Below are 114,395 nucleotides of genomic sequence, written 5' to 3'. Positions count from 1 at the left end.
CTGGCTGCTCGCTGACCACCACGTAATCCACCAGGATGCCGGGCACATGAATCGCCTGCAGGTTCTGGTGATAGTCGACCAGCGACTCCACCTGTGCAATCACGATGCCACCCGAGTTGTGCGCGGCCTGGGCCATGGCCAGCAATTCATGATGGAACGCTTCGCGATGCGTGCTCAGGTTGCCGCGCGTATCGGATGCCGTGCAACGAATCAGCGCGCAATCGAGGCGGAAGCTCGGATAGAACAGATACTCATCGCCACGAAAATCGACGGCTTCCACCCAGTTGGCGGTGCCGGCGGCAATGGCATCGCGCGCACGCTGGTTGACGGCGCCGCCGTGATAGCGCGCGTCCTGTGCGGTGCGCGGATCCACAAACGTATGCAGGCCGATCTTCGTCAGCACGCCGGGCTTGCCACCCGCAATCGCCCGATACAGATGCGTCAGCACGCCCTGCGGCAGATTGAAGCCTTCGCATTCCTCTTGCATCGCCAGCGTGGCCAGGCGCGTGGCGGAACGCCAGTGCCCGCCGACCACGGCACGCGTCATGCCGGCATTGCCAAAGTGATTCACCCCACGCGCACCGCGATCGCCCTGCCCGGCCGAATAGACCAGCGTCAGGTCGCGCGGCAATCCGCTCTGCAGGAAGCGTTGTTCCAAGGCCTCGGTCACGCCCTCTGCATGACCCGCACCGACAAAGCCCGCGCTGCCCACGGTCCAGCCGCTCTGGACGAGTTCCGCCGCCTGCGCGGTGGTGATCACCTTCATTGCCGTCTCCTGAGTCTTTTCTGTCGTGGTTTCTACCGAGCCACGTTTTGCGAACAAATGTTCGCGAAACACCTATCATACGGATCGGGCAGCCAGATGCAAGTCCGGTCTGACCCGCAGATTCCCACTATTCCAATCCGACATGCCGCGCAGCGACACCCTGCAACCTGACGACGCCCCAGAAATCCCAAAGAAGGAAGAACTGCTCGATTCGCTGACCAAGGGCCTTGCCCTGCTGCGCCTGTACGCCAGCGGCGCCGAACAGCTGACCATGCAGGAGGTAGCGGAGCAACTCGACGTGACCCGGGCCGCGGCACGCCGCCTGCTGCTGACGCTGGCGCACAACGGCTATCTGGCGCAGCGCGGCCGCAATTTCGTGCTGACCCCCAAGGTGATGGATCTCGGCTATGCGTACTTTGCGTCGATGAATCTGCCGCAGCTGGCGCGCCCCTATCTGCAGGCCCTGTGCGCCGAAGTTGGTGAAAGCTGCTCGATCGGCATGCTCGATCGCGATGCGGTAGTGCTGGTGGCGCGCGAGGAGCCCAGTCAGTTGCTGCGCGTGGACATGGCGATTGGCCGCCGTATGCCCGCCTATGCGCATTCGCTCGGGCGCGTGCTGCTGGCCGGTCTCGACGATGACGCACTGGCCGCATACTTGGCCAATGCCGAACTGCGCAAGCTCACCCCGTTCACCATCAGTTCCCGGTCGGCACTGTCACGCAAGCTCGCACAGGTGCGTGCCGATGGCTACTGCACGCTGGTCAGCGAACTGGCCGACGGGTTCGCCGGTATCTCGGTGCCGCTGCATGACCAGACCGGCAAGGTGGTGGCAGGGCTGGGCCTGAGCATGGTGCTGGGCAGCCGCGACCAGGCACATCTGGAAAAACACCTGCTGCCGCCGCTGCGGTTGGCGGCGCAGCGTATCGAACTGATCCTGAAGGCGCGCTGAATTTCGTCGGCAGCCAACGCATGAAAAAGCCCCGCTGGCCGGGGAGGTCGCGGGGCTGAAGTGGTAGCGGGGCAAGGATCCTGTTACCCCGCTGGCAATCTTGAGGGAAGCGGCGTACCCCCACATCACCCGATTGTGGGGGTCTTGGTGGGGTATCGCACAAGGTTGATGACTCAAATTTCGCCAGCAGTGCTGTCGAGCCGACTATTCGTGTGGCAACGCGGCGAACGACGGAAACTGTTCGACTGCCTGCGTGAACGCGGCCAGTGCCGGATGCCTGGCGGGATCAACCTGCCCGGGCAGCAGTGCCTGAGTAAATGTCCACACCACAGCCGCGGTCAGGCCCGCCTGATCTAGCGCCTGCTCGTTGGCGGGTAACGGCATCGTCGTCACCTCCCGCTCCAGCAACTCAAACGCGCTGGCCCGCTGCCCATTGACGCGCTCCACCCACGGCTGGTGCACCTTCTCGGTCGGCCGCAGGTTGTGCTCATACACGTTCTGCACAGCCTTCTCGCACGCGGCCAATGCCAGTCCGATGATGCGCAGCGACCGCTGGCGCGCTGCCAGATCGGTCGGCATCAGGCTGCGCCCGGCCAGCGCTTCGGCGTAGTCGATGATCAAGGTCGAATCCATCAGCACCACGTCGTTGTCGCAAACCAGCGTGGGCGCCTTGACCACCGGGTTGATCGCACGAAACTGCTCGAAGGTGCGGAACACCGATACCGCTTCATGCGAGAACGACAGGCCAAGCAGCCGCATCGAAATTGCCGCGCGGCGCACGTAGGGGGAATCGAGCATGCCGATCAGTCTCATGTCTTGCGCTCCGGTCAGTGTTATGAGGTTTTGGACAGCAGGAGCCATACGATAGCGCAGGTTGGCGGCGTGCCCGGATGACACTTGCGCTGCTGTAAGATCGGGGATCGTTGTCGCCCCCATTTTTTCCTCGCCCTGCCATGAAAGCCGCCGACCGCCGCCGCGCCATCCTTGAACTCGTTCTGGCGGGCGAGGATGCCAATGTCGAACGCTTGACCTCCAGTCTTGGCGTTTCCGAAGCCACAGTACGCCGCGACCTGACCGCACTGGCGCGCGAAGGCCGCATCGTACGTACCTATGGCGGTGCCGCCGCGCTGATGCAGGTAGGCGGCCATGAGCCCGAGGCCTCGCTCGAAGAACGCAAGGCACTGCAGCGCGACCAGAAGGAAGCCATTGCCCGGATGGCGGCAAGCTTCGTGCAGGATGGCGACGCGGTGCTGCTCGACAGCGGCACCACGGCTACCGCGCTGGCCCGGCTACTGGCGGCGCGCGAAGACCTGCATGTCTACACCACCAACCTGCTGGCCGTGACGGCACTGGCGGCCCTGCCCAAGATCCGTGTCACGCTGATTGGCGGCGACGTGCGCCCGTCCAGCATGGGTACCTTCGGACCGCTGGCGCAGGTGGCACTATCGCGCATCAGTGTCGACAAGGCCTTCCTCGGCGCCGATGGCGTGGTGGCCGGCTTGGGCCTGTGCGAGGCCAGCGCGGAACAGGCCTACCTGAAGGAATGCATCATCCGCCAGGCTGCCGATATCTTCGTGCTGGTCGACTCCACCAAGCTCGGCCGCGCGCGCCAGCAACACTGGACCCCGCTCGAACGCGCCTGGACGCTGATCACCGATGGCGAGGCCAGCACGGCGCAACTGGAACCTTTTCACGCGTTGAAGCAGGTGCGCGTGGCAGTGGCCAGTTGATCGGCTACTGGTTTGCTCCCCTCGCCCATGCAATGGGAGAGGGGGCGGGGGAGAGGGCATGGCGGTTCTGCTTGCCATCTGTCGCAATCTGAACCGCTGCCCCTCTCCCCCAGCCCCTCTCCCGCGCGCGGGAGAGGGGAGACGACCTACGGTAGTTCAAATGCCGTTATCCGCGTACGCGTCCGTTGTGCTTGTCGCGGTAGATCTTGCCGCTGGCGTGGTTCTCGGCGCGGTTCACGGCTTGCTGCTCGCCGGCGCTGACATGGCCATTGCGGCCGGCACGCGCTTCGGTGCGATCGACGTGCGCCTCATTGCGTTGCAGTTGCGCGGTCTCGCGGTTGGTCAGCGATCCGTTCTGCACGCCATTGTTGATACGCGTCTCCTGGTTGATATTGCGCTGCACATCGGCCTGCATCCGTTGCGACGACACACTGCCCGGGTTGCCCACCGCACCATTGTGCTTGTCGCGCGAGATATCCTGGCTCACGCGATTTTGCGCATTCTGGATCCGCGCCTGCTCCTGCGGTGAAACCCGGCCGTTACGTTCGGCATTGGCCTGCATGCGATCCACCTTGGCTTCCTGCTTTTCCAGGCTCGACGCTTCATGCGTGGTTAGCGCACCGGATTGCAAACCGTTCTCGATGCGCTGCTGCTGATTGACATCGCGTTGCGTGTCATGCGCGACCGCGCCGGTTTGCGCGCTGGCAATGCCAGAGAATGCAGCGGCGATCAGGCCGGCCAGAAGAATGGAAGTGCGCTTCATGTTGGTGTCCTCCGAGTGGGTATCGTTTGCTGGTCCACGTTGTCAGGGTCATTGCCCTTGCCTCCAGTAATGCGGCAGGACCCGTGCAGGAAGACACTCAGTCTGTAAGCCGTGTAACCGGGCATTTCCGGAGCGGGGGAGATTGGCTGCATGTCAGGTCGGCCAGACAGGCAAGTCTAGACAACTGTCAACGCCGAACGCTGCGCATTCCCTAGCTTGGATGCTGCTGGCCTGCTCCCTAGAATCGACAGATCGTCCATTGCAGGACGGCCATAACGAAACCTACGCGGGAGACAGCCAGCCATGTCGCATCCAGATTGGAAAACAGGGAGCAACGCAACAGTCAGTACGCGACGACGCCAGGCGCTCGCCGGCGTTCTCGGGCTCGCGGCGGGACTGCCTGCCATCAGCAAAGGTGCGAGCAGCGGTGCGGCACCCGCCGCGCGCGCCATATCCGGCCCGATAACGTCGCAAGGCCGCATCGATGTCCACGCGCACTATATTCCCGAGCAGTACCGCGCGGCGCTCGAGGCCGCCGGACATGGCAAGCCATCCGGCATGCCAGCCATTCCGATGTGGAGCGCCGCGCGGCATGTGGCGATGATGGACCACCTCGACATCGCCACCGCGATGCTGTCGATCTCCGCTCCGGGCCTGCATTTTGGCGACGATGCCGCCGCGCGCCGGCTCGCGCGCTACTGCAACGAGGAAGGGGCCAGCGCCGTGCGCGCACACCCAGGCCGCTTTGGCCTGTTCGCCGCGCTGCCGTTACCCGACGTGGCCGGCTCGCTCGGCGAACTGCACCATGCGTTCGACACCTTGCATGCGGACGGCGTCGTGATGGAGTCGAACTACCACGGCATCTATCTCGGCGACGCGCGCTTCGATCCAGTGTTCGCCGAGTTGAACCGTCGCAAGGCAACCGTATTCATCCATCCCACCGACCCGTACTGTGCATGCTGTCAGGGTCAGGATGCCGCCGCGTTGCCGCCGCTCGGCTATCCCTACCCGATGATCGAGTTCATCTTCGATACCACCCGGGCGGTCTTCAACCTGATCCTGAGCGGCACGCTGGAGAAATTTCCAGACATACGCGTCATCGTTCCTCACGCGGGCGCGGCAATCCCGGTGCTGGGCGCACGCGTTGCGGCCATTGGCAGCCTGTTGAAACTGGGCCATCACAAGATGCGCGTCGACGACGCGATCCGGTCACTCTACTTCGATCTGGCCGGTGTGCCAGAGCCCGTTGCACTGGGCGCGCTGCTCCAGGTTGCCGACCCCGCGCGCATTCTCTACGGCAGCGACTATCCTTTCACGCCCGACCCGGTCGCCGCCGAGCTGGCCGCCGTGCTCGACCGGTCCCCGCAGATCCCGCCGGCACTACAGCGCGCATTCATGCGCGACAATGCACTGGCACTCTTCCCGCATCTCAATCGCAGCTAGCCCACAACTAGCCGCAGAAATGCAAACGGACGCCACCAGGGGCGTCCGTTCCGATAACCGTCGCCACTCAGAACGCGACGTTGTCTTTCCCCTTCAATCCCAGCATCGCGCGCGCTTCGTCCGGCGTGGCTACCGCGTAGCCGAGTTGCTCGATGATCTGACGGATGCCGGCCACCTGCTCAGCATTACTCGTCGCCAGCTTGCCCTTCGCCATCCAGAGGTTGTCTTCCAGTCCAACGCGCACATTGCCGCCCATCAGCAGCGATTGCGTCACGACACGGGCCTGCTGAGACCCGGCGCCCAGCACCGACCAGACGTAGTCGTCCTTGCCAAACAGGCGGTCGGCCGTGCGCTTCATATGTGCGATGTCTTCCGGATGCGCGCCGATGCCACCGCGAATGCCAAACACCGACTGGATGAACAGTGGCGCCTTCAACAGTCCGCGATCCAGGAAGTGTGCCGCCGTGTACAGGTGGCCAATGTCATAGCACTCGATCTCGAAGCGCGTCTCGTTGGCATTGCAGGCGTCGAGTATGTGCGCAATATCGCGGAAGGTATTGCGGAAGATACGGTCTTCGCTGGCCTCCAGGTATGGGCGCTCCCAATCGTGACTGAATTCCTTGTAGCGACCGAGCATTTCGTACAGGCCGAAGTTCATCGAGCCCATGTTCAGCGAAGCCACTTCAGGCTTGAAGCGCGCGACCGGCGCCAGCCGCTCCTCGATCGACATGGTTGGCGCGCCGCCGGTCGTGAGGTTCACCACCACGTCGGATGCAGCGCGGATCGCGCCAAGGAATTCGCCGAACAAGGCTGCGTCCTGGCTAGGTATTCCGGTCTTCGGATCGCGTGCATGCAGGTGGACGATGGCGGCCCCGGCTTCGGCCGCCCCGATTGCCGAAGTGGCAATCTGCTCCGGCGTAACCGGCAGGTAAGGCGACATCGACGGCGTATGGATCGAGCCGGTAATGGCGCAGGTGATGATGACTTTATTGGACGTCGACATGAAGATGCCTTTGATAAGAATCTGACGGGAGTAAAGCGACCTGCATCGCGTTCAAGCCTCGGAGTTCTGCACAAACCACGGCGGCAGAGCCGGCCCCCACTGGTGCATCGAGTCCTCGGGGGCGTGATCGCCCGCAGGCCACTTCACGCCGGCCGAGATATAGTCCATGTCGGCCGAGTACTCGCAGAACGATCCCCACGGATCACGCACGTAGTGGAAGAAGTTCGAGCCAAGCACGTGGCGCCCGGTGCCCCAGCCTTCGGTGAAGCCTGCCGCAGCCATCTGCGCGGCACCCTGCCCGACCTGATCGATGCTCGCCACATCCCAGGATGCGTGGTGCCACCCCTTCGCCGGGCTTGCCGCAAATGCCACCAGATGGTGGTCGCAGCCGTGCGGGGCATGCGTGAACGCCACCATGTCGCCCGAGCGGTCCGACAGGCGGAGTCCGAGCGCGCGTTCGTAGAAGTCCAGCGCACGCGATACGTCGGGCGTGAACAGCGCAACATGCGAAAGCCGTCGTGGACGCACGGTAGTCACCTGGTTACGAAACAGCGCACCGCGCGCGTCGGCGCCTGCGTGCACATTGTCGAGCGCCGGCTTGGCCGACGGACTGGTCTTCGGCCCGACCCTGACCTGTACGAGGTTGCCATCGACATCGTAAAACCACAGCCCATGGCCCGATGCATAGGGCGCGTTGTCGGCGAACTGCACGCCGGCCGCTTCCACCTGGCTGCGGATCGTCTCGAAATCTTCCTCGTAGCAATGGAAGCTCAGGTAGGCCAGTTGGCGACGCTCGCCAGGGAAGAAGCGCGCCCAGACCTGCTCATCGGATGTCATCGCGTCCAGCCGGTCGCCGTGGTCCACCACGGTGAGCCCGAATGTCGCATGGAAATGACGTGCTTCCTCCAGATCGGGCACGACCAGCGCATAGTGGCCAATGGAATGCACCGCGGCGCATTGGGTATCGTTGTTCATGACGGCTCCTGAGGTTCAGACGATCTCGTCGACAATCGGATTGCGCAGCGTCGCAAAGCCCGTCAGGCTGACTTCGCAAACGTCTCCGGCACGCATCACGAGTTTCGGCTCACGCGCCCAGCCCACACCGCTCGGCGTGCCGGTCACGATCACGTCACCAGCCTCGAGCGTCAGCGCTTCGCTGAGCGTGGAAATCAGCGTGGCCACATCGAAGATCAACGTATCGGTACTGGCCGATTGCACGACCTGGCCGTTCAGGCGCGTCTCCAGGGTCAGTCCTCGCGCACCGGGCGGCACCTCGCTGGCCGTCACCAGTTCCGGGCCAAATGCACCGGTGTCATCGAAGTTCTTGCCCATGGTCCATTGCGGCGCAAGAAACTGGTATTCGCGTACCGAACCATCGTTGAACAATGCATAGCCCGCGACATGGCGCAAGGCGTCATCCTTATGGATATGCCGGCCGCCAGACTTCAGGATCACGGCAAACTCGCCTTCGAAGTCCAGTGAGTCGGATACACGCGGGCGTACGATCGGCTGGCCATGACCGGTCAGGCTGGTGTCGTAGCGCGGAAACATGGTTGGATACTTCGGTTGCTCGAGCTTGCTCTCGCGCGTGTGGTCAGCGTAGTTGAGGCCGACGCACAGCAGCTTCGGCGGATGTTCAAGCACAGGCAGGAAGGTCACGTCGGCATCGGTCACCAGCGCGCCACCGGCAACGCTGTCGGCCCAGGTCTCAAGATCAACGCCGCTGGCGAGCAGCGCTTCGACAGGCATATCGCCAAGCACGCGGATCTTGTCACCGTCGCGGACGCCGGTCTGTTTCTTGCCATCGAGAATGAATCGGAGGTATCGCATGAGATGTCTTTGTCTTGTGTACTGTGTGGAAGGGGGAGGATCAGTCGGTACCGGCCAGCCAGGCTTGTTCGCCATCGATCAGCGGCTGTACGGTGTCGGGACGATCGGCGCCGGGCAAGTCGAGGCGCGGCTGCTGACCGATATCGGCCAACAGATAGGACAGGAATCGATAAGCCGGACGGTATGTGGCAAGCTTCGCTGCATCGAGCTCGATGCGCGCCGACGGATTCATCACCGCCAGTCCGTCGCGCAGATAGACAATGCCCATGCGCGCGATGCGCCAGGCTCCCGCGCGTCGCTCGACACATTCGTGCAGCCGCGCATGCGTGGTGACTTCTACCTCGGCACCTTCAAGCTGGGCGCGCACCACTACCGCGCAAGGCGTCTGCGCCAGCGCACGGTCACCGTTGAGCGTGACCAGCGTCGGCCCCATCTGGTGCGCCGAATGCCGCCCCGCCTCGTACATGCGGCGTGACGCCGCGACAAAGTCGGGACCACTGCCGTGGAACCACGACACGTCCACCACCGAATCGAGGTGATAGGTGTCGAACATGCGCGACCACTGCGCCTGATCGCGCGCGGCGCGCTCGGTCTGCACGATTTCGGTAATCTCCGCCTTGTCGAGCATCTGGAGCATTGCTTGCAGTCTTTCTTGCATGACGATCTCCTTATCCGGCCTTGCGCGGTGCTGGCATGGCTTCCGGCTGCGGCTCGACCACGCCGAGATACACGCGCATCTGGCGCACCTTGAATGCCAGCACTGCTGTCACAAGCGCGGTTGCAGCCACCAGATACATCGCCGCTGCGCCGCCATACGCCCGCACCAGCCATGCAAGCACCAATGGCGTGAAGCCCGCGAACAATGCCGCGCCCACGTTATAGGGCACCGCATAGCCGCTCTGCCGCACATGGGTCGGAAACAGCGCCGACAGCAGTCCCGGCACCAGCGCAACCACCGATCCCAACGCCACGCCTGGCAACGCAAACAGCAATGGCAGCGAACCCTGCCCCGCCAGCACCGCGGGCAGCCACTGGAAGAAGCCAATCGATGCCACCAGCATGGCAACCGCGCCGATACCAAGCGAACGGGACCAGCCAAGCGCATCGCTTGCGCGTCCCCAGAACGGCATGGACACGCATAGCGCGAACGACCCCCACATATTGGCCTGCAGCGCTTCCTGGCGCGGTACGCCGTACTGCGTGGCCAGCAGCGTTGGCATGTACTGGAAGAAGACCGTGGTGCCGATGGCCATCGTGAAGCCGAGGCCAAGACCAAACAGGCAGGCATCGGCATGCTGGGTCAATACGATCCGCACCGGCGTGGTCTTCGCAAGCTGGCGTGACTGCTGGATCCCGGCATAAAGCGGCGACTCCTCAAGCTGTCGGCGCAACCACGCAGCGGTCAGGCCGAATGCGCCACCCACCAGGAACGGCAAGCGCCACGCCAGCGAAGGCATGCCGGTATGACTGGCGATATACGCCGACAACGCCGCCGCTCCGGTTCCCAGCAACAGGCCGGCCAGCACGATGCCGTGCATGGTTCCACTTGCGGTACCGAGTCGCGACGGCGATGCATGTTCCGACACGAACACAGCCGCGCCGGGAAACTCACCGCCTACTGCGCAGCCCTGCAATGCACGCAGCACCAGCAGCGCAATCGGCGCCAGCACGCCAACCTGTTCATAGGTCGGCAGCACGCCAATCAGGAAGGTCGGCACGGCCATCAGGATCAGCAGGAAGATGAACATCTTCTTGCGGCCAAGCATGTCAGCGAAATGTGCCAGCACGATGCCCGCGACGGGCCGCACCAGATAGCCGATCGCGAAGATGCCGAGCGTCTGCATCTGGCTGACCCACGGTGAAACATTGGGTGGGAAGAACGCTTCGCTGATCGCCGCGGACACGAACAGGAAGATCACGAAATCGTAGTACTCGAGCATCGCACCAAGCGCGGCCAGGCCGAGCGTGCGTGCCTCCTTGCGATGAAGCATGGTTTGTCTCCTCGTTTCACCACCGTCTGGGCGCGGTGGTTTCCAATCGGGATTGGCCCGGCCCATGCCGGGCTGCGTATCCGCTTACACGTGACAGGGCGGTGGACCAGCCAGACGTCCATACCGACCGCCATAAAAAAGCAAGGGGTTGACCGCTTCGTTCTCGTTAAGCGCCAGCACCTCGGCGACATAGAGCTGGTGGTCGCCGGCAGGATGTACGTCGACTACCTTGACAATCACATGCGCCAGGCCCTCCGGCAGATATGGCGTACCGCAATCGTGCGTTGCCATGGCACCAAGTCCCTCGCATGCCTTGCCACCGAAGTGCGCGCTCAGGTCCTCCTGGTGTTCGCCAAGGAAGTTGATGCCGAAGCGGTCACCTACCCCTACCGATGCACAGAACCGCGAAGCATTGCGCGCCGATACCAGTACCAGTTGCGGTTCCAGCGACACGGACATGAACGCGTTGGCGGTCATGCCCGCAGGCTCGCCATCACGCAGCCAGGTCACCACGGTCACGCCCGTGGCGAACTTCCCCATGACCCGCCGAAAGCTCGACGGATCGCTGATTGCAGTTGTCATGACAATGCACTCCCGTTCTCAGACCAGTGGTGTGTTCGGCGTCTGGCCGCACAACATGCGGCCATACAGTTCGAGATTGGTCGCCGTGCAGACGATGCCGTGCAGGTTGGCCACGCGCGCGTCGCGCCACACACGGTTGAACGGATTACGCGCACCGGCCAGCGAGCCACCCGAGGCACTGGCCAGAATGTCCACCGCATCCCAGATCGTCTTGCTGGCGTAGCCGGTATCGCGACGAATACGCGCGCGCGTCAGCGCGTCGGGCATGGTGCCGGCCCTGGCGTGCGCATCGATCTCGTCCACGCAACGCTCCACCACCAGCCGCGCCGCGTCGATCATCGATGACGCTTCGCCCACCTGCAGATGCGTGACGGCCGCCTCCGACTGCTTTTCGTACCACGTGTACTGGATGCCGCGCCCCGGCAGTTTTTCGAGGAACATCTCCTGTGCCGCGCGCGCGATGCCCAGCGCGGGAAACACAAGAATGATGGCTGCCACGGGAATGAAGGCCATGCGGTACAGCGCCTCGTCGTCACCGAACTGCGAGAGGTATTCGCCGGCCAGGATCGATGACAGTCGCGCCACGCGTGAATCCGGCACGAACTTGTTCTTGACGATCACCGAGGTACTGCCGCTGCCTCGCAATGCGATGGTGTCCCAGTCATTGCCGAAATCGAGCTCGGTCGTGGGAATCAGCGCCATGCCCTGGTCCACGACGTTGCCAGCTTCGTCGACCAGCGGAATGCCAAGCAAGTCCCACTGAGCGTGGTAGACACCGCTGTTGAAGCCCCACATGCCCTCTTCGATCAGATAGCCACCTTGCACGCGCTTGACCACGGCCTTGCGCGGAGACAGCACGCCAGCCGTGCGCACCTTGCCGCCCGAGCCAAACACTTCGTCACGCGCCGACTGCGACAGGCAGCTCGCCGCCATCCAGTTGCAGACGTTGATCAACGCGCAAGCCCATGCCGCAGAACCATCGCCACGCCCCACTTCGCTGACCACTTCCATGTAGGTGCGCAGCGAGGCCTGCAACCCTCCTGCAGACTGCGGCACCATCATGTCGAAGACGCCGGCAGCGTCGAGTTCGGCGATGATCGAGTCGGGAAGACGTGCCAACGTATCGACCTCGGCAGTGCGTGCGCGCAGCGTCGGCACCATGGCCTTGACGCGGCGCAGCAGGTCTGCGCGTAGTGCTTCGTCGGATACGCCAACGGTCTCGGTGGAACGGAGTTGTGCTACGGATGCCAGCGTCATGAAGTGTCTCCTCTTGTGTTCGATGCGCCAGGATGGCTGCAAGAATGACGTTTTCGTTATTGTATAAACGGAGTCGATTCGGGCAAGATAGGGTTTTCGGCCGCTTCGGCATGAACATCCGTCACTGCAACGAACCACGAACAACCCACAACCAACAACACTCAACGAAGAGAGGATTTCAACGTGCCCCCGCTCACCTTCGTCCCTACCGAACGAGAAGACCATCGCACCGTTGCCGCACGCAAGAAGCGGGAAATCATGCGCACGCGCATCCTGCGGGCGATCATGGTCCTGTATTCCGATCGTTCGAAGATCTCCACTTCCATCGAGGACGTGGCGCGCGAAGCCGATATTTCGCGGGGCACGTTCTACAAGCACTTCACGTCGCTGGACGAGGCGCTGATCGCAGTGGCCCGCGAAGTGACCGACCAGATGACGATGGACATGCTGCCGATCTACGATGCGGTAGCCGATCCCGTGAACCGCGTGAGCACGGGCCTGCGCCTGTTTCTCACGCGCGCGCTGACCGACCATCGCTGGGCCGCGTTCGTACTGCGTGCGGAGTTGGTAGCGCAGGAGTCGGTCCTGCTCAAGTACATGATGAAAGACCTGCGCGCAGGCGCACTCGATGGCGTGATGGAGTTCGACAACCTGCAGGCCGCCGCCGACTCCGTGATGGGCGCGACGATCGAGGGCATCCGCACGATCCTGCTCAAGCGCACCAAGGACCCCGCACAGTACATCGACAGCACGATCCGCATCACGCTGCGCGGCCTGGCCGTCGACAAGCGACGTGCACAGAAGGCCGCCGACACATCGCGCGAACTGGTCGACGCACTGCCCGAAAGTGTGCGACAGACCTGGCGCGCGCAAGCCTGAGCACAAGCATCTAGTGTAGAAACCAGGACGCCACAAACAAGGCAGGGAATGTTCGCGTGCTGGCGTGCACAGTTGTCACAATGACGATTGTGTACGCCCAAGGCTGCGCATTCCCTATCTTGTCGCCGGGCTCCCGTCTTACAAGAATTGACACATTGTTGATTCCTGCCACGCGTCGGCAGGTATCGCAGAAGAGGGCTGCCACAGAAGCGCCCCGCCAACAGTCAACCAGAGACGAGGAGACCATCATGAGAAAGACCGTCGCCGTGGCCGCGCTTACGCTGGCCGGGGCCAACACCGCATTCGCACAATCCAATGTGATCCTGTACGGCGTGGCCGACATGGGCATCGAGTACGTGAACCACCTGGGCAATGTGCCGACGGCTGCCAACGGCTTCAATCCCGGCCCCGCGCACGATGTCGTGCGGCTCTCATCGGGATACCGTGCCGGATCGCGCTGGGGCATGCGCGGCACCGAAGACCTTGGCTCCGGCTGGAAGACGGTGTTCACGCTCGAGAGTGGCTTCAGCCTCGACAACGGCACCCAGCAGCAGAACCGCCTGTTCGGACGCCAGGCCTATGTCGGCCTGAACAGTGCAACGTATGGGCAGATCACATTCGGTCGGCAGTACACCTCGATGTTCGAAGGACTGGCCAACTTCTCGCCGACCGCATACGGTGGCTACGAGCCTGCCGTACTACAGTCGGGCGCGGCCTTCCGCGAAGACAATATGGTGAAGTACACCGGGCGCTTCGGCGCTGTGACCGCGCTGGCGCACTACTCGTTTGGGACTGGCCTTGCGTTGCCACAGGTGGTGGGCGCCGGCGTGGCGGTCGGCGGCAACGGCGAGGTACCGGGCAGCGCGCGGCGCGACAGTGCATACGGCGCGGCACTCGCCTACAACGGCAATCGCTTCGGCCTGGTGGCAACCTATGATCAGGTGAACCCGACCATCGGCAGCAGCAGTGGTACTTTCCGCAAGGCAGCGGTAGGCGGCAGCTATACGCAAGGGCCGTTCATGCTGATGGGCGGTTATCGCTGGGGACAGAGCAAGGGGCCGGCGGGCAACACCATCCAGCGTGACGACTACTACTGGCTGGGCGTGAACTACCAGTTCCAGCCCGCGCTGTCAGTGACGCTCGAATATACCTATGACAACCTTCGCAATGTGTTCGGCAATACCAGCCAGCCAAACCCTTGGCAGATCATGCTGCTGGCCAGCTATGCGCTGTCGAAACGCACCGAGCTTTACCTGTCGACGGCGTACTCGAAGAACGCCGGACTGATGATGGACTCTGGCGTTACCACGTATGCCAATACGCTGGCGCTGGGCAACAGCATGGTGCTTGGCAACGGCAAAGACTCGATGGTGGGTGCGGTGCTTGGCATTCGACATATCTTCTGAATGTGCACGGGCGAAGGGAGCCTCCCTCCCCTCGCCTTGCACATTGCCGAGCGTCTGGATCAGTTGGCCGCGCTCCCCAGTGGCGGCATCACGTGAGCCGGGATCGGGCACACGTATGGTTTGCCGCCGAGGCGTTCGTCGAGCTCCTGCCGCGCGGCAACCAGCAGGTCCGGATTGCGGAACAGCTCCATGGCCGAACCCGCCATGGCCTTGGCGGCCAGCAGCATGCCTTTATGGGCCACCGAGCTCTTGCCCTGGGCCACCCATTGCCACGAGTGCGGCGACGTACCGAACGCGAAGCAGGCGGTCATGCACTGCGCCGTGGGCGTAACCCAGCTGACATCGCCAACATCGGTGGACCCATGCATGCGTATCGGCCGCTTGCTATCGAGCGCTTCCACGCCGTCGAACAATGGCTTCGGATTCTTCCACGCGCTTTGCAGCATCTTTCCGGCCATCTCTATTTCCTCGGGGCGCGTGGTACCGTGCATCGAGGCCGCAAAGCCGAGTTCGTCGTTGCTATAGGACGGCACGCCGAAATGCGTGAGCTGACCATGCATGACGCGGTTCAGCACATCGTTGAGAACCAGGTTCGAACACGCGGAATGCAGTTCGATCTGCATCTCGCAACCGGTCATCAACGCCGCACCACGCGCGATATTGCATACGCGTTCATACAGTTCGGAGGCATCCTCGTTACGCGGCGCGCGAATCATGTACAAGGCTTCGGCCTTGGGTTGCACGACATTGGGCGCGACGCCGCCAGCATCGGTGATCGCATAGTGCACGCGTGCATCGGGAATCATGTGCTCGCGCAGGAAGTTGGTGCCGACGTTCATCAGTTCGAGCGCATCGAGTGCGCTGCGCCCAAGATGTGGAGAAGCCCCCGCGTGCGCCGATACGCCGGTGAACCGGAAATAGGCCTGGACGACCGCCAGCGATTCAAGATTCATGATGCCGTTGAAGACCCCGGGGTGCCAGGTCAGCGCCGCGCCCAGATCATCGAACAGGCCGGCCCGTGCCATATACGTCTTGCCCCAGCCACCCTCCTCCGCCGGGCAACCATAGAAGCGGACCCTGCCGGGCACGCCGGCATCTTCGAGCATCTGCTTGACGGTGACCGCTGCCAGGTGGGCGCTGGTGCCAAGCAGATGGTGTCCGCAGCCGTGGCCGTTTCCGTTCGTGATCTCCGACGATGGCTGACAGCTTGTTGCCAGGCTCTGCTGGCTCAGGCCGGACAACGCATCGAACTCCCCGAGAATGCCGATCACGGGTCCATCCGTGCCGGCTTCCGCGACGAACGCGGTCGGAATTCCCGCCACGCCTTCACGCACCGCGAAGCCCGCTTCCCTAAGGTATTCGACATGCAATCGCGCCGAATCGCGCTCCTGATAACCAAGCTCCGCGTAACGCCAGATTTCGTCGGACAGGCTCGCGTAGCGCTGCCCATGATCGTCGACGAACCGGTTGATGCGTTCCTCATTCATGTGTGACTCCTCTTGTTGTTACGGGGGAAATAGGCAACGGGCGAGAGGTGACCAGATGACCGGCGTGGCGTGTGCACCGGTCACTACCGCCATGAAGCAATGCCTCAGAAGTGATGCGTGATGCCAAGCGTTACGCTGGTTACGGTGCGGCCCAGCGCGCCGACGAACGTGCCGTTGTCGTAGTTGTAGGTAAGACTGGCCTGAGGTCCGTTGCGCATCAACCCGGCCCGGCCATATAGCGCTGTGCGTTTGGACAGGAAGTGGTCGATGCCCAGCGTGCTGCCGTAGCTGTAGTTGCCGTCGTGCGTCGTGCGTCGATATCCAAGCGACAGCCGTAGCAGGTTGTTGCGCCAGATTTTCTGCAGGCCCAGCAGGTACAGGTTCGAGATATCGGTACCGTCATGATTCGGCACGATGCGGATATACGCGGCCTGCCCGATAAGCGGTCCGAAGTCATACATCGCGCTGGCCAGATAAGTATCGGTACGCTCCGCCGCGGCTTGCGTGGCGTTACCCGTGCAGCTGCCCTTGACGCTGGGATCGCACCAGTTCTGGCCGAACGCCGCGGACATCGCAAACCGGCCATCGTTGTACGAGGCCATTGCCGTGCGGGCCAGTACCGCGGGCCCGACCGACTGGTCTGACTTGAACGAATAGCTCAAGTCCCCGGCAAATGGCCCGAACCGCGGCGTTGCATAGCGAATGGTCTTGTTCAGGCGAGCCAGGCCGTCGCTGCTGGCACCCATGCCCAGGTCGGACACGCCCAGCATGTACGTATAGACCGATTCATGTGCGGTACCGAGAAACGGGTCCGCATAGAGCGCAGCCACACCCAACGACGTGTACTGGCGCCCCATCATGAGCTGACCGAACTCCGGATGATGCAGGCCGATATATGACGCACGGTTGAAGAATGAACTGCTGTCCTGCACCGATCCGGTGTCCGACAGATAGCCGTTCTCCAGGCGAAAGAATGCGGTCCATCCGGCGCCAAGCGCTTCCTGTCCGTAGATGCCGAACTTCGACGTATAGGAACCTCCGCTCTGCACGCGGGCTACGCCGTCGCTCCCCGAGCGCGTGTAGTTCACGCCGACATCCACCGTGCCGTACAGTGACAGCAGCGACTGCTGCGGTGCCACGCCAATGGCCCGTGCGCCAAGGCCGGTACCCAGATACGAAATCAGTTGCTCGTACTGCGTTGGGGCGGCACTGGCCGATCCCGCCAGGCCGATTGCCAACACTGCCAGACCTGCGATGTGTTTCTTGAACATTGAGGCTCTCTAATGGATTCGTCGAATGCAAAGATGCGAAGGGATGTGGGGTCGGTAAATGGCAAAGCTGAAGCAAAAAGACAAAAGGGGGCCCGTGACACCGCAACGGGTGCCATCAATCAGGCCAGGAAAAGGGGCCGTCAGGCCGCGTGGCGTTGCTGTGCGGCGAAGCGCTGCAGCACTGCGTTGTGCAGTCGCTCGGCAGGCCCGGTCAGAACGTGATGGTTATGCCTAACCAGGCAGATGGGCTGATCAGGCAATGGCTCCGCGATATCGAGGAACACCATGCGGCGACTCAACAGCTCGCTGCGCAGCGACTCGCTCGACAGTACGAGCAATACGTCTGCTCGCCAGCAAAGCTCCAGTGCGAGATGAATCGATGCGCATTCGGTCACGCGCAGCGGCAAGTCAAGCCCACTATCCGAGAACAGCCGGCTGAATGACGACAGCCGGTCGGGCAGTGGGTCAAGCGAAATCCAGTCGGCCTGCTGAAGCACGTGCAACGAGCGGGCATGGCGCAGCGGATGCTCCGGCCGGGCGGCAATCACACTCGACAGCCGGCTGATCTCGACCGAATGAAAGAACCGGTCGGGCGAGCGCCATTGCGAGGTCACGGCCATGTCGATGGCGCCCTGCCTTAACTGCTCGACAAGCTGGTTCGGGCGCATCTCCTGCACGCGCAGCCGCACATCGGGGTAGGCGCTACGGAACTCGTTGAGCGTATCGATCATGGGATGCATCATCGCCGTCAACGGTGTGGTGCCGAGCGTTACCTCGCCACCTACATCACCTTTCATGTCGTCGAGATCGATGCGCGCATGCTGCACGCTTTCCATGATCAGCCGTGCATGAGCCAGCAGCCGGTGTCCGTATGGCGTGAGCCGCGTGCCCGTACTCGACCGCTCGAGCAGCGTGGCCCCAACGCTCGATTCCAGCTCCTGCACGGTCTTGCTCAATGCGGGCTGGGTCACGTGAAGGTGGCGGGCCGCTTCGTGAATGCTCGTACTTTCGGCAATGGCGATCAACGCGCGCAACTGGTTCAGCTTCATGTCAGTGCCCCGCCACCGCGGCCTTGCCCCGGCCGGTTTCCCGGATGCTGCATAGGGCAAAGAACGTCACTACCCCGCACGCCATCATGTAGAGCGCCGGTGTCATGGGGTTGCCGGTCTTTCCGATCAACCACGTCACTACGGCCTGCGAGGAACCACCAAATAGCGTGACGCCGATGCTGTAGATCACAGACAGGCCGCTGGCACGTACGCCGGCAGGCAGCATCTCCATCAGCAGCAACAGCATGGGTGCCGATCCGATATTGGCGAGCGCGGTCAGCACGGCGGTAATCACCAGCACCAGCGGCACACTCGGGTAGGTATTGATCAGCCAGAAGGCCGGATAGATCAGGATGGTGGTGGCTACCAGTGCCGCCAGTGCAATGGGCTTGCGTCGTACCAGCCGGTCCGCGATGCGCCCTGCCAGCAACGAGAACACGATCATCGTGGCACCTGCCACACATCCCGATAGCAGCGATAGCGACGACGGCATATGGAGCACGCGAATCATGTACGTCGGCATGTAGAACACCACCAGGTACATGGCCACGGTGCCCGCCGTAATCGACAGCACACCCTTTGCCACACTGCGACCATGCTCCCGGAACAGCGTTTTCAGCGGACTCGCCTCATGTGCCTCTTCAGGCAGCGTTTCATCGAGATTGGCGCGGATGTATAGACCCACCGGCGCAATCAGCAAGCCAATCAGGAACGGCAGGCGCCAGCCCCACGATTCCAGCGAATCCGGCGGCAGGAGTGCGTAGAGCGCCGTACCGGTAGCCGCGCCAAGCAGCGCTGCCGCACCCTGGCTAGCCGCCTGCCAGCTGATGCGATAGCCGCGCCGCTGTACGCCGCCGGCTTCCATCAGCATGGACGTCGACGCACCGATTTCCCCGCCCAGCGAGAATCCCTGAATCAGCCGCCCTCCAACGATCATGACCGGACCCAGGATGCCCGCCGTGGCGTAGGTCGGCGCGCAGGCAATGCACAGGGTGCCCACGACCATCAGGCCGATCGTCAAGGTCATGGCCGCCTTGCGGCCGTTACGATCGGCAAAGCTGCCGATCACGAATCCGCCCAGCGGGCGCATGACAAAGCCGATACCAAACGTGGCGACGGCAAGCAGCAGCGAGCCGTAAGCACTGTCGGTCGGGAAGAACAGTTTGCCGATCAGCACTGCAAAGAAGCTGTAGACCGTAAAGTCGTACATCTCCAGCGCATTGCCCACGGAACACGCGGCAATCACACGCAACTGGTTATTGGGGACGGAAGGTGCGGGCGCGAGCGTACCCGCGACGCCTAGTGTTGCGTCGTTCATGAGGGATTACCGGTAGCAGGTCTACGTATCTACGGAACGCTGAAACGTTGGAACGTTGGAACGTATCCGCCGTTTCAGCGCACTGGCCACTTCATCAAGCAAGGCGCATACCGCTGCGTCTGGGAGCCAGTATTCGCGGAAATCACGCGACTTGAAAATCGATAATTCTCATTGCGAAAACTTTTTCTTATCACGGCGCTAGGCGCGGCAGATCGGGAGTTCAGTCGCACCGTTCCGGTGCCACAAGCACCGATGCCATGCCGGCAGGAGGGGCCGACGTCCCCATGTGCGGGGTTCGCCGGCCATGTTGGGGCATTTGAAAAACAACAAAAAAAGGGGTTACGGCTTAACCGTAACCCCTTCTTCTTCACTACATAAGTTGGTGGGCCTCCCGTGAGTCGAACACGGCACCAACGGATTATGAGTCCGCTGCTCTAACCAGGCATGAGCTAGAGGCCCTTGAAAGGCGTAATGCTTAGTTGCCTTCCAGGAAGCTCTTCAGCTTGTCTGAGCGGCTCGGATGGCGCAGCTTGCGCAGTGCCTTGGCCTCGATCTGACGGATACGCTCACGCGTGACGTCGAACTGCTTGCCCACTTCTTCCAGCGTGTGGTCCGTGCTCATCTCGATGCCGAAACGCATGCGCAGTACCTTGGCTTCGCGCGGCGTCAGGCTGTCCAGCACGTCCTTCACCACATCGCGCATCGAGCCATGCAGTGCCGCTTCGGCCGGGGCCAGCGTGTTCGTATCTTCGATGAAGTCACCCAGATGCGAGTCGTCGTCGTCACCGATCGGCGTTTCCATGGAGATCGGTTCCTTCGCGATCTTCATGATCTTGCGGATCTTGTCCTCGGGCATCTCCATCTTCTCGGCCAGCGTTGCCGGATCCGGCTCGTTGCCGGTTTCCTGCAGGATCTGGCGCGAGATCCGGTTCATCTTGTTGATCGTTTCGATCATGTGAACCGGAATACGGATCGTGCGAGCCTGGTCGGCGATCGAGCGCGTAATGGCCTGGCGAATCCACCACGTGGCGTACGTGGAGAACTTGTAGCCGCGACGGTATTCGAACTTGTCCACCGCCTTCATCAGGCCGATATTGCCTTCCTGGATCAGGTCGAGGAACTGCAGGCCACGGTTCGTGTACTTCTTCGCGATCGAGATCACCAGACGCAGGTTGGCCTCGGTCATTTCACGCTTGGCTTCGCGGGCGCGCTTTTCACCTTCGGACATCTTGCGATTGACGTCCTTGAGTTCCTTCAGCGGCAGCACCACGCGCGACTGCAGGTCGATCAGCTTCTGCTGCAGTTCGTGCACGGCCGGCACGTTACGCTCGACGATGATGCTGTACGGCTTGTTGTCGGCCACGATGGTCTGGATCCAGTCCAGGTTCGTCTCGTTGCCCGGGAAGCGCGCAACGAAGTCCGAACGCGACATGCCGCACTTGTCGACCACGATATTCAGGATCGCACGTTCGAGCTTGCGCACTTCGTCCACCTGCCCACGCAGCGTGTCGCACAGGCGCTCAACGTTACGCGCGGTGAAGCGGATGCCCATCAGCTCGGCCTGGATGGCTTCCTGGGCCTTCACGTACGGCTTCGACTTGTAGCCTTCCTTTTCGAAGGAACGGCGCATCTTGTCGAACTGCTCGGCGATGATGCGGAACTTCTCCAGCGCGGCTACCTTGAGCTCTTCGAGCTGGCGAGCCGACGCGCCGGCACCGGCGGCTTCATCGTCTTCTTCATCCTCATCGCCATCCTCGTCGTCTTCCTCGGCATCTTCGTCCTCTTCATCGGACGCAGCGGCCTGGGCCGGCGAGGTGTCCTGCACCTCCTCGGCGTTCGGGTCGATCAGGCCGTCGACGAATTCGTCGATCTTGATTTCTTCGTTGGCCACGCGCTCGGCGTGGGCGAGGATCTCGGAGATCGTGACCGGGCAGGCCGAAATGGCCATGACCATGTCTTTCAGACCTGCTTCGATACGCTTGGCGATCTCGATTTCGCCTTCGCGCGTCAGCAGTTCCACGGTACCCATTTCGCGCATGTACATGCGGACCGGGTCGGTGGTACGGCCAAATTCGGAATCGACGGTGGACAGCGCGGCTTCGGCTTCTTCCTCGGCCTCTTCCTCGCTGGTGGCCGAGGGTGCGTTGTCGTTGAGCAGCAGCGTCTCGGCGTCCGGCGCCTGTTCGTAGACGGCGATGCCGATGTCGTTCAGCGTGGCGACCAGCGTGTCGATCGTTTCCGAATCGACCATGTCGTCCGGCAGGTGATCGTTGATTTCCGCATAGGTCAGGTAGCCACGCGACTTGCCCAGCTTGATCAGTGCCTTGAGCTTCTGGCGGCGAACCTCGAGTTCTTCCTCGCTACCGGCCTGGTTGGACGAGGCAAACTCCTTGAGGAGTGCCTTTTCCTTGGCCTTGCGGTCCTTGGCCTTCTGCTTTTCGGTCTTGGGCGCCGCGGCGGCGGGTGCCGCGGGCGCGTCGTTGTCGTAAAGCTCTTCAGTCACGTCTTCGATGGTGCTGTCGTCTTGCTGCGCCCCGGCCTTGGGCTTGCGGCCACGCTTCTTCGGTTCCGGCTTGACTGCCGGAACAGCGGACCGCTCAGGTGCAGCGGATGCGGGACTCGCGGCACGGGCTTTCGGCTCGGCCACAGCGGCGCCTGCCTTGGCGTCACTGCTCCGGGTGCCGGCCGTCGTTGCCGCACGCTTGCTCTCGACTTCGGTATTCTGCTGTTTCGCCACGGTGATACTCTTGCCTTTCACTGTTGCAGCGGCATCATCGATGTCGCTTGTATTGGCGCTCTTGCCGCTCTCGCGTGCCGAAGTCGAGGGCTTGGTATTTTCGGATATGCGATTCCTGGCGGAAGCGGTCCCCGCGGGCGCAGAAGCGCCACGCTCGGACTTTGCTGGCGCAGACCGGGCTGTTGTCGTCCTGACTGACGCGGTCGATGTCTTCGCCGCCGTTGTTTTCACGGACGCCTTGCCGCTCCCTGATTGGGGAGCTTTGGAGGGAGCCTTCTCGACTACCCTTTCGGTTGCTTTGGCCTTTGCCATTGGCACGCTCACTTTCGCCAGTACTGGAGAGAAAGATTTCGCAATCCAAACCGGGCATTGTAGCACGTCACCAACACCCGGCTTCCTGTCAGGTGAGGTTTTCACCTGAAAAATCAAGGCTTAAGCGGTTAGACCCCGGATATTTCCATCAGTTGGGGTTACGTGCACAACGGCTCAAGCCGAAAATTCCGATACTGCACCTGCCTGCGCGTTTTGTCGCCCGCGCTCCACTAGCCTTCCTCCGTGGCGGGCCGCCAGCCCATCTGGCGCCGACGTTGCACTTCAGCCACCAGCCAGCGCAAACGTGCCTTGGCGTCCTCATCGGCGTTTCCCGCGATGATGGCCGCCTGCAGGGTTTCGAGTTCTCTCTGCAGCGGATCGGCCAGCAACTTGTGAATGGCGCCGTCGAACTCATGCATCGCCGGCTCCTCTTCCATATCTTCCTTGAGCACGGCCGTTCGCGCACTGGCATACACGTCCGCGTAGGGAGTCTGGGCCAGTTGTTCGCTGAAAGCAGCGAAATTCGCCTGCCCCTCGATACCGTCGCAAGCCGCCACGAGGTGAGCCAACACTTCCGCCTCAGGTCGCTGTGGATCTAGCAACAGTGCGCGCGTATCGCCGTCGAGCCGGGTTGCCAGCGTGGGGTAGCTCATCAGCAACTGGATCACGCGTTGCTCCAGCCCGGTCGGTGCCTGGCGCCGGACTCGCGGGCGTGGCTGGGCAAAGCGCCCGACGCGCGACGAATCGCTGCCCAGGCCGCACACCGCCTCGATCTCGGCCGGCGTCGTACCGGTAGCATCGGCAAGTTCACGCACAATCTGTAGCCGCAGGCCACCGGCCGGCATCGACTGCAACAGCGGCTTGGCCTCGAACTGCGCTCGGGCACGTCCTTCCGGCTGACGCAGGTCCTGGTCCTCGGTCACGATCTGGAGCAGGAAGCGGGACAGCGGCATCGCGGTCTGCACCTGGCTCGCGAACGCGTCGGTGCCCTCTTGCCGCACATAGCTGTCAGGATCGTGTTCGGAAGGCAGGAACAGGAAACGGATGGTCTTGTTGTCCGCCACATGAGGCAGGCAGGCCTCCAGCGCACGGCGCGCTGCGCGCCGGCCAGCGGCATCACCATCGAACGAAAACACCACTGCGTCCGTCTGGCGCAGCAACTTCTGAACGTGCACGGCCGTGCACGCGGTGCCCAGCGTGGCCACCGCATTGGCAAACCCGAGCTGCGCCAGCGCCACGACGTCCATATAGCCTTCCACCACCAGAACGTAGCCGTTTTCGCGGATGGCGTGGCGCGCCTCGAACAGGCCGTAAAGCTCGGTTCCCTTACTGAACAGCGGTGTTTCGGGGGAGTTAAGGTATTTTGGCTCACCTTGCCCCATGACCCGCCCACCAAAACCAATCACATTACCTTTGGTATTGCGGATCGGGAACATGATGCGATCGCGAAAGCGGTCGTAACGGCGCGGCTTGCCATCAGCGTCGCGTTTGTCCTGCGACTCGATCAGCAGTCCGTTCTCGACCAGCGGCGCGGCAATGGCGTCATCGCGATAGCTGCCGAATACCGGTTCCAGCCCCTGCCAGTCGTCCGGCGCATAGCCAAGTCCGAAATGGGCTGCAATCTCGCCGGTCAGGCCGCGCCCCTTCAGGTACTGGATTGCCTGAGGTGCTCCGCGCAACTGTTTCTTGTAGAAGTCGGTAGCCCGTGTCATCGCATCGCTCAAGGCCACGGATTTGGCCTGCTGCTCAGCGCGCTGGGCAGGTGGCAGGCTGTTGCGCTCCTCGGGGACCGACAACCCCACCGATTGCGCCAGTTCACGCACCGCATCCGGGTAGGACTGCCCGGAATACTCCATCAGGAAGCCAATCGCCGAGCCATGGGCCCCGCAACCGAAGCAGTGATAGAACTGCTTGGTCGGCGATACCGTGAAAGACGGCGACTTCTCGTTGTGAAACGGGCACAGCCCCATGAAATTGGCGCCACCCTTCTTCAACTGCACGTACTTACCCACCACGTCGACAATATCTACGCGGTTGAGAAGATCCTGAATGAAGGATTGCGGAATCACCCGACTGACCGTCCTGATGCCAAGGCCTGCCGGACCAGCCGGCGGCCACTTTTCTGGATTGCGTGACCGGAACGACGCCCGGCGACTATCGATTCATTGTAGTGCAGCCGCAACGCGACGCCGGCTTTGCCGACATTGGCCGCCAAGTCCCCGTCAACCCGGCAGCAACCGCTCGCATTACGATTGATAATCGTGCTTATATCTGACGTTACTGTCAATCACTTTGGCGCCAGGGCAGCCTTGACCAGGCCCGACACGGCCGTCATGTCGGCCCGGCCCGCCAGGCGCGCCTTGACCAGACCCATGACCTTGCCCATGTCTTGCGGGCCGGTGGCGCCCGCTTCGGTCACCGCCTTCTGCACTTCGGCCGCCACTTCGGCGTCGGACAGCTGGGCGGGCATATAACCGACCAGCACATCCACTTCGGCCTTTTCCTAGGCGACGAGATCGTCACGGCCGGCCTGCTCGAACTGGCTGATCGAGTCCTTGCGCTGCTTGATCATCTTGTCCACCACGGCGGTCACGGCGGCTTCATCGAGTTCCACGCGGTCATCCACCTCGCGCTGCTTGATGGCGGCCAGCAGCAGGCGGATGGTGCCAAGACGTTCGGCTTCACGGGCGCGCATGGCGGCCTTCATATCGTCAGTGATGCGGGCTTTGAGGGACATGGCAATCTTCCAAAATAGGGGTCAACTCGGACCATAACGCAAAAACCCGCCGGAGCCATGCTCACAGCGGGTTTCGTGCCGGCGCGAAGCTGCGATCAGTACAACTTCTTCGGCAGCAACTGGCTGCGCAGGCGCTTGAAGGTGCGCTTGACGGCAGCGTCACGCTTTCGCTTGCGTTCGGCAGTCGGTTTCTCGTAAAACTCGCGCGCCCGCAACTCAGGAATCAGTCCATTCTTCTCGATGGTGCGCTTGAAGCGGCGCATGGCGACTTCGAACGGTTCATTTTCTTTCAGGCGAATCGTGGTCATTTGGCCGAAAAGGAAAGAGAGAGCGAGAGAGGGGTCACGTGCCAGCGCTGCGCCAGCCGTTACGAGAGCGCCGATTGTAGCCCAAGGCCTGTCACGCTGCACATGACCGACACACACTGACACAACGCGTGCCGCCTACGCAACAGCGCCTGCCCCACGTGCGGCTTCCGCTACTGCCTCTCCTGCCGCCACGGCCGATGCCCAGGCCCACTGGAAGTTGTATCCGCCGAGCCAGCCGGTCACGTCGACCACTTCGCCAATGAAATACAGGCCGTCCACCTCGCGCGCCATCATGGTGCTCGAAGACAAGCCGCGGGTATCGACGCCACCGAGCGTCACCTCGGCCTTCTTGTAGCCTTCGGTGCCGGACGGCACCAGACGCCAGCGGTTCAGCGTCTCGCCAAGCTGGCGCAGTGCCTTGTCCGGCATATCGGCAACCGACTGCGTGCCGGTCAGCCCGACAGCCGCGCACCAGGCATCGGCCAACCGCGCCGGCAGCCGTTCACCGAGCAGGTTGTTCAGATGCTTGCGGCTGCCCTTCTTGTGGCCAATCAGCCAGTCTGCCGCGTCAACGCCGTCGAACAGGTCGATCTCGATTGGCGTGCCCGGACGCCAAAAGCTGGAAATCTGCAGCACGGCCGGACCCGACAGGCCCCGATGCGTCCAGAGCAGGTCTTCCTTGAAACCGCCGGCCGTCTTGCCACTGCCCGTGGCGATATCGACTTCCATCGACACCCCCGCCAGCGGCACGAACGGCTGCCAGCCCTGGCCATCGAAGGTCAGCGGCACCAGAGCCGGGCGTGTTTCCACGGTCTTGAGGCCGAACTGGCGCGCGATGCGATAGCCAAAATCGGTGGCGCCGATCTTCGGGATCGACAGCCCTCCCGTAGCCACCACCACCGCGCCGGCTCGCACCGTGCCCTGCTTGGTCAGCAACAGGAAATCATCGCCTTCCTTGCGGATTTCGTCGATGGTGCAACCGGCCTGCCAGTGCACGCCACCGGCGTCGCATTCAGCGCGCAGCAGGTTGATGACGTCCTCGGCGCTGTCGTTGCAAAACAACTGGCCACGATGCTTTTCGTGCCAGCCAATGTCGTAGCGGCGCAGCAGGCCCAGGAAGTCCTGCGGCGTATAGCGGGCCAGCGCCGACCGGCAGAAATGCGGATTCGACGACAGGTAGTTGGCCGGGCCGGCCTGCAGGTTCGTGAAATTGCAGCGCCCGCCGCCCGAGATACGGATTTTCTCGGCCAGCCGCGTGGCATGGTCGATCAGGACCACGCGCGCGCCGCGCTGCCCGGCCACGGCGGCGCACATCATGCCGGCTGCCCCCGCACCCAGCACCGCCACATCGAAGCGATCCTTCCTGCCTTGTGTCATGTTGCCCCTGTTCAAGAAGCCGCGATTGTAGCGAATGACGGCGATCCAAGCGCGTCACCTGCGGGTGTGCTACCCTGCTGGCCTTCCGTTTTTGCCGGCACGATCGCTGCAGTTGCAGTCCGAAACACGCCGGCGGCATCATAGTCTCCATGCTTGTCCTCGGTATCGAATCCTCCTGCGACGAAACCGGGCTGGCCCTCTACGACACCGGGGCCGGCCTGCTTGCTCACGCGCTGCATTCGCAGATTGCCATGCACCGCGAATACGGCGGCGTAGTCCCCGAACTGGCGTCGCGCGACCATATCCGGCGCGTGCTGCCGCTGCTGCAGCAGGTTCTGGACGACGCAGGCCGTACGCGCGCGGACATCGACGCCATTGCCTATACACAAGGTCCCGGCCTGGCTGGCGCGCTGCTGGTAGGCGCCTCGGTGGCCAACGCACTGGGTTTTGCGCTGGGTACGCCGATGGTCGGCGTACATCATCTGGAAGGCCATCTGCTGTCGCCGCTGCTGACCGATGCCCCGCCACCGTTCCCGTTCGTAGCGCTACTGGTATCGGGCGGCCATACGCAATTGATGGAAGTGAAAGGCATCGGCGACTACACGCTGCTGGGCGAAACGCTCGACGATGCCGCGGGCGAGGCCTTCGACAAGACGGCCAAACTGCTTGGCCTTGGTTACCCGGGCGGGCCCGAAGTCTCGCGGCTGGCCGAATTCGGCAACCCGGGCGCTTTCGAACTGCCGCGCCCGATGCTCCATTCCGGCAATCTCGACTTTTCGTTCGCGGGTCTCAAGACCGCCGTGCTGACGCAGACGCGCAAGCTCGGCAACGCCTGCGAACAGGATCGCGCCAATCTGGCACGGTCGTTTGTTGATGCCATCGTCGATGTGCTGGCTGCCAAGTCATTCAATGCGCTGAAGCAGACCGGACATAAGAGACTGGTCGTGGCCGGCGGCGTCGGTGCCAACCGGCAACTGCGCGAGCGACTCAACGAGATGGGCAAGCGCCGCAAGGTGGACGTCTACTATCCCGACCTGGCCTTCTGCACCGACAACGGCGCGATGATCGCGTTTGCCGGCGCCATGCGCCTGCAGGCCGCGCCGCAACTGGCGCGCCATGACTATGACTATGGCGTGACGCCACGCTGGGATTTGGCGGATATCCGCCTGCCCGGCTGATTCTCCCCTCGGTGTTCTCCCCTCTCCCGCTATGCGGGAGAGGGGAGCAGAAACCCGCAGGCTTCAAGCCAGTCGCTTGTCGTGCTCGATCACTGCGTAGGCGCTGTGATTGTGGATCGATTCAAAGTTCTCGGCTTCCAGCGTGTACGCCACGATGTGGTCGTCGGCGTTGAGGCGCATCGCGATGTCGCGCACGAGGTCTTCGACAAACTTCGGATTTTCGTACGCACGCTCGGTCACGAACTTCTCGTCGGGCCGCTTGAGCAGGCCCCACAGTTCGCATGACGCCTCTTCCTCTGCCATGCGCACGAGCGTTTCCACGCTCAGGTCGCCGGCCAGTTCCACCTTCATCGTGATATGCGAGCGCTGGTTATGCGCGCCGTACTGCGAAATCTTCTTCGAGCACGGGCACAGGCTGGTCACGGGCACCAGTGCCGTCATGAACAGGCGCGTGCGGCCATCGCGTTTCTCGCCAGCCAGCGTTACCTCGTAGTCCAGCAACGATTGCACATTCGACACCGGTGCCGTCTTGGAGATGAAGTACGGGAACGTGACTTCGATGCGGCCGGCATCGGCTTCCAGACGCACGAGCATGTCGTCGAGCAGCGCGCGGAATGCGGCCAGGTCCAACGGTGCGCGGTTGTCTTCGAGCAGCGCCACGAAGCGCGACATATGCGTGCCCTTCTGGTCGGCAGGCAAGCGTACATCGAGATCGAACGTGCCAACGGTGGCCACGTCGCCGGTCGGCGTCTTCAGCGTCAACGGATATCGCACGCCTTTTACGCCTACGCGCTGGATCACGATCTGGCGGGTATCGACGCTCGATTGCACGTCGGGCATCACGAAGCCGGGGTTGATGTCATTCATCTACGGTTTCCTCCAGGACGCCGCCACAGCGATGACGGCCGTCCTTACGGTCGCGGCGTTTTCGCAGGATTTCTCCACGCCGCGCAACGAGTGTGAAACGACGGGTCCAGGCGGAAGTAAAACCAAGGGGGCGCCGGCCCGCAGCTGCGAACACAAAATGGGAAAGGGCGATTCTACGCAATATTGCAAAGAGCTGCTGCAGGCATGCACGAATCCGCGTATTTCTTGCGGATGATGGCCAGCCAATGCAGCTTCCTGCCATTTGCCGACGCCAAAAAGAAAACCGGCGCGGGAAATCCGCGCCGGTTTTCGATACCGCTTGAACAAGCTGCCGAGCGTCAGGCCACTCGCGTTGCCACCTGCACCGGTTGCCCGGCCAACTGGAAGCGCTCGCGCACCGAGCGTTCGATACCAGCTGCATCGAGGCCGCACAGCGACAGCAGGTAAGCCGGATCGCCGTGATCGATGAACTTGTCCGGCAGGCCCAGCACCAGCGTCTGGATCTCGATGCCGGCTTCGGCCAGTGCTTCGAGCACGGCGCTACCGGCACCACCCATCGTTGCGCCCTCTTCCACCGTCACCAGGTAGTCGTGGTTCGCAGCCAGCTGCTTGACCAGCTCCACATCGAGCGGCTTGACGAAGCGCATGTTCGCTACCGTGGCATCGAGCTGCTCCGCTGCGCTCAGCGCCGGATGCAACATCGAACCGAACGCCAGGATCGCCACGCGCTGGCCAGCACGGGCATGGCCTTCGCGGCGGATTTCGCCCTTGCCCACCGGCAGCGCAGTCAGCTCGGCCTGTGTGGCCACGCCAACGCCGGCACCGCGCGGATACCGCACGGCGGTCGGGCAATCCTGCTGGTATGCGGTGGTCAGCAGTTGACGGCATTCCTGCTCGTCGGACGGCGTCATCACCATCATGTTCGGAATGCAGCGCAGGAACGGAATGTCGTAGGCGCCGGCATGGGTCGCGCCATCGGCGCCAACCAGGCCTGCGCGATCCAGCGCGAAGACCACTGGCAGGTTCTGCAACGCCACGTCGTGAATCAACTGGTCGTAGCCGCGCTGCAGGAAGGTCGAGTAGATGGCCACCACGGGCTTCAGGCCCTCGCAGGCCAGGCCGCCCGCAAACGTCACCGCGTGCTGCTCGGCAATGCCCACGTCGTAATAGCGGTCCGGGAAACGCTTCTCGAACTCCACCATGCCCGAGCCTTCACGCATGGCCGGCGTTACGCCGATCAGACGCTTGTCGGCGGCCGCCATGTCGCACAGCCATTCGCCAAACACCTGCGTGTAGGTCTTGCGCGACGGCTTGGCCGACGGACGGATGCCTTCGGCCGGATTGAACTTGCCCGGACCGTGATACAGGATCGGGTCGGCCTCGGCCAGCTTGTAGCCCTGGCCCTTCTTGGTCACCACGTGCAGGAACTGCGGGCCGTGGCCTTCCAGCGCGCGCTGGCGGATGTTCTGCAGGGTCGGCACCAGCGATTCGAGGTCATGACCATCGATCGGGCCGATATAGTCAAAGCCGAATTCCTCGAACAGCGTGGCCGGCACCACCATGCCCTTGGCATGTTCCTCGAGGCGCTTGGCAAATTCGAGCACCGGCGGGGCCACCGACAGCACCTTCTCGATACCCTTCTTGGTGGCCGCATAGAACTGGCCCGACATCAGGCGCGCCAGATGCTTGTTCAGCATGCCCACCGGCGGAGAGATCGACATGTCGTTGTCGTTCAGCACCACCAGCAGCGGCAGGTCCTTGTAGACGCCGGCGTTGTTCATGGCCTCGAAGGCCATGCCGGCAGTCATCGCGCCATCGCCGATCACGGCGATGCCAACGCGCTTGTGACCTTGCGTGCGGGCGCCCAGCGCCATGCCCAGTGCAGCCGAGATCGAGGTCGACGAGTGGGCGGTGCCGAAGGTGTCGTATTCGCTTTCGGCGCGACGCGGGAAGCCGGAGATACCACCGAACTGGCGCAGCGTCGACATGCGGTCGCGGCGGCCGGTCAGGATCTTGTGGGGGTAGCTCTGGTGACCCACGTCCCAGACCACGCGGTCACTGGGCGTGTCGAAGACATAGTGCAGCGCGATGGTCAGTTCCACCGTGCCAAGATTGGACGACAGGTGGCCGCCAGTCTGCGAGACCGATTCGAGCACGTAGGCGCGGAGTTCCTCGGCCAGCTTGTCGAGTTGGCGCCGGTCCAGCTTGCGCAGGTCCGCGGGGTCGTCGATATTGTTGAGCAGCGTGTAGGTCATGGGTGGTCCGTTCGGCCGCCGGATTCTGTGTGTCCGGCTTGTCAGTTCAGTTTGAGCGCAGCACGATCAGGTCGGCCAGTTCGGCCAGCCGGCCGGCGCGTGCGCCAAATCCCGCCAACGCCTCGTGGGCATCGGTGCGTAGCTGGGAGGCCAGCTCGCGTGCGGCATCCAGACCAAGCAGCGACACATAGGTCGGCTTGTCGTTGGCGGCGTCCTTGCCGGCAGTCTTGCCCAGGGTCGCCGTATCCGCGGTGACGTCGAGAATATCGTCAACCACCTGGAACGCCAATCCCACGGCCGCCGCATATTGATCAAGCGCCGCCAGACCGGCCGGATCGATGTTTCCGCACAACGCTCCCATGCGCACGCTGGCGCGCAACAGGGCACCGGTCTTCATGCGATGCATGCCTTCCAGCGCGTCGCGCGTCATGGCCAGGCCCACATTCTGCAGGTCGATTGCCTGTCCGCCGCACATGCCGACCGAGCCCGATGCCAGCGCCAGCTCGGCTACCAGCTTCAGGCGCGCTTCGGGCGCCAGCGCCGGCGTCTGAGCCAGCACGATGAACGCCTGGGTCTGCAGCGCATCGCCCACCAGCAGCGCCGTGGCTTCGTCGTAGGCCTTGTGGACCGTGGGACGGCCGCGCCGCAGGTCGTCGTCGTCCATGCAAGGCATGTCGTCGTGGACCAGCGAGTAGGCGTGAATCATCTCGACCGCACAGGCCGCGGCATCACAGGCCTCGGGTGTCGCACCCGCTACCTCGCCCGCGGCGTGGACCAGCAACGGGCGCACCCGCTTGCCACCGCCGAGGACAGCATAGCGCATGGCTTCATGCAAGGTGTGTGGAATTGTGTCCGTGGACGGTAGTGCCGCGTCCAGGGCGGCCTCGGTCCGGGCGCCCTGCGCCCGCATCCAGGTAGCGAAATCGCTCATTCGAAATCTGCGCTGTTGCTGTTGTTATCGGTCCGTGACTCGCCTGCCAGGGGCTTGAGCGCGTCACCTTCCAGTACCTTGACCTGCTGCGCCACCCGCTCCAGGCTCTGCTGGCAATAGCGCACCAGCTCGGCGCCACGACGGTAGGCGGTCAATGACGCCTCGAGCGGCAATTCACCGCTTTCCATGCTCGCCACCAGCGTCTCCAGCTCGGCCATTGCGGCCTCATAGGAAACCGGCGGCACGCTGGCGGCCGGCGTATCTTCTGGCTGGACCGAGGCGGTCGACGTCTTTGGCATGGCAGGCCTTGTTCAGGGGAATTCGCGATTTTACGCCAAACCGGGACTTGGCCGCTGAACAGTCTTATCAATGCAGTGAACACCACGGGTGCGCACGCGCCCCCTGGCATGGAGTTTTTACACAGAAGTGACGTGTGCGCCCGGGTCGTCTTTCTGAATGCGCTTCAAAGGGCACCTCCATGACGACCCGGGTCGACTTTTTCGCTAAAAAGGCAAAATAATCAGTCCCTTAACTTTTTGGCTCGGGTACAATCCCCGGCTCGTCAGCGAGTTCTGACCCGTTGCGTTTTCCACGCACTTCCCCTGGTCCTGGCACCCGGGGAACCGGGCCCGAATCTGCTCGTCTGACACGGTTTCCCAAATCGATTCATATTTCGATGGTTGGGTTGTTCACTGCTTTCGCCTGTCATAGGGAGTGGGGATAATGTCCAATCTCAGCACCGCGCTCAAGCTGGCGCCGGCTGATTCGCAGTTGCCCGTGGATGTCTATTTTGACGAGGCACTGCATCAACAAGAACTGGAACTGCTGTTCAGGAAGGGCCCCGGCTACGTCGGCCATACGCTGATGGTGCCGGAAAACGGTGACTTCCAGACCCTGGCCGCCGAGGACGAAGGCCGCATGCTGGTGCGCAACTCCGGCGGCATCGAACTGCTGTCGAACGTTTGCCGCCACCGTCAGGCCATCATGATGAATGGCCGCGGCAATGCGAAGAACATCGTTTGCCCGCTGCACCGCTGGACTTACGACCTCAAGGGTGAACTGCTTGGCGCCCCGCATTTCGCGGAGCAGCCATGCGTGCACCTGAACCGTTCGCCGCTGCAGAACTGGAACGGCATGCTGTTCGAAGGCGAGCGCGATGTGCGCGCCGACCTCGCGCGCATGGGCGTGGCCGAGGACCTGAACTTCGACGGCTACATGCTCGACCATGTGGAAGTCCACGAGTGCGACTACAACTGGAAGACCTTTATCGAGGTCTACCTCGAGGACTACCACGTCGTGCCGTTCCACCCGGGACTCGGCAGTTTCGTGTCGTGCGACGACCTCAAGTGGGAGTTCGGCGAGTGGCACAGCGTGCAGACCGTGGGCCTGCATGCCGGTCTCAAGCGACCCGGCAGCACCACGTACCAGAAGTGGCATGACGCGGTGTTGCAGTTCAACAACGGCAAGCTGCCGAAGCACGGCGCGATCTGGCTGACGTACTACCCCAACATCATGGTGGAGTGGTACCCGAACGTGCTGTGCATCTCGACGCTGCACCCGGTGGGTCCGCGCAAGACGCGTAACGTCGTCGAGTTCTACTACCCCGAGGAAATCGTGCTGTTCGAGCGCGAATTCGTCGAGGCCGAGCGCGCCGCCTATATGGAGACGTGCGTCGAGGACGACGAGATTGCCGAGCGCATGGATGCGGGCCGCCTGGCGCTGATGAAGCGCGGTATCAGCGAAACCGGTCCCTACCAGTCGCCGATGGAAGACGGCATGCAGCACTTCCATGAGTGGTACCGGCGCGCGATGGGCTACAACAAGCGCTGAACGTTCGCAACGGCGCGCGCTGATCGTGCGCTGATTTGTGGACAACTTGAAACGGACCGTGAAAACGGTCCGTTTTGTATTGTCTTGCGTTGTTTTGCATTGGAGGGGCCCTCCCGGCACTGCTAGAATCGCTGTCTTAATCGTTGTCGATACAACGATTTATTCGCCCCGCCCTTTCGCGCCGTCTTTTTCGCTTTCTCGCCCTCGCCTCGCCATGCAATCGCTCTGGATGTTGTTTGCCGCCTTCGCCTTTTCGTTGATGGGAGTGGGGGTCAAGCTGGCGTCGACGTACTACACCACGGGCGAAATCGTGTTCTACCGCAGCCTGATCGGCGTAACGATCATGTGGATCATGCTTGCGTCACAGGGCATCCCGGTGCGCACGCCGCACATGGCCACGCATATCAAGCGCAGCATCTTTGGCGTGACCGCGCTGCTGCTCTGGTTCACGTCGATCACGATGCTGCCGCTGGCTACGGCGATGACGCTCAACTACATGTCACCGGTCTGGATCGCACTGATCCTCGGCGCCGGTGCGGCGCTGGCCGGCACGGCGGGCGGCGCGGACAAGAAGCTGATCGGTGCAATCCTGTTGTCGTTCGCAGGCGTGATCTGCCTGCTGCAACCTTCAGTGGGCCAGGACCAGCTGACCGGCGGCATGATCGGCCTGATTTCAGGCGTGTTCACGGCCCTGGCCTACGTCGAGGTGCGCCAGTTGGGGCAACTGGGCGAGCCCGAGGGCCGCATCGTGTTCTATTTCTCGGCGGTCGGCCTGGTCTGCGGGCTGGTCTGGATGCTTTATTCGGGCACAAGCCAACATACCTGGCACGGCGCCGGCCTGCTGCTGGCCATCGGCATCCTGGCCACGCTGGGCCAGACCTCGATGACGCGCGCCTACAAGCGCGGCAACACGCTGCTGACGGCCAACCTGCAATACGCCGGCATCGTGTTCTCCAGCGTGTGGGGCATGCTGGTCTGGGACGACAAGCTCAACTGGATTTCGTGGCTCGGCATGGCACTGATCGTGGCCAGCGGCATTGCCACCACGCTGACCCGCGCGCGCGATACGGACAAGCACCCCACCGCCGCCACGCCGGTGAAATCCGCCGAGGCGGAAGTGCATCCCGAGGTCTGATTTTCCGGCTTGCCTGCACTGGCGGTGTAGCATTGACGGCAGATTCCCACTCCCCGAGAGACAGGTCCTTCATGCCATCACCGCTGATCACCGCTTCCGAACTGAATCCGCTACGCGCCGCCGGCCAGCAGCACATTGTCGTGGTCGACTGCTCGTTCGACCTCACCAACCCTGCCGCTGGCCGCGAGAGCTATCAGCAGGGGCACATTCCGGGCGCTTTCTACCTGCATCTGGACAACGAATTGTCGGGTCCGAAGACTGGCGTCAACGGCCGCCATCCGCTGCCCGACGCCGACCTGTTCGTGGCACGCCTGCGCGCACTGGGCGTCAATGACGACACGCTACTGGTGGCCTACGACGCGCAGGGCAGCATGTACGCCGCGCGGCTCTGGTGGCTGGCACGCTGGATTGGCCATGGCGCGGTGGCCGTGCTCGATGGCGGCAAGAATGCCTGGATAGCGGCCGGCCTGCCCGTGGAACAGGGCGCAACCCCCGACCCCGAAACCGGCGGCAACCTGACGCGCAAGGCATCACTGGTACGTACCGTGGACGCCGATGCGCTGGTGGACAACCTCGACCAGCCTGCGCTGCTGGTGGTCGATGCCCGCGCGGCGGATCGTTTCCGCGGCGAGAACGAGACGCTTGATCCGGTCGGCGGCCATATCCCCGGCGCCGCGAATCGCTTCTTCAAGGACAACCTGACGCCCGACGGCTATTTCAAGCCGGCCGCCCAGTTGCGCGCGGAGTTCGGCCAGGTATTTGGCGGCAAGGCTCCGGCGCAGACGGTCATGCAATGCGGCTCGGGCGTAACGGCTTGCCACAACCTGCTGGCAATGGAAGTGGCCGGACTGGCCGATGCCGCGCTGTATCCGGGATCGTGGAGCGAGTGGTGCGCCAACCCGCAACGGCCGGTAGCTACCGGCGGCTGAACGACAAAAAAAAAGCGGCGTCAGTTTGACGCCGCTTCCGCATTTACCTTCGAGTGGCGATGTGCATGCTGTTCGTGCACGCCATTGGTAATGAACACGATCGCTGCAATGCCGGCCGCTACCAGCACCACCTGCACCGCCGACTCCTTGAGTCGCGGCTTGCGTTGCATTTGCGGCATCAGGTCGCTGACGGCGATGTAGACGAAGCTGCTCGATGCGATCACCAGCACGTACGGGATCCAGCCCGTCAGCTGGTCCAGCAGGAAATAGCCGACAATGCCGCCCAAAATCGCGGCCAGGCTCGACAGCAGGTTGAACGCAAACGCGCGCGCCTTCGAGAACCCCGCGTTCAGCAGCACGATGAAGTCACCCACTTCCTGTGGAATCTCGTGTGCTGCAATGGCCAGCGCGGTCACCAGGCCGATATGCGGATCGGCCAGGAATGCAGCGGCAATCACAATGCCATCGGCAAAATTGTGGAACGTATCGCCGACCAGGATCGTCAGGCCGCTGCGGCCGGCCTCTTCCCGGTCATGCCCATGATGATGGTGATGTCCGTCGCCTTCGTGATGATGCGAGTGGCGCAGCAGCGAGATCTTTTCCAGCAGGAAAAAGCCGAGCAAACCGGCCAGCAGCGTGCCAAACAGCGCGCGCGGATCGGCACCGGACTCGAATGCCTCGGGCAGTGAATGCAGCAGCGCGGTAGCCAGCAGCACACCGACCGAGAAACTCACCATGCGCTCCACCACGCGCGAGGCCACGGTCAGCGACAGCAGCGCCGCACCGAGGATGCTGCCGACGCCCGAAATCGTCGCCGCCAGCAGGATGTACAAAAGCGTGGAATGGATGATCAACTCCCGGACCGGCCCCCGCCCGACCACCGGGCAGTCGTCGCCGACTGGCTACACCCGCATTAACGCAACATGGTTGCAAAAACGCGAAAGTCCGCATTGTACGTACGTCCGCGTCCCTTTTGCAATCACCCGCGCATATGTAGGGGCATGGTTCCAGGCTGCCCACCTGGTTCCAGAGTGCTCTACACGACCTCGTGTGCCTTGAACCACGCCAGGCAGCGCTGCCAGCCGTCCTTGGCTGCCGACTCCACATAACTGGGGCGATAGTCGGCATTGAATGCATGCCCGGCTTCGGGATAGACCACGAATGCAGACGCCTTGGCGTCTGGATCGGATGAAGCCGCCAGCGCCGCCTTCATCCTTGCCACATGTTCCTGCGTGATGCCGGTGTCCTTGCCACCGTAGAGGCCCAGCACCGGCGCATGCAGTTCGCCGACGATATCGACCGGATTGCGCGGCTTCAGGGCATTGGGCTCGCCCACGAGCTGTCCGTACCAGGCCACACCGGCCTTCACGCGCTTGCTGTGCGCGGTATATAGCCAGGTGATGCGACCACCCCAGCAGAATCCGGTGATCGCCAGCCGGTCCACGTCGCCGCCATGACTGGCTGCCCAGGCCACGCAGGCATCGAGATCGCCCATGACCTGTGCGTCAGGTACCTTCTGGATAACGTTGGCCTGCAGTTCCTGGATCGTGCCGTAGCTGCTCGGGTCGCCCTGGCGCGCAAACAGTTCGGGCGCGATCGCCAGATAGCCCAGCTTGGCAAAGCGGCGGCAGACATCGGCAATATGTTCGTGCACGCCGAAGATCTCGCTGATCACCAGCACCACGGGCAGCTTGCCCTTGCCTTCCGGCTGGGCGCGGTAGACCGGCATGTTGAAGCCGTTCGACGGCACCGTGACTTCTCCGGCGGTCAGGCCATTGAAATCGGTCTTGATGGTTTGTGCCGTCACCGGCAGAACTGCCGCGGCAAAGGCCGAGCCCAGCGCGGTCTTGACGAAACTGCGGCGGTCGAACGACTGGCCGGGGACAAGGCTTTCCACTTCTGGCTTCAGCATGCACGGTCTCCTTGGGATCGGGGCGCCGCATGATGTGACGCAAGCGCGGCGCCGTCGATTCTAAGCAAACATGGCCGGCAACGCACGCGCCGCCGGCCACCGTGTTGCTTACGCCCAATTACATCAGTGCAGCTTCACGCGCGGGCTGGTCTTGCTGCGCAGCCAGTGGGTCACCGTATCGAGGCCCATGCCGATGGCGCCATGCAGCGCCAGCACGTGCATCCGATACAGCGATGTGTACATCAGCCGCGCCATCAGGCCTTCGATAAACATCGAGCCGCCGATCAGTCCACCCATCAGGCTGCCCACCGCACTGAAGTGTCCCAGCGAAACCAGCGAGCCAAGATCCTTGAAGCCGAACTGCGGCAGAGGCTTGCCTGCCAGCCGCGCGCGCAGCGCGTCGTACAGGAACGTGGCCTGCTGGTGCGCGGCCTGTGCGCGCGGCGGCACCGTAGTCTGCTTTTCGGCCCAGGGTGCGGCTGCGCAATCACCAAATGCGAAGATGTCGGGGTCGGTCTCGCTCTGCAACGTGGGACCCACTACGATCTGCCCCATCTTGCTGACCGGCAGTCCCAGCGTACGCAGCACGCCGGGCGCGGTGATGCCGGCAGCCCATACGGTCAGGTCCGCGTCGATATGCTTGCCACTGGCGGTCAGCACGGCATCGCCAGTGACCTCGGTCACGCGCTCGGACGTAAACACATCGACCTCCAGCTTGCGCAGCAGCTTGGTGGTTTCCGTCGATACGCGTTCGGACAGCGCCGGCAGGATGCGCGGCCCCGCCTCGATCACGTGGATACGCACGTCACGGCGCGGATCGAGTTGATGGAGGCCATAGGCGTTGAGCACATGTGCAGTGTTGCGCAGTTCCGCGGACAACTCCACACCGGTGGCACCGGCGCCAATGATTGCCACATCCACACGCGGACGGCCATCGTCGCCTACCCGGCCGCGGCCATTCTGCGCACGCACGCAGGCTGCAATCAGCTTGCGTCGGAAGCGCTCGGCCTGATCGACGGTGTCGAGTGCGATCGCGTGTTCCGAGGCACCGGGCACATTGAAGAAATGCGTGACGCAACCGATGGCAAGCACCAGCGTGTCATAGGGCAACTCGCGTGCGGGCAACAGCTCGGTGCCGTCCTGGTCCAGGCACGCGGCCACGTTGATCACCTTGCGTGCGCGATCGATGCCGGTCAGCTCGCCTTGCTGGAATTCGAAGTGATGCCACCGCGCCTGCGCCACATACTCAAGCTGGTGGGTGTTCGGATCCATGCTGCCGGCCGCCACTTCATGCAGCAGTGGCTTCCAGATGTGCGTTGGCATGCGGTCGACCAGTGTCACCTGCGCCTGGCGCGACTTGCCGAGCTTGTCGCCAAGACGCGTGACGAGTTCGAGCCCGCCAGCCCCGCCACCGACCACGATGATCCGATGGAGTTGATTCAATGAACGCGGTGCCACGCTGACCTGTGTACCACTGACGATGGTTTCCGTAGGAGTAGGGGCGCTTTCCTCTCTGCCTTGTGCGTTGCTCATGGTCTACCCGATGTTTTCAATTTGAAAACCGGTGCAGGCCCCTGCGGTGACTTTCTGTTGTGGTCTCGCACCGCGAGGCCGATGTTCTGCGTCTGGAGATACTGACAAAAACGGCTTGATTGCTGCCAGTGTGCTGCAGAGCAGCACGGCTGGCAAGCGTTACGCAGTCGATTCAATCCGTACTCTTATGCATACATCGGCATCGCGCGGGAGACATTGCAAGACCCTTGCTTCAGTGCGCCTCTTCCCAGTTCGCACCACTGCCCACTTCGGCCACCAGCGGCACGTTCAGTTGCGCTACCGCGCACATCAGCTCGGGCAACTTCACCTTCACAAGCTCGAACTCGGCCTGCGGCACTTCCAGCACAAGTTCGTCGTGCACCTGCATGATCTGGCGCGAGCCAAGCTTGTCATTTTCGATCCAGTCCTGCACCGCGATCATCGACAGCTTGATCAGGTCCGCGGCAGTGCCCTGCATCGGCGCGTTGATGGCCGCGCGCTCCGCCGCCTGCCGGCGCGGACCGTTGCCGCCGTTGATATCGGGCAGCCATAGCCGGCGGCCGAACACGGTTTCCACATAGCCCTGCTCACGAGCCTTCTGGCGCGTTTCTTCCATGTAGTTGGCCACACCCGGGTAGCGCATGAAATAGCGGTCGATGTAGTGCTTGGCGGCCTCGCGCTCGATGCCGAGGTTGCTGGCCAGGCCAAACGCGCTCATGCCATAGATCAGGCCAAAGTTGATTACCTTGGCATAGCGGCGCTGCTCGCTCGAAACCGCTTCACGTTCCACACCGAAGATCTCGCTGGCCGTGGCACGGTGAACGTCCTCGCCATTGGCAAACGCGCGCAACAGGTTTTCGTCGCCCGAGATATGCGCCATGATGCGCAGTTCGATCTGCGAATAGTCGGCCGACACGATCACATTGCCTGGCGCGGCGATAAACGCCTCGCGGATACGGCGGCCTTCCTCGGTACGTACCGGAATGTTCTGCAGGTTCGGATCGGTCGACGCCAGCCGGCCCGTCACCGCCGTGGCCTGGCCATAGCTGGTATGCACGCGGCCGGTCTTGGGGTTGACCATCTTCGGCAGCTTGTCCGTGTACGTGGACTTGAGCTTGGACAAGCCGCGGTAATCGAGCAGCAGCTTCGGCAACGGATAATCTTCCGCCAGCTTCTGCAGCACCTCTTCGTCGGTGGACGGCGCCCCGCTGGCGGTTTTCTTGACCACCGGCAGCTTCATCTGGTTGAACAGGATTTCACCGATCTGCTTTGGCGAACCCAGGTTGAACGGCTGACCCGCAGCCTCGTGCGCCGCGCTTTCGGCCTCCATCATGCGCTGGCCCAGGTTGGCGCTCTGCGCGGCCAGGCGTTCCGCATCGATCAGCACGCCATTGCGCTCGATCTTCTGCAGCACTACCGAGACCGGTACCTCGATCTGCTCGTAGACGTACTTCAGCCCTTCCGCAGCTTCCAGTTGCGGCAGCATCTTGCGATGCAGGCGCAGCGTCACGTCGGCGTCCTCGGCCGCGTATTCGGTGGCGCGTTGCAGGTCGATCTGGTCGAAGCCGATCTGGCTGGCACCCTTGCCGCAGACCTCTTCGTACGTGATCGTCTTCAGGCTCAGTAGCCGTTCGGCCAGGCTGTCCATGCCGTGATTGCGATGCGACGCCAGCACATAGCTTTCGAGCATGGTGTCATGGGCGATACCGCGCAACGTGACGCCATGGTTCATGAACACGTGCGAGTCGTACTTCAGGTGCTGGCCCAGCTTGGGACGCGACGGGTCCTCAAGCCACGCGCGCAGGCGTTCGAGCACGTATTCGCGCGTCAGTTGCCCGTGGTTGTCCATGCCGGCCACATCGGGGCCGCGATGCGCCACCGGTATATAAGCGGCCGCGCCCGGCTCCACCGACACCGAGATGCCGACCAGTTCGGCCAGCATCGGATCGAGCGAGGTGGTCTCGGTGTCGACTGCGACGATCGGCGCATCGAGGAGCTTCTGGATCCACGCATCGAGCGCCGCTTCGGTCGTCACGGTCTCATAGCGGATCTCGGCCGGCGCCAGTTCTTCGGCGGGCTGGTCTCCAGCCGCTGCGGCGGAGTCGGCGGAAGCGTCCGGGGCGTCGAACAACCCGCCCTGGGCTGGCTTCGGTGCAGGACGTGCCGCGGCGGCACGCGCGTTGGGCAGCGCCTCGCCAGTGGCCTCGCGCAGCCACGTCTTGAAACCATAGCGCTGGAAGAACGCGATCAGCTTTTCCTTGTCCTCGCCATGGCCGTGCAACGCGTGGAAATCGGCTACGGCATCCGACAGGTCGCAATCGACCTTGACCGTCACAAGTTCGCGCGCGCGCGGCAGCCAGTCCAGCGTGTTGCGCAGGTTCTCGCCCACCACGCCCTTGATGCCGCTCGCGCCGGCCATGATGTTGTCGAGCGTGCCGTATTCGGTCAGCCATTTGACCGCGGTCTTCGGACCAACCTTCGGCACGCCGGGCACGTTGTCCACCGCATCGCCGATCAGCGACAGATAGTCGACGATGCGCTCGGGCGGCACGCCGAACTTGTTCTGCACGCCGGGCGGGTCAAGGATTTCGCCGCTCATTGTATTGACCAGCGTGACATGGTCGTTGACCAGTTGCGCCAGGTCCTTGTCGCCCGTGGATACAACCGTACGCACGCCCTGCTGCGTAGCCTGGCACGCCAGCGTGCCGATCACGTCGTCGGCTTCCACGCCTTCCACCACCACGATCGGCCAGCCCAGCGCGCGCACCGCTTCATGGATCGGCTCGATCTGGCGCGCCAGATCCTCGGGCATCGAAGGCCGGTGTTCCTTGTATGCGGGATACATGTCATCGCGGAACGTCTTGCCCTTGGCGTCGAACACGCAGGCGATATACTGTGCCGGGAAATCGTTGCGTAGCTTGCGCAACATGTTGATCATGCCGTAGATTGCCCCTGTGGGCAGACCTTCGCCATTCCTCAGGTCCGGCAGCGCGTGATACGCGCGATACAGATAGCTCGATCCATCGACGAGCAAGAGTGTTTTTGGACTATCCGACATTCCCATGGACTCTAAATTGACTGGTGCCCCTGCAGGCGGTGCTGACACCGCCCCCCTCGCCGACACGGACGTTTCCGACATTTCCGGTAACACGGTGAATCCGCCGCCCGGGAAAGCTTCTGCGCATGCCGCGGCCATCGCCGCGAAAGCCGATGCTGCGGCCGCCGGCAAGAACCCCGAAGAACAGGAAGCTGCCGCACGCGCGGCGGCGGCGCGCGCAAATCCGCGCAAGATGATTCCAAGCCTGCGTGCGCTGGCCGACGAAGACCGTGCCACGGCCAAGAAGGCGCGTGCCTCGTGGCAAATGTTCACGATTATGGCAGAGTTCATCGAGGCGACCGAGTACCTCTCGGAGATCCGCCCTGCCGTATCGATCTACGGCAGCGCGCGGCTGCGCGAAGACTCGCCCTACTACCAGAAGACCATCGAGATTGCCCGGCTGTTTTCGGACGCCGGCTTCGCGGTGATCTCGGGCGGTGGACCCGGCATCATGGAAGCGGCCAACAAGGGCGCGCACGCGGGCAAGTCCGCCAGCGTCGGCCTGAACATCGAACTGCCGCACGAGCAGCAGGGCAATCCGTATCAGGACATTGCCATGCGCTTCCGCCACTTCTTCACGCGCAAGGTCACGTTCGTGAAGAACTCCGACGCGTTCATCGTGATGCCGGGCGGTTTCGGCACGCTCGACGAACTGGCCGAGGTGCTCACGCTGGTGCAGACCGGCAAGTCGCGCGCGGTGCCGGTGGTGATGTATGGCAGCCGGTTCTGGAAGGGTCTGCTCGACTGGTTCCGTTTCACGCTGCTGCCCATGGGCCTGATCGCCGAACACGACCTCGACCTGATGAAGATCGTCGACGAACCGCAGGAAGTGCTCGAAGCCGTGTACGAGTACTACGAGAAGCGCGGCGGCGACAATCCGATTCCGCCCAAGGAAGAAATGTTCTATCTGTAAGGCATTGGGTGCTGCATCCGCCTGCCGGGCACAACGCCCGCGGGTGGACGCAAGGCCACGAGAGCGGCCCGGAAACTGCAGGAATTGCTAGAATGGAAGCCTGTTCGCCTGCCAGCATCCGGCGCCGCCGGGTGCACAGGCCAAATCCGCGTTGCCGGGCCGACTACCCGCGCGCACAGGAGCCTCAGATGACTTCCCCTTCGCAACCGGGTGCCAGGCTGGCCGATCTGCATGCCGCCATCGGCCGCCACGGCTATCTGCTCGCGCTCGCCGCAACCGTGCTGGCGCTGTCGGTAACGACGCGCGCGCTGGCCCAGGGTTCGGAATCCAGCAATGCGCTGACGCAGCAGGAACTGAACCAGATCAACAACCAGCCGATCGCACCCGCCGCCAAAAGCCAGCTGAACCAGCCTCGCGAGCCGAGCTTCCAGCTGCGCGAACGCGATGGTACGCAGGTGACCGAGTACCGCGACAAGGGGCGCGCCACCGAAATCCAGGTACAGTCGGGTTTCGGAACCAAGTATGAGATGAGCAAGCCTGAAGACAGCTCGCCCAAGATTCGTGACCATGATGTGAACCGCGTGCCGTCGGTGAACCTCAAGTTCTGAGCGCCACGGACGATTGTCCTGATAGTCTTCAGTGTTTTAGTCCCTGGACTCCTTACCCACGACCGGTGCCGGGTATTTGCCTGGCATCGATCGCGCCGGCCCTCCGGCAGCAATGCCGCGGCGGTGGAACGCGTTGACCTGATGGCTCCGGCCTGACGGTTCCGGTCCGCCGCTCCCTGATTCGCACCAATTAAACAGTATGGCCGTATTCACCACGGTCTCGCAGGACGAGATCGCCCGCTGGCTGCTTGACTACGACCTTGGCGAAGTGCGCGCGCTGCGCGGCATTGCGTCGGGCATAGAGAACAGCAACTTCTTTCTGACCATGGAGCAGGACGGCGTCACGCGCGAATTCGTGCTGACGATCTTCGAGCGGCTGCGCTTCGACCAGTTGCCCTACTACCTGCACCTGATGGATCATCTGGCGCGTCACGGCATCAGTGTGCCGGCCCCGATGCCGGCGCGCGATGGCGAGATCCTGCGCGACCTCAAGGGCAAGCCCGCGACCATCGTCACGCGCCTGCCCGGCGCCTCGCAACTGGCCCCGCAGGCCGCCCACTGCGCCGAAGTCGGCACGATGCTGGCGCGCATGCATCTGGCTGGCCAGGACTATCCGCGCCAGCAGCCAAACCTGCGCAGCCTGGCGTGGTGGCAACAGACCACGCCCGAGATCACGCCATTCCTGGACACCGCGCAACGCAAGCTGCTGGCCGACGAGATCGCGCACCAGACCGCGTTCTTCGGCGGCGCCGACTATGCCGCGCTGCAGGGCGGACCGTGCCATTGCGACCTGTTCCGGGACAACGTGCTGTTCGATACCGCCGATGGCCAGCACAGGCTCGGCGGCTTCTTCGATTTTTACTTCGCCGGCAACGACAAGTGGCTGTTCGACCTGGCCGTCACCGTCAACGACTGGTGCATCGACCTGGCGACCGGCGTGCTGGACCGCACGCGCGCGCAGTCCATGCTGCAGGCCTATCATGCGGTCAGGCCGCTGACTGACGTGGAAGCCGCGCACTGGCAGGACATGCTGCGCGCCGGCGCCCTGCGTTTCTGGGTGTCGCGCCTGTGGGACTTTTACCTGCCGCGTGAGGCCGACATGCTCCAGCCACACGATCCGACCCACTTCGAACGCATCCTGCGTCGCCGCATCGAAGACGCGGCAACGCTCCCCTGGATCTGATTCGCCATGCAACTACTGGAAGTTTCCGCCAAGGAAGGCTACGTCTGGCTGCGCCAGGGCGTCTGGCTGTTTCGCAAGAACCCGCTTGCGTTCCTGATGCTGCTGTTCATCTACCTGATCGCCGCACAGCTGGCGATCTTCGTGCCGCTGTTCGGCATCATCGCGCTGCTGGTGTTCACGCCGGGCCTGTCGGTGGGCGTGATGACCGCGTGCCGCGATGTCATCCTGAACAAACGCGTATTACCAACCATCCTGCTGGCCGGCTTCCGCGCCAACGGCAAGCAGGCCACCCGCAATCTGCTGGTGCTGGGCGCAATCTATGCGGTGCTGGTATTCACGCTGAGCCTGATTGCCACGTCGGTGGTCGATATCGGTGCCGTGGCGCCGATGGTGCTCAAGGGCGAGGAACCGTCGGCTGAAGCAGTGCGACAGCTCTACTTCGCACTGATGATCGGCGCCGTGATGTACACGCCGATTGCGATGATGTTCTGGTTCGCACCACTGCTGTCGGCCTGGCACCAGGTACCGCCGGTCAAGGCGCTGTTCTTCAGCTGGACGGCCTGCTGGCGCAATCGCGGGGCATTCTTCACCTATGCGTTGCTGTTCGCGGTGTTGCTGGTGGCCGTGCCACTGGTCCTGGAGACGGTCTTCGCAGCGTTCGGCGGCCAACAGGTGTTGTCGTTCCTGGTGACGCCGTATTCGCTGCTGATGCTGGCGGTCCTGTACTGCTCGTTCTATGCGACCTACCGCGGCTGCTTCAACGTGGTGCCGCCGGGCGAAGCCGGGAATGGCGCGACGCAAACGCAGCCCTGATTGTTCGCTCCCTGTCCCGCTCGCGGGACAGGGAGCCCCCCTTCAATCGATCGGGTCGAGCTTCGCTACCGCCAGCGCCAGCCACTTCGCGCCATGGCGCTTGAAGTCGATATTGGCCCGCGCATCGGCACCCTCGCCTTCCAGCGCCTTGATCCGGCCTTCGCCGAACTTGGTGTGGAACACGTTCTGGCCCACGCGGAAACCGGTCGCTGCCGCACGCTTTTCCTCGGCGTAGTTCTTGCCGGTGTCCATGCCGCCAGTCGGCTTGCCGGTGTACGGCACGTCTTCCGAGCGCTTGAACCAGTCACGGCCCCAGGCGTTGTCGCGCTCCTGGCGGCTCACACCCTGGTTGCCATAGGACTGGCCTTGCGGCGTAATCCACTTCAGCGAGACCTCGGGCAGTTCCTCGAAAAAGCGTGAGCGCACGTGATAGCGCATCTGTCCATGCAGCATGCGGCTTTGTGAGAAGGACAGGTAGAGGCGTTCGCGCGCGCGCGTGATCGCCACGTACATCAGGCGGCGTTCTTCCTCGAGCCCATCGGCCTCCATCGCACTGTTCTCATGCGGGAACAGGCCCTCCTCGAGTCCGGTGATAAACACCGCATTGAACTCCAGGCCCTTGGCTGCGTGCACGGTCATCATCTGCACCGCGTCCTGGCCCGCCTGGGCCTGGTTGTCGCCAGCCTCCAGCGAGGCATGGGTCAGGAAAGCCACCAGCGGCGTCATCACCACGGGCAGTTGCTCGGGATCCAGCACCTGCTGGTCCTGGTCGCCCTGGGCCAGTGCTGGCAGCGCGTCGCGATTCGCCGGCAGCATGCGCCCTGGCGCATCGAGTCCATAGCCCTCTTCCATCACGAAAGCCTGCGCCGCGTTCACCAGTTCCTGCAAGTTCTCGATGCGATCCTGGCCTTCCTTCTCGGTCTGGTAGTGCGTGATCAGGCCGCTCGTGTTGATCACGTACTCAACGGTTTCCGCCAGTGTCATGCGACTGGTCTCGGTACGCATCTGCTCGATCAGGCGCAGGAAGGCGCCCAGCGAACTGCCGGCCTTGCCCGGCACGTAGGCCACCGCCTCGGCCAGCGACACGTTGTACTGGCGCGCCGCGTCCTGCAGCGTTTCCAGCGACCTGGCACCGATGCCGCGCGTCGGGAAGTTGACCACGCGGCCGAATGCGGCGTCGTTGCGCGGATTCTCGATCAGTTGCAGGTAGGCCAGCGCGTGCTTGACTTCGGCACGCTCGAAGAAGCGCAGGCCACCGTACACCCGGTACGGAATGCCCGACGAGAACAGCGCGTGCTCGATCACGCGCGACTGCGCGTTGCTGCGATACAGGATCGCCACCTCGGCGCGCGCCATGCCCTGCGCGATCTGGTCGCGGATCTCCTCCACGATCCACGCCGCTTCCTGGCCATCCGTACCGGCCTGGAACACGCGTACGGGCTCGCCATGACCTGCGTCGGTGCGCAGGTTCTTGCCCAGCCGACGCGCATTGTGCGAGATCAGGTGGTTGGCGGAGTCGAGGATATGCCCATGCGAGCGATAGTTCTGCTCGAGCTTGATCATGTGGCGCACGCGGAATTCCTGCTCGAAATCGCGCATGTTGCCCACGTTGGCGCCGCGGAACGCGTAGATGCTCTGGTCGTCGTCGCCCACCGCGAACACGGCCGCCGCATTGCCGGTGCCATAGCCCGCCAGCAGCTTGAGCCACCGGTACTGCAGCACGTTGGTGTCCTGGAACTCGTCGACCAGCACATGGCGGAAGCGGTGCTGGTAGTGCTGGCGAATCGCGTCGTTGTAGCGCAGCAGCTCAAAGCAACGCAGCAGCAGTTCGGCAAAATCGACCACGCCCTCGCGCTGGCACTGTTCGTCGTAGGCCGCGTAAAAATCGACAAAGCGGCGGTTGAAATCGTCGTTGGCCTCGACATCGGCCGGCCGCAGTCCCTGTTCCTTGGCGCTGTTGATGAAATACTGGACATTCTTGGCCGGGAACTTCTCGTCGTCGACGTTCAGCTGCTTGAGCAGCCGCTTGATGGCCGACAACTGGTCCTGGCTGTCCAGGATCGCAAAGGTCTGCGGCAGCCCGGCATCGCGGAAGTGCGCACGCAGCATGCGGTTGCACAGGCCGTGGAACGTGCCGATCCACATGCCGCGCGTGTTGATCGGCAGCATCGACGACAAGCGCGTCTGCATTTCCTTGGACGCCTTGTTCGTGAACGTCACGGCCAGGATGCCGGCCGGCGACACGCGCCCGTTCTGGATCAGCCAGGCAATCCGCGTGGTCAGCACGCGGGTCTTGCCGCTACCCGCGCCGGCCAGGATCAGGGCCGGTTCGTCCGGCAAAGTGACGGCGGCGAGTTGTTCGGCGTTGAGATTGGCAAGCAGGCTGGACATCGGGTCAGGGCCGGTAAAGTAGGCGGCAATTATACCGGCGGCCACCACCCCGGTTTGTCGGGAACCTGAACCCGCGTGCGCCCGAAGACGCGCTCCGCGGCCAGAAATGCGCACCGGCACGCCGCCTCCCCTATAATTTGACGTTTTCCCGGCCGAATGCCGTGGCACGCCGATCCGCCTGCCGGCCTGGGCCCTGACCCGCATACCACGCATCCCACGACATCCCAGCATGACCGCAGAAGACCAGTCCCTTGCCAAGAGCTTCGAACCCGCCGCCATCGAGGCAAAGTGGGGCCCAGAATGGGAGCGCCGCGGCATTGCCCAGCCCACCTTCGACCCCAAGCGCCCCGATTTCGCGATCCAGCTGCCGCCACCCAATGTGACCGGCACGCTGCACATGGGCCACGCGTTCAACCAGACGATCATGGATGGGCTGGCTCGCCATGCGCGCATGCGCGGCGCCAATACGCTCTGGGTACCGGGCACCGACCACGCCGGTATTGCCACGCAGATCGTGGTGGAGCGCCAGCTGGAGGCGCAGGGCGTATCGCGCCATGACCTGGGCCGCGAGAAGTTCACCGAGAAGGTCTGGGCCTGGAAGGAAGAGTCGGGTTCGACCATCACGCGCCAGGTGCGCCGCATGGGCGCCTCGATCGACTGGACGCGCGAGTACTTCACGATGTCGCCCGAGATGTCGAAGGCCGTGACCGAGGTCTTCGTGCGCCTGTACGAACAAGGGCTGATCTACCGCGGCAAGCGCCTGGTCAACTGGGATCCGGTACTGGGCACCGCCGTGTCCGACCTCGAAGTGGACAGCGTCGAGGAAGACGGCTCGCTCTGGCATATCCACTATCCGCTGGCCGAGCCCGATAGCGTGCGCGGCCTGACCCACCTGACCGTGGCCACCACCCGCCCTGAAACCATGCTCGGCGATACGGCCGTGATGGTGCATCCCGAGGATGAACGCTACGCCCACCTGATCGGCAAGTTCGTGCACCTGCCGCTGACCGACCGCCAGATTCCGGTGATTGCCGACGAATACGTCGACCGCGAATTCGGCACCGGCGTGGTCAAGGTAACCCCGGGGCACGATTTCAACGACTATGCCGTGGGCCAGCGCCACAACCTGCCGCAACTGTCGATCCTGACGCTCGACGCGAAGATCGTGGCCGACGCACCGGCCGCCTACGCCGGCATGGACCGTTTCGACGCGCGCAAGAAGATGGTCGACGACCTCGAGACGCAGGGCCTGCTGGGCGAAGTGAAGAAGCACAAGCTGATGGTGCCGCGCAGCGAGCGGACCAGCAGCGTGATCGAGCCGATGCTGACCGATCAGTGGTTCGTCGCCATGAGCAAGCCGGCGCCGGAAGGCACGTTCAATCCGGGTCGCTCGATCGCCGACGTAGCGCTCGACGCGGTGCAGAGCGGCGAGATCAAGCTCGTGCCCGAGAACTGGAACAGCACCTACAACCAGTGGCTGGCCAATATCCAGGACTGGTGTATCAGCCGCCAGCTCTGGTGGGGTCACCAGATCCCGGCCTGGTACGACGAAGCCGGCAAGGTGTTCGTGGCCCGTACCGAAGAAGAGGCGCTGGCCCGCGCGCAGGCGGCAGGCAGCAACGGCCCGCTGCGCCGCGAGGAAGACGTGCTCGACACGTGGTTCTCGTCCGCGCTGGTCCCGTTCTCGTCGCTGGGCTGGCCCGAGGAAACCCCGGAAATCCAGCACTTCCTGCCGTCATCGGTACTGGTTACCGGCTACGACATCATCTTCTTCTGGGTGGCGCGCATGGTCATGATGACCAAGCACTTCACCGGCAAGGTGCCGTTCCACACCGTGTACGTGCACGGACTGGTGCGCGACTCCGAAGGCAAGAAGATGAGCAAGTCCGAGGGCAACACGCTTGACCCGGTGGACCTGATCGACGGCATCGACCTCGATCCCCTGCTCAAGAAGCGCACCACGGGCCTGCGCCGCCCGAAGGACGCGCCCAAGGTCGAGGCGCGGACCAGGAAGGAATTCCCCGACGGCATCCCGGCCTTTGGCGCCGACGCGCTGCGCTTCACGTTTGCGTCGCTGGCCACGCTGGGCCGCAATATCAATTTCGACACGGGCCGCTGCGAGGGCTATCGCAACTTCTGCAACAAGCTCTGGAACGCCACCCGTTTCGTGCTGATGAACACCGAAGGCCAGGACTGCGGCATGGGTCCGTGCAGCAACGATTGCGGCCCGGATGGCTACCTGCACTTCTCGCAGGCCGATCGCTGGATCGTGTCGCTGCTGCAGCGCGTGGAAGCCGAGGTCGAGAAGGGTTTCGACGAATACCGCTTCGACAACATCGCCAGCGCCATCTACAAGTTTGTCTGGGACGAATACTGCGACTGGTACCTGGAACTGGCCAAGGTGCAGATCCAGACCGGCACACCGGCACAACAGCGCGCCACGCGCCGCACGCTGCTGCGCGTGCTGGAGACCGTACTGCGGCTGGCGCACCCGATCATCCCGTTCATCACCGAAGAACTGTGGCAGAAGGTGGCACCTCTGGCCGACCGCGCCCGCGGTGACGGTTCGGAAACCATTGCCACGCAGCCGTACCCGCTGCAGGCCGCCGCCAAGATCGACGAGGCCGCCGAAGCGTGGGTTACCGAACTGAAGGCCGTGGTGGACGCCTGCCGCAACCTGCGCGGCGAGATGAACATTTCCCCGGCTCAGCGGATCCCGCTCTATGCGCACGGCGACAGCGCCTTCCTGAAGGAAGCGGCGGCGCAGGTGCAGGCACTGGCGAAACTTTCCGAAGTCAAGGTGTTCGAAGACGAAACCGAGCTGCAGCGTGAGGGAGCGGGCGCACCGGTGGCGATCGTTGGCGGCAACCACCTGCTGCTGAAGATCGAGATCGACGTGGCGGCCGAGCGCGTGCGCCTGTCGAAGGAAATTGACCGGATCGCGGGCGAGATCGGCAAATGTCGTGGCAAGCTGTCGAACGAGAGCTTCGTGGCCAAGGCACCACCTGCGGTGGTGGCCCAGGAAAACCAGCGTATGTCGGATTTCGAACAGATGCTTTCGAAGCTACAAGATCAACTACAGCGTCTGCCGTCTTGAAGTGACGGTCAGGGCCGTCCGGCCCCCAAGTCGGACGGAACCTGACAGACGGCCCCCTCATCGTACGGCACGGTATTACACCGGATTGAAAAGGAAGCTGAAATGGAAAACCGCGTCACCAAGGCCGTCTTCCCCGTTGCCGGGCTAGGCACCCGATTCTTGCCCGCCACAAAAGCAAGCCCCAAGGAGATGCTGCCAGTGGTGGACAAGCCGCTGATCCAGTACGCCGTGGAGGAAGCCATTGCCGCAGGCATCAACGAGATGATCTTCGTCACGGGCCGTTCCAAGCGCGCCATCGAGGACCATTTCGACAAGGCCTACGAACTGGAGATGGAACTCGAGGCCAAGAACAAGCAGGCGCTGCTCGATGTGGTGCGTTCCATCAAGCCCAAGAATGTCGAATGCTTTTACGTGCGCCAGCCCGAGGCACTGGGCCTGGGCCACGCAGTGTTGTGCGCGGCACGACTGGTCGGCGATGCACCGTTCGCGGTGATGCTGGCGGACGACCTGCTGGACGGCGGCGCCGAAGAACCCGTGATGAAGCAGATGGTGGATGTGTACAACCACTACAACTGCTCGGTGCTCGGCGTCGAGGAAATCGCGCCCGAGCAAAGCCGCTCCTACGGCGTGGTCGATGGCCGCGAGTGGGACGAACGCGTGATCAAGATGTCGGGCATCGTCGAAAAGCCGGCCCCCGAAGATGCACCGTCGAACCTTGGCGTGGTGGGACGCTACATCCTGACGCCGCGCATCTTCGACCATATCCGCGACCTGAAGCCAGGCGCCGGCGGCGAATTCCAGTTGACCGACGCGATCCAGTCGATGCTGGGCCAGGAGCAGGTGCTGGCCTACCGCTACAAGGGCGTGCGCTATGACTGCGGCAGCAAGCTCGGCTACCTCAAGGCCACCGTGGAATTCGCACTCAAGCACCCTGAAGTGCGTGACGAATTCAGTGCGTATCTGGCACAGCGTGGTTGATATCGGTTGATTCCGATTCGAACGCTACAATAAAAAACCGCCTCTCCGGAGGCGGTTTTTTATTTGGCTTTGTCTTTTCTCCCCTCTCCCGCGCGCGGGAGAGGGGTTGGGGGAGAGGGCCAGCGCATCAATCGAGACAAGTCGAAATTTGAACCGCTTGCCCTCTCCCCCGCCCCTCTCCCGCAATGCGGGAGAGGGGAGAAAACCGTACGACAATTACCGCTCAACGACGCTTCATATAAAACACGAACACCTTGTCCACTTCGGCGTGCGACAGCAGTTCATTGCCGGTCTGCTTGGCGAACGCCTGGAAATCGCGCGTCGCGCCCGGGTCGGTGGCCAGAACCTTGAGCACTTCGCCGCTGGCCATGTCCGCCAGCGCCTTCTTGGTTCGCAGGATCGGCAGCGGACAATTCAGGCCGCGCGCGTCGACTTCTTTCTGGAATTCCATTCCTCTCACCTTCTAGTTCTGGTTGATGCCGTATTGTAGCGAAGCGCTGACCAGGCTGAAGTCGGTCGGGCGGCGTGGATCGGGAATGTCCTCGCCGGTGGCCCGGTCGTAGAAGCGCACCGGCAGTCCGCGGCGCTCGAGGAAATCGGCCACGGCAAACCCGGTGCCGGCATTCCAGATGCGCATGCTTTCGGGCGCTACGAGCTTGTACTCGACCAGTTCCTCGGACAGGCGGATCTCGCCTTCTGCGCGGACGTGGTACGCGATGATCAGTTCGTTCTTGCGCATGAACTCATAGACGCCAATCAGCGACGCCGAAACGGTGTCGAGATTGGTCTCCTCCTTGAGTTCGCGTGCCACACCCAGTTCGGGCGTTTCATCGCGCTCCATGAATCCGGTCACCAGCGCGAACATTTTCTCGGGCCACGCGGCATTGCGCGCCAGCAGCAGTTTCCCTTCGTACTCGACCACGGCCGCCAATACCGGCAACGGGTTGTCCCAGTGCACAAAGCCACAACCATCCTGCACGCAGGCATGGCGATAACGGCCGGACATCGGCATGTGTTCAAGTCCCGCACCGCATCGGGGGCAGAAACGATAGGGTTCCATCGTGGGGCTCCTGGGTCAGTCTCGTTATTCTCAGTATCAACGCGCGCAAGCCGCGCGAATGTCGGCCGCAAACGCCTCGACCGTTTCCGGTTGCAAATCCCAAGCACACATCAGGCGGCAACCACCCGCGCCAATAAACGTGTAGAACAGCCAGCCTTTTGCGCGCAGCGCCTCGATTGCCGGCAGCGGCAACTCGGCGAACACGGCATTGGCTTGCGTCGGGAACATGATGCGCACGCCCGGAATATCGGCAATCCGTTGCTGCAGCAGCGTGGCCATTGCATTGGCATGGCGGCCGTTCTTGAGCCAGACATCGTTTTCGAGCATGCCCAGCCATGGCGCCGAGATAAATCGCATCTTCGACGCCAGATGCCCGGCCTGCTTCACGCGATAGGCAAAATCCTCGGCCAGGCGCCGGTCGAAGAACACTACCGCCTCGCCCACCGGCAAGCCATTCTTGGTGCCACCAAAACACAGTACGTCCACACCGGCACGCCATGTGATTTCGGACGGATGCACACCCAGCGATGCCACTGCATTGGCGAAACGCGCACCGTCCATATGCACACGCAACTGGCGGCGCTTGGCAATGGCCGCAATCGCGCGCACTTCGTCGACCGTATAGACCGTGCCCACTTCGGTGGCCTGCGTCAGCGATACCACGCGCGGCTTCGGATAGTGGATGTCGGTGCGGCGCGTCACCAGCGCCTCAACCTCGTCGGGCGTCAGCTTGCCGTTCTCGCCCGGGGCAGTCAGCAGCTTCGAGCCATTCGAGAAAAACTGCGGCGCGCCGCACTCGTCGGTTTCGATATGCGCCAGCTCATGGCAGATCACGGAATGATATGACTGGCACAACGACGACAGCGCCAGCGAATTGGCGGCCGTGCCGTTGAAGACAAAGAAGACCTCGCAATCGGTCTGGAACAGGTCGCGAATGCGATCGCACACCTTCTGCGTCCAGCTGTCGTCGCCATAGGCTTTCTCGTGGCCGGTGGCGTTGGCTTCGAGAAAATACTTCAGCGATTCCGGGCAGAAGCCGGCGTAGTTGTCGGAAGCGAACTGCTGCATGGTGGAAACTGCGGAGGTCATCTGGTCAAACCCTGCTGCGCTTACTTCTTGTCGAGCCAGAGCTCGCCGCCGGTGGCCCAGTTCTCGCGCTTGACGTCGGTGATGATGATGTCCACGGCACCGGCCGAGCAGCCAAGCGTCTCGCACGTGACGCGCGTGACTTCCTCGACAAACTTGCGCTTCTGTTCAACGGTGCGGCCTTCGAACATCTCTACATGAAACGTGGGCATTGCATGACTCCTTGGCGTCTTGTCAGTCTTTGTATGAAGGATCGATTCTATCGAGTTTGCGCAGCAGCGCGGGCCATTCCATGACACCCTCGATGGCGCCGTTGTCGAACAGCTGCAACGACGTACGGTCGGCCACGGCCGCCGGTGGCTGCACCGTGGCGCTGCCCAGTTGCGCGCCGAGCTGGATCTCGCAGGCCTTGATCAACGTGGCCATCAGCACATACGCCTCGGCCACGGTGCGCCCGGTGGTCAACGTGCCGTGGTTGCGCAGCAGCATGGCCGGGTGTGCGCCCAGCGACGCGGTCAGACGCGCGCCTTCGGCCGGTGTGAAGGCCAGTCCCTCGTAGTCGTGATAGGCGATGCGGCCATGAAAACGCATGGCATGCTGCGACAGTGGCAGCAAACCCTCGGCCTGGGCCGATACCGCGATGCCGGCCGTGTTATGCAGGTGCATCACGCAATGCGCATCGGCACGTGCGGCATGCACAGCGGCGTGCAGCGCGAAGCCGGTCACATTGACCGGGTGCACGGTCTCGCCGACCACTTCGCCACGGCCGTTGATCTTGACCAGGTCAGAAGCACGGATCTCGTCGAACGCGAAACCGAACGGGTTGATCAGGAAGTGATCGGGCTCACCAGGCACGGTGGCCGAGATATGGGTATAGATCAGGTCGTCCCAGCGTTCGAGTGCGGCCAGCCGATAGGCGGCGGCCAGGTCCACGCGCACGCGGGCTTCCTCTGGGCTGACTGGCGAGGCCGGGCCTGCGGCACGCCCGGGCTGCAAGGCAAAAGACATGGGGCTTTGCTTTCTGCGCCGCCCTGCAGCGCCGGCGCGGGTGCGGCCAGGTCGAGTGAGCGGCGAAGCCGATACTGTAGCGCAGTCGCTAGTTTGCCGTGCGGCCAGCCACCGGCATGGTGCGCCACATCCACAGGTAGATCAGCGCGCCGCACAGCAGTGCCAGCGCCGCCACCCCAAGCGATGCGCCGAAGCCGCCGGTGCGTGCCACCAGCGCGGTTGCCAGCGGCGGCCCGGCGATCTGACCAATCGCGTAGGCGGCGGTCATCAGGCCAATCAGCTTCGACGCGCTGGCGCCCCAGAGCCGGCGCGCCTCGCGCATCGCAAACGAGACCAGCGCCGTGAACGGCAGCCCGACCAGCAGGCTGCTCAGCGCAAATCCGGTCACGGTGGGCCATATGGCAGCCACAGCCACGCCCGCGGCCTGCAAGGCGTACAGGAACATCATCATGCGGCGGTTGTCGTGATGCATGCCCACGCGCGTCACCAGCCATGCACCCACCGCCACGCCAACGCCGAGGATCGGCCAGAACAGGTCGGCCCAAACGCTGCCGGGCATCGCCTGGCGGGCGATCACGGGCAGGAACGTAGCCGTGATGATGTAGCCGAAGCCAGCCAGCCCGTAGGCCAGCGTCAGCGCCCAGGTTTCCAGGTCGAGCCGTGGCGTGCCAACCGGCGCCGAGGACGCCGCCTGCCCGCTGCCAGCATGCACGGCCGGCAGCGCCGATCCAAAGACACGCCACACCGGCGCCAGCATCAGCGCGCCAAGTATCGTAAAGGCTATCCAGCCCCAGTCCGCCTGCCACCGCGCCGCTACCATGCCAAAGGTGGACACGCCGGTGACCACGATGCCGATACCGGGTCCGCAGAACATCAGTCCGCCCAGCGCCGGATGGCCGAGTTCCGCCAGCCGCTGCATGCACCACGCCGTCGCGTAGACCATGACCACCGCGCTGGCTATGCCGGCCAGCGTGCGCCATGCCAGCCACGCCACCATGCCGCCCGGCAGGGCCATCGCCAGCGTCAGCACCACGGTCAGTGCCAGTGACGCGCGCACGATGCGCACCGGATCGGGCCGGAAAAACAGGCACAGCAGCGCGCCCAGCAGATAGCCGATGTAGTTCAGCGTCGCCAGCGCCCCGCCTTGCGCCAGCGTGACGGTGCCGTCATGCAGCATCATCGGCAGCAGCGGGGTAAACGCAAAGCGGCCAATGCCCATGGCCAGCGCCAGCGAGACCAGCCCGGCCATGGCCACGGCCCATGGACCGGCGGTTTGTCGGGCAGTCCGCCCGGCGGTGACATTGATATCGGCTGAAGGCATTGGCGCGGCCGGATTCGCGATCCCGGCATTTGAAATTGGGCTTGTAGTTGACTATGCTATGCGCGATCATCCATCACGACAAATGAATGATTGAGATGCAAATCATCTCGATTTGAAAAGGGTTACGGATATGGACCTTGCGGCACTGGAAATTTTCCGCACCGTGGTCGAGGCTGGCGGCGTCACGCGGGCCGCCGAGCGGCTGCATCGCGTGCAATCGAACGTCACCACGCGGATCCGGCAACTGGAACAATCGTTGGGGGTGGAACTGTTCGTGCGCGACGGCCGGCGCATGGTGCTCACTCCGGCCGGGCAAACGCTGTTCGACTATGCCTGCCGCATCCTGCAGCTCTCCGATGAGGCGCGCCACGCGGTGCAGCCCGCCCATCCACATGGACGCCTGCGGATTGCTTCGATGGAAAGCACGGCGGCGAGCCGCCTGCCCAATCTGCTGGCCGCCTATCACCAGGCGTGGCCCGATGTCGAACTCGAACTCGTGACCCTGCCAACACGCCAGGCGCTGGAAGCGCTGCGCCGCTTCGAAGTCGACTGCGCCTTCGTGGCCGAACCGGTGGGCGACCCCGAACTGGTCAGTCGGGCGGGATTCGCAGAGGAACTGGTGATCATTGCCAGCGCCACGCATGCGCCGATCCGCACCCCCGCCGATATCGAACGCGCCACCTTGCTGGCCTTCGAGGCTGGTTGCAACTACCGGTCGCGGTTCGAGCAGTGGTATGGACAGTGTGGCCATGCCGCCAGCCGCGTGATCCAGCTCGGCTCGTATCACGCCATCGTGACCTGTGCGGCGGCTGGCATTGGCGTGGCAATCATGCCGCGTTCGGTACTGACCCTCTATCGCGACCTGCCAAAGATCAGCATCCACCCCCTTGGCGATGCTGGCCAGGTGACCACTGTATTGGCCTGGCATCCGTCGATGGGCAGCGCGGCGCTGCTGGCATTGGCCGACATGCTGCCGCAGTTGCCAGGTACGCTCGACGATACAAAGGCTGCCGCCTGAAGCAAGCGTAAACCTGGCCGGAGCCACGCCCACGCCATGCAAGATGTGGCCGGTCGCCTACACTGAAAGTGGCGCGACCACGGCACCCACGGCGGGTCGCGCCCCGCCATGACACACGCATTCGCGTTGCGCCGGTCAGCGCTGCCAGCCTGCCACCGGCCGCAGTTCCTGAACTGGCTGGTGCTGGCCTGCCTGGGCCTGGTCCTGCTGGCAATTTCCGGGGCAAATGCCCAGACGGCATCGTCGAGCACGCCCGCAACCTCGGTTTCCGCGGCGCCGCCGGTTTATGTCATCCCGGTACGAGGCGCGATCGGGCCGGCCAGCGCCAGCTTCGCCGTGCGCGGCATGGAACAGGCGCGCAAGCAAGGCGCCCAGCTGATCGTGCTCGAAATGGACACGCCGGGCGGGCTCGACCGCTCGATGCGCGACATCATCCAGGCCATCCTGGCGTCGCCGGTGCCGGTGGCCACCTACGTCTATCCCGGTGGTGCGCGTGCCGCCAGCGCGGGCACCTACATCCTCTACGCCAGCCATATCGCCGCCATGGCGCCCGGCACCAATCTTGGCGCGGCCAGCCCGGTTGCCATCGGCATCGGCGGGACGAAGCCCGAGGCAGGCCCCGCACCGGCATCGGCACCAGCAAGTGCGCCTGCGGCCGAGGACACCATGACCCGCAAGCAGATGCACGACGCCTCGGCCTATATCCGCGGACTCGCGCAGTTGCGGCATCGCAATGCCGAATGGGGCGAACGCGCGGTGCGCGAAGCGGTCAGCTTGTCCGCCGACGAAGCCGTGGCACAGAAGGTGGCCGACCTGGTAGCACCGGACCTGCCTGCCCTGCTCAGGCAGATCGACGGCAAGCGCTTCGAGGCAGCCGGTGCCACGCGCGTGCTGCACACGGCAGGCGCGCCGATCGTCACGCTGGAACCCGACTGGCGCAGCCGCCTGCTGGCTGTGATCACCGATCCCAGCGTGGCGCTGATCCTGATGATGATCGGCATCTATGGGCTGATCTTCGAGTTCTCCACGCCCGGCATGGTGGTACCCGGCATCGCCGGAGCCATTTGCCTGCTGCTGGGCCTGTTCGCGCTGCAGATGCTGCCAATCAACTACGCGGGACTCGCGCTGATCGCGTTCGGTGTGGGATGCATGGTCGCGGAAGTATTCTTGCCAACCTTCGGCGCGGTAGGCGTCGGCGGCATCATCGCCTTCGCGTTTGGTGCAGTGATGCTGATCGATACCGATGTGCCCGGCTTCGGCGTGCCACTGTCATTGATTGCCGGCCTGTGCGCGATCTCGGCAGCGTTCCTGTTCGGCATGTCTACGCTGCTGCTGCGCGCGCGCCAGCGTCCCGTGGTGAGCGGCGCCGACACGCTGGTGGGCAGCATTGGCGTGGTGGTCGACGCGACCCCGGCCGATGGCTGGGCCATGGTGCGCGGCGAGCAATGGCGCATCCACAGCAACAGCGCGCTGGCATGTGGCCAGTCCGTGCGCGTCACGGGACGCCATGGGCTGGTGCTCGATGTCACTTCGCTTCACGATGCCTGACACAACAAGGAGCCCGACATGGCATTCGGATTCAGCTTCGGCGGCCTGATCTTCCTGCTGGTTCTGCTGGTGATATCCGCGTTCCGCGTGCTGCGCGAATACGAACGCGGCGTGGTGTTCATGCTGGGCCGTTTCTGGCGCGTCAAGGGCCCCGGCCTGGTGCTGGTCATTCCGGTCGTGCAGCAGATGGTGCGCGTGGACCTGCGCACCGTGGTGCTCGATGTGCCGCCACAGGACGTGATCTCGCATGACAATGTATCGGTCAAGGTCAATGCCGTGGTGTATTTCCGCGTGGTCGACCCGGAACGCGCGATCATCCAGGTCGCCAACTTCCTGGAGGCCACCAGCCAGCTGGCGCAGACCACCTTGCGCTCGGTACTCGGCAAGCATGAACTCGATGAAATGCTGGCCGAACGCGAGAAGCTCAATCTCGATATCCAGAAGGTGCTCGATGCGCAGACCGACGCCTGGGGCATCAAGGTATCGAACGTCGAGATCAAGCACGTGGACCTCAACGAGTCGATGGTGCGTGCGATTGCCCGGCAAGCCGAGGCGGAACGCGAGCGGCGTGCGAAGGTGATTCATGCCGAGGGCGAACTGCAGGCCTCTGTGAAGCTGCTTGAGGCCGCCCAGATGCTGGCGAAGCAACCCCAGGCGATGCAACTGCGCTATCTGCAGACGCTTACGCAGATTGCCGGCGACAAGAGCTCGACGATCGTGTTTCCGCTGCCGATCGATATCGTGTCGACGCTGACGGGTGGCGGGACGAAGTAGCTTTCCGGGCTGTGCAACCGGCGCGGCGACACAGACCCGGCACAATTGATCGGACACAAGCATCGGCTCATATCTGCTCTACGGACACACAAGTTCACACCTGTCTTATTGGCGTTAGGACCTGTAAAGCCTAGGATGTGGCGTGGTCGATCGGCACAGGAAATCAGTGTGCCGATCGTCCTTCCATCGCACACATCGAGGCGCGCCATGACCGTATCCGGGCAGTTCAGCTGGTTCCTGTTCAACATCGCGATTCCATTGCTCGCGCCGTTGGCACTGCTGCCGCTTATCAAGCTTCCGTACTTCTTTCGCAAATACAGCCGGGGCATTGTCATGCGCGCAATCGAGCATGGGCAAATGCTGTGGGCGGTCATTCCGATGAGTGCAAGCGCCTGCAACTTGCTAGCACAACACATGGGCGGGAATTCCGCGAACCAGGACCTCATGTGGATGGTCATGTGCGGCCACATCGTCATTATCGTACTTGCGGCGGGAATGGTACTGCTTGGCGCAATGGAGTCCTGCCTAACGACTCAACCGGGAACGAGTGGCCGCCCAAACCTGATTCTCAGGGCATCGCTACTCTTGACATGCATAAGCGCGGGTGGTCACTTCGCGGGCTACTCCTATCTGATCCAGCCGACCATGTCTTGAGAAAATACTCTTCGCTCTGCTGGCACTCTCACCACTGAACAACATGATGAATGGAGGTTGTAATGGAACGATTTCTTATCCGGCTTGCGACAGACAAAGAGTTTCAAGGAAAGGTCCTCATGCCGGCGGTCTACATCGTCAGTGCGTACTCCTTGTCGACTACCGCCTGGATGCTCTTCGAAGTGTTCACGCGCTGAAGCGATCTCCGGACGAAAAAAAGCGCCTGCAGTGCAGGCGCTTTTTTGTCACGCTAGGCCAATGCTGATCAGCAATATCAGACCTTGGCGGACACCCACTCGGTGACACCTGCAAGGGCCGCCGGCAGGTTTGCCGGATCGGTACCACCGGCCTGCGCCATGTCCGGACGGCCACCGCCCTTGCCGCCGACCTGCTGGGCAACGAAGTTGACCAGTTCACCGGCCTTGACCTTCGACGTCGCGTCAGCGGTGACGCCGGCGATCAGGCTGACCTTGCCGTCGGCCACGGCCGCCAGCACGATGGCCGCGCTCTGCAGCTTGTCCTTGAGCTTGTCCATCGTCTCGCGCAGCGTCTTCACATCGGCGCCTTCGAGCTGGGCCGCCAGCACCTTCAGGCCCTTGACGTCCACCGCCTGCGATACGAGCTCATCGCCTTGCGACGAAGCGAGCTTGCTCTTGAGCTTTTCGAGTTCCTTCTCGAGTGCGCGGACCTGGTCTTGCACCTGGCCGATGCGCGGCACCAGTTCCGACGGCTGTGCACGCAGTGCGGCGGCAGCTTCGTTCAGGCGCGCGTCGAGCGATTGCAGATAGTGCAGCGCGTTGTCGCCGGTAATGGCTTCCACGCGGCGGATACCTGCGGCAACGCCAGCTTCCACGACGATCTTGAACAGGCCGATATCGCCGGTGCGCATTACGTGGGTACCACCGCACAGTTCCTTCGAGGAACCGATCGACAGCACGCGAACATCGTCCGCGTACTTCTCGCCGAACAGTGCCATGGCACCGCTCTTGACCGCATCGTCGAACGGCATCACGGCCGCCACGGTGGCTTCGTTGCGCAGGATCTCGGCGTTGACGATTTCCTCGATCTGGCGGATCTGGTCATCGGTCAGCGGTGCATTGTGCGAGAAGTCGAAACGGGTCTTGTCCGGATCGACCAGCGAACCCTTCTGCTGCACGTGGGTGCCCAGTACCTCGCGCAATGCCTTGTGCATCAGGTGGGTTGCCGAGTGGTTGCGCACGGTGCGCGCGCGACGCACGGCGTCGACCTGCGCGGCCACGGTGTCGCCCACCTTGAGCGCGCCATTGGCCAGCGTGCCCTGGTGGCCGAACACATCGGCCTGCACCTTGGTGGTATCGGCCACGTTGAACACGGCGGCGCCGGCCACCAGCGTGCCCTGGTCGCCAACCTGGCCACCGGACTCCGCATAGAACGGCGTGTTGTCGAGCACGACCACGCCGGTCTGGCCCGGCTGCATCGTATCAACGGCTGCGCCATCGACATACAGCGCAATCACGCGTGCGCCTTCCATGCTCAGCGCGTCATAGCCGTGGAACACGGTCTTGTCGCCCGAGTACTCGAGGCCGGCTGCCATCTTGAACTTGCCGGCGGCACGTGCCTGCTCGCGCTGACGGGTCATCGCGGCATCGAACGCGGCTTCGTCGACGGTGATTTCCTGCTCGCGCGCCACGTCCTGGGTCAGGTCGAGCGGGAAGCCGAACGTATCGTGCAGCTTGAACGCCAGTTCGCCGTCCAGCACCTTGCCGCCGCGCGTCTTGAGTTCGGTCACGGCAGTGTCCAGGATCGACATGCCGTTCTCGATCGTCTCGAAGAAGCGCTCTTCCTCGGCCTTGAGCACTTCGACCACGCGGGTCTCCGCGTCGGCCAGTTCCGGATAGGCTGCGCCCATCTGCACCACCAGTTCGGCCACGAGCTTGTGGAAGAACGGGGTCCGCTGGCCAAGCTTGTAGCCGTGACGGATGGCACGGCGCACGATCCGGCGCAGCACGTAGCCGCGACCTTCGTTGCCCGGAATCACGCCGTCGACGATCAGGAACGAGCACGCGCGGATATGGTCGGCAATGACCTTCAGCGAATTCTGGTTCAGGTTGTCGCAATGCGTTTCACGGCCAGCCGCCTTGATCAGGGCCTGGAACAGGTCGATCTCGTAGTTGCTGTGCACGTGCTGCAGCACGGCGGCAATCCGCTCGAGACCCATGCCCGTATCCACGCACGGCTTGGGCAGGCGCGTCATGTTGCCCTGCTCGTCGCGGTTGAACTGCATGAACACGAGGTTCCAGATCTCGATGTAGCGGTCGCCGTCTTCTTCAGGCGATCCCGGGGGGCCGCCCCACACTTCCGGACCGTGGTCGTAGAAGATTTCCGAGCAAGGACCGCACGGGCCGGTGTCGGCCATCTGCCAGAAATTGTCCGACGCGTAGCGCGCGCCCTTGTTGTCGCCAATGCGCACGATGCGCTCGGTCGGCACGCCCACTTCCTTGGCCCAGATGTCGTAGGCCTCGTCGTCCTCGGCGTACACGGTCACCCACAGCTTTTCCGCGGGAAGCTGGTAGACCTTGGTCAGCAGTTCCCAGGCGTAGTTGATCGCGTCACGCTTGAAGTAGTCGCCGAACGAGAAGTTGCCGAGCATCTCGAAGAACGTGTGGTGACGTGCGGTGTAACCCACATTCTCAAGATCGTTGTGCTTGCCGCCGGCACGGACCGAGCGTTGCGACGACGTGGCGCGCGAATACGGACGCTTGTCGGTGCCCAGGAACACGTCCTTGAACTGCACCATGCCCGAATTGGTGAACAGCAGCGTCGGGTCGTTCGCCGGCACGAGGCTGGACGAGCGGACCACCGTATGGTCCTTCGACTCGTAGAACTGCAGGAACTTGCTGCGAATGTCGGAGACTTTCATGTTGTATCGGGCGCATCCCACGTCGTGGCAGGGCGCAGTCAGTCAGGTTGGATTTGCAAACCGTTGATTATACGGGCAAGCCCCGTCCCGGGGCAGGTGCGCTGGGCACGGTGTTGGCGCACCGCACGGCGCGCTGCCTGCCGGCCGCGGATTGTCCGGTTATCGCCCACGGAAGACCCGTAGATGCGCGCCCGGCGTGCATCGGCCAACTACGCCGGTGATAGAGTGCTGGCTCCTCAGACCTGCCAGCCGTGACCGCCATGGGAGCCTTAAGCCATCTTCGCGTCCTTGACCTGACCCGCGTCCTCGCCGGGCCATGGTGCGCCCAGAACCTTGCCGATTTCGGCGCCGACGTGATCAAGATCGAGCGCCCCGGCGCTGGCGACGACACGCGCATCTGGGGCCCGCCCTGGCTCAAGACCCCGGACGGCCGCGACACGGCGGAAGCCGCCTACTACCTGGCCGCGAACCGCAACAAGCGCTCGGTGACCTGCGACATCAGCACGCCCGAAGGCCAGCAACTGGTACGCGACCTGGCGGCCCAGAGCGACGTGGTACTCGAGAACTACAAGGTCGGGCAGTTGAAGAAGTACGGCCTGGACTACGAATCGCTCAAGGCCGTCAAGCCGGACATCATCTATTGCTCGGTCACCGGCTTCGGCCAGACTGGCCCGTATGCCCAGCGCCCCGGCTACGACTTCATCATCCAGGGCATGGGCGGTTTCATGAGCCTGACCGGCGAACGCGACGACCTGCCCGGCGGCGGCCCGCAGAAGGCCGGCGTGGCGATTTCGGACCTGATGACGGGCCAGTACGCCACCATTGCCGTGCTGGCCGCGCTGGCCCACCGCGAGCGCACCGGCGAAGGCCAGTACATCGACATGGCGCTGCTGGACGTGCAGGTATCGATGCTGGCCAACATGAACACGAACTACCTGGCCAGCGGCGTGGCGCCAAAGCGCTGGGGCAACGCCCATCCGAACATCGTGCCCTACCAGACCTTCCATGCCGCCGACGGCTGGATCATCGTCGCGGTGGGCAACGACGGGCAGTTCCGCAAATTCGTGACCGCCGGCGGCCACCCGGAGCTGGCCGACGACCCGCGCTTCGCCACCAACCCGCAACGCGTGGCGCACCGCGACGTGCTGGTACCGATCCTGGCCGAGATGGTGGCTCCGCGTACCCGCGAGCAATGGATCCTGGATCTCGAGCGCGCCGGCGTGCCCTGCGGCCCGATCAATACGCTCGACGAAGTCTTTGAAAACGAACAGGTAGTGTCGCGCGGCCTGCGCGTGGACCTGCCGCACCCCACGGCCGGCACGGTCCAGCTGGTGGGCAGCCCGATGAAGATGAGCGCCACGCCTCCCGAGGCGCTGCGCCACCCGCCGTTGCTCGGGGAGCACACCGATATGGTGCTTGGCGAGACACTCGGCTACAGTGCCGAACACATCGCCGCCCTGCGCAACAAGGGTGTGGTCTGACTCCGCACCCCAGGTCGCACTCCAGGTATTACCCGGCTGCCGTTTGACCTCGAACGGCCCGGGCAGACCCGCGGGCAGGTGATCATGGAAGTTTTCCCCACCAAGAGGAGAATTCATGCTGACCGATGCCCTGCTCGCATTCCTGCACTTCACGGCCATCTTCGTGCTGATCACGCTGATGGCTGCCGAAGCCGTGGTACTGCGCCCGGACATGAGCCCGGCCACCGTGCGCCGCCTGTCGCTGTACGACCTGTTCTATTTCATTTCGGCAATGGTGGTGCTGGCCACCGGCCTGCTGCGGCTGTTTTATGGCGCCAAGGGCCTGGATTTCTATATCCACAATCCGTGGTTCCACGCCAAGATGACGGTATTCGTGGTGATCGCGCTGTGCTCGTTGCCGCCTACGTTCGCCATCGCAAAGTGGCGCAAACAGTCCAAGAGATTGCCCGACTTCGTGCCGACTCCCGCCGAGATCAAGAAGGCCCGGCGCTGGGTCATGATCGAGGCCCATCTGCTGATCCTGCTGCCGCTGTGCGCGGTGATGATGGCGCGCGGCATCGGCATCCGTTGAATCCGCTACAGCTACGTATCCATGCCGGGGCGCAATGTACGCGCCGGCACATCGATTCCCGATCCTTCCATTTTTTCCACGTTTGACATGCTGAAGACCCTGCTCACGGCAGCCCAGTCGCTCGCGCTGGCTGCCTCGCTTGCCTGCGCCGCACCGGTGCAAGCCGCTACCGCCAACTGGCCGACCAAGCCGATCCGCTTCGTGGTGCCCTATCCCGCCGGCGGCCCGCTCGATACCGTGGCGCGCGCCATTGGCGAAAAGCTGCGCGACAGCCTGGGCCAGCCCGTGGTGGTGGAGAACCGGCCCGGTGCCGGCGGCAACCTTGGCGCCGACTACGTGGCCAAGCAGCCTGCCGACGGCTACACGATCGTGATGGGCGCGGTGGCCACGCATGCGATCAACCCGACGCTGTTCGCGAAGATGCCCTATGACCCGGTCAAGGACTTCGCCCCGATCACGCTGGTAGCCGATGTTCCGAACGTGCTGGTGATGCATCCGGGCAAGGCCGCCGAACTGCACATCAACAGCGTGCGCGACCTGGTGGAATATGCGCGCAAGCATCCGGGCAAGCTCGACTATGCATCGGGCGGCAACGGCAGCGCGGGACACCTGTCCGGCGAACTGTTCAAGAGCATGGCGCACGTCAGCATGGTCCATATCCCGTATAACGGCGCCTCGCCCGCGCAGTTGTCGGTACTGTCCGGACAGACCGACCTGATCTTCGACAACCTGGCCTCGGCATCGGCCAATATCAAGGCCGGCAAGCTCAAGGCCTTCGCGGTGACCACGCCCGCCCGTGCGGCGTCGTTCCCGGAACTGCCGACGATTGCCGAAGCGGGCAAGGGACTGGGCCTGGAAGGCTTCGACATCTCGACATGGTTTGGCGTCCTGGCCCCGGCCGGCACGCCGCGCGAGATCGTCGAACGGCTCAATCACGATATCGTGGCAATCCTGAAGACCGACGACATGAAGGCGCGCCTGGCACGCATCGGCGCGCAACCCGCGCCGACCACGCCGGAGCAGTTCGCGGCGCTGATCCAGCGTGAACTGAAGAAGTACGGCCAGGTGGTCAAGGTTTCGGGCGCGAAGGTGGACTGAGCGATCCGCGCGCCTTGTCGCGCTGGCGCCAGACACGGTCCTTGTGGTCCCTGGCGTCTTCCGCCGCATTGCGCGGCAGCAACAACCCCACCTGTGTGATGCGTGGCCCGTCCATGCGGGTCACGGTCAGGCGCAAGCCGGCAATCTCCACCGCATCGCCTTCCACCGGCGGCGACGGAAACACGGCCAGCATGGCTTCTTCCAGCGTCCGTGCCTGCTCGGTCGGGGTCAGTTCGCGCGTGCCATAGAGCGCCGCCACGTCCGCCAGCCTGGCCTGGCCGTCGAGCAGGAAATCATGCGCGACCTGGTCCCATGCCGGCGGCCGGGCCGGCGTCAGGAACAGCCGCGACAACAGCGGCACCGACCCGCCCGGCGCCAGCACGGAAACAATGTCGCCGGCACGCAGGACCACCTGGTCGAGCGGCACCAGCGCACCGTCGCGCGCGACCGTCACCAGCCGGCTGCGCGGCGGCAATTCCACCTGGTCCGCACGCAGGTCTTCCATCGATGAACTGGCGGCAACCTGGAACTGCATCAGTTCCAGCGCCGGTGCCCGCGTGCCGCGCAGGCGTTCGCGTGACAGCGGCTCGTCGTAGGCGGGCCGCAGCACACGCCCGAGCCGCGCCGCCAGCGCCACGGTGGTGCCCTGGCACAGCAGGCTGGCCAGCACCACGGCAAAGGCCACGCGGAACAGCAGGCCAGCATCTTCCATGCCCTGCAGCAGTGGAAACAGCGACAACACGATCGGCACCGCCCCGCGCAAGCCCATCCAGGCAACGAAGCCTTTTTCGCGCGCATTGAAGCGGAACGGCAGCAGCGACACAAAAACGGCAACCGGCCGCGCCACGAACATCAGGAACAATGCCACCGCCAGCGCGGGAACGGCAATGTCCCAGATCCGGTGCGGCGTCACCAGCAAGCCAAGCAACAGGAACATCGCCGACTGGGCCAGCCATGCCATGCCGTCCATGGCGCGCAGGATATCCTCGCTCACCGCCCGATCGCGGTTGCCGACGATCATCCCGGCCAGGTAGACCGCCAGGAAACCACTGCCTCCGGCGGATTGCACGATGGCCCAGACCATGCAGCCGGCAGAGCAGATCAGGATGGCCTGCAGACCTTCGGCAACATTGACGCGCTCCATGACGTTGGCCATGCAATAGCCCAGGCCTACGCCCAGCAGGCCACCAACCCCGAACTGCACCACCAGCCGCAGCGCCAGCGCGCCGGCAGACAACCCTTGCGGGGCCGTGATCCACTCGATCAACGTCAGCGTCAGGAAGATGGCCATCGGATCGTTGATGCCCGATTCGATCTCGAGCACGCTGGCCACACGTTCCTTGAGCCGGATACCGCTGCTGTTGAGCAACGAGAACACCGCGGCCGCATCGGTGGAGCCGACAATGGCGCCAAGCAGCAAGCCAAGCTTCCAGTCGATGCCGAGCACCCATGTTGCAAACATTCCGACCAGCGCGGCGGTCAGCAGGACGCCCACCGTGGCCAGCGACAGTGATGGCCGTAGCGCGACGCGGAACGTGGCATAGCGCGTACGCAGCCCGCCGTCGATCAGGATCACGGCCAGCGCGATATTGCCCACCAGGAAGCTCAGCCAGGTATTCGAGAACCGGATGCCGCCCGGGCCATCCACGCCGGCGGCCATGCCCACGCCAAGAAAGACCAGCAGGAACGGCACGCCGAAGCGCGCCGAGAACACCCCGAGCACGATGCTCAGGGTCATCACCACGGCGCCGAGCAGGATGGCATGGTCGATGGTTTCCAAGCGGGCTCCCTTCCGATTTGCGTGTGCGTCAAGGCATGCGCCAGTGCCGTCGATCTTAGCTTACGAAGCAGGCCCGCTTCTGTCCGGCTCAGTCCGGTTCAGTCCAGTCGCAACCTGCCACCCGCCCCTTGATCCCTACCTGCCGCCATGCACGTTTTCCCTGCACTTTTCCTTGTATCGTCAACGACTTACCGAATGCTTTCAGACGTCTGCGTAGGGAGATACCCTGAGGTTGCCACTTTATGCAGACATATGAAAGGTAGCTGAAAGGATGCGCTTTTACCTTCCACCCTGCCGCGAGTGGGGGAGCCTTTGTCGCGACGATTTCAAGCAGTCAATATCGAGGAGAATCATTTTGCGCATACGTAGCCAAAAGGACTTTGCCTCCGGCCTGATGTTCATTCTGGTCGGTCTGAGCTTTTCCTTCGTCGCCCGTGGCTATTCCATGGGAACAGCCGCCAAGATGGGACCGGGATACTTCCCGTTCTGGCTCGGCATCGTGCTCGCCTTGCTGGGCGCGCTGGTAACGTGGGGATCGCTGTCCTCCAAGGCCGAGGAAGATCACCTGGCTCGCTGGGACCTGAAAATCCTGTTGTGGATCCTGGGTGCCGTGGTGCTGTTCGGCCTGCTGCTCAAGCCGCTGGGCATGGTGCTGTCGGTGGTGGTACTGGTGCTGGTCTCCTCGATGGCCAGCCATGAATTCAGCTGGAAGGGAGCCATCCTGAACGCGATCATCCTGGTCGTGATCAGCATGGGTGCCTTCGTGTACGGCATCAACCTGCAGATGCCGGTGTGGCCGGCCTTCCTGGCAAGCTAAGGAGACGCGCCTCATGGAACTGTTAGCCAACCTCGGACTGGGCTTCTCGACCGCCCTGTCTTTCCAGAACATCGCGTACGCGTTCCTGGGCTGCGTGCTCGGTACGCTGATCGGCGTGCTGCCGGGCCTGGGCCCGCTGGCCACCATCGCGATGCTGCTGCCCGTGACCTACACGCTGCCCCCGGTGGCCGCGCTGATCATGCTGGCCGGTATTTACTACGGCGCCCAGTACGGTGGTTCGACCACCGCCATCCTGGTGAACCTGCCTGGTGAATCGTCGTCGGTGGTGACCACCATCGACGGGTACCAGATGGCGCGGCGCGGTCGTGCCGGCGTGGCACTGGCTACGGCTGGCCTCGGCTCGTTCTTCGCCGGCTGCGTGGCCACGCTGATCCTGGCCGCATTCGCGGCCCCGCTGTCGGAACTGGCGTTCAAGTTCGGCCCCGCCGAATACTTCTCGCTGATGATCCTGGGCCTGATCGGTGCCGTGGTGCTGGCATCGGGCTCGCTGGTGAAGGCGATCTCGATGATCGTGCTCGGCCTGTTGCTGGGTCTGGTCGGTACCGACGTGAACTCGGGCGCCGCGCGCTTCTCGTTCGACGTGCCAGAGCTGACTGACGGCCTGAACTTCGTGTCGGTGGCGATGGGTGTGTTCGGTTTCGCGGAAATCATCGCGAACCTGGAACAGAAGGAGGCCCGCGAGACCTTCACGGACCACGTGACGAACCTGTTCCCGACCAAGGAAGATTTCAAGCGCATGATTCCGGCTATCCTGCGCGGCACGGCACTGGGTTCGATGCTTGGTATCCTGCCGGGCGGCGGTGCGGCACTGGCTTCGTTTGCAGCGTACTCGCTGGAAAAGAAGACGTCGAAGTATGCGCATGAGTTCGGCAAGGGCGCGATCGAAGGCGTGGCGGGTCCGGAATCGGCCAACAACGCCGCGGCACAGACGTCGTTCATTCCGCTGCTGACGCTCGGTATTCCGCCTAACGCCGTGATGGCGCTGATGGTGGGCGCGATGACGATCCACAACATCCAGCCGGGTCCCCAGGTGATGACCAGCAACCCGGCGCTGTTCTGGGGCCTGATCGCTTCGATGTGGCTCGGCAACCTGATCCTGATCATCCTGAACCTGCCGATGATCGGTATCTGGGTGAAGCTGCTGAAGGTGCCTTACCGCTACCTGTACCCGGCCATCCTGACGTTCTGCTGCATCGGCGTGTACTCGGTCCAGAACACCACGTTCGACGTGTTCCAGACCGCGGCATTCGGCGTGATCGGCTACCTGTTCATCAAGCTCAAGTGCGAACCGGCGCCGCTGCTGCTGGGCTTCGTGCTGGGACCGATGATGGAAGAAAACTTCCGCCGCTCGCTGCTGCTGTCGCGTGGTGACTTCAGCGTGTTCGTGACGCGTCCGCTGTCGCTGGGCCTGCTGGTTGCCGCGGCAATCCTGGTGGCGATCGTGGCGATGCCGTCGATCAAGTCCAAGCGCGAAGAAGCGTTCCAGGAAGAGTAAGAACTTCTGTTGCAGTACCCTGAAGGGCGCCCTCATGCAGATGAGGGCGCCCTTTTCCATTCATGCGCTGAACATCGTGGCGCACGCGGCGCGAATCGCCTCGGTCACATGGGCGCGGCCATGGTCGCGCCGCTCCAGCATGCCGATCGTCCGTACCGTAGGCTCCCCGCGCGCCTGCAAGGGCAGGATGCGCAAGGCCTTGTCATCGCGCCAGCGTGACCGCTTGAGCAACGGCACCACGGTCACGCCTACCTCCTGGCGCACCAGTTCCACCAGCGCCTCGATCGAGTTCAGTTCCAGGAATTCGTTGATGTGCAGATGAGCGCGGCGCAAGGCGCGCTCCACCAGTGCTCCGGTGCGCTGGGTGCGGTCGAAGCGCAGGAACGGGTTGGTGGCCAGCGCCTGCCGCGCGTCGTCGCCACTGCTGCCGCGCGCGGCAATCGCCACCAGCGGTTCGTCATAGAGTGGCGTCCAGTGCAACGTACCGGCCAGTCGCGCCGACCCCTCAACCACGAAGGCCGCATCTAGCTCGCCACTTTCGACCATCGCCGCCAGTTCGAAAGACTTGGCGCCGATCAGACGCACGTCCAGTGCCGGATAGGTGCGCTTCAACTGCGCCACCACGTGCGACAGCCCTCCCATCACCGACACCACCGCGCCGACCGCCACGGCGCCGGCCATGGCGTCGGAGCCGGCCAGCGGCAGCCGCATTTCGTCATGCAGCGCCAACATGCGCCGCGCCTGTGGCAACAGCGCGCGGCCGTCGGCGTTGAGCACTGCCACACGGCCGCTGCGGTCGAACAGTTCACGCCGCAACTCCTCCTCCAGCGAACGCATCTGCAGGCTGACCGCGGCCTGCGTCAACGCCACCTGGCTTGCCGCGGCGGCAAATGACCCGTGCTCGGCCACGGCGATAAAGGTCTTCAGAAAGCGGATCGTGCTCATTGCGGTGCGAGGTTGTCCCAAACGACGATCCACAAGGTTTTCTTGTGGATCAAGCAAGGAATATTAACTTTCATTGTGGCCGTCAGCGCGGAATAATCTGGGGTTTCCTGCCGATTTTTTATTCACCGTCGCCCCCGTCCGCACCGGAGAAGAACATGCAACACTGGCTACGCCTTCTTGGCATTGGCCTTGCCACGAGCCTGACCCTTGCCGCCGCACCGTCGCACGCCGACAGCTTTCCGAACAAGCCGATCCGCCTGATCGTGCCGTTCCCGGCCAGCGGCGCCACCGACCTGCTCGCACGCGCGATTGCCCAGAAGGTCGGCACCAATCTGGGACAACAGATTGTGGTCGACAACCGGCCCGGCGCCGGGGGCGCCATCGGCTCCGATATGGCCGCCAAGGCAGCACCTGATGGCTACACGTTGCTGATCGCCACCACCAGCACGCACTCGATCGGCCCGTACATCAACACGCACCTGCCGTACAACACCGAGACCGATTTCACGCCAATCGGCCAGGTCGCCACGGCGACCAATGTGCTGGTGGTACCGAACCAGTTGCCGGTCAAAAACGTCAAGGAACTGATCGACTACGCCAAGAAGCATCCTGGTGAACTGAACTATGCGTCGAGCGGCAATGGCACGGTGGTGCACCTGACTGCCGAAGCGTTCAAGGCGCAGGCCGGGGTGTTCATCACCCATATTCCGTACCGCGGTACCGCGCTGGCCGTGCCCGACCTGATCTCGAACAAGGTGCAGGTGCTGTTCGACAGCATCGTCTCCGGCATGCCGCACGTGAAGGACGGCAAGCTCAAGGCGCTGGCCGTGACCAGCCTCAAGCGCTCACCGCTGGCGCCCGAGTTGCCTACGGCAAGCGAATCGGGACTGCCCGGCTTTGAATCCGATACCTGGTTTGGCATCTACGGCCCCAAGGGCCTGCCGCCCGAGATCATCAACCGCCTGAATGCCGAGTTCAACAAGGCCATCCAGTCGCAGGACGTCAAGGACCGCCTGGCCAAGCTTGGCGCCGAACCGGTTGGCGGCACGCCTGCCCAGTTTGCCGCGATGGTGAAGAAAGACAGCGCCCGTTGGGGCAAACTGATCAAGGACCGCAAGATCCAGGTCGATTGAGTTTTTTCGCTCCCCTCTCCCACTCGTGGGAGAGGGGAGACCACAGTAGGTGTTTTACACAACGAGACAGGCCATGCAGAACTTCAACTGGACCAACCCCTACCCCACCGTGCGTATTCCGCTGTTCGCGCGCAACGTGGTATCGACCTCGCATCCGCTGGCCGCGCAGGCTGGCCTACGCATGCTGCTCAAGGGCGGCAATGCCGTGGACGCCGCGATTGCCGCGGCTGCGGCCATCACGCTGGTGGAACCGGTGTCGTGCGGCCTGGGCAGCGATGCGTTTGCGATCCTCTGGGATGGCAAGGAGTTGCATGGCCTGAACTCGTCGGGCGTGGCACCTGCCGCCTGGAATACCGACTACTTCAAGAACAAGTACGGCGTCGATGGCAATGGCCTGGCCAACCGGCCGGTCCGTGGCTGGGATTCGGTTACCGTACCGGGCGTGATCGCCGGTTGGGCGGCATTGCATGAACGCTTCGGCAAGCTGCCGTTCGAAGACCTGATGGAACCCGCGATCGAGATCGCCGAGCGCGGCTATGCCGTGCCGCCGGTGGTCGCGCACAAGTGGGCCGCCGCGGTTCCGGACCTGAAGAACCAGCCCGGCTTTGCCGATACGTTCATGCCGAACGGGCGCGCGCCGCACGTGGGCGAGAAGTTTGTCTTCAAGGCTGCAGCCGACACGCTGCGCAAGATCGGCGCAACCAAGGGCCGCGCCTACTACGAAGGTGAGATCGCCGAGAAGATCGCCGCGTTCAGCAAGGAGTGCGGCGGCGCGATGACGCTGGACGACCTGCGCAACTACCAGCCTGACTGGGTCAAGCCCATCAGCAAGTCGTACCGTGGCCATGAAGTGCATGAGATCCCGCCGAATGGCCAGGGTATTGCCGCGTTGATGGCACTGGGCATTCTCGACCAGTTCGATGTCGGGTCGCTGCCGGTGGATTCGGTCGATTCCCAGCATTTGCAGATCGAGGCGATGAAGCTTGCGTTTGCCGATCTCTACCGCTATGTGGCCGATCCGCGCAGCATGGAAGTCACGCCCGAACAGATGCTCGACGACGCCTACCTGAAATCGCGCGCGAAGCTGATCGACATGCAGCGTGCCACGCACTTCAACTTCGGCATGCCGCGCACGGGCGGCACGATCTACCTGACCGCCGCCGATGAGAACGGCATGATGATCTCGTTCATCCAGTCGAACTACATGGGCTTTGGCTCGGGCGTGGTGGTGCCGGGCACCGGCATCAGCCTGCAGAATCGTGGCGTGGGTTTCTCGATGGATCCGAAATCGGCCAATGCCGTGGAAGGCGGCAAGCGCCCGTTCCACACGATCATCCCGGCCTTCCTGACCAAGGATGGCAAGCCCGTGATGAGCTTTGGCGTGATGGGTGGCGACATGCAGCCGCAAGGCCATCTGCAGACCGTGGTGCGCATGCTCGACTACAACCAGCAACCGCAGGCTGCCTGCTGCGCGCCGCGCTGGAAGGTCAACCGCGACTTCACGCTCGACGTTGAAGGAACCATGGACCCGAATACCGTGGCCGGCCTCAAGGACCGTGGCCACAAGCTCAAGTCGGTGGAAGACCCGTATATGGATTTCGGCTCGGGCCAGTTTATCTGGCGCCTGTCGGAAGACGCCGAGCAAGGCTACGTTGCCGCCAGCGACAGCCGCCGCGACGGCCAGGCCGTGGGTTTCTGAGCGCAGCGCTCATTGCATTCCGGTAGTACCGTAGTTGGCAGTAAGTCAGTAAGTAGTAGGCAGTAGGAAGTAGCAGTCCTGCGAGGCGCCATGGGTCAACCATGGCGCCTATTTTATTTGTGGGCCAGGACTCAGTACATCGGCAGGCTCAGGAACAGCTTGATGACCACGGCGTTGACGATGTCGATAAAGAAGGCGCCCACCATCGGCACGATCAGGAAGGCCAGGTGCGATGCGCCGAAGCGGTCGGTAATGGCCTGCATGTTGGCGATGGCCGTGGGTGTGGCACCAAGGCCAAAGCCACAATGCCCGGCGGCCAGCACCGCGGCATCGTAGTTCCGGCCCATCACGCGGAAGGTCACGAATACCGCATAGGTAGCCATCGCGGCGGTCTGCACAGCCAGGATCAGCAACATCGGCAATGCCAGCGATGCCAGCTCCCAGAGCCGCAGGCTCATCAGGGCCATGGCCAGGAACATCGACAGGCTGACATTGCCAAGCACGGACAGCGCGCGATCGAACACCGTGTACCAGCCCAGCAGCGCCAGGCCATTGCGCAATAGCACCCCAACGAACAGGACCCAGACAAAAGTCGGCAGTTCCAGCCAGCTGCCCTTGAACAGGTCCGCCAGCGCGTAGCCTGCCGTGAGGCAGACCAGGATCAGTGCAAGCGTTTCAATCAACGCCGATGCCGTGATCAGGCGCACCGCCTGTGGACTTTCGAACGTCAACGGATCGGCGCCCGCGGCACCGGCCGCGCCGGCTGCATCGGCGTCCGGTCTGGCCACGTTGCGCAACAGGTAACGCGCCACCGGGCCGCCAATCAGCCCACCAAGCACCAGGCCGAACGTGGCACACGCGACCCCAAGTTCCGTGGCATAGGACATGCCAAACTGCTCGACGAAGGTCTTGCCCCAGGCCGCGCTGGTGCCGTGCCCGCCGGACAGCGAGATCGAACCGGCCAGCAGGCCCGTGGCCGGATGCAGGCCCATCGCACTGGCCATGCCGACGCCAATGCCGTTCTGGATCACCAGCAGGCCCGCCACCACGACCAGGAAAATCCCGATCGATTTGCCACCCTGCTTCAGGCTGGCCAGATTGGCGCTCAGGCCGAGCGACGCAAAGAAGGCCAGCATCAGCGGCGTCTGGGTGCCGGTGTCGAACCTGACCTGGATATCGGCCGTGTAGCGGGCCAACGCCAGGCACAGCGCGACGATCAGGCCACCAGCCACGGGTTCGGGAATATTGAAGGCGCGTAGCGGCGCGGTGACCTGCACCAGCTTGCGTCCGATCAGCAGCACCAGGGAGGCCGCGACGAGCGTTTCGTAATTGTTGAGTTCCAGCATGACAGCGCAATCAAAAAGGTCCCATTCTTGGGATGCCGAAACCCATCGGCTATCGCCGTCTGCTTAAAACTGATCAACCTCAAGACATCTCAACTGTTCCGTTGCGCATGCACGAAACTGTGCATGGCTTTGCCGCACGACTTCCGTACACTGGCCGATCCGATACCCAGCCTTGCGGCACGACCATGGCCACCTACGCATACCGAATCGTCAACGTCTTTGCCGAATCCACGTTCGGCGGCAATCCCCTCTGTGTGTTCGAGGACGCGCGCGGCATGGACGACGCCACCATGCAGGCGCTGGCGCTGCAGTTCAACCTGTCGGAAACCACCTTCGTATTGCCGTCGGAAAAGGCCACCGCTGCGGTGCGCATCTTCACACCCGGCTACGAGATGCGCTTTGCCGGACATCCCACGCTTGGTACCGCGCATGTGGTACGCGACCTCGCCAGCACCGGCGATGCGCTGACCCTGGAATTCAAGGCCGGCGTAGTACCGGTCACCGCCGCCGGCGACCGCTGGACGCTCACTGCCCCGCATGACGGCGCACCGAAAACCGCACCCGCTGGCCTGCCCGATGCGGAGATGGCGTCGCTGCTGGGCCTGCATGCCGACGATCTCGCCAGTTCGCCGATGTGGGTCGATACCGGTGCCGATCAGCTGCTGGTGCCGCTGAAAACCCCGGAAGCAGTGCGCCGCGCGCAACCGGACAGTGGCCGACTGGAACAGTGGCCACAAAGCAGCCTCGGCCGCAAGACCGCCTATGTATTCGCGTTCGATCCGACCCAGCCGGGCAAGGTACTGGTGCGCTATTTCTTCACCAAGCAAGGTGGCGGCGTGGCCGAGGACCCGGGCACCGGTTCGGCCTGCGCCAACCTCGGGGGCTGGCTGCTGGCCACGGGCCATGCACTGCCGGCGCACTACGAGGTAGATCAGGGTGAACTGGTCGACCGCCGCTGCCGGCTGGACCTGAACGTGACCACCGAAGGCGCGATTCGCGTGGGCGGCCGCGTGATTGAATTGGGCCGGGGCACGGTGACGATCTGAATCGAGGTGCGGCATACTTGAGCCTTCGTCCGGCCTTCTCCGTCATGGAGCCGTCATATGCCATCGCACGCCATTGCCACGCTTGCCGTTCTGGAATCGTTGTACGCAGAACCGGGCGCCGCTTCACTGGCCAAGGAAGTCGACTATCTGCATCCCCATTACCGGGCGTTTGTGGAAGCCGCGCCGTTCTGCCTGCTGTCGACGATGAACGAGCACGGCGGCGACTGTTCACCGCGTGGCGATGCGCCGGGCTTTGTTCAGGTCCTCGACGACCGCACCCTGCTGCTGCCCGACCGGCGCGGCAACAACCGCATCGACAGTCTGCGCAATATCATCGCTGATCCGCGCGTGGGCCTGCTGTTCCTGGTTCCCGGCATCAACGAGACGCTGCGTATCAGCGGGACCGCCACCATCTCGACCGATCCCGAACTGATCGCGCGGTGCGTGGTACAGGACAAGGCGCCCACCACGGTACTCGTGATCACGATCCGGTCAGTGTTCTTCCAATGCGCCCGCGCGCTGGTGCGCTCGCATCTGTGGTCGAGCGACGCACAGATTCCGCGCAGCGCGTTGCCGAGCACCGGCACCATGGTGGCAACGCTGAGCCGCGATGCGATCGACGGCGAAGCCTATGACCGTGCCCTGCCGGAGCGCGTGCGCACCACGCTGTACTAGCGTCCAACGTTCAGCGCGGCAACCATTCCGGCGCATGGGTGCCGAGCGGCACCGACGGCAATGCCCAGTGCGCCGGCGTCTCCGATAGCTGCGCCGCGTGGCGCACCACGGTCAACTCCCCAAAACCGGACTCCTGTACCTCCAGCAGATCGGAGATTTCGTCGATATGCTGGTCCGGCACCGACAGGCCATCCGGCACGCGTCCGAGGCTGCGCAGCCACTGGCCGACCTGCGCCAGCGAGACCCGCACCAGCCAGCTGCCGCCCTCCGTGGCTCGCCGATGCAATGCCGCCATCGCACCAAACGCCAGCAGGTAGCCGGCCGCATGGTCGAGTACCTGCGCCGGCAGCGGCAACGGCTCGGCGCTGCCCGCCGCCTGCGCTTCATCGGCATTGAACCCGGTAGCGGTCTGCACCAGCGAATCAAAGCCACGCTTGTTCGACCACGGCCCCACATGGCCATAGGCCGACAGCGAGACGTAGACGATGCCCGGTTTCGCGCGCGCCGCGGCTTCCGGTCCGACACCGAGCTCCGCCAGTCCGTTGGGCCGATAGCCCTGCACCACCACATCCGCGCCATGCAGCAGCCGGTGCAGTGTGCGCTTGTCGTCGTGGTCACGCAGGTCCAGCTGGCACGACCGTTTGCCGCGGCCGGTGTCGATCACCAGCGGTGCGATGGCCGGCAGGTGTGGTGCCGTCACCAGCAGGACTTCGGCACCATGCGCGGCAAGCGTGCGACCGGCTACCGGGCCGGCGATGATGCGCGTGAAATCGAGTACGCGGATGCCCGTCAGCGGCCGCGCGTCGACATTGATCTCGGCATGGGGCGGCAGGGCCGGCAACGGGGTCGGCGGGGCTTCGCCGATCTTCTCCAGCATCACCGGCGGCAGGCCCTGCAGTGCCTGGGCCTGCGGATGCTTCTGCCATTCGTCGAGCGTGCGCAGTGCCGCCACCACCATGCCCGCATTGGAAGCGGCGGTCTCGAAGTCCTCGGCTTTCCACTTCGCCAGCGCGCCACGCACGGCCTCCTTGTCGTGGGCACAGTTCAGGAGGCGCAGCACGCCGTCGCGGTGATGCGGAAAGTTGGTGTGCAGGCGGACCCAGCGCCCATCGCCACACGGGTACAGCCCGGCGATCTTGTCCCAGAGATCGGGTGCCGGCCCGCCGCAGACGCGCAGGTAGCGGTCGCTGCGGAACTCGGTCAGCGCATGGCGCATGTCCACCGCCACCTGCTGCCAGCGGCCGGTGCGCTGCGCCCACAGCGCCGCGGCGGCCAGAGCCGACGCGCCCAGGCTGGCTTGCGCGGCCGTGCCGATGGCGAACGTCGATGGCAGCACCGGATCGGCGCCGGTGAGGGTCAGGTGCGCAAGCGCCTCGGGCGGCATGGCGGCGTCGCGCCACAGGCTGGCCAGCACGTCGGCGGGTGCCAGGTGGGAGGAGGTTCCGGGAACGGCGGAAGTAGCGGCATTCATGGCATATGTTCCTGCGGCGGGAATGATGGCGGCATGCGACGATAGCGTCGCACGGATCGTGCGTGGCAGCTGAAACCGTGCCGTGAATTCTGCACCACTTCCGGCGGCCGCGCTGTGAGACGATTCGGAAAATTCCGCAGTACTGCCGGGTCGCCCCGCAGGCACGGTAAAATTGCGCCATCCGAGGAACATCAGGTTCGTGACCGGGTCAATCCAGACCCGGCCCGTCCGTCCAGTTATCGAGCCGCATGTGATGCGGCGCCACCATGAGCCACGACAACAAGCCCACCGACACGCCAGCCGCCTCCAATTTCCTGCGGAGCATCATCGACCAGGACCTCGCCTCCGGCGCCTACGCCGGCCGTGCGGACCAGCAGGGCGAACCGCTGCCGACGGTCATCACGCGCTTTCCGCCGGAGCCGAACGGCTACCTGCATATCGGGCACGCCAAGAGCATCTGCGTGAACTTCGGCATGGCCCGCGACTACGCCGGCCGCTGCCACCTGCGTTTCGACGACACCAATCCGGTCAAGGAAGACACGGAGTATGTCGATTCCATCATCGACGCCGTGCACTGGCTGGGCTTCTCGTGGGACGCGAAGCAGGCCGGCGCCGCCCCGCACCTGTATTACGCCAGCGACTACTTCGACCGGCTGTACCAGTTCGCCGAGACCCTGATCGAGCGCGGCGCGGCGTATGTCGACAGCCAGAGCGCCGAGCAGATCGCGGCCAGCCGCGGCAATTTCTCGGAGCCGGGCAAGCCGTCGCCATTCCGCGACCGCACGGTCGAGGAAAACCTGAAGCTGTTCCGCGAGATGCGCGACGACAAGTACGCCGATGGCGAGCACGTGCTGCGGGCGAAGATTGACATGGCCGCGCCGAACATCGTGATGCGCGACCCGGTGCTGTACCGCATCCGCCATGCCCATCACCATCGCACTGGCGACAAGTGGTGCATCTACCCGATGTACGACTTCACGCATTGCATCTCGGATGCCATCGAGAACATCACGCATTCGCTTTGCACGCTCGAATTCGAGAACAACCGCCCGCTCTACGACTGGGTGCTGGGCCACCTGCGCGATGCCGGCGTGTTCGCCAACCCGCTGCCGCACCAGTACGAGTTCGCGCGCCTGAACCTGACCTATGCCATCACCAGCAAGCGCAGGCTCAAGCAGCTGGTGGACGAGTCGCGCGTCGACGGCTGGGACGATCCGCGCATGCCCACCATCGTCGGCATGCGCCGCCGCGGCTATACGCCGGAATCGATCCAGCTGTTCTGCGACCGCATCGGCGTGTCCAAGGCCGACAGCTGGATCGACATGAGCACGCTGGAAGGCGCCGTGCGCGATGACCTCGACGCGCGCGCGCCGCGCAGCGTGGGCGTGCTCGATCCGCTCAAGCTGATCCTGGACAACTACCCGGAAGGCCAGAGCGAGGAATGCTCGGCCCCGGTGCACCCGAAGCAGCCCGAAATGGGCCGCCGCGTGTTCCCGCTGTCGCGCGAACTGTGGATCGAGCGCGAGGACTTCAACGAGAACCCGCCGAAGGGCTACTTCCGCCTGTTCCCGGGCAACAAGGTGCGCCTGCGCTACGGCTACGTGATCGAATGCACGGGCGTGGACAAGGACGCCGACGGCAACGTGATTGCCGTGCACGCGAACTACCTGCCCGAAACCAAGAGCGGCACGCCGGGCGCCGACAGCGTCAAGGTCAAGGGCAACATCCACTGGGTCAGCGTCGCGCATGCCTATGAAGCTGAAGTCCGCCTCTACGACCGCCTGTTCAACGACCCGAACCCCGACGCCGGCGGCAAGAACTTCCTCGACGCGCTGAACCCCGATTCGAAGAAGGTGGTCACCGCCTACCTGGAGCCGGGCTTGCGCGACGCGAAGCCGGAAGACCGCTTCCAGTTCGAACGTCACGGCTATTTCGTCGCGGACCGCACCGATTCGCAGCCGGGCAAGCCCGTCTTCAATCGCACGGTCGGACTCAAGGACAGCTGGGGCAAGTGACATGGCACAGACCATCACGTTTCCGTTGGAGGGCGAGTTTGTCGCCCTGAACGACCTGCTCAAGCTGGCCGGTATCTGCGATAGCGGCGGTGCTGGCAAGGCGCTGGTCGCTGCCGGTGAAGTATCGGTGGATGGCGCGCCCGAATCGCGCAAGACCGCCAAGATCCGTGTCGGCCAGGTGGTGGCCGTGGGCGGTGCGGGCGGCATCCGTATCAAGGTCGTGGCTGCCTGATGCGGGATCGGCTGCCGCCACCGCGGCAGCCGTTGTCGTTGCCTTTGTCTCATCAGCCATAAGGTGGTGGCGGTCCACGCCGCCATGGCACCAAACCACGCAAGGAGCTTCAATGCCGATCGCGTTCTGGTGTGTACTGCTGGCGGGCCTGATGCCCGTCCTGACGGTCGGAATCGCCAAGGCCGGGAGCCGCGGCGGCTTCGACAACCATGACCCGCGCGCATGGCTGGAGAAGCAGAGCGGCCGCGCGCGGCGCGCGGACATGGCGCATCGTAATCACTTCGAGGCGTTTCCATTCTTTGCGGCCGCGGTGCTGAGCGCCACGTACCTGTCCGCCCCGCAGGCGCGCATCAATGAACTGGCGATGGTCTTTATCGCCGTTCGCATCATCTACACGATCTGCTACCTGACCGATCGCGCCACGCTACGCACGCTGTGCTGGACCATCGGGTACCTGACCGTCATCGGCATCTTCCTGTTGCCGGTTTTCGTCCACTGAATTCACCGAGTTCGTTAGAACCGCTCCCATGCCCGCGCCACGCATCCGCCTGACCGGCACCGCCACCCTCCTCGTGCTGGTGTTGGCCATGGCAAATACGAGAGCGGTGGCGGCGCCCACCACATACACGGTCGATCCGACCCATACCAGCGTCTACTTTGGCGTCAGCCACTTCGAGCGCACCACCGTACGTGGCCGCTTTGGCAAGATCGACGGACGCATCATCTACGATCCGGCCACGGGCGCAGGCTCGCTCGATTTCACCGTCGACACCGATTCAGTCGATAGCGGCAATCGCAGCCTCGACGGCGTACTGCGCTCGGGCCAGTTCCTCGATGCGCAGAATTTTCCGGTAGCGCGGCTTCAGGCCAACCGCTTCGTCGTGGAGGCGGGCAAGCTGGTTGCCGTGGAGGGCACGTTTTCGCTGCATGGCGTCACGCAGCCATTGAGGCTCGAGGCGGACCGTTTCAGTTGTGGCCAGACAGTGCTGTTTGGCGTCAGGCGCGATGTCTGTGGCGGAGACTTCCATGCCAGCTTCGCGCGCAGCGCTTTTGGCATGACACGTTTCCTGCCGGACGTTGGCGATACCATCACATTGCAGATTTCTGTTGAGGCATCGCCTGCCGGCCCGGCGCAGTGACGCCGCACGTGACGACCCCGCATCACCTATAAATCGAAAAAAGTCAGTAGAATCAGCGCTTTGCCGAACCATCCTGCCGCGTTCCGCCACTGCGTACCCGGCCAGACGCGAGTCAAGATGAGCCTGATCTCCCTGAATGACGTCGTCGCGGCGTCACTGGCTGCTGCCGGCGCCTGCCTGGCGTGCAGCATTCCCGCCGATTTCCTGCGCCGCTTCCCGTTGTGGGCCTTCAAGACGTATGGCCGTGGCGCCCTGCTGTTGCCGCTGCTGGCCATGATGGTCGGCACGCTGCTGACACGCATTGCCATTGCCGGCCAGATCAACAGCAATGGCGGCCTGGCGCTGGTGGCAGCCGCCGCATTCCTTGCCCTGATACTGGCTTCCGCGCTGCTGCGCTTCTGGCTCGGCGAATACCGCAAACCCTGACCAGAACAGCGCGCAGTCGCACATAGCCTGCGCGGTTTTCCATCGCACCGCCGCACGGATCACGTATGATGCGGCCTTTCGCGTGCCGTGCAGCGTTGCCGGCGCGCGCCGCATTCCCGATCCCATGGCGCTCAAATCCACGATCTTCAAGGCCGACCTGTCCGTTTCGGACATGGACCGGCCGTACTACGGCAGTCACACGCTCACCATCGCCCAGCATCCGTCTGAAAACGACGCGCGCATGATGGTCCGCCTGCTCGCGTTCGCCTGCGAAGCCACCGAATCGATGGCTTTTACGCGCGGCCTCGACGAACCCGATGAGCCCGACCTCTGGGACAAGACCCTGACCGGCGATATCGCCCACTGGGTCGAGCTGGGCCAGCCCGACGAAGCCCGCCTGAAACGTGCCGCCGCACGTGCCGACCGCGTCACCGTCTATACCTATCAGAGCGCCAGCGCGCGCGAATGGTGGAAAGGCATGGCCGGCAAGGCCAGCAAGCTGCGCAACGTGACCGTCTACAATGTGCCGTCGGAAGCCGTGGAAGCGCTGGCGCAACTGGCCCAGCGCGCCATGCGCCTGTCCGTGACGATCCAGGACGGCGATATCTGGGTCAGTGACGACGACCACAACGTGCAACTGACGCGCGAAGTGCTCCAGCGCGCTGACGACTGAATCCCGGCCAATTCTCAGCCACACAGAAAAGGAAGAACGCGATGCAAACCACTCCCTCCGGCCTGCAATTCGAAGACACCGTTGTCGGTTCGGGCGATGAAGCCAAGGCCGGCAAGCACGTGACCGTGCACTACACCGGCTGGCTGTACGAAAACGGCCAGGCAGGCCGCAAGTTCGATTCGAGCAAGGATCGCAACGATCCGTTCGTGTTCCCGCTCGGTGCCGGCCACGTGATTCGCGGCTGGGATGAAGGCGTGCAAGGCATGAAGGTTGGCGGTACGCGCCGCCTGGTGATCCCGGCCGACCTCGGCTACGGCGCGCGCGGCGCCGGTGGCGTGATCCCGCCGAACGCCACGCTGCTGTTCGAAGTGGAACTGCTGGCAGTCTGACCCCCGGGTTCGGCAAACCATGAAAAACGGACGCCTCGGCGTCCGTTTTTCATATGTTTCGCATCTTTCCGTAGGGCATCAGAACCCTATCGCCGCATTGCCCACATCGATACGCACCTTGTCCCGGTCAAGCAGCCGGCCCGCGTGCCGGGCATAGTCCTGCGCCCAGTCGGGATTGCCGCTGAAGCGGCCCTCCCCTGAGAACTTGGCCACATTGAGGATCTTGTCGATCACAAGCACCTTGCCCACCGGGCTCGACGCCTGGCAGTCCAGTTCCGCATATTCATGGTCGAACCAGCGCCAGGCGGCATCGTCGGTTACCCCGGACAGCTCATCGTCCTGCAGCGTGTATTCAAATTCCTTGCCGCTGCCAAATACCACGGTCAGGGTACGAGCCATGTCTGGTTCTCCGAAGTTCTGCGTGCGTTCTACGAGGTTAGGGTCCCTATTGTAGTGACTTGGCACCCGATCGGCACAGGTACCGGTGTGACCGCCGACCACCCCACCGTTGCCTGCTACACACACCTTGCCCCCAAACTGTGGTTTGCTTGCGACGCATCAATGCGCTTTGGATTATTCTTTCAGCCATGGCCATCACCAGACAGGACCTCGAAGCAGATCGGCTGCGCACGACGCTGTGCAGTACGCCGGTCGCGTCCTCGCTACTTCCCGAGGCTGATGTCGAGCGTTCGATGTGCCACACGCTTGCCCACCGCCCCGAGTGCCCCGGCCTGAATGGCGACGTCTGGGTATTCGGCTACGGCTCGCTGATCTGGAATCCGATGGTGGTTCATACGGAGAGCCGCCTGGCCACTGTGCACGGTTACCACCGGGGTTTCTACCTTTACTCGAAGATCAATCGCGGCACCTGGGACAATCCGGGGCTGGTGCTTGGTCTCGATCGCGGCGGTTGCTGCACGGGCATGGTGTTCCGCATTCCCGGGCATGTGGTCGAGCAGGAATTCCGCGTGCTCTGGCGCCGCGAAATGATGACCGGCGCCTATCACCCGCGCTGGCTGCGCGTGAAACTCGACGCGACCCCCGGGGCTCCCGAGCAGCGCGCACTGGCTTTCGTGATGAACCGCGAGCATGCCAGCTATGCCGGCCGGCTGCCCGATGCCAGCGTGGTGGATCGCCTACGCCATGCCTGCGGGCTATACGGGCCGGCGCGCGAGTATCTGCATCAGACGCTGCTGGGTCTGGCCACGCACGGTGTCGACGACCCCTACCTCGGCCGGCTCTGGCGCCAGTTGCAGGAAGGCGATGCGAGCGATGCCGCCGGCCAGGCCTGTGCCATCGCAACGCCGGTAGCCACCTCGGCCACCACCGCAACCAGTGCGGCGGACGCAGTGGCAGCTACCACCCAACCTCACGAAACTGTCTGACCCAACGCCCAGCCGATCATCATGACGCGCTCCCAGACCCGCCCCCGTCGCCAGGCACTTGCCGAGATCCTCGGGCTGATGGGTTTGCTGATGGGAGGCGGCCTGCTGGCTGGCCAGGGTGGCCAGACGCTGGCCCGCACGCTGGGCGGCATGCGCGACGCGTCATCGCCAACGCCATCGCCGCACGCGCCTCATATGGCCCCACCCACGCCATCGCGTGGCGAAGGCATGGCCGCGCTGGACCGCAACCTGATCACTGCCGCCAGCATTGGCGACCTGGACCTCCTGAATCGCCTGCTCAGGGCCGGCGCATCGCTGCAGGCCACCGACGAACGCGGCCGGTCCGCGTTACTCGCCGCGGTCTACAACCGCCGCAGCGAGGTGGCTCGTGCACTGATCATGGCCGGAGCCGACGTCAACCAGAAGGATGCGGAAGCCAATAGCGCGTTCCTGCTGGCGTCCGCCACCAACCAGATCGATGTGGTGCGCCTGTCGCTGTCGCACGGCGCCGACCTGCGCAGCACCGACCGCTACGACGGCACCGCGCTGATCGCCGCCAGCCAGCATGGCAATGTGGAAGTGGTAAGGCTGCTGCTCAAGGCAGGCGTGCCGGTTGACCGGGTCAACCAGCTCGGATGGACTGCGCTACTCGAAGCCATCATCCTCGGCGACGGCAGCACGCGCTATGAAGAAATCGTTCAACTGCTACTGGACGCCGGCGCCGACGCCAACCTGGCCGACCGCGAAGGCATCACGCCCTCGCGCCATGCGCGAGAACGTGGATACAAGACAATGGTAAAGATGCTGATGCGCGCGCGCGGACATTGATTCTTGTCTTGTTCCCCTCTCCCACCGTGTGGGAGAGGGGTTGGGGGAGAGGGCATGAGGTTCTGCTTGCCGACTCTCGCAATTTGAGCCGCTGGCCCTCTCCCCCGCCCCTCTCCCGCCGTGCGGGAGAGGGGAGCACACCGAGGGCATACTGACTGACTACTACTGCTGCCGCGCGTTCTCGGTTTCCTGCAACTGGCGCCACATCACCTTGCCGGTGCCCGATTTTGGCAGTGCATCGACAAACTCCACCACGCGCGGGTACTTGTAGGCGGCCATGTTTTCCTTGGCCCATTCGATGATGTCCTCGGGCGAGGTCTTGCCCTTGGCATCGGTACGCAGTACCACCACGGCCTTGACCGTCTCGCCGCGATACGCGTCGCGCGTGCCGATGATGCAGGCTTCCTGCACCGCCGGATGCTTGTACAGCAGGTTCTCCACCTCGGCCGGCCACACCTTGAAGCCCGATGCATTGATCATGCGCTTGAGGCGGTCGGTGATGAAGAAGTAGCCCTCTTCGTCCACGCGTCCCAGGTCGCCCGTGCGGAAGTACGTCTGGCCTTCGAACTCGATGAATGCGTCGCGCGTGGCGTCTTCCTTGCCCCAGTAACCCTTGAACACCTGCGGACCGCGCACGATGATTTCGCCCACTTCGCCGGGCGGCAGTTCCTGCAGCGTGACCGGGTCCACCACGCGTGCATCGGTATTGAAGGTCGGTACGCCCAGGCATTGCAGCTTGGCGCGCTCCGACGGGTTGCTATGCGTCGGGGCCATGGTTTCCGACAGCCCATAGCCTTCGAGGTAGCTCAGCCCGAATTGGGTCTTGAGCCGCTCGGCCACTGCCTGCGGCATGGCCGCGCCACCGCCCCCGATATAGCGCAGGCTGCCGACATCGAACGATGCCAGGTTCGGGCTACCGAGGAAGTCGATGACCATGGTGGGGATATTGGTCCAGTGCGTGACCTGGTAGCGCGAGATCAGGCGGCCGGCCACTTCACGATCCCAGCGCGGCAGCATCACCACGGTGGCGCCGGTGTAGATCGGGCCATTCATGCCGTACTGCATGCCGGTCACGTGGAACAGCGGCAGCACCGACAGGATCACCGATTCGGCACCGCTGCCCGACCACGTCGCGCCACCAATGACGTTGTGCATGACCGAGCGATGGGTGTGGATGCAACCCTTCGGGAAACCCGTGGTGCCCGACGTGTAAGGCATCACAGCCATATCGTCCGGACCGGCGGTATGCGGGCCAGGTTGCAGCCCAGCGCCCAGCGCCTCGGTCCACGGCGTGGCATTGGCGGGCAACGGATGCTGCGCGGTCAGCCATGCCGGCGGGGCGTCCTCGGGGAATTCGTGCGATGGTGGCAGCGCATCGGCATATTGCGTGACCAGCAGGTGCTGCAGGCGCTGATCGGGCGCCAGTTCACCATCGGCCTGCATCACGCCAGCGGCCAGGTCTGCCGTGCAGATCGCCACGCGCGCCTGGGCATCGGTGACGTAGTGCTTGAACTCTTCGGCGCGATTCATCGGATTGACCGGCACCACGACGGCATCGGCACGCAGGATTGCGTAGTAGCTGATGATGAATTGCGGGCAGTTCTGCATGTAGAGCAACACGCGATCGCCCTTTTTCACTCCGGCCTTCTGCTGCAACCAGCCTGCCAGCGCAGTGGCCTGCTCTTCAAGCGCGCGAAACGAGACAGCGTTGCCGAAGTAGCGGATCGCGGCCTTGTCCGCATAGCGGTGCGCCGAGACTTCGAGGTTGTACCAGAGCGAAGTCTCCGGCAACACGATTTCGGTCGGGACGCGCTTGGGCCAAAACTGGAAGTGCGGGCGCACGGGCTTGGTGGTCATGGTGTCTCCTGCGGACGGTCTTCAAGGACCGGTTTCTGGGATCGCGTGCTGCGCAAGGCGGGCCCTGCGTAGTGGTCAAGCAATATAACTGAACGACCGTTCTATTTTCAACAGGAGGTTTTCCCTCCTTTGCTGCAGGGACGGTTGTTTTTTGGGGCTCTGCCCTCACAATGGTGAAGTCCGGCCACTATCGTGGCCATCTGATTCCGAGGTGCAGAACATGAGCGACGTTACCCTGCAGAATTTCGAAGCCGAAGTCATCAACAGCCCGGTACCGGTGCTGGTCGATTTCTGGGCACCTTGGTGTGGACCATGCCGCACGCTCGGTCCGATGCTTGAGAAGCTCGAGGCCGAAGCCGACGGCAAATGGAAGCTGGTCAAGGTCAATGTCGACGAGAACCAGCAACTGGCCTCGCACTTCGGCGTGCGCAGCATTCCCCATGTCGTGGCATTTGCCGATGGCCAGGCCGTCAACCAGTTTGTTGGCGTGCTACCGGAATCGCAGCTACGCGATTTCCTCGATACGCTGGCGCCGAACGACGGCGTGGTCACGCTGGAAGATGCCCAGGCGCTGGCAGCGGCTGGCGATCGCGACGGGGCCCAGGCCGCTTATCAGGCCGTCCTGGCCCACGACCCCGAGAACGACGCGGCACGCCTGGCTTATATCGGCTTCCTGCTCGACGGCGATGCCATCGACGCTGCCGAAGCAGAGTTTGGCCGCCTGTCGCCACTGGCACCGCAAGAAGATGCCTACGCCGCGTTGCGCACCCGGCTCGATGCCATGAAGGGTCTGGATGACCTTCCCGACGGTGCGGAGCTGAAGGCCCAGGTCCAGGCTAATCCGGCAGACCTGAGCGCACGGCTCGACCTGGCCCGCGTACTGATCGCGCGCCGCGAGTACGAACCCGCGCTCGAGCAACTGATGGAAATCGTGCGCCGCGACCGCAGCTTCGAAGACGATGTCGGCCGCAAGACGATGCTATCGGTGTTCGAGATGATGGCCGCTACGCCCGAGTTGGTATCGAAGTGGCGGCGGCAGTTGAGTACGGCGCTGAATTGAGCGGGTGAGGAACTGAGTGTTGCCTCCCCTTCAAGCCGCCGGCGCCTCGATCAACGAGAAGCCGTTGGCTTTCATATGCTCGACCATCATCGTATCCATCGACTTCACGTGATTGTCGAACCAGCCTGACAGTTCATCGACAAGGCGGCGTCCCAGCGAAAGTCCCCCCTTGCCAGGGCCCTCGGGATCCGCCTGTTCCTCGGCCACCTTGTCGCGCACGGCCTTGACTACGGCCATCACGCCCTGGTGTTCATTGGTGTGGCAATGGCGCGGGCCGAACTGCATGGCCTCCATCCATTGCTCTTCCTGCTCGAAATGATGACGCGTGTGTTCGATCCACGCGTCGAATGCGGCCAGGAAATCGGTGTCGCTGGCCCGGGCTGTCGCATCGAGCAGTTGCAGGAATTCGGCATGGGTGGCGTCAGTCACCGGTTCGCCGAGGCGAAGCGCGTCAGGCAGGCCTTCCGACGAAAGGCCTTCGTAGGGATTGTGTGCTGCGGACATGGGCCGATAGCTTTCTTTTGAGTCAGGCGAAAAGGATACCGATTTCCCGGCAATCCGATCTGATTTTCCGCAAACAACGGTATGCTTGACGCTCGCGCCTTCTGCCAGACACCCTGCCATGCCCCGACTGATCTTCTTCTGCGGCCACGCCGGCACCGGCAAGACCACGCTAGCGCACCGGCTGATCGGACCGCTGATGCAGGCTACCGGTGAACCGTTCTGCCTGCTCGACAAGGACACGCTCTACGGACGCTACAGTGCCGCCGCCATGCGCGCCATCACTGGCGACCCGAACGACCGCGACAGTCCGGCCTACCTAGATAACCTGCGCGACCCCGAATACGAAGGCCTGCTCGACACCGCGCGCGAGAACCTGATGCTCGGTATCAGCGTGATCGTGATCGGGCCATTGTCACGCGAGATCCGCGCGCATCAGCTGATCGATCCGCAGTGGCTGCATGTGCCGGAGGGCACGCAAACCCGTATCTTGTGGGTGCATCTTCCCGAGGACGAAGCGCATGCGCGCATCATCAAGCGCGGCAATCCCAATGACGCGTACAAGCTCACGCACTGGGACGCCTATCGCACCCGCCGTTTTTCGCCCAGTCCCACCGAGTATCCCGAACTGATCTACTTCGACAACCAGGCGCCCGATGACGCTGCAATAGAAAAGTTGCTGAAGACGCTGGCCGGCTGATCGCGACGCGTTCTTCAACCGGCCACGAGCGCGTTTATCACTGTCGAGGCGGCCACAAAGCCAAATACGGCCGTCACCCCCACCGACGATCCGAATCCCGCGCACGCCAACCCTTGCGGGCCAGGACGCGGTGCCGGGGGAACCTCGTCAATTTCGCACGCCTGCTGCTCGGGTTCCGGATAACGCAACGGTTCGTCCGAGTACACGGCCTCGATGCCGAACTTCTTCTTCGGATCGCGTGGGAAGCCCCATTGGCGGCGCAGGTTGCCGCGCACCTTCGCCAGCAGCGGGTCCTGGACGGTGCGGGCAAAGTCATCGACACGCACACGCGTCGGGTCGAGCTGGCCGCCCGCGCCACCGCAGGTGATCACGCGCACGCCCTCGCGACGCGCCCAACCCAGTATCGCGGTCTTGATCTTCACGGCATCGATGGCATCGATCACATAGTCGAAGCCCGACAGCAGCGCGGCAACATTGTCCTCCGTGACAAAGTCATCGATGGGCGTCACGCGGCAACGCGGGTTGATCGCTACGATTCGCTCGGCCATGGCTTCGACCTTGGCGCGCCCATAGGCATCGCCCAGCGCATGAATCTGCCGGTTGGTGTTGGACGCCGCAATGTGATCGAGGTCGATCAGCGTGATGCGGCCCACCGCATTGCGTGCCAACGCCTCGGCGGCCCAACTGCCCACCCCGCCGATGCCGATCACGCACACGTTGGCGGCTTCGAGCCGCGCCAGGCCTTCGACGCCATACAGACGTGCCACACCGCCAAAGCGGCGATGGTAATCGTCGTCGGCTGGGCTTTCGTGGGTCAGGGGGGCAGGCAGGTCCTGCTCTGCCAGAGGCGTGGGGGCAATTGTCATGGCGGATTTCTTATTTCTGCCGGCATTCTATGCCAGCAGCCGAAATCCATCCGGGGAAAAAATAGGTTTCCCGACGACCGCAATGTCAGCCGAAGGCCGACAACCACGCAGCGTGAGCTTCCCTACAATAGGGTTGCAGTGGTCCATTCGCCGCACGGCCGCCAACAGGAGTCCACCCCTTCATGCCCGCCTCGCGTCGCCAGAAAATCATTCTATGGAGCGTATTCACGCCGTTGGCGTTGATCGCGCTTCTGGTCATCATCATCCTGACCTTCGACTGGAACCGGCTCAAGCCGTGGCTCAACGACAAGGTCTCGCAGGCCATTGGCCGGCCATTCGCCATCAACGGCGACCTTGTGGTCACATGGAAACGCGCCCAGGGCGAGACCGGCTGGCGCACGCTGGTGCCTTGGCCGCGCCTTTCCGCCAAGGACATCACGATCGGCAACCCTGACTGGGCCAAGGCGCCGAATATGGGCACGGTGCGCGAACTGATCTTTGTGCTGCGCCCGGTGCCACTACTGGTCCACGAGATCAATGTGCCAACGATCGTGGTGGACAGCCCCGCGGTCTGGCTGGAGCGGCTGGCCGACAAGCGTAACAACTGGACCTTCGACACTGGCCCGAAGACCGGCCACTCCAAATGGCATCTCGATATTGGCGAAGTGGTCCTGCAACGCGGCAACCTGGCCTTGGCCGATGCCGCGGAGAAGATTGAACTGCAGGCCACGCTCGACACCGTTGGCGACCAGGCGCTTTACGACAAGGCGCGCGATGGCGCGCTGGTGCCACCCACCGATGCCTCGGCAGCATCGGCGGCAGCCACCACACCCGCTTCTGCGCCGGCCAGCACGGCTGGCAAGGACACAAACGAGAGCCGCTATGGCATCCGCTGGAAGGCGGTAGGCCACTACAACCAGGCCACCATCAACGCCAACGGCAAGGCCGGTACGGTGCTGAGCCTGCGCGACGTCGATACGCCGTACCCGGTCCAGGCCGACGTGCGCGTGGGCGCCACGCGCGCCGTTGTCGAAGGCACGCTGACCAATCCGGCCCATCTGGGGGCACTCGATGTCAACCTGATGCTCTCGGGCGACAACATGGCGTCACTGTATCGGCTGACCGGCATTGTCCTGCCATCGACCCCACCATATCGTACGCAGGGTCGCCTCGTCGCCACGCTCAAGAAGGGGGCATCGACCTATACCTATCGCGACTTCACCGGCAAGGTAGGTGGCAGCGATCTTGGCGGTACGCTCACGTTCGCCCAGCGCTCGCCACGCCCGATGCTCTCTGGCGAACTGGTCTCGAAGCAGTTGCTGTTCGCGGATCTGGCGCCGTTGATCGGCGCCGACGCCAAGCCCGGCCAGGCGGCCAAGGAAAGTCCGGTGAAGCAGCCCGCCAACAAGGCATTGCCGGTGGCGCCGTTCCGCACCGAGCGTTGGGATGAGATCGATGCCGATGTGAAATTTACCGGCGAACGCATTGTGCGCGATGAAGCGCTGCCCATCACCAACCTGAACACGCATCTGAAACTGACCGATGGCGTGCTGCTGCTCGATCCACTGAACTTTGGCGTGGCCGGCGGCAACCTGGTATCCACGATCCGCCTCGACGGCAAGCGCGAGCCGATGGGCGCGATGCTCGACATGACCGCGCGCCACCTGAAGATCAAGCAACTGTTCCCAAAGGTGGAAAGTACGCGCGCCAGCGTTGGTGAAATCAACGGTAGCGCCAAGCTCTCCGCCACCGGCAATTCCGTGGCCGCGCTGATGGGGTCGTCCAATGGCGAAGCCAAGCTGCTGGTGGAAAACGGCACGGTCAGCAAGTTCATCCTCGAAGCCATTGGCCTGAATGTAGGCAGCGTGGTGGTCTCGAAACTGTTTGGCGACAAGCCCGTGCAGATCAACTGTGGCGTCAGCGCGTTCGGCTTCAAGGACGGCGTGGCTCGCGCCCAGACCTTCGTGCTCGATACCCAGGACGCTGTCATCACCACCGATGGCGCGGTCGATTTCAAGGACGAACGGCTGGCCTTGACGATCCACCCCGATTCGAAGGGACTGCGCATCATTTCATTGCGCTCACCGCTCTATGTCGGCGGTACGTTCAAGAATCCGTCGGTGAGCCCCAATATCGCGATCCTGGCGCTGCGGGCCGGGGGCGCACTGGCGTTGGCACTGACTGCGCCGGTGGCCATGTTGGTACCGCTGCTCGATATTTCCCCGGGCGGCGACGAAAGCGAGTGCGCGAAGTTGCTGGCGGAACTCAAGAAGCGGCCTACCGCGCCACCTCCCGGCAAGACTTACCAGGGCCCGTCGGCCGGCAAGGGCCAGCAGGCAGGCCCGGCCATTCCCGAATCGCCCACCAAATCGGATGCGGCGCGCGGCGAGCCCTCACCGCCGCCAACCAAGCCCCGCCTGCCCGCGCCCTCGGTGCAGCAGAATCCGTCGCGCCCAACCAACGACGCACAGCTTTATCAAGGCGGCTGATCACCGCCAACCCCTCGCTGTCGCCTCAACGCCGCTCTCAGTGCAGCAAATGCGCAACACATTGGCCGCTGTGGCCGCCAATGTGTTGCGCATTTGCACGCCCCCCTTCACCGAAGTTGTGCATGGCCCGCTAGCAGTCGCATAATCGAACGGTCGTTGATTAAGCAAGTATTGAACGAACAACGACATGCAACGTCGCCGTTGCCGGGTTCCAGTCCGGCCATCGGTGTCTTGTAAGGTGCGGCTTCGGCCGCATCCATTTTTCTTTCTCGCGCGTCTTATCGCCCGGAACGACAGACCCTTGCCGGCGGCGCGAACCACCTTCTTGCCCCCCGCGCCCACCATGACGTTGCCTCACGCCGCCGTCCCTCCGATCAGTTGGCTGATCGCGCTGACGGTGTGCAATCACGTGGCGTTCAACGCCAGCCGTGTCGTCGTTTCCCTATTTGCCATTTCGCTCAAGGCCTCCACGGTCACGCTGGGCATCCTGATGTCGCTCTACGCGCTGCTGCCGATGTTCCTGGCCATCCGCGCCGGCAAGCGCATCGACGAAATTGGCCCGCGCCTGCCAATGACCGCCGGCTCGCTGATGGTGGTGGCGGGCACGCTGCTGCCGGCGGTATGGCACGACATTTCATCGCTGTACGCCGCGTGCGCATTGATCGGGGTCGGCTTCATGCTGGTGCAGGTAGCCATGCAGCTACTGATCGGCCAGGTCTCGACCAATGAAACGCGGCTGCGCAACTACACCCTGCACGCGTTGGGCCTGTCGATCTCGGGCACGCTCGGGCCGGTGGCCATGGGCTACACGATCGAGCATGCCGGTTTCCGGACCGCTTTCTGCCTGCTGGTGGTGGTGGCGCTGGTGGGCCAGGCGGGCCTGCAGTACGTACGGCCACGCCTGCCAGCCACGGGCGGCAATGCCGGTCGCATCGCGATCGAGGACGGCTCGCGCCATTCCACGCTGGACCTGCTGCAATTCCCCGAGTTGCGCGCGGTATTTGTCGCCAGCGCGGTGCTTTCCGCCGCGTGGGACTTGCACGCATTCCTGATTCCGATCCAGGGCACCCGTATCGGACTGTCGCCGTCGATGATCGGCTGGGTACTCGGCGCATTCTCGATCGCCACGCTGGCGATCCGCGTGGCCATGCCGATGGTCTCGCGCCATTTCTCTGAATGGAAGATCATCCGCCTGGCGTTGCTGGTCGGCGCCCTGGCCTACCTTGTCTATCCGTTCGTGTCGCACTTCTGGCTGATGTGCGGCCTCGCGTTCGTGCTGGGCCTGGCCCTGGGCAGCGCGCAACCGAACGTGATGAACATTCTCCATACCGTGTCGCCGTCGGGCCGCGCCGGCGAAGCGCTGGGCCTGCGCTCGGCCGTGCTCAACACCAGCCAGGTGGTCTGGCCGCTGACGTTTGGCGTGGTGGGTACCGCGCTGGGCATGCTGCCGATCTTCCTGTCGATGGCCGGCGCAATGGGCGCGGCCAACTACTACTCGCGCAAGCAGGTACGCGGCACGGCGCCCAAGGCCAGCACCGTGAAGCTCACGGAATAGGGAAACGGCTACGTTTCTATTGCCACAGCGCAAATGCGTCGTGCGGCGCATTCGCTATACTCGAAGCATCCTCGTCCACATGATGTCCATGTGGACCAGACACTTCGACATGCGATATGACCCAGCTCGCTGACCTGCGCCGCAACTACATGCTGAGCGCACTATCCGAATCCGACGTGGCAGGCGATCCGATCCGCCAGTTCCAGACCTGGTTTGACGAGGCCATGCAGGCCAAGCTGCCCGAACCCAACGCGATGACGCTGGCCACCGTGGGTGCTGACGGCCAGCCGTCTGCCCGCATCGTGCTGCTCAAGGGCATGGATGCGAACGGCTTCACCTTCTTTACCAACTACGAAAGCCGCAAGGGCCTCGACATCGAGGCCAATCCGCGCGCGGCATTGCTGTTCCACTGGGTGCAACTCGAACGCCAGGTGCGCGTGGAAGGCATTGTCGAGAAAGTGGCCGATGCCGAGAGCGACGCCTACTACGCGACGCGCCCGCTCGGCTCGCGCCTGGGTGCCTGGGCTTCCGAGCAAAGCCGTGAAGTGGCCGGCCGCGATGTACTGGAAGCGCGCGAGGCCGACTTCCGCAACCGCTTCGGCGAGAACCCACCGCGACCGCCGCATTGGGGCGGCTATCGCGTCAGGCCTACCTGGATCGAGTTCTGGCAGGGGCGGCCGTCGCGGCTGCACGACCGGATCGGCTATCGCCAGCAGGCCGATGGCAGCTGGCAGATCGTGCGGCTGTCGCCTTGATGCGTAGTCAGGCGTAATGGGGCGCAGTGGAGCGGCCGCATGGCAGTAATGCCAATTGCAATGCCTGCTTGATCTGACAGCTACGACGCACTTCGTAGTCAGCGGCGACCCGCACTGCACAATTGCGGATTTTGGCGTAAAGTTGGTGAGACGCCGCACCGGCCATGTATCGGTGGGCCCCCCAGGCCAGCGCTGCGAGCCGCATGCAGCAGTCGTGAAATCAGCGACCAGGTAACCAGTACGCGCAGCCGACCATGGGGCATTTCGTTCGAGAGGGATAACCAACCAATCGGGAGAAAGCCGCATGTTCTTCAAGCAAGCCATCGACAAGCAGCTAGACAGCTGGATCTCTGACCTCCGCCAGCAGGCCAACCTGCCGGTCAGGCTCCGGCTCTGGAACGGTAGCGAGTACCAGTTGGGCAGTTTCGACAAGCCCGACGTCACGCTGACCGTGCGCGAGGCCTCGGCCCTGCCCCTGCTGCTGGTGCCAAGCCTGGACAACCTCGGCGAAGCCTACGTCCAGGAAAAGATCGATCTCGATGGTCGCCTGACCGACATCATCAAGGTCGGCTATGGCTTCTCGGCCGCAGCCGCGCGCAGTGCCGGCGGAGCGCTGGCCCGGGTAGCGCAACATTTCGCGCATACCAAGGCCGAGGACAGGGCGTCGATCCAGTACCACTACGACGTTTCAAACGACTTCTACAAGCTCTGGCTCGATCCGCGCATGGTCTATTCGTGCGCGTACTTCGAGGACGGCAATGAAGACCTGGCCACCGCGCAACTGAAGAAGATCGACCACATCCTGACCAAGATCCGCGTGGAACCGGGGCATACACTGCTCGATATCGGTTGCGGCTGGGGTGCGCTGGTGATCCGTGCGGCGCAGAAATACGGCGCTCGATGCGTGGGCATCACGCTATCCCAGAACCAGTTCGACCTGGCAACCGAACGCGTGAAAGAGGCCGGCCTGCAGGACCGTATCGAAATCCGGCTGCAGGATTATCGCGATACGCAGGGGCAGTTCGATCGCATCACTAGCGTTGGCATGTTCGAGCACGTCGGCAAGGAAAACCTGCCCGGCTACTTTGGCCGCATCAGCAAACTGCTCAAGGACGAGGGCGTGGTGATGAACCACGGCATCACGGTTTCCGACCCGGACAGCGGCGAAGTGCCGATGGATGGTTCGGGCTTCATGGATCGCTACGTATTCCCGCAAGGCGAGTTGCCACATATCGGCCTGGTGTTGAACACCGCGCAGCAAGGCGGTCTCGAAGCGTTCGACGTCGAGTTGCTGCGCCGGCATTATGCGCAGACGCTACGCCACTGGGCAGAGAATTTCGAGAGCAACTCGGAGACGATCCGCACGATGGTAGGCGAGAAGAAATACCGCATCTGGCGCATCTATATTGCCGGCTGCGCGCATGCATTCACCATGGGAAAAATGTCGCTCTATCAGGTGGTTTGCCAGAAGGCGGGCCGGAGTGCCGATACGTTCCCGGTCTCGCGGCGTTATATTTACGCGTCTCCGATTGGAAATTCCGCCTGACGCCTGACGCTTGACTGACAATCTCGACCTGTTCGGCGATGCCGACGTACCGGCATCGCCCAATGCCTCTCCGGGGCCCGCTACCGCAGGCCATCCCGACAAGAAAAAGCCCGTCGGCAAGATCGTCCAGCCATGGACGCAAGATGCCGCGCTGACCACGCTCGCCAGCCGCCTGCCACCGAACCTGTATTTCGGCACGTCGTCATGGTCGTATCCAGGCTGGCACGGCATGGTCTATGACGGCCAGTACACGGAAAGCCTGCTGTCGCGCAAGGGACTACGGGCATGCGGCCAGCATCCGCTGCTACGCGCGGCCGGGATCGATCGCGGTTTCTATGGCCCGATCCCGCTGGCCGACTATCTCAATTACGCGGCGCAGGTGCCCGAAGATTTCCGATTCCTGGTCAAGGCACCGGCCAGTGTGTGCGACGCATGGCTGCGTGGGCCAGATGGCGCGGGACGCCTGGCCAACGCGGCATTCCTGAATCCGGAGATCGCCACACGTGACTTCATCACGCCGGCCACCGGTGGCCTTGGCCCACGTTGCGGGCCGTTGCTGTTCCAGCTATCGCCACTGCAGAACGTTGCCGATGATGGCCCGGCTTTCTTCGCACGGCTCGATGCCTTCCTGACCGCGCTGCCGCCGCTCGATCCGGCGTTGACGCCCCATGCGAGCTATGCCGTCGAATTGCGTGACGCGTCGCTGCTGACACCACGCTATATCCGGCTGTTGCGCGACCGTGGCGTGCGCTTTTGCCTGGCAGCGCGCGACCGGCTGCCACCGGTGGCGCGCCAGGCCCATGCGCAAATGCTGATGGATGACGGCGCGGCCGGCCCACTGGTCCTGCGCTGGATGCTGCGCGAGGGACGTTCGTATGCCATGGCCGAGCAGGCCTACGCGCCGTTCGACAAACTTGCCGACGCCGACGACACCACGCGCGATGCCATCGCCGATGTAGTTGCGCGAACGCTGCACGCAGGCCAGCCGGCCTACGTGATCGTCAGCAACAACGCCGAAGGCTGCGCGCCGCTGAGCATTGCCAGGCTTGCAGCGGCGATCGCCGACAGACTTGAAGCGTGAAGCGCGGCCGGCCTAGCGCCGCATGCGGTGCGAATAGTCGCGCCTGAACTTGGCCAGCTTCGGAGAAATCACGAACGCGCAATAGCCTTGCGCCGGATGCTCCTGGTAATAGTTCTGGTGGCTCATCTCGGCGCGCCAATATGGCTGCTCGGGTTCCACCTGCGTGACGATTGGTGCGTCATATACCTTGTTGGCCACCAGTTCGCCGATCACATATTCGGCCACGGCACGCTGCGCCTCGGAATGCGTAAAGATAATCGAGCGGTATTGCGTGCCCACGTCGTTACCCTGCCGGTTGAGTTGCGTAGGGTCGTGAATCGAGAAAAAGATTTCAAGGATCTCGCGGAAGGTAATCGTGGCCGGGTCAAAGGTCAGGCGCACGACTTCGGCATGATCGGTGTCACCTTCGCATACCTGACGATAGGTGGGATGACTGACATGCCCTCCTGTGTAGCCTGATTCCACCGCGCGCACACCGTCCACCTGCTGGAACACCGCTTCCAGACACCAGAAGCAACCACCGCCAAGCGTGGCGATCTCAAGTCCATGATCCATTCGCTCGCTCCCTTTCGCATCGGGGTTTCCATGCCGCGCCGGCTCCTGCGGGCATGGTTTCCAGCATAAGCAATGGAGCGGGGCATTGCCGGTAAAAATGAAACAACTCGCGTAAAGATCGCGTCAGGAAGCCGAAGACATCACTCCAATGGCGATTGTCCGGAGTCCGCTACAATCTCTGCATTCGGCAGCCGTGCACGTTTGTGCGCCATGCCACTGATATGGCCGCCCCCCGCGGATTAGGTTATGCGTGTTGAATGCGCGCTGGCCACCCCGATATGAAGATCATGGATTTGTGTGGAGCCCGAGACATGGGCATGCCAGAGGCCGAAGCCGCCCCCGCGGGCCGCAAGGCTACCGCCCCCGATTTCGACAGCCAGCATTTCAAGCGCGCGCTGTCGCAGTTCGCGACCGGCGTGACGGTGATCACGACGCACGCGGCCGACCACCCGTACGCCAACGGCGCGCCCTATATCGGCATTACGGCCAGTTCGTTCAATTCGGTATCGCTCGATCCGCCACTGGTGCTGTGGAGCATGGCCACGCGCGCCAACAGCCTGCCCATGTTCCGCGATGGTTCGCACTACATCGTCAATGTGCTGGCTGCATCGCAACTGGACTTGTGCCAGCGCTTTGCCTCGCTCAAGGGCGACCGCTTTGCCGGCGTGGACTACCGCCTGTCGGAAACCGGACTACCGATCCTGGCCAATGCATTGGCATGGTTCGAATGCCACAACCGCAGCCGCTATGACGAAGGCGACCACGTGATCTTCGTCGGTGAAGTGGAACGCTGCGGCATTCTCGATGAGGGCGGACAACCACTGGTATTCCAGGGCGCGCGGTTTTCCACGCTGGGACCGCTGGATCCGGACCAGCAGGACTAATCTGGCTAGCTGGATGGCTTGGACTGGTTGGTATCCTTGAGGATCGCCAGCGGCGATCCATCGGTCTTGATCCGTTGCAGCACAATGTTGGAGCGGATATCCATCACCCCGGGCGTGCGATAGAGCCGGTTGACGATGAAATCGGAGTAGTGCTTCAGGTTGCGCGCCTGCACACGCAGAATGTAGTTGCTGTCGCCAGTAATCACATACGCGGTCAACACCTCCGGCCAGGTCTGCACCACGGCGTTGAACGTGTCGTGCCATCCCTCCACGTCGTGGCGCATCGACACCTGCACAATCGCCTCGATCTCCAGCCCCAGTCGTTCGGCGTCGAACCAGGCCCGATAGCCGCCAATTACCCCACCCTCCTCCAGTAAGCGCACGCGCCGCAGGCAAGCCGACGGCGACAACGCCACCCGGTCGGCCAGGTCCTGGTTACTGATGCGGCCGTTCTCCTGCAAGGCGGTCAGGATGCGCAAATCGATCGGATCAAGGGTCATTTCGCAGAATCTTCTGTTTTTCCGTAGATCTTCACAATTCTATGCGAAAGATGGCTGTTTGCACGGGGCATTTCGCAAGCCTCTTCTCGGAGGATTTGACTATGATCCCCACACGTACCGCGTCTGTAGAAACGCCCCCGAGACATCATGCCAAACGCCCCCATCACGCAACGCCGGATCTGGGATATCACCCCGCCGGTATCGAACGCCACACCGGTCTGGCCCGGCGATACGCCGTTCCGCCATGAGCCCGCATGGCAACTCGATGAACACTGCCCCGTGAATGTCGGCCGCATCACCATGTCGCCGCACACGGGCGCCCATGCCGACGCACCGCTGCACTATGCGGCAGATGGCGCGCCGATTGGCGAGGTGCCGCTCGACGCCTATCTGGGCCCATGCCGCGTGATCCATTGCATTGGCGCATCGCCACGCGTGGAGCCGCACCAGATCGAACATGCGCTGTCCGACGTGCCGCCGCGCGTGCTGTTGCGCACCTATGCCCAGGCGCCGCAAGCCACGTGGGACGCGTCGTTCTGTGCCGTGGCCCCCGAGACCATCACGCTGCTGGCCCGCCACGGCGTGAAGCTGATCGGCATCGACACACCATCGCTGGACCCCGAAACCTCGAAGACCATGGACGCGCACCATGCCGTGCGCGACCACCGCCTGGCCATTCTCGAAGGCATCGTGCTCGATGACGTGCCGGCTGGCGACTACGAGCTGATAGCGCTGCCCCTGCGCCTGGCCACGCTCGATGCCAGCCCGGTCCGCGCGGTACTGCGCGAGCTCTGAACCGAAACACCGAATCTCCGAACCGCTGACTTACGGAATCCTCATGACGAACCTGACACGCGAACGCTGCCAGGCACTGGACCGGGACGACCCGCTCCGCGCCCTGCGCGAACAATTTGCCCTGCCCGAGGGCGTGATCTATCTCGATGGCAACTCACTGGGTGCGCGTCCCCGCGCGGCCGCCGCACGTGCAGCCGAAGTGGTCAATGCCGAATGGGGCGTCGGCCTGATCCGCAGCTGGAACACCGCCGGCTGGTTCGACCTGCCAGGCCGCCTGGGCAACCTGCTGGCGCCGCTGATTGGCGCGGGCCACGATGAAGTGGTGGTGACCGATACCACGTCGATCAATCTGTTCAAGGTGCTGGCCGCCGCGCTGCGCGTGCAGCAGCAACGTGATCCTGCACGCCGCGTGATCGTGTCCGAGGCCAGCAACTTCCCGACCGACCTCTATATCGCACAAGGCCTGGCCGATCTGCTGCAGCAAGGATATGAAGTACGTCTGGTCAACAGTCCCGCGGAAATCGACGCCGCGGTCGGTGCCGACACCGCCGTGCTGATGCTGACCCACGTCAACTACAAGACCGGCGAGATGCTCGACATGGCCGGCCTGACCGAACTGGCCCATGCGCGTGGCGCGTTGACGGTATGGGACCTGGCACATTCGGCCGGAGCCGTGCCCGTGGCACTCAATTCCGCCAAAGCCGACTACGCGATCGGCTGCACGTACAAGTATCTCAATGGCGGCCCCGGTTCGCCCGCCTTCGTGTGGGTAGCACCGGCGCTGCGCGACCAGTTCTGGCAACCGTTGTCGGGCTGGTGGGGTCATGGCGCGCCGTTCGCGATGTCGCCGCAATACGCCCCCGCGCGAGGCATCAGCCGTTTCCTGTGCGGCACACAGCCGGTAACGTCGCTGGCAATGGTCGAATGTGGCCTCGACATCTTCGCGCAGACCAGCATGAGCGCGCTGCGCACGAAGTCGCTCAAGCTGACCGACATGTTTATCGAACTGGTCGAAGCACGCTGCAGCGCGCACCCGCTGACGCTGGTCACGCCGCGTGAACATGCGAAGCGTGGCAGCCAGGTCAGCTTCGCGCATCCCGACGGCTATGCACTGGTAGCGGCGCTGATCGAGCGTGGCGTGATTGGCGATTATCGCGAACCCGGTATTGCGCGCTTTGGCTTTACGCCGCTCTATACGAGCTTTACCGAAGTATGGGATGCCGTCGAGATCATTCGTCACGTGCTCGATAGCGGCGCCTACCGCGACGCGCGCTTTGCGGTACGGACCGCGGTGACCTGAGCGGAGCGGATCATGAGTGAATTCAAGGGTTGCCCGATGGGGCACGGTGCCGCACCCGCCGACGATGGCAGCTGGCACGGCGCGCAGATGGATTTCGCGCGCGACATGAGCTATGGCGACTACCTGGGCCTGGACCAGATCCTCAGCGCCCAGCATCCGCTGTCGCCGGACCATAACGAGATGCTGTTTATCGTGCAGCACCAGACCACCGAGCTGTGGATGAAGCTGATGCTGCACGAGTTGCGCGCCGCGCGCGAAGGCGTGAAGACCGACCAGTTGCGCCCCGCGTTCAAGATGCTGGCGCGCGTTTCGCGCATCATGGATCAGTTGGTCCAGGCGTGGAACGTGCTGGCCACGATGACACCGCCCGAGTATTCGGCCATGCGCCCTTACCTTGGTGCGTCATCGGGATTCCAGTCCTACCAGTATCGCGAGATCGAGTTCATTCTTGGCAACAAGAATGCATCGATGCTTCGGCCTCACGCGCATCGGCCAGAACATCTGGCGCTGGTGGAGACCGCCCTCCATACGCCGTCGATGTATGACGAAGCCATCCGCCTGATGGCTCGGCGCGGATTCAACATCGATGCGGAAGTGGTGGAACGCGACTGGACCCAGCCGACCCAGTACAACGCATCGGTGGAAGCCGCGTGGCTTGAGATCTATCGCAATCCCTCAGCGCATTGGGAGCTGTACGAACTCGGCGAGAAATTCGTCGATCTCGAAGACGCGTTCCGTCAATGGCGCTTCCGCCATGTGACGACGGTGGAGCGCGTGATCGGTTTCAAGCGCGGCACCGGCGGCACCGAAGGCGTCAGCTATCTGCGCAGGATGCTGGATGTGGTGCTGTTCCCGGAACTGTGGAAATTGCGAACCGATCTTTAAATACTGGTGCCGGTGTTCTCCCCTCTCCCACTTCGTGGGCGAGGGGAGCTAAAACGACAACCCTAAGCTTCAACGTCCCGCCGGATCCGACAACCTTGCGCCCAGCACCTGCAACGCAGGCCCCAGCTTTTCGTGGAACGTTTCCTCGCTGACCGCGCCATACGATGCACTGCAACTCAGCATGTGCAGATCCTTTTCCCCAACCGGTTTGAACGCCACCGCAACCGCATGAATGGCCGGATGCCAGTCGCGGAACGACGGTGCGTAGCCATCGCGCTCGGCGGCAGCCAGCGCCGCGCGCATCGGCGTTTCCTGCTGCTTCCATTGTTCCGGATACGCCTGCGCGAACTCGGCCAGCACCCGGTCGCGGCGCGCTGACGGCAGGGCCGCCAGATACGCGCGCCCCATCGAACTCGATACCAGCGACAGGCGCGATCCCACGCCCAGCCCCAGCATCACGCCCGCATCGTTACGGATTGACTCGAGATAGATCACCTCCAGCCGCTCACGCTTGCCCAGTGAGACCGATACCCCGTGGGTCTGCGCAAACGCCAGCATGTGCGGACGCGCCAGCGCCACCACATCGGAAGCCGACAGGTAAGAAAAGCCCAATGCCAGCACCCCGGCGTCGAGCGCATACTTGCCCAGGCTCTCGTCGTAGCGCAGATAGCCGAGCTGTACCAGCGTGCCCGCCAGCCGGCTGACCGTGGCTTTCGGAAATCCCGTGCGTCGCACGAAATCCTGGTTGCCGAGCATCGCCTCGCCGGTGCGGAAGCACCGCAGCAATTCCAGCCCGCGGGCCAGCGCGGTGACAAAGTTCGGATCGCTTTCGCGTTCGCGCTGCACCGGCTCGGCGGCGGCAGCGACGGAAGATGTGGCCAAGGCGAGGCTCCAAGGTTGAGTGGTCGATTGTCGAACGCAAATCTCAGGGGCGCGGAAATCCCCTGTTGCAGCGCGAATCGGTTCAGCTATACTAGCTCATCGGAACAAGGTTCCGCAATGCGGAACCAGAAAATTTCTTTTTGATCGAAGGCGAGCGCCTTCGCCGCGCCACTGAAGAAGGAGACCTCCATGGCTGCCAATGCCGAATTCCACTGGGCCGACCCGCTGCTGATCGACCAGCAACTGACCGACGACGAGCGCATGATCCGTGACGCCTCCGCGGCCTATTGCCAGGACAAGCTGATGCCGCGCGTGCTGCAGTCGTTCCGCAACGAGAAGACCGATGTGGAGATCTTCCGCGAGATGGGCGAACTGGGCCTGCTGGGACCGACGATCCCCGAGCAGTACGGCGGCCCGGGCCTGAACTACGTCAGCTACGGCCTGATCGCGCGCGAAGTGGAGCGTGTGGATTCGGGCTACCGCTCGATGATGAGCGTGCAGTCGTCGCTGGTGATGGTGCCGATCTATGAATTCGGCACCGAAGCCCAGAAGCAGAAGTACCTGCCGAAGCTGGCCACCGGCGAATGGATTGGCTGTTTCGGCCTGACTGAACCGAACCACGGTTCGGATCCGGGCTCGATGGTGACGCGCGCCAGGAAGGTGGACGGCGGCTACGAGCTGAGCGGTGCCAAGATGTGGATCACGAACTCCCCGATCGCCGATGTGTTCGTGGTCTGGGCCAAGCTGATGGGCGAGGACGGCCAGGAAGCCATCCGCGGCTTTATCCTGGAAAAGGGCTGGAAGGGCCTGTCCGCACCGGCCATCCATGGCAAGGTGGGCCTGCGCACCTCGATCACCGGCGAAATCGTGCTGGACCAGGTGTTCGTGCCCGAAGAAAACCTGATGCCGGGCGTCAGCGGCCTCAAGGGTCCGTTCACGTGCCTGAACTCGGCCCGCTACGGCATTGCCTGGGGCGCGCTGGGTGCCGCCGAGTTCTGCTGGCACGCCGCCCGCCAGTACACGCTGGACCGCAAGCAGTTCGGCCGCCCGCTGGCCGCCACGCAGCTGGTGCAGAAGAAGCTGGCCGACATGCAGACCGAAATCACGCTGGGCCTGCAAGGCTGCCTGCGCCTGGGCCGCATGAAGGACGAAGGCACGGCCGCGGTGGAAATCACCTCGATCATGAAGCGCAACTCGTGCGGCAAGTCGCTGGACATTGCCCGCGTGGCACGCGACATGCTCGGCGGCAACGGCATCTCCGACGAATTCGGCGTGATCCGCCACGTGGTGAACCTGGAAGTGGTGAACACCTACGAAGGCACGCACGATATCCACGCGCTGATCCTGGGTCGCGCCCAGACCGGCCTGCAAGCATTCTTCTGAAGCGAAAAAAGCCCGGCCCATGGCGGTGACCATGGCCGGGCGGAAGCACACTACCAAGGAGACGACGGGCACGACCCCGTCGTTTTACGACATCGGTAAAGCAGTATTCGGCCGGGCCGGGGTGCAAACCCCGCGCCCGGTTTTTCTTTACTTGTTCGGTTGCGGCGTCAGGCGCAGGTACGGACGCACCGCCTTGTAGCCCTTCGGGAATTTCTGGCGGATCACCTCTTCATCCTTCAGCGACGGCACGATCACCACATCATCACCGTCCTGCCAGTTGCCCGGCGTGGCCACGCTGTGGTGGTCGGTCAACTGCAACGAATCGATGACACGCAGGATCTCGTTGAAATTTCTACCGGTACTGGCCGGGTAGGTAATGATCAGCCTTACCTTCTTCTTCGGGTCGATCACGAACAGAGAACGCACGGTCAGCGTCTCGTTGGCGTTCGGATGGATCATGTCGTAGAGCTCGGAAACCTTGCGGTCGCCATCGGCCAGGATCGGGAAATTGACCGAGGTGGACTGCGTGTCGTTGATATCCTGGATCCAGCCCTTGTGCGACTCCACGCTGTCCACGGACAGGGCGATCGCCTTGACATTGCGCTTGCCGAATTCCTCCTTGAGCTTGGCGGTCAGGCCCAGTTCGGTCGTGCACACCGGCGTGTAGTCGGCCGGGTGCGAGAACAGGACACCCCAGCCTTCGCCCAGCCAGTCGTGGAAGCGGATGCGGCCCTCGCTCGATTCTTGCTCGAAGTCCGGTGCGATATCGCCAAGACGCAATGCCATGAGAGAAGTCTCCAAAGAAACTGAAAATAAACGAAAGTAAGGAAAGGTAAAAACCGGTGAACCAGCTTAGCCGGATTGCCATCCAACCCAAACGAATATAAAGTCACTACAAAATCACTCGAAGTCATAAAGACCTCGAGCGGCGCGCCATTGTTCCCCAAAACCGTTGCGGACGGTGGCACGTTGCGTGACATGTGTACAGCTTTGTAGCGGCGAGCTTGAAACGATGGCAAACCGCCACATATGCTAGGTGGAAGACAAGAAACGCCACAAGCCGGAGCGAGCAAGGCAAAATGTCACCACTTGAACCAACCGCCCGCAAACAGGAGAAACTGATGAGCGATGTCAAGACCGTTCTGTCCGACGCCGAAGAACTGCTTAAGCAAGCGGCCTCGACCACCGGCGAGAAAGCCGCCGAACTGCGTGAGCGTGGCATGGGCCTGCTGAAGCAGGCCAAGGAAAAGGCCCAGGATCTGCAAGACGCTGTCGTGACCAAGAGCAAGGCGGCCGCACGCGCCACCGACGACTATGTGCATGACCACCCGTGGCGCGCCGTGGGCGTGGCGGCCGGCGTGGGCCTGCTGGTCGGCCTGCTGCTGAACCGCAAGTAAGCAAGCAAGCGGCTGCCGACCCCAACGTCGGCGCCGCAGTATTGCGTAGTACCGTTTTGCCAGCCCGGCCGCGCATCTGCGCCGGGCTGCATGAAGTTTCAGGACGGACCGGCGCGGCCCATCAGCCGCTGCCGGTCCACCGTCGCAGATGCCGCCCCTGCCGGCGCATCGTTTTTCCGCCGGAGCCGCATGAGCGAATCCCATTCCCCCAAGTTCCTGGACTCCCTTCGCAACCTCACCGGTTCGGTGGTGTCGATGCTGCAGACACGCCTGGAGCTTGCCAGCGTGGAGCTGGCCGAGGAGCGCACGCGGCTGATGAAGATTGCGCTACTGGCCTGCTTCGGGCTGGTGTTCTTCAGCATGGCGCTGATGACTTTCACGCTGCTGATTGCCATCCTGTTCTGGGAAAGTTACCGCTGGCAGGCCATTGGCGCCATCGTGGTGTTCTACGTGGTCTGTGCCGCGGCCTGTCTGCTGATAGCCCGCAACAAGGTTCGCCATGCCCCGCCGCTGTTCGAATCCACGCTGGCCGAACTCGATAAAGACCGGGAGATGCTGCGCCAATGACCACGCCCGAAGACGAATCGATCGACAACCTCCCGCGTCGCGATCATCCGCGCCCGGTCCGCTTCACGCGTGAAGTACGCCTGCCACTGGCAGTGCGCAAGGAATTGCTGATTACCCGTGCCGCGCTGGAACGCTATGACGCGGTGCAGGCCCTGCATCAGGTCAAGGGCGGCGCGCGCCGCATGACCAGTGTCGGCGCATGGTTGCCACGCATGACGCGCCCGTCGGGCTGGCTCAAGCTGCTCGGTATCACGCGTGACTATCCGATGCTGAGCACGGCCATCACGCTGGCCATGCCCTTGCTGCGCAAGACGCCGCTTGGCCGGGTAGCCTGGAAGCTGTCGAAAGTCGGCATGATCGCTGGTGCCGGGTACTGGGCCTACAAGACCTGGAATGCCTCGCAGCAGCCAGCGCCCGCCGCACACGTGGTCCCGGCCGGCCCGGCCCCCGTGGACACCGGCTTCCGCGATCCGCTGGTGGCATCGCCGCCTGCCGCGCCCCAACCCTGAGCCTGGCCAGCCCTGCTCAGCCCACCCGCACACGATTGCGACCATCGCGCTTGGCCCGATAGCAAGCCAGATCGGCCGCATCGAGTGCATCTTCGCGCTTGAGCGTCCGTTCGTCTATCCTGATCAGGCCGATACTGACGCCGACCGAGAAATCGTGCTCGCCACAGCAGTAGCGATAGGCGGCAATGGCGCCGCGCAGCGCCTCGGCCACGCGCTCGCCATCTGACGCCGGACAATATTCGAGCAGCACCGCAAACTCGTCGCCCCCAAGCCGGGCCAGCGTATCGCTGCGCCGCAGTTGCTGACGCATGATGTCCGCGAGCTGGCAGATCAGTTCGTCGCCGGCCGCGTGACCGCAGGTATCGTTGACCGTCTTGAACTGGTCTAGATCGAGGTACATCAGCGTATGTACGCAACCTTCAAGCTGGGCCCGCGTCACGGCTGCGCCGAGCCGACGCTCGAATTCGAGCCGGTTGACCAGCCCGGTCAACGCGTCGTGACTGGCTTCGTAGGCCAGTTGCGCGGCATGCGCGCGCTCCAGGCTCACATCGTGCAGCACGACCACCAGCCCGATGGCCTGGCCACCCTTGTCGCGAATCAATGCAACCGATGGCTTCACCGCAACGGTCGCGCCCTGCTCGCCCGGCAGCCTGCGCGTGAGCTGCATCACCACCTGGCTGGGCCAGTTGTTCTCCAGCGCGCGTGGCACCAGATCGTTGACCGGCTCGCGGCTGGCTTCGTCATGCAGGCGGCAGACCTGTTGCAGGAAGCAGCCGGCCGCCTCGGCCTCGGTCCAGCCTGTCATTGCCTCTGCCACCGGATTCAGTGACTGGATCCGCCCCCAGACATCGGTCGTGATCACGGCATCGCCAATCGCCTGCAGCGTGACCTGAGCGCGCTCCTTTTCGGCAAACAGCTGCGCCTCGAAACGCTTGCGATCGGAAATATCGCTTAGCGACCCGGCCATGCGTACAGCCTTGCCCACCGCGCTGCGCACGATCTGTCCGCGCGCCCTGACCCACAGATAACCACCGCCTTTGCGGCGCAGGCGCATCTCCACATCGTAGGGCAAGCCCTTGCGTACATGACCAACCAGGCGGCGGTCGAACTCGGCCACATCGGCCGGATGCATCAATGCCAGCAAGGTCTCGCGCGCGTATGGCAGCTCACGCGCGCCATAGCCGAGCATCTCGGCACAGCGCGGCGAGAAGTAGAGTTCGCCACGATGCGGATGCCAGTCCCACAGCCCATCGCTACTGCCGGCCACCGCCAGTTGCAGGCGTTCCTCGCTGACCGCCAGCGCCTGCCTGAGCTCGCGCTGCTTGCGTGTGGTCCGCTTCGACAGCCATGTGGCGCACACCAGCATCAACAGCGTGGCGGCCGCCACGCACCACATCAACACCGCACGCACCCGTCGCGATGCCTTGCCCAAGGCATTGGAAAACGCTTCTTCCATCGGCGTCAGCAATGCATCGATATCGGCAATGTCGCGCTGCAGCGGCGCTACGCAGGCGGCATCGCAAGCCGGTTCACTGGCGCGTTCGCGCAGGCGCCGCGCCATGATTTCGAGCCGCCTGATTTCCACATCGGCCGCAGCCCAGACCGAGATCGCTTCATCGATCTCGGGCACATTGCGGAAGTACCGGTAGAGGCGAATCATGCCCGGGATATCGTCACGATGATTGCCGCCAACCAGGAATCCATTCACGGCGTGCGCTCGATCGAAATCGGGTTTTTCCAGTTCGAGACGCGCCTGATGATCACCGAGCGGTACGGCGATCGCGGCAAGATAGGCCTGGTAGTCGTCCTCGCGCCGGCTTTCGGCGTAGCGCAGCAGATGCAGGACCGCGGCCTTCTGCCCCTTGGTCCAGAGACTCTCGCCCGCAACGAAGCCGCGCGCGGCGGACAGCACGTCCACGCTGGCAACGCACAACAATGCCAACGCCAGTACCACCGGGACGAACGGCCAGACAACACGCAGTACGTGCTCATTGGCCGGCAGGCTTCCTCCACCACCAGCATGCTGCATATGAGGCTTCCCGCGCCGGGTCATGGCCCGGCACTTGTCGATGAATGCACCACGGCCGCCCACGTACTGGCAGACCGCATCCGGTTGCATTGTCAACGACGCATTACGGGGTGTCTCTAACTCAGACTGGTTATTTGGAACCGGGTAGAAACAGCATTCAACTGCCTAGCAGAATCAACAGCAACAAGCCGTTGAGAAAGGCCAGTCCACCGAGGATAACCATCAGCATTGGCAGCCTTTGCAGCCACGCAAGCGTAGTGAGTGCCACGGCGCGGTAGTACATCGGCCGCCTGCGAACCACGAACCAGCCAAGCGCGCCCATCGCCATCAGCAATGCGCCCAGCCACACGCCCCATGGCAACAAGGGGCGATGCGGCTGCACAGCCCGCTGGTCGTAGCTGCGGCGCGCAGCCAACGGCAGCGGCGGCAGCGATTCACGCAGCGTAACCACGCGCGGCTCGATCGTGGACTGGACGACTACCGGCGCCATCCAAGCCGGCGGCACGGGCGGGCTAGGCCCCGCGCCCTTCGAAACCTTGTCATCGGGCACCTTCACCATCTTTGCAGGTGGCGCGCCTCGCGCCACCTGGGCGGACGCAGTCCGATTCCATTCCGCGAACACCGCATCGACACACTTGACCGTCCCGCAGGCATCGCGCTTCCTGCGCCATGCCTGCAGATCATTGCGTCGCAAGGTACCGGCGCGCAGCCTGCGCTGCTGGTCGGCATGAATTGCCTCGTACGCGTGGTTCAGCATCGCGTATTCGCAGATCAGTTTCCTGCCGGGCACACGGAGATCGTTACGCGAGTGAGTCTGGTACGACAGCGGACAGGCAATATCGGACGCCCATGCCGCATCGGCGCCAAGCAGAACCAGGGCGAAAAGCAGGGCCAGACGGCCCGCAAGCCGGCGCATGAAGTCTGCTCATCGGCCTCCGCAGGGATGGGGATTTTTATTCTAGGCAGCGGAGCCGCGGATTGCAGACGGCGTTGTGTGCGCTTGCGCATGGAACGGGCAAGCGCACAGGAAGGTACAGAAAACAAAAGGGCCTGTGACTTTCGCCACAGGCCCTTCTGGGAATGCTGGTGGGTCGTGCGTGACTCGAACACGCGACCAACGGATTAAAAGTCCGCTGCTCTACCGACTGAGCTAACGACCCGGAAAAACTGAATCCGCGATTATAGGGAGCACCCTATGGACTGTCAAGTTTCCAACGTGAGTCGGACGGCTCAGGCCATACGCTCCAGACGCCACATCTGGTATTTGAAAGCGAGGATCGCGCCGACCAGGATCGTGGCGAACACGATGAACGAGCCGACCGCCAGCGTCGATACGCCGGAGAGGCCCTGCCCGATCGTGCAGCCCAGCGCCGTCACGCCGCCGGCGCCCATCAGGATGCCGCCGACCATGTGATTGGCCACGTCCTCGGCATTGCCGAAGCCTTCCCAGCGGAACGTGCGCGACACCAGCGCATAGCCGGCTGCACCGGCAATCACGCCAATCACGCTGACGATGCCGATCGTCAGCACCTTGCTCTTGTCGCTGAACATCATCAGCCAGTCGAGGGTGTACGCATACGGGGCCACGAAGCTCAGGCTTTCCATGCGTCCACTATTGCTGGCCACGAACAGTTCTTCAAGCGTATTCGGATCCTCGGACACATAGCCCAGATGACCCGATACGTACCACATGCCCACGATGATCAGGCCCACGGCCAGGCCACCGAGCAGGTTGTCGAACGTGCGGAAGCCGTTGCCGATCAGCGCCCAGATCACGAGCACCGCGCCGATCACCACGCCAAGCACCAGCTGCAGCGTGCCGCGCGCCATGCCGGTGGTTTGCGCCACCAGCGACGGCAGGTCCTGCGTCGACGGCAGCGTCACCGCCACCGCATCGACCGTATTCACGCGCACCACGCCGAACAGGCCGCGCAACGTCATATAGGCCGACAAGCCGAGAAACACGAACACCACGAGCGACTTGAGGTTGCCGGCGCCGATACGCACCAGCGTCTTGCTGCCGCAACCCGATGCCAGCACCATGCCGAAACCGAACATCAGCCCACCCACGGCTGCCGACAACCAGCCCAGGCGCGCCGACGTATAGATCGTCTTGGTCGGATCGATCAGTCCAGCCCACGCCAATACACCGGTACCGATCATCGCCACGCCGATGGCCATGATCCACATGCGCATGCGGCTCCAGTCGCCAATATTGACGATGTCCGAGATGGCGCCCATCGTGCAGAAGTGCGTACGTTGCAGCACGGCGCCAAACAGGAAGGTCAGGACGAAGGTGCTCAGCAATACGGTGTGCGTCAGCGCGGGGATATCGATGTCAGGCATGTTGGACCGGGGGCTCGTGGACTTGTATTTCTTCTCTTGGAAGGAGGCGCTCGTGGGCGGCGCCCCGCTTCCGTGCTTGCTGCTTTATGCAGCCGACTGGTAGCGCGTGGGGTCGGCCACGCCAGCTGCTTCAAAACCTGTCTTGCGAATACGGCACGAATCGCAAACCCCGCATGCGCGACCTTCATCGTCGGCCTTGTAGCACGACACGGTCAGGCCATAGTCGACCCCGAGCCTGATGCCGGCACGGATGATCTCGGCCTTGGTCATGTCGATGATCGGTGCATGCACGTGAAAACGGTCACCTTCAACGCCCGCCTTGGTTGCCAGGTTGGCCAGCGTCTCATAGGCCGACACGTACTCGGGGCGGCAATCGGGATAACCGGAATAGTCGACGGCGTTGGCCCCGAAGAACAGGTCGCGACCACCGATCGCCTCGGCCCAGCCCAATGCCAGCGACAGCATGATCGTATTGCGTGCGGGTACATAAGTAATGGGGATGCCGCCGGTGGCGCCATCGGTAGGCACGTCGAGCGCGTCGTCGGTCAGCGCCGAGCCGCCAAAGCGTCGCAAATCCAGGTCGATGATTTCGTGGCGCTTGGCACCCAGCGCGGCGGCCACTTTCGCTGCGGCATCCAGTTCGGACGAATGCCGCTGGCCGTAGCGCATCGACAAGGCATAGGTTTCATACCCGGCCGCATTGGCCATGGCAAGGACAGTGGCGGAGTCAAGGCCGCCGGAAAGCAGGACGATTGCGCGTTTGGTCATGATGGGTTGCGCGCGGAACAAGCGCGCTGTTGGACACGCCTCGATGGGCGAATCGTTTATTTTAGCGCGGTTGTGGTTGGTCTCCCCTGGTTTGCTCCCCTCTCCCGCCATGCGGGAGAGGGGTTGGGGGAGAGGGCCAGCGGTTCAAATTGCGAGAGTCGGCAAGCAGAACCTCATACCCTCTCCCCCGGCCCCTCTCCCGCGCGCGGGAGAGGGGAGCAAACCAACGACGATTCGAACACTCCCAAAAAAGAAAAAACCCGCGAATTCGCGGGTTTTTTCCTGACTTACGCACTGCGTCCGGTTA

The 114,395-nt window shown here is 63.4% G+C and carries 103 protein-coding genes, 2 tRNA genes and 1 pseudogene (1 of these 106 running past the window's edge); 53 read left to right on the top strand and 53 right to left on the bottom strand.

Translation table 11 applies throughout. The features are described 5' to 3' along the window. On the bottom strand, positions 1-766 hold the start of the coding sequence (locus ACO550_RS22000; RefSeq protein WP_315598909.1) for an acyl CoA:acetate/3-ketoacid CoA transferase. The gene continues 878 nt to the left of window position 1, outside the view; 766 of the gene's 1,644 nt are visible here — the first part of the coding sequence; it begins with the start codon at positions 764-766; its stop codon lies off the left edge, out of view. Between the two features lie 142 nt (positions 767-908). Here ACO550_RS22000 and ACO550_RS21995 point away from each other — a divergent pair, with 142 nt between their 5' ends. After that, positions 909-1,715 (top strand): IclR family transcriptional regulator domain-containing protein, encoded by an 807-nt coding sequence (locus ACO550_RS21995; protein ID WP_485994956.1) that lies wholly within the window; start codon positions 909-911, stop codon positions 1,713-1,715. A gap of 204 nt (positions 1,716-1,919) precedes the next feature. Here ACO550_RS21995 and ACO550_RS21990 read toward each other — a convergent pair whose 3' ends face one another. Further along, the gene (locus ACO550_RS21990; protein ID WP_485994955.1) at positions 1,920-2,528 is read right to left on the bottom strand and encodes a glutathione S-transferase; all 609 of its coding nucleotides are present in this window, start codon (positions 2,526-2,528) and stop codon (positions 1,920-1,922) included. Positions 2,529-2,668: 140 nt separating this feature from the next. Between ACO550_RS21990 and ACO550_RS21985 the strand changes: the two genes are divergently transcribed. After that, entirely contained in the window at positions 2,669-3,445 is a 777-nt protein-coding gene (locus tag ACO550_RS21985) for a DeoR family transcriptional regulator (protein WP_315594774.1), read from the top strand. Positions 3,446-3,611: 166 nt separating this feature from the next. Here the strand turns inward: ACO550_RS21985 and ACO550_RS21980 are convergent, their stop codons facing one another. Further along, positions 3,612-4,208, bottom strand: coding sequence for a hypothetical protein (locus ACO550_RS21980; RefSeq protein WP_315594775.1), 597 nt, complete (start codon positions 4,206-4,208; stop codon positions 3,612-3,614). Positions 4,209-4,511: 303 nt separating this feature from the next. Here ACO550_RS21980 and ACO550_RS21975 point away from each other — a divergent pair, with 303 nt between their 5' ends. Beyond that, a complete protein-coding gene (locus tag ACO550_RS21975; RefSeq protein ID WP_315594776.1) occupies positions 4,512-5,651 on the top strand; it encodes an amidohydrolase family protein in 1,140 nt (379 codons plus the stop codon). 67 nt (positions 5,652-5,718) lie between these two features. On the opposite strand, the gene kce is transcribed toward ACO550_RS21975, so the two are convergent. The 7 genes from kce to ACO550_RS21940 form a co-directional block, all read right to left on the bottom strand. Then, positions 5,719-6,654 carry a 3,5-dioxohexanoate:acetyl-CoA acetone transferase gene (gene kce, locus ACO550_RS21970; protein ID WP_315594777.1) on the bottom strand — a complete coding sequence of 312 codons (936 nt, stop codon included), beginning with the start codon at positions 6,652-6,654 and terminating at the stop codon, positions 5,719-5,721. 51 nt (positions 6,655-6,705) lie between these two features. After that, on the bottom strand, positions 6,706-7,629 hold the full coding sequence (locus ACO550_RS21965) for a VOC family protein (RefSeq protein ID WP_315594778.1): 924 nt from the start codon (positions 7,627-7,629) through the stop codon (positions 6,706-6,708). A gap of 15 nt (positions 7,630-7,644) precedes the next feature. After that, complete coding sequence (locus ACO550_RS21960) at positions 7,645-8,484, bottom strand: fumarylacetoacetate hydrolase family protein (protein ID WP_315594779.1); 840 nt, start codon at positions 8,482-8,484, stop codon at positions 7,645-7,647. Positions 8,485-8,524: 40 nt separating this feature from the next. Then, positions 8,525-9,142, bottom strand: coding sequence for a nuclear transport factor 2 family protein (locus ACO550_RS21955; protein ID WP_315594780.1), 618 nt, complete (start codon positions 9,140-9,142; stop codon positions 8,525-8,527). 10 nt (positions 9,143-9,152) lie between these two features. Next, positions 9,153-10,475 (bottom strand): MFS transporter, encoded by a 1,323-nt coding sequence (locus ACO550_RS21950; RefSeq protein ID WP_315594781.1) that lies wholly within the window; start codon positions 10,473-10,475, stop codon positions 9,153-9,155. Between the two features lie 84 nt (positions 10,476-10,559). Next, a complete protein-coding gene (locus tag ACO550_RS21945; RefSeq protein ID WP_315594782.1) occupies positions 10,560-11,057 on the bottom strand; it encodes a flavin reductase in 498 nt (165 codons plus the stop codon). An 18-nt stretch (positions 11,058-11,075) separates the two neighbouring features. Further along, positions 11,076-12,314, bottom strand: coding sequence for an acyl-CoA dehydrogenase family protein (locus tag ACO550_RS21940; RefSeq protein ID WP_315594783.1), 1,239 nt, complete (start codon positions 12,312-12,314; stop codon positions 11,076-11,078). 183 nt (positions 12,315-12,497) lie between these two features. Between ACO550_RS21940 and ACO550_RS21935 the strand changes: the two genes are divergently transcribed. Further along, a complete protein-coding gene (locus ACO550_RS21935; protein WP_315594784.1) occupies positions 12,498-13,193 on the top strand; it encodes a TetR family transcriptional regulator in 696 nt (231 codons plus the stop codon). A 248-nt stretch (positions 13,194-13,441) separates the two neighbouring features. Next, the gene (locus ACO550_RS21930) at positions 13,442-14,599 is read left to right on the top strand and encodes a porin (protein ID WP_315594785.1); all 1,158 of its coding nucleotides are present in this window, start codon (positions 13,442-13,444) and stop codon (positions 14,597-14,599) included. 59 nt (positions 14,600-14,658) lie between these two features. Here the strand turns inward: ACO550_RS21930 and ACO550_RS21925 are convergent, their stop codons facing one another. The 6 genes from ACO550_RS21925 to rpoD form a co-directional block, all read right to left on the bottom strand. Next, positions 14,659-16,086 carry an amidohydrolase gene (locus ACO550_RS21925; protein ID WP_315594786.1) on the bottom strand — a complete coding sequence of 476 codons (1,428 nt, stop codon included), beginning with the start codon at positions 16,084-16,086 and terminating at the stop codon, positions 14,659-14,661. A 104-nt stretch (positions 16,087-16,190) separates the two neighbouring features. Further along, entirely contained in the window at positions 16,191-17,357 is a 1,167-nt protein-coding gene (locus ACO550_RS21920) for a porin (protein ID WP_315594787.1), read from the bottom strand. A gap of 140 nt (positions 17,358-17,497) precedes the next feature. Next, positions 17,498-18,406 carry a LysR family transcriptional regulator gene (locus tag ACO550_RS21915; protein WP_315594788.1) on the bottom strand — a complete coding sequence of 303 codons (909 nt, stop codon included), beginning with the start codon at positions 18,404-18,406 and terminating at the stop codon, positions 17,498-17,500. Between the two features lies 1 nt (position 18,407). After that, on the bottom strand, positions 18,408-19,724 hold the full coding sequence (locus ACO550_RS21910) for an MFS transporter (protein ID WP_315594789.1): 1,317 nt from the start codon (positions 19,722-19,724) through the stop codon (positions 18,408-18,410). 380 nt (positions 19,725-20,104) lie between these two features. Then, positions 20,105-20,183, bottom strand: a tRNA-Ile gene (locus ACO550_RS21905). Between the two features lie 16 nt (positions 20,184-20,199). After that, complete coding sequence (gene rpoD, locus ACO550_RS21900; RefSeq protein ID WP_315594790.1) at positions 20,200-22,482, bottom strand: RNA polymerase sigma factor RpoD; 2,283 nt, start codon at positions 22,480-22,482, stop codon at positions 20,200-20,202. A gap of 19 nt (positions 22,483-22,501) precedes the next feature. Here rpoD and ACO550_RS21895 point away from each other — a divergent pair, with 19 nt between their 5' ends. Next, positions 22,502-22,882 (top strand): hypothetical protein, encoded by a 381-nt coding sequence (locus ACO550_RS21895; protein WP_315594791.1) that lies wholly within the window; start codon positions 22,502-22,504, stop codon positions 22,880-22,882. Between the two features lie 121 nt (positions 22,883-23,003). Here the strand turns inward: ACO550_RS21895 and dnaG are convergent, their stop codons facing one another. The 4 genes and pseudogenes from dnaG to ACO550_RS21875 all read right to left on the bottom strand — a co-directional run bounded on the left by dnaG (position 23,004) and on the right by ACO550_RS21875 (position 27,195). Further along, a complete protein-coding gene (gene dnaG, locus ACO550_RS21890) occupies positions 23,004-24,842 on the bottom strand; it encodes a DNA primase (protein ID WP_315594792.1) in 1,839 nt (612 codons plus the stop codon). Between the two features lie 218 nt (positions 24,843-25,060). Then, positions 25,061-25,510, bottom strand: a pseudogene (locus ACO550_RS21885) (GatB/YqeY domain-containing protein). A 95-nt stretch (positions 25,511-25,605) separates the two neighbouring features. Next, a complete protein-coding gene (gene rpsU / locus ACO550_RS21880) occupies positions 25,606-25,818 on the bottom strand; it encodes a 30S ribosomal protein S21 (protein ID WP_315594793.1) in 213 nt (70 codons plus the stop codon). Between the two features lie 135 nt (positions 25,819-25,953). Continuing rightward, positions 25,954-27,195, bottom strand: a complete 1,242-nt coding sequence (locus ACO550_RS21875; protein WP_315594794.1) for an aminoacetone oxidase family FAD-binding enzyme — start codon at positions 27,193-27,195, stop codon at positions 25,954-25,956. Positions 27,196-27,344: 149 nt separating this feature from the next. On the opposite strand from ACO550_RS21875, the gene tsaD reads away from it, so the two are divergent. Next, positions 27,345-28,373 carry a tRNA (adenosine(37)-N6)-threonylcarbamoyltransferase complex transferase subunit TsaD gene (gene tsaD / locus ACO550_RS21870; protein ID WP_315594795.1) on the top strand — a complete coding sequence of 343 codons (1,029 nt, stop codon included), beginning with the start codon at positions 27,345-27,347 and terminating at the stop codon, positions 28,371-28,373. Between the two features lie 63 nt (positions 28,374-28,436). Here the strand turns inward: tsaD and folE2 are convergent, their stop codons facing one another. The 4 genes from folE2 to ACO550_RS21850 form a co-directional block, all read right to left on the bottom strand. Next, entirely contained in the window at positions 28,437-29,240 is an 804-nt protein-coding gene (folE2, locus tag ACO550_RS21865; protein WP_315594796.1) for a GTP cyclohydrolase FolE2, read from the bottom strand. Positions 29,241-29,578: 338 nt separating this feature from the next. Further along, positions 29,579-31,495 (bottom strand): 1-deoxy-D-xylulose-5-phosphate synthase, encoded by a 1,917-nt coding sequence (dxs, locus tag ACO550_RS21860; protein WP_315594797.1) that lies wholly within the window; start codon positions 31,493-31,495, stop codon positions 29,579-29,581. Positions 31,496-31,541: 46 nt separating this feature from the next. Next, positions 31,542-32,426: a farnesyl diphosphate synthase gene (locus ACO550_RS21855; RefSeq protein ID WP_315594798.1), complete on the bottom strand. Its 885-nt coding sequence runs from the start codon at positions 32,424-32,426 to the stop codon at positions 31,542-31,544. Then, positions 32,423-32,725, bottom strand: a complete 303-nt coding sequence (locus ACO550_RS21850) for an exodeoxyribonuclease VII small subunit (RefSeq protein WP_315594799.1) — start codon at positions 32,723-32,725, stop codon at positions 32,423-32,425. Before ACO550_RS21850 ends, ACO550_RS21855 begins: the two co-directional genes overlap by 4 nt. 424 nt (positions 32,726-33,149) lie before the next feature. Here ACO550_RS21850 and ACO550_RS21845 point away from each other — a divergent pair, with 424 nt between their 5' ends. The 3 genes from ACO550_RS21845 to ACO550_RS21835 all read left to right on the top strand — a co-directional run bounded on the left by ACO550_RS21845 (position 33,150) and on the right by ACO550_RS21835 (position 36,320). Next, positions 33,150-34,256: an aromatic ring-hydroxylating dioxygenase subunit alpha gene (locus ACO550_RS21845; protein WP_315594800.1), complete on the top strand. Its 1,107-nt coding sequence runs from the start codon at positions 33,150-33,152 to the stop codon at positions 34,254-34,256. Positions 34,257-34,470: 214 nt separating this feature from the next. Then, positions 34,471-35,391: an EamA family transporter gene (locus ACO550_RS21840; RefSeq protein WP_315594801.1), complete on the top strand. Its 921-nt coding sequence runs from the start codon at positions 34,471-34,473 to the stop codon at positions 35,389-35,391. A 71-nt stretch (positions 35,392-35,462) separates the two neighbouring features. Next, positions 35,463-36,320 (top strand): rhodanese-like domain-containing protein, encoded by an 858-nt coding sequence (locus ACO550_RS21835; protein WP_315594802.1) that lies wholly within the window; start codon positions 35,463-35,465, stop codon positions 36,318-36,320. Positions 36,321-36,340: 20 nt separating this feature from the next. Here the strand turns inward: ACO550_RS21835 and ACO550_RS21830 are convergent, their stop codons facing one another. From ACO550_RS21830 to polA, 4 genes are all read right to left on the bottom strand, one after another. After that, positions 36,341-37,174: a ZIP family metal transporter gene (locus ACO550_RS21830; RefSeq protein WP_315594803.1), complete on the bottom strand. Its 834-nt coding sequence runs from the start codon at positions 37,172-37,174 to the stop codon at positions 36,341-36,343. A gap of 182 nt (positions 37,175-37,356) precedes the next feature. After that, positions 37,357-38,232, bottom strand: a complete 876-nt coding sequence (locus tag ACO550_RS21825; protein ID WP_315594804.1) for a dienelactone hydrolase family protein — start codon at positions 38,230-38,232, stop codon at positions 37,357-37,359. A gap of 123 nt (positions 38,233-38,355) precedes the next feature. Next, positions 38,356-39,765 (bottom strand): FAD-dependent oxidoreductase, encoded by a 1,410-nt coding sequence (locus tag ACO550_RS21820; RefSeq protein WP_315594805.1) that lies wholly within the window; start codon positions 39,763-39,765, stop codon positions 38,356-38,358. A 232-nt stretch (positions 39,766-39,997) separates the two neighbouring features. Next, entirely contained in the window at positions 39,998-42,823 is a 2,826-nt protein-coding gene (polA, locus tag ACO550_RS21815; protein ID WP_315594806.1) for a DNA polymerase I, read from the bottom strand. A 4-nt stretch (positions 42,824-42,827) separates the two neighbouring features. On the opposite strand from polA, the gene ACO550_RS21810 reads away from it, so the two are divergent. From ACO550_RS21810 to ACO550_RS21795, 4 genes are all read left to right on the top strand, one after another. Then, positions 42,828-43,775: a TIGR00730 family Rossman fold protein gene (locus ACO550_RS21810; RefSeq protein WP_315594807.1), complete on the top strand. Its 948-nt coding sequence runs from the start codon at positions 42,828-42,830 to the stop codon at positions 43,773-43,775. Between the two features lie 188 nt (positions 43,776-43,963). Continuing rightward, complete coding sequence (locus tag ACO550_RS21805) at positions 43,964-44,383, top strand: DUF2782 domain-containing protein (protein ID WP_315594808.1); 420 nt, start codon at positions 43,964-43,966, stop codon at positions 44,381-44,383. A 199-nt stretch (positions 44,384-44,582) separates the two neighbouring features. Beyond that, positions 44,583-45,566, top strand: coding sequence for a homoserine kinase (locus tag ACO550_RS21800; protein WP_315594809.1), 984 nt, complete (start codon positions 44,583-44,585; stop codon positions 45,564-45,566). Between the two features lie 6 nt (positions 45,567-45,572). Beyond that, entirely contained in the window at positions 45,573-46,379 is an 807-nt protein-coding gene (locus ACO550_RS21795) for a BPSS1780 family membrane protein (protein ID WP_315594810.1), read from the top strand. 42 nt (positions 46,380-46,421) lie between these two features. Here the strand turns inward: ACO550_RS21795 and ACO550_RS21790 are convergent, their stop codons facing one another. Further along, a complete protein-coding gene (locus ACO550_RS21790) occupies positions 46,422-48,770 on the bottom strand; it encodes a UvrD-helicase domain-containing protein (RefSeq protein ID WP_315594811.1) in 2,349 nt (782 codons plus the stop codon). 229 nt (positions 48,771-48,999) lie between these two features. Between ACO550_RS21790 and ACO550_RS21785 the strand changes: the two genes are divergently transcribed. Then, on the top strand, positions 49,000-51,867 hold the full coding sequence (locus tag ACO550_RS21785) for a valine--tRNA ligase (protein ID WP_315594812.1): 2,868 nt from the start codon (positions 49,000-49,002) through the stop codon (positions 51,865-51,867). Positions 51,868-51,969: 102 nt separating this feature from the next. Then, positions 51,970-52,845 carry a UTP--glucose-1-phosphate uridylyltransferase GalU gene (gene galU / locus ACO550_RS21780; RefSeq protein WP_315594813.1) on the top strand — a complete coding sequence of 292 codons (876 nt, stop codon included), beginning with the start codon at positions 51,970-51,972 and terminating at the stop codon, positions 52,843-52,845. Positions 52,846-53,068: 223 nt separating this feature from the next. Here galU and ACO550_RS21775 read toward each other — a convergent pair whose 3' ends face one another. From ACO550_RS21775 to ACO550_RS21750, 6 genes are all read right to left on the bottom strand, one after another. Then, positions 53,069-53,296 (bottom strand): sulfurtransferase TusA family protein, encoded by a 228-nt coding sequence (locus tag ACO550_RS21775; protein ID WP_092594406.1) that lies wholly within the window; start codon positions 53,294-53,296, stop codon positions 53,069-53,071. A 12-nt stretch (positions 53,297-53,308) separates the two neighbouring features. After that, positions 53,309-53,905 (bottom strand): NUDIX domain-containing protein, encoded by a 597-nt coding sequence (locus tag ACO550_RS21770; protein ID WP_315594814.1) that lies wholly within the window; start codon positions 53,903-53,905, stop codon positions 53,309-53,311. Between the two features lie 36 nt (positions 53,906-53,941). Further along, a complete protein-coding gene (locus ACO550_RS21765) occupies positions 53,942-54,973 on the bottom strand; it encodes an aminotransferase class V-fold PLP-dependent enzyme (RefSeq protein ID WP_315594869.1) in 1,032 nt (343 codons plus the stop codon). A gap of 41 nt (positions 54,974-55,014) precedes the next feature. After that, complete coding sequence (locus ACO550_RS21760) at positions 55,015-55,203, bottom strand: 4-oxalocrotonate tautomerase (protein WP_315594815.1); 189 nt, start codon at positions 55,201-55,203, stop codon at positions 55,015-55,017. Positions 55,204-55,225: 22 nt separating this feature from the next. Next, positions 55,226-55,999, bottom strand: a complete 774-nt coding sequence (locus ACO550_RS21755; RefSeq protein WP_315594816.1) for a class II aldolase/adducin family protein — start codon at positions 55,997-55,999, stop codon at positions 55,226-55,228. Between the two features lie 88 nt (positions 56,000-56,087). After that, entirely contained in the window at positions 56,088-57,320 is a 1,233-nt protein-coding gene (locus ACO550_RS21750; protein ID WP_315594817.1) for a YbfB/YjiJ family MFS transporter, read from the bottom strand. 130 nt (positions 57,321-57,450) lie between these two features. Here ACO550_RS21750 and ACO550_RS21745 point away from each other — a divergent pair, with 130 nt between their 5' ends. The 4 genes from ACO550_RS21745 (at position 57,451) to ACO550_RS21730 (ending at position 61,314) form a co-directional block, all read left to right on the top strand. Then, a complete protein-coding gene (locus tag ACO550_RS21745; protein ID WP_315594818.1) occupies positions 57,451-58,338 on the top strand; it encodes a LysR family transcriptional regulator in 888 nt (295 codons plus the stop codon). A gap of 108 nt (positions 58,339-58,446) precedes the next feature. Further along, the gene (locus ACO550_RS21740) at positions 58,447-59,886 is read left to right on the top strand and encodes an NfeD family protein (protein WP_315594819.1); all 1,440 of its coding nucleotides are present in this window, start codon (positions 58,447-58,449) and stop codon (positions 59,884-59,886) included. A gap of 18 nt (positions 59,887-59,904) precedes the next feature. Continuing rightward, entirely contained in the window at positions 59,905-60,660 is a 756-nt protein-coding gene (locus tag ACO550_RS21735) for a slipin family protein (protein WP_315594820.1), read from the top strand. Positions 60,661-60,867: 207 nt separating this feature from the next. Continuing rightward, entirely contained in the window at positions 60,868-61,314 is a 447-nt protein-coding gene (locus tag ACO550_RS21730) for a hypothetical protein (RefSeq protein WP_315594821.1), read from the top strand. Between the two features lie 274 nt (positions 61,315-61,588). Here the strand turns inward: ACO550_RS21730 and alaS are convergent, their stop codons facing one another. Beyond that, complete coding sequence (gene alaS, locus ACO550_RS21725) at positions 61,589-64,213, bottom strand: alanine--tRNA ligase (RefSeq protein WP_315594822.1); 2,625 nt, start codon at positions 64,211-64,213, stop codon at positions 61,589-61,591. A gap of 260 nt (positions 64,214-64,473) precedes the next feature. On the opposite strand from alaS, the gene ACO550_RS21720 reads away from it, so the two are divergent. The 3 genes from ACO550_RS21720 (at position 64,474) to ACO550_RS21710 (ending at position 67,363) form a co-directional block, all read left to right on the top strand. After that, the gene (locus ACO550_RS21720; protein ID WP_315594823.1) at positions 64,474-65,694 is read left to right on the top strand and encodes a CaiB/BaiF CoA-transferase family protein; all 1,221 of its coding nucleotides are present in this window, start codon (positions 64,474-64,476) and stop codon (positions 65,692-65,694) included. A 115-nt stretch (positions 65,695-65,809) separates the two neighbouring features. Beyond that, complete coding sequence (locus tag ACO550_RS21715; protein ID WP_315594824.1) at positions 65,810-66,265, top strand: DUF2214 family protein; 456 nt, start codon at positions 65,810-65,812, stop codon at positions 66,263-66,265. 87 nt (positions 66,266-66,352) lie between these two features. After that, positions 66,353-67,363, top strand: coding sequence for a tripartite tricarboxylate transporter substrate-binding protein (locus ACO550_RS21710; protein WP_315594825.1), 1,011 nt, complete (start codon positions 66,353-66,355; stop codon positions 67,361-67,363). On the opposite strand, the gene ACO550_RS21705 is transcribed toward ACO550_RS21710, so the two are convergent. Then, the gene (locus ACO550_RS21705; protein ID WP_315594826.1) at positions 67,335-69,143 is read right to left on the bottom strand and encodes a potassium/proton antiporter; all 1,809 of its coding nucleotides are present in this window, start codon (positions 69,141-69,143) and stop codon (positions 67,335-67,337) included. The genes ACO550_RS21710 and ACO550_RS21705 overlap by 29 nt on opposite strands. 355 nt (positions 69,144-69,498) lie before the next feature. Here ACO550_RS21705 and ACO550_RS21700 point away from each other — a divergent pair, with 355 nt between their 5' ends. Next, positions 69,499-69,960 (top strand): tripartite tricarboxylate transporter TctB family protein, encoded by a 462-nt coding sequence (locus ACO550_RS21700; protein ID WP_315594827.1) that lies wholly within the window; start codon positions 69,499-69,501, stop codon positions 69,958-69,960. A gap of 13 nt (positions 69,961-69,973) precedes the next feature. Further along, positions 69,974-71,476 (top strand): tripartite tricarboxylate transporter permease, encoded by a 1,503-nt coding sequence (locus ACO550_RS21695; RefSeq protein WP_315594828.1) that lies wholly within the window; start codon positions 69,974-69,976, stop codon positions 71,474-71,476. Positions 71,477-71,536: 60 nt separating this feature from the next. Here the strand turns inward: ACO550_RS21695 and ACO550_RS21690 are convergent, their stop codons facing one another. Further along, positions 71,537-72,421 carry a LysR substrate-binding domain-containing protein gene (locus ACO550_RS21690; protein ID WP_315594829.1) on the bottom strand — a complete coding sequence of 295 codons (885 nt, stop codon included), beginning with the start codon at positions 72,419-72,421 and terminating at the stop codon, positions 71,537-71,539. A gap of 155 nt (positions 72,422-72,576) precedes the next feature. On the opposite strand from ACO550_RS21690, the gene ACO550_RS21685 reads away from it, so the two are divergent. Beyond that, a complete protein-coding gene (locus ACO550_RS21685; RefSeq protein WP_315594830.1) occupies positions 72,577-73,554 on the top strand; it encodes a tripartite tricarboxylate transporter substrate-binding protein in 978 nt (325 codons plus the stop codon). A 73-nt stretch (positions 73,555-73,627) separates the two neighbouring features. Next, complete coding sequence (ggt, locus tag ACO550_RS21680; RefSeq protein ID WP_315594831.1) at positions 73,628-75,253, top strand: gamma-glutamyltransferase; 1,626 nt, start codon at positions 73,628-73,630, stop codon at positions 75,251-75,253. Between the two features lie 131 nt (positions 75,254-75,384). On the opposite strand, the gene gltS is transcribed toward ggt, so the two are convergent. Then, the gene (gltS, locus tag ACO550_RS21675; protein WP_315594832.1) at positions 75,385-76,599 is read right to left on the bottom strand and encodes a sodium/glutamate symporter; all 1,215 of its coding nucleotides are present in this window, start codon (positions 76,597-76,599) and stop codon (positions 75,385-75,387) included. 185 nt (positions 76,600-76,784) lie between these two features. Between gltS and ACO550_RS21670 the strand changes: the two genes are divergently transcribed. Further along, a complete protein-coding gene (locus tag ACO550_RS21670) occupies positions 76,785-77,645 on the top strand; it encodes a PhzF family phenazine biosynthesis isomerase (protein WP_315594833.1) in 861 nt (286 codons plus the stop codon). A 57-nt stretch (positions 77,646-77,702) separates the two neighbouring features. Then, a complete protein-coding gene (locus ACO550_RS21665) occupies positions 77,703-78,320 on the top strand; it encodes an MSMEG_1061 family FMN-dependent PPOX-type flavoprotein (protein WP_315594834.1) in 618 nt (205 codons plus the stop codon). A gap of 10 nt (positions 78,321-78,330) precedes the next feature. On the opposite strand, the gene ACO550_RS21660 is transcribed toward ACO550_RS21665, so the two are convergent. Next, a complete protein-coding gene (locus tag ACO550_RS21660) occupies positions 78,331-79,791 on the bottom strand; it encodes a CoA transferase (protein ID WP_315594835.1) in 1,461 nt (486 codons plus the stop codon). A 266-nt stretch (positions 79,792-80,057) separates the two neighbouring features. Here ACO550_RS21660 and ACO550_RS21655 point away from each other — a divergent pair, with 266 nt between their 5' ends. The 7 genes from ACO550_RS21655 (at position 80,058) to ACO550_RS21625 (ending at position 84,665) form a co-directional block, all read left to right on the top strand. Continuing rightward, positions 80,058-81,806, top strand: a complete 1,749-nt coding sequence (locus tag ACO550_RS21655; RefSeq protein ID WP_315594836.1) for a glutamine--tRNA ligase/YqeY domain fusion protein — start codon at positions 80,058-80,060, stop codon at positions 81,804-81,806. A 1-nt stretch (position 81,807) separates the two neighbouring features. Then, positions 81,808-82,038, top strand: a complete 231-nt coding sequence (locus ACO550_RS21650) for an RNA-binding S4 domain-containing protein (RefSeq protein WP_315594837.1) — start codon at positions 81,808-81,810, stop codon at positions 82,036-82,038. A gap of 112 nt (positions 82,039-82,150) precedes the next feature. Continuing rightward, a complete protein-coding gene (locus ACO550_RS21645) occupies positions 82,151-82,537 on the top strand; it encodes an MAPEG family protein (RefSeq protein WP_315594838.1) in 387 nt (128 codons plus the stop codon). 88 nt (positions 82,538-82,625) lie between these two features. After that, entirely contained in the window at positions 82,626-83,177 is a 552-nt protein-coding gene (locus tag ACO550_RS21640; RefSeq protein WP_315594870.1) for a YceI family protein, read from the top strand. 117 nt (positions 83,178-83,294) lie between these two features. Continuing rightward, a complete protein-coding gene (locus ACO550_RS21635; protein WP_315594839.1) occupies positions 83,295-83,603 on the top strand; it encodes a hypothetical protein in 309 nt (102 codons plus the stop codon). A 124-nt stretch (positions 83,604-83,727) separates the two neighbouring features. Next, a complete protein-coding gene (locus ACO550_RS21630) occupies positions 83,728-84,276 on the top strand; it encodes a YaeQ family protein (RefSeq protein ID WP_315594840.1) in 549 nt (182 codons plus the stop codon). A gap of 41 nt (positions 84,277-84,317) precedes the next feature. Continuing rightward, positions 84,318-84,665, top strand: coding sequence for an FKBP-type peptidyl-prolyl cis-trans isomerase (locus ACO550_RS21625; protein ID WP_019448016.1), 348 nt, complete (start codon positions 84,318-84,320; stop codon positions 84,663-84,665). 78 nt (positions 84,666-84,743) lie between these two features. Here ACO550_RS21625 and ACO550_RS21620 read toward each other — a convergent pair whose 3' ends face one another. Further along, on the bottom strand, positions 84,744-85,064 hold the full coding sequence (locus ACO550_RS21620) for a hypothetical protein (protein ID WP_315594841.1): 321 nt from the start codon (positions 85,062-85,064) through the stop codon (positions 84,744-84,746). Between the two features lie 188 nt (positions 85,065-85,252). On the opposite strand from ACO550_RS21620, the gene ACO550_RS21615 reads away from it, so the two are divergent. Beyond that, positions 85,253-86,050, top strand: coding sequence for a gamma-glutamylcyclotransferase (locus tag ACO550_RS21615; protein ID WP_315594842.1), 798 nt, complete (start codon positions 85,253-85,255; stop codon positions 86,048-86,050). Positions 86,051-86,071: 21 nt separating this feature from the next. Next, positions 86,072-86,878, top strand: coding sequence for an ankyrin repeat domain-containing protein (locus tag ACO550_RS21610; protein ID WP_315594843.1), 807 nt, complete (start codon positions 86,072-86,074; stop codon positions 86,876-86,878). Between the two features lie 162 nt (positions 86,879-87,040). Here ACO550_RS21610 and ACO550_RS21605 read toward each other — a convergent pair whose 3' ends face one another. Beyond that, positions 87,041-88,735 (bottom strand): long-chain-fatty-acid--CoA ligase, encoded by a 1,695-nt coding sequence (locus ACO550_RS21605; RefSeq protein ID WP_315594844.1) that lies wholly within the window; start codon positions 88,733-88,735, stop codon positions 87,041-87,043. A gap of 220 nt (positions 88,736-88,955) precedes the next feature. On the opposite strand from ACO550_RS21605, the gene trxA reads away from it, so the two are divergent. Then, entirely contained in the window at positions 88,956-89,795 is an 840-nt protein-coding gene (gene trxA, locus ACO550_RS21600) for a thioredoxin (RefSeq protein ID WP_315594845.1), read from the top strand. 30 nt (positions 89,796-89,825) lie between these two features. Here the strand turns inward: trxA and ACO550_RS21595 are convergent, their stop codons facing one another. Next, positions 89,826-90,299, bottom strand: a complete 474-nt coding sequence (locus ACO550_RS21595) for a hemerythrin domain-containing protein (protein WP_315594846.1) — start codon at positions 90,297-90,299, stop codon at positions 89,826-89,828. A 118-nt stretch (positions 90,300-90,417) separates the two neighbouring features. Between ACO550_RS21595 and ACO550_RS21590 the strand changes: the two genes are divergently transcribed. After that, positions 90,418-90,996 (top strand): ATP-binding protein, encoded by a 579-nt coding sequence (locus ACO550_RS21590; protein ID WP_315594847.1) that lies wholly within the window; start codon positions 90,418-90,420, stop codon positions 90,994-90,996. Positions 90,997-91,010: 14 nt separating this feature from the next. Here the strand turns inward: ACO550_RS21590 and tcdA are convergent, their stop codons facing one another. Beyond that, positions 91,011-91,862, bottom strand: a complete 852-nt coding sequence (gene tcdA / locus ACO550_RS21585) for a tRNA cyclic N6-threonylcarbamoyladenosine(37) synthase TcdA (protein WP_315594848.1) — start codon at positions 91,860-91,862, stop codon at positions 91,011-91,013. Positions 91,863-92,044: 182 nt separating this feature from the next. Here tcdA and ACO550_RS21580 point away from each other — a divergent pair, with 182 nt between their 5' ends. The 5 genes from ACO550_RS21580 to ACO550_RS21560 all read left to right on the top strand — a co-directional run bounded on the left by ACO550_RS21580 (position 92,045) and on the right by ACO550_RS21560 (position 99,288). Beyond that, positions 92,045-94,351 carry an AsmA family protein gene (locus ACO550_RS21580; RefSeq protein ID WP_315594849.1) on the top strand — a complete coding sequence of 769 codons (2,307 nt, stop codon included), beginning with the start codon at positions 92,045-92,047 and terminating at the stop codon, positions 94,349-94,351. A gap of 343 nt (positions 94,352-94,694) precedes the next feature. Further along, complete coding sequence (locus tag ACO550_RS21575) at positions 94,695-95,906, top strand: MFS transporter (RefSeq protein ID WP_315594850.1); 1,212 nt, start codon at positions 94,695-94,697, stop codon at positions 95,904-95,906. A gap of 116 nt (positions 95,907-96,022) precedes the next feature. Continuing rightward, on the top strand, positions 96,023-96,661 hold the full coding sequence (pdxH, locus tag ACO550_RS21570; RefSeq protein WP_315594851.1) for a pyridoxamine 5'-phosphate oxidase: 639 nt from the start codon (positions 96,023-96,025) through the stop codon (positions 96,659-96,661). A 304-nt stretch (positions 96,662-96,965) separates the two neighbouring features. After that, positions 96,966-98,207, top strand: a complete 1,242-nt coding sequence (locus ACO550_RS21565; protein WP_315594852.1) for a class I SAM-dependent methyltransferase — start codon at positions 96,966-96,968, stop codon at positions 98,205-98,207. Positions 98,208-98,217: 10 nt separating this feature from the next. Further along, positions 98,218-99,288 carry a DUF72 domain-containing protein gene (locus ACO550_RS21560; RefSeq protein ID WP_315594853.1) on the top strand — a complete coding sequence of 357 codons (1,071 nt, stop codon included), beginning with the start codon at positions 98,218-98,220 and terminating at the stop codon, positions 99,286-99,288. Positions 99,289-99,300: 12 nt separating this feature from the next. On the opposite strand, the gene msrA is transcribed toward ACO550_RS21560, so the two are convergent. Further along, positions 99,301-99,843, bottom strand: a complete 543-nt coding sequence (msrA, locus tag ACO550_RS21555; protein WP_315594854.1) for a peptide-methionine (S)-S-oxide reductase MsrA — start codon at positions 99,841-99,843, stop codon at positions 99,301-99,303. A gap of 311 nt (positions 99,844-100,154) precedes the next feature. On the opposite strand from msrA, the gene ACO550_RS21550 reads away from it, so the two are divergent. Beyond that, on the top strand, positions 100,155-100,727 hold the full coding sequence (locus tag ACO550_RS21550) for a flavin reductase (RefSeq protein WP_315594855.1): 573 nt from the start codon (positions 100,155-100,157) through the stop codon (positions 100,725-100,727). 5 nt (positions 100,728-100,732) lie between these two features. Here ACO550_RS21550 and ACO550_RS21545 read toward each other — a convergent pair whose 3' ends face one another. Then, complete coding sequence (locus ACO550_RS21545) at positions 100,733-101,227, bottom strand: Lrp/AsnC family transcriptional regulator (protein WP_315594856.1); 495 nt, start codon at positions 101,225-101,227, stop codon at positions 100,733-100,735. A gap of 147 nt (positions 101,228-101,374) precedes the next feature. Here ACO550_RS21545 and kynB point away from each other — a divergent pair, with 147 nt between their 5' ends. From kynB to kynA, 3 genes are read left to right on the top strand one after another with little or no spacing between them, the layout of a single operon-like run. Next, positions 101,375-102,022: an arylformamidase gene (kynB, locus tag ACO550_RS21540; protein WP_315594857.1), complete on the top strand. Its 648-nt coding sequence runs from the start codon at positions 101,375-101,377 to the stop codon at positions 102,020-102,022. Between the two features lie 43 nt (positions 102,023-102,065). Next, positions 102,066-103,322, top strand: coding sequence for a kynureninase (gene kynU, locus ACO550_RS21535; RefSeq protein ID WP_315594858.1), 1,257 nt, complete (start codon positions 102,066-102,068; stop codon positions 103,320-103,322). 12 nt (positions 103,323-103,334) lie between these two features. Next, a complete protein-coding gene (kynA, locus tag ACO550_RS21530; protein ID WP_315594859.1) occupies positions 103,335-104,207 on the top strand; it encodes a tryptophan 2,3-dioxygenase in 873 nt (290 codons plus the stop codon). A 69-nt stretch (positions 104,208-104,276) separates the two neighbouring features. Here kynA and ACO550_RS21525 read toward each other — a convergent pair whose 3' ends face one another. Next, complete coding sequence (locus ACO550_RS21525) at positions 104,277-105,089, bottom strand: helix-turn-helix domain-containing protein (protein WP_315594860.1); 813 nt, start codon at positions 105,087-105,089, stop codon at positions 104,277-104,279. Between the two features lie 189 nt (positions 105,090-105,278). Between ACO550_RS21525 and ACO550_RS21520 the strand changes: the two genes are divergently transcribed. Further along, entirely contained in the window at positions 105,279-106,472 is a 1,194-nt protein-coding gene (locus ACO550_RS21520; protein WP_315594861.1) for an acyl-CoA dehydrogenase family protein, read from the top strand. Positions 106,473-106,619: 147 nt separating this feature from the next. On the opposite strand, the gene ACO550_RS21515 is transcribed toward ACO550_RS21520, so the two are convergent. Then, a complete protein-coding gene (locus ACO550_RS21515; RefSeq protein WP_315594862.1) occupies positions 106,620-107,258 on the bottom strand; it encodes a peroxiredoxin in 639 nt (212 codons plus the stop codon). A gap of 293 nt (positions 107,259-107,551) precedes the next feature. Here ACO550_RS21515 and ACO550_RS21510 point away from each other — a divergent pair, with 293 nt between their 5' ends. From ACO550_RS21510 to ACO550_RS21500, 3 genes are all read left to right on the top strand, one after another. Then, on the top strand, positions 107,552-107,869 hold the full coding sequence (locus ACO550_RS21510; protein ID WP_315594863.1) for an ElaB/YgaM/YqjD family protein: 318 nt from the start codon (positions 107,552-107,554) through the stop codon (positions 107,867-107,869). Between the two features lie 189 nt (positions 107,870-108,058). Continuing rightward, the gene (locus tag ACO550_RS21505; protein WP_315594864.1) at positions 108,059-108,436 is read left to right on the top strand and encodes a phage holin family protein; all 378 of its coding nucleotides are present in this window, start codon (positions 108,059-108,061) and stop codon (positions 108,434-108,436) included. Next, the gene (locus ACO550_RS21500; protein ID WP_315594865.1) at positions 108,433-108,945 is read left to right on the top strand and encodes a DUF3318 domain-containing protein; all 513 of its coding nucleotides are present in this window, start codon (positions 108,433-108,435) and stop codon (positions 108,943-108,945) included. Before ACO550_RS21505 ends, ACO550_RS21500 begins: the two co-directional genes overlap by 4 nt. A gap of 16 nt (positions 108,946-108,961) precedes the next feature. Here the strand turns inward: ACO550_RS21500 and ACO550_RS21495 are convergent, their stop codons facing one another. The 5 genes from ACO550_RS21495 to queC form a co-directional block, all read right to left on the bottom strand. Then, positions 108,962-110,974, bottom strand: coding sequence for a diguanylate cyclase domain-containing protein (locus tag ACO550_RS21495; protein ID WP_315594871.1), 2,013 nt, complete (start codon positions 110,972-110,974; stop codon positions 108,962-108,964). Positions 110,975-111,131: 157 nt separating this feature from the next. Further along, on the bottom strand, positions 111,132-111,890 hold the full coding sequence (locus ACO550_RS21490; RefSeq protein ID WP_315594866.1) for a hypothetical protein: 759 nt from the start codon (positions 111,888-111,890) through the stop codon (positions 111,132-111,134). 168 nt (positions 111,891-112,058) lie between these two features. Next, positions 112,059-112,134: transfer RNA gene (locus ACO550_RS21485), tRNA-Lys, on the bottom strand. A gap of 70 nt (positions 112,135-112,204) precedes the next feature. Continuing rightward, positions 112,205-113,320, bottom strand: a complete 1,116-nt coding sequence (locus ACO550_RS21480) for a YeeE/YedE thiosulfate transporter family protein (protein ID WP_315594867.1) — start codon at positions 113,318-113,320, stop codon at positions 112,205-112,207. 84 nt (positions 113,321-113,404) lie between these two features. After that, positions 113,405-114,088 (bottom strand): 7-cyano-7-deazaguanine synthase QueC, encoded by a 684-nt coding sequence (gene queC, locus ACO550_RS21475; RefSeq protein ID WP_315594868.1) that lies wholly within the window; start codon positions 114,086-114,088, stop codon positions 113,405-113,407. Between the last annotated feature and the right edge of the window lie 307 nt (positions 114,089-114,395).

This window comes from Cupriavidus sp. (assembly GCF_057315035.1).
This window is presented reverse-complemented; position numbering and strand designations above follow the sequence as displayed.

Excerpts from the sequence above, each read along its gene's own strand:
- ACO550_RS21995 (WP_485994956.1), top strand. The coding sequence starts at position 909 with ATGCCGCGCAGCGACACCCTGCAACCTGACGACGCCCCAGAAATCCCA.
- ACO550_RS21990 (WP_485994955.1), bottom strand. The coding sequence starts at position 2,528 with ATGAGACTGATCGGCATGCTCGATTCCCCCTACGTGCGCCGCGCGGCA.
- ACO550_RS21985 (WP_315594774.1), top strand. The coding sequence starts at position 2,669 with ATGAAAGCCGCCGACCGCCGCCGCGCCATCCTTGAACTCGTTCTGGCG.
- ACO550_RS21980 (WP_315594775.1), bottom strand. The coding sequence starts at position 4,208 with ATGAAGCGCACTTCCATTCTTCTGGCCGGCCTGATCGCCGCTGCATTC.
- ACO550_RS21975 (WP_315594776.1), top strand. The coding sequence starts at position 4,512 with ATGTCGCATCCAGATTGGAAAACAGGGAGCAACGCAACAGTCAGTACG.
- kce (WP_315594777.1), bottom strand. The coding sequence starts at position 6,654 with ATGTCGACGTCCAATAAAGTCATCATCACCTGCGCCATTACCGGCTCG.
- ACO550_RS21965 (WP_315594778.1), bottom strand. The coding sequence starts at position 7,629 with ATGAACAACGATACCCAATGCGCCGCGGTGCATTCCATTGGCCACTAT.
- ACO550_RS21960 (WP_315594779.1), bottom strand. The coding sequence starts at position 8,484 with ATGCGATACCTCCGATTCATTCTCGATGGCAAGAAACAGACCGGCGTC.
- ACO550_RS21955 (WP_315594780.1), bottom strand. The coding sequence starts at position 9,142 with ATGCAAGAAAGACTGCAAGCAATGCTCCAGATGCTCGACAAGGCGGAG.
- ACO550_RS21950 (WP_315594781.1), bottom strand. The coding sequence starts at position 10,475 with ATGCTTCATCGCAAGGAGGCACGCACGCTCGGCCTGGCCGCGCTTGGT.
- ACO550_RS21945 (WP_315594782.1), bottom strand. The coding sequence starts at position 11,057 with ATGACAACTGCAATCAGCGATCCGTCGAGCTTTCGGCGGGTCATGGGG.
- ACO550_RS21940 (WP_315594783.1), bottom strand. The coding sequence starts at position 12,314 with ATGACGCTGGCATCCGTAGCACAACTCCGTTCCACCGAGACCGTTGGC.
- ACO550_RS21930 (WP_315594785.1), top strand. The coding sequence starts at position 13,442 with ATGAGAAAGACCGTCGCCGTGGCCGCGCTTACGCTGGCCGGGGCCAAC.
- ACO550_RS21925 (WP_315594786.1), bottom strand. The coding sequence starts at position 16,086 with ATGAATGAGGAACGCATCAACCGGTTCGTCGACGATCATGGGCAGCGC.
- ACO550_RS21920 (WP_315594787.1), bottom strand. The coding sequence starts at position 17,357 with ATGTTCAAGAAACACATCGCAGGTCTGGCAGTGTTGGCAATCGGCCTG.
- ACO550_RS21915 (WP_315594788.1), bottom strand. The coding sequence starts at position 18,406 with ATGAAGCTGAACCAGTTGCGCGCGTTGATCGCCATTGCCGAAAGTACG.
- ACO550_RS21910 (WP_315594789.1), bottom strand. The coding sequence starts at position 19,724 with ATGAACGACGCAACACTAGGCGTCGCGGGTACGCTCGCGCCCGCACCT.
- ACO550_RS21895 (WP_315594791.1), top strand. The coding sequence starts at position 22,502 with ATGTCGCTTGTATTGGCGCTCTTGCCGCTCTCGCGTGCCGAAGTCGAG.
- rpsU (WP_315594793.1), bottom strand. The coding sequence starts at position 25,818 with ATGACCACGATTCGCCTGAAAGAAAATGAACCGTTCGAAGTCGCCATG.
- ACO550_RS21875 (WP_315594794.1), bottom strand. The coding sequence starts at position 27,195 with ATGACACAAGGCAGGAAGGATCGCTTCGATGTGGCGGTGCTGGGTGCG.
- tsaD (WP_315594795.1), top strand. The coding sequence starts at position 27,345 with ATGCTTGTCCTCGGTATCGAATCCTCCTGCGACGAAACCGGGCTGGCC.
- folE2 (WP_315594796.1), bottom strand. The coding sequence starts at position 29,240 with ATGAATGACATCAACCCCGGCTTCGTGATGCCCGACGTGCAATCGAGC.
- dxs (WP_315594797.1), bottom strand. The coding sequence starts at position 31,495 with ATGACCTACACGCTGCTCAACAATATCGACGACCCCGCGGACCTGCGC.
- ACO550_RS21855 (WP_315594798.1), bottom strand. The coding sequence starts at position 32,426 with ATGAGCGATTTCGCTACCTGGATGCGGGCGCAGGGCGCCCGGACCGAG.
- ACO550_RS21850 (WP_315594799.1), bottom strand. The coding sequence starts at position 32,725 with ATGCCAAAGACGTCGACCGCCTCGGTCCAGCCAGAAGATACGCCGGCC.
- ACO550_RS21845 (WP_315594800.1), top strand. The coding sequence starts at position 33,150 with ATGTCCAATCTCAGCACCGCGCTCAAGCTGGCGCCGGCTGATTCGCAG.
- ACO550_RS21840 (WP_315594801.1), top strand. The coding sequence starts at position 34,471 with ATGCAATCGCTCTGGATGTTGTTTGCCGCCTTCGCCTTTTCGTTGATG.
- ACO550_RS21835 (WP_315594802.1), top strand. The coding sequence starts at position 35,463 with ATGCCATCACCGCTGATCACCGCTTCCGAACTGAATCCGCTACGCGCC.
- ACO550_RS21825 (WP_315594804.1), bottom strand. The coding sequence starts at position 38,232 with ATGCTGAAGCCAGAAGTGGAAAGCCTTGTCCCCGGCCAGTCGTTCGAC.
- ACO550_RS21820 (WP_315594805.1), bottom strand. The coding sequence starts at position 39,765 with ATGAGCAACGCACAAGGCAGAGAGGAAAGCGCCCCTACTCCTACGGAA.
- polA (WP_315594806.1), bottom strand. The coding sequence starts at position 42,823 with ATGTCGGATAGTCCAAAAACACTCTTGCTCGTCGATGGATCGAGCTAT.
- ACO550_RS21810 (WP_315594807.1), top strand. The coding sequence starts at position 42,828 with ATGGACTCTAAATTGACTGGTGCCCCTGCAGGCGGTGCTGACACCGCC.
- ACO550_RS21805 (WP_315594808.1), top strand. The coding sequence starts at position 43,964 with ATGACTTCCCCTTCGCAACCGGGTGCCAGGCTGGCCGATCTGCATGCC.
- ACO550_RS21800 (WP_315594809.1), top strand. The coding sequence starts at position 44,583 with ATGGCCGTATTCACCACGGTCTCGCAGGACGAGATCGCCCGCTGGCTG.
- ACO550_RS21795 (WP_315594810.1), top strand. The coding sequence starts at position 45,573 with ATGCAACTACTGGAAGTTTCCGCCAAGGAAGGCTACGTCTGGCTGCGC.
- ACO550_RS21790 (WP_315594811.1), bottom strand. The coding sequence starts at position 48,770 with ATGTCCAGCCTGCTTGCCAATCTCAACGCCGAACAACTCGCCGCCGTC.
- ACO550_RS21785 (WP_315594812.1), top strand. The coding sequence starts at position 49,000 with ATGACCGCAGAAGACCAGTCCCTTGCCAAGAGCTTCGAACCCGCCGCC.
- galU (WP_315594813.1), top strand. The coding sequence starts at position 51,970 with ATGGAAAACCGCGTCACCAAGGCCGTCTTCCCCGTTGCCGGGCTAGGC.
- ACO550_RS21775 (WP_092594406.1), bottom strand. The coding sequence starts at position 53,296 with ATGGAATTCCAGAAAGAAGTCGACGCGCGCGGCCTGAATTGTCCGCTG.
- ACO550_RS21770 (WP_315594814.1), bottom strand. The coding sequence starts at position 53,905 with ATGGAACCCTATCGTTTCTGCCCCCGATGCGGTGCGGGACTTGAACAC.
- ACO550_RS21765 (WP_315594869.1), bottom strand. The coding sequence starts at position 54,973 with ATGCAGCAGTTCGCTTCCGACAACTACGCCGGCTTCTGCCCGGAATCG.
- ACO550_RS21760 (WP_315594815.1), bottom strand. The coding sequence starts at position 55,203 with ATGCCCACGTTTCATGTAGAGATGTTCGAAGGCCGCACCGTTGAACAG.
- ACO550_RS21755 (WP_315594816.1), bottom strand. The coding sequence starts at position 55,999 with ATGTCTTTTGCCTTGCAGCCCGGGCGTGCCGCAGGCCCGGCCTCGCCA.
- ACO550_RS21750 (WP_315594817.1), bottom strand. The coding sequence starts at position 57,320 with ATGCCTTCAGCCGATATCAATGTCACCGCCGGGCGGACTGCCCGACAA.
- ACO550_RS21745 (WP_315594818.1), top strand. The coding sequence starts at position 57,451 with ATGGACCTTGCGGCACTGGAAATTTTCCGCACCGTGGTCGAGGCTGGC.
- ACO550_RS21740 (WP_315594819.1), top strand. The coding sequence starts at position 58,447 with ATGACACACGCATTCGCGTTGCGCCGGTCAGCGCTGCCAGCCTGCCAC.
- ACO550_RS21735 (WP_315594820.1), top strand. The coding sequence starts at position 59,905 with ATGGCATTCGGATTCAGCTTCGGCGGCCTGATCTTCCTGCTGGTTCTG.
- ACO550_RS21730 (WP_315594821.1), top strand. The coding sequence starts at position 60,868 with ATGACCGTATCCGGGCAGTTCAGCTGGTTCCTGTTCAACATCGCGATT.
- alaS (WP_315594822.1), bottom strand. The coding sequence starts at position 64,213 with ATGAAAGTCTCCGACATTCGCAGCAAGTTCCTGCAGTTCTACGAGTCG.
- ACO550_RS21720 (WP_315594823.1), top strand. The coding sequence starts at position 64,474 with ATGGGAGCCTTAAGCCATCTTCGCGTCCTTGACCTGACCCGCGTCCTC.
- ACO550_RS21715 (WP_315594824.1), top strand. The coding sequence starts at position 65,810 with ATGCTGACCGATGCCCTGCTCGCATTCCTGCACTTCACGGCCATCTTC.
- ACO550_RS21710 (WP_315594825.1), top strand. The coding sequence starts at position 66,353 with ATGCTGAAGACCCTGCTCACGGCAGCCCAGTCGCTCGCGCTGGCTGCC.
- ACO550_RS21695 (WP_315594828.1), top strand. The coding sequence starts at position 69,974 with ATGGAACTGTTAGCCAACCTCGGACTGGGCTTCTCGACCGCCCTGTCT.
- ACO550_RS21690 (WP_315594829.1), bottom strand. The coding sequence starts at position 72,421 with ATGAGCACGATCCGCTTTCTGAAGACCTTTATCGCCGTGGCCGAGCAC.
- ACO550_RS21685 (WP_315594830.1), top strand. The coding sequence starts at position 72,577 with ATGCAACACTGGCTACGCCTTCTTGGCATTGGCCTTGCCACGAGCCTG.
- ggt (WP_315594831.1), top strand. The coding sequence starts at position 73,628 with ATGCAGAACTTCAACTGGACCAACCCCTACCCCACCGTGCGTATTCCG.
- gltS (WP_315594832.1), bottom strand. The coding sequence starts at position 76,599 with ATGCTGGAACTCAACAATTACGAAACGCTCGTCGCGGCCTCCCTGGTG.
- ACO550_RS21670 (WP_315594833.1), top strand. The coding sequence starts at position 76,785 with ATGGCCACCTACGCATACCGAATCGTCAACGTCTTTGCCGAATCCACG.
- ACO550_RS21665 (WP_315594834.1), top strand. The coding sequence starts at position 77,703 with ATGCCATCGCACGCCATTGCCACGCTTGCCGTTCTGGAATCGTTGTAC.
- ACO550_RS21660 (WP_315594835.1), bottom strand. The coding sequence starts at position 79,791 with ATGAATGCCGCTACTTCCGCCGTTCCCGGAACCTCCTCCCACCTGGCA.
- ACO550_RS21655 (WP_315594836.1), top strand. The coding sequence starts at position 80,058 with ATGAGCCACGACAACAAGCCCACCGACACGCCAGCCGCCTCCAATTTC.
- ACO550_RS21650 (WP_315594837.1), top strand. The coding sequence starts at position 81,808 with ATGGCACAGACCATCACGTTTCCGTTGGAGGGCGAGTTTGTCGCCCTG.
- ACO550_RS21645 (WP_315594838.1), top strand. The coding sequence starts at position 82,151 with ATGCCGATCGCGTTCTGGTGTGTACTGCTGGCGGGCCTGATGCCCGTC.
- ACO550_RS21640 (WP_315594870.1), top strand. The coding sequence starts at position 82,626 with ATGGCAAATACGAGAGCGGTGGCGGCGCCCACCACATACACGGTCGAT.
- ACO550_RS21635 (WP_315594839.1), top strand. The coding sequence starts at position 83,295 with ATGAGCCTGATCTCCCTGAATGACGTCGTCGCGGCGTCACTGGCTGCT.
- ACO550_RS21630 (WP_315594840.1), top strand. The coding sequence starts at position 83,728 with ATGGCGCTCAAATCCACGATCTTCAAGGCCGACCTGTCCGTTTCGGAC.
- ACO550_RS21625 (WP_019448016.1), top strand. The coding sequence starts at position 84,318 with ATGCAAACCACTCCCTCCGGCCTGCAATTCGAAGACACCGTTGTCGGT.
- ACO550_RS21620 (WP_315594841.1), bottom strand. The coding sequence starts at position 85,064 with ATGGCTCGTACCCTGACCGTGGTATTTGGCAGCGGCAAGGAATTTGAA.
- ACO550_RS21615 (WP_315594842.1), top strand. The coding sequence starts at position 85,253 with ATGGCCATCACCAGACAGGACCTCGAAGCAGATCGGCTGCGCACGACG.
- ACO550_RS21610 (WP_315594843.1), top strand. The coding sequence starts at position 86,072 with ATGACGCGCTCCCAGACCCGCCCCCGTCGCCAGGCACTTGCCGAGATC.
- ACO550_RS21605 (WP_315594844.1), bottom strand. The coding sequence starts at position 88,735 with ATGACCACCAAGCCCGTGCGCCCGCACTTCCAGTTTTGGCCCAAGCGC.
- trxA (WP_315594845.1), top strand. The coding sequence starts at position 88,956 with ATGAGCGACGTTACCCTGCAGAATTTCGAAGCCGAAGTCATCAACAGC.
- ACO550_RS21595 (WP_315594846.1), bottom strand. The coding sequence starts at position 90,299 with ATGTCCGCAGCACACAATCCCTACGAAGGCCTTTCGTCGGAAGGCCTG.
- ACO550_RS21590 (WP_315594847.1), top strand. The coding sequence starts at position 90,418 with ATGCCCCGACTGATCTTCTTCTGCGGCCACGCCGGCACCGGCAAGACC.
- tcdA (WP_315594848.1), bottom strand. The coding sequence starts at position 91,862 with ATGACAATTGCCCCCACGCCTCTGGCAGAGCAGGACCTGCCTGCCCCC.
- ACO550_RS21580 (WP_315594849.1), top strand. The coding sequence starts at position 92,045 with ATGCCCGCCTCGCGTCGCCAGAAAATCATTCTATGGAGCGTATTCACG.
- ACO550_RS21575 (WP_315594850.1), top strand. The coding sequence starts at position 94,695 with ATGACGTTGCCTCACGCCGCCGTCCCTCCGATCAGTTGGCTGATCGCG.
- pdxH (WP_315594851.1), top strand. The coding sequence starts at position 96,023 with ATGACCCAGCTCGCTGACCTGCGCCGCAACTACATGCTGAGCGCACTA.
- ACO550_RS21565 (WP_315594852.1), top strand. The coding sequence starts at position 96,966 with ATGTTCTTCAAGCAAGCCATCGACAAGCAGCTAGACAGCTGGATCTCT.
- msrA (WP_315594854.1), bottom strand. The coding sequence starts at position 99,843 with ATGGATCATGGACTTGAGATCGCCACGCTTGGCGGTGGTTGCTTCTGG.
- ACO550_RS21550 (WP_315594855.1), top strand. The coding sequence starts at position 100,155 with ATGGGCATGCCAGAGGCCGAAGCCGCCCCCGCGGGCCGCAAGGCTACC.
- ACO550_RS21545 (WP_315594856.1), bottom strand. The coding sequence starts at position 101,227 with ATGACCCTTGATCCGATCGATTTGCGCATCCTGACCGCCTTGCAGGAG.
- kynB (WP_315594857.1), top strand. The coding sequence starts at position 101,375 with ATGCCAAACGCCCCCATCACGCAACGCCGGATCTGGGATATCACCCCG.
- kynU (WP_315594858.1), top strand. The coding sequence starts at position 102,066 with ATGACGAACCTGACACGCGAACGCTGCCAGGCACTGGACCGGGACGAC.
- kynA (WP_315594859.1), top strand. The coding sequence starts at position 103,335 with ATGAGTGAATTCAAGGGTTGCCCGATGGGGCACGGTGCCGCACCCGCC.
- ACO550_RS21520 (WP_315594861.1), top strand. The coding sequence starts at position 105,279 with ATGGCTGCCAATGCCGAATTCCACTGGGCCGACCCGCTGCTGATCGAC.
- ACO550_RS21515 (WP_315594862.1), bottom strand. The coding sequence starts at position 107,258 with ATGGCATTGCGTCTTGGCGATATCGCACCGGACTTCGAGCAAGAATCG.
- ACO550_RS21510 (WP_315594863.1), top strand. The coding sequence starts at position 107,552 with ATGTCACCACTTGAACCAACCGCCCGCAAACAGGAGAAACTGATGAGC.
- ACO550_RS21505 (WP_315594864.1), top strand. The coding sequence starts at position 108,059 with ATGAGCGAATCCCATTCCCCCAAGTTCCTGGACTCCCTTCGCAACCTC.
- ACO550_RS21500 (WP_315594865.1), top strand. The coding sequence starts at position 108,433 with ATGACCACGCCCGAAGACGAATCGATCGACAACCTCCCGCGTCGCGAT.
- ACO550_RS21495 (WP_315594871.1), bottom strand. The coding sequence starts at position 110,974 with ATGCAGCATGCTGGTGGTGGAGGAAGCCTGCCGGCCAATGAGCACGTA.
- ACO550_RS21490 (WP_315594866.1), bottom strand. The coding sequence starts at position 111,890 with ATGCGCCGGCTTGCGGGCCGTCTGGCCCTGCTTTTCGCCCTGGTTCTG.
- ACO550_RS21480 (WP_315594867.1), bottom strand. The coding sequence starts at position 113,320 with ATGCCTGACATCGATATCCCCGCGCTGACGCACACCGTATTGCTGAGC.
- queC (WP_315594868.1), bottom strand. The coding sequence starts at position 114,088 with ATGACCAAACGCGCAATCGTCCTGCTTTCCGGCGGCCTTGACTCCGCC.